Genomic DNA, 115343 nt, shown 5'->3' with positions numbered 1-115343 from the left:
ATCGAAGAAATGCGCCTGAATCAGAAGACCGCTAACAGCGAAATGCATAGAGGTTAGTAGGCTCTTGCATATCCTGAGCGCCCCGTTTGGCCTCAATATTATACTTCGTATAATGTATATTATGTTAAATTTGATATTTGGATATGGGGTTATGGCACCTGCTTTGTTGTGTCGTTTCCAGTTCAACTTTGAATTAATTCAGCCCTATCGGAAACTTCATATCTCGCCTGCACGCCATGCGGCATCAGTGCTCCAGACGAACCTGCTCTTTCTGCGTCTGCCCAAGTTTCCAATACATGTGTGAATTCGATGCTTTGACGCTTCTATCGAGGTTTGCTGCATGCAGCGATCAATAAAACGCTTCCAGTCATCATCCTTGCGCGGGTTAGCTTTCTGCGAGGATTAGTCTGTTGGGTATGTTATCTGTGATACCGAGGAATTTGGTTCTAGCGCGAATGTCGATTTGCTTTGCTGCAAAGCCATCAGCCGACCGCACCGACCGACTGATGGTTGTCGTCAATCCAGTGGATTAGCCTACTACGGGATACATGATCCCTTTATCAGGCCAGTCACCGAACTTTCGTTCCAATCGTCTAGCCTCGATCTCAAACTCATAGCTGCCGATATCAGCGGTCCAAATTGGGCGGGCTGAGCCGCCGAAAGCATGAGATGACGCATGAATGACTCTGTAGATGTTCAGCTCAACTCTCATTTTTGAGAAGTCCATTTCGCACCACGGGAGCCATCCGTTTTCGGTCAGATACCAATAGTTCTCGTTTTCCGAAATCTCTGATGGATAACACTTATGGTCGCTACCCCACACAGTCGAGTAGCTCTGGTGCTTGCTCTCAAGCTCACGGAGCAAAGAGTAGCCATCAACATCAGCAATGTTGTGGTTTTGGGCCAGCAAAGTGGACAGTCTGACGCCCTGCTCTTCGGTCAGCACAAAATCCTTTGGCAACGCCGAATTCAACAGGCCATTCGCGGATTTGTATCCAAGAGACTGAGCGAATATGTCTTGCAGACGTGATGTCTTTACAGGTGCGTTGAGAGCGGCAAGAATGGACTTCAGGGAGCTAACGAGGGAGTTAAACTCCTGCTTAGAGGCGATTTTCATCTGAATTCTCCACTGCGCATACCCTATTTACCCGCAGTCAATTCAAATGAATGAAAGACGTGGGAGTGTGCTTTGACGATGAATAGAGTTAGGGCTCGGGCCTCATCTAGCCCATGCAGCTTGCGCTGCATTGACGTTGATACTGTCCAAAGAAGCTTTTGATGTCAACTGATTCAGGCTCAGACCAACGACATTTAACGTGCCGGGAAGCGCATGGATTCTACGTTTCTACCTAAACTCCTGCTGGTATCGCCGCAAAAGGCTTATCAAATTGACAGCCCTAGTCAGCAGATGTAATTTGCGTTCTCTGGGCGCGAGTAACGAGCACAAGGATGATCAAAACAATCAGTAAGTTACAGGATGTTTCTCAGCTGAAATCAGAATATTTCGCGCTAGGTCCTCACCCTGCTCTCCAGTATCCAGAGCCTATCGCCCTTAGTTCCGGAATGACTTGCCGCCCCCTCCATCTAGAGGTGCGCTTCGCCCTTAAAAGCCATCACCTTTTACGGCGTTCGAACGTAGGCTGTACCGCTGGCTACAGTCTGCATGGCCATGACTACCTGATACCCAACATGACGCTGGCACCCGGTTTTGTAGCCCCGAATCTCGATGCCGCTCAATCTGAAAACACACGAGACACCGCATGAACAACACGGAACAGCAATTCCTCAACGATCTTGACGCCAAGCTGTGGAAAGCCGCCGACAAGCTGCGCTCCAACCTTGATGCCGCCAACTACAAGCACGTGGTGCTGGGACTGATCTTCCTGAAGTATGTCTCTGATGCATTCGAGGAACGTCAGGAATCGCTGCTGGAGCAGTTCCAGACCGACGATGACGACAACATCTACTACCTGCCCCGTGACGATTACGACAGCGACACCGACTACCAGCAAGCGCTGCGGAACGAGCTGGAGGTACTGGACTACTACCGTGAAGCCAATGTGTTCTGGGTGCCTAAGGCCGCCCGCTGGAGCACACTGAAGGAGAAAGCGGTGCTGCCGGTCGGCACTGTGCTCTGGCAAGACGAAGCCGGTAACGACGTAAAACTGCGTTCCGTGTCATGGCTGATCGACAACGCGCTGGAAGAGATCGAGCGCAGCAACATCAAGCTCAAAGGCATTTTGAACCGCATCAGCCAGTACCAGCTGGACAACGACAAGCTGCTGGGCCTGATCAACACCTTCTCGGACACATCGTTCACCAAGCCGGTGTATAACGGAGAACCGCTACACCTGCACAGCAAAGATATCCTCGGCCATGTGTACGAGTATTTCCTCGGACAGTTTGCACTGGCGGAAGGCAAGCAAGGTGGACAGTATTACACCCCCAAGAGCATCGTCACCCTGATCGTCGAGATGCTGGAGCCCTACTCCGGGCGCGTCTACGACCCAGCCATGGGGTCTGGCGGGTTCTTCGTCTCCAGTGACAAGTTCATCGAAGAGCACGCCAAGGATCAGCACTACGACGCCGCCGAGCAGAAGAAGCACATCTCCGTATACGGGCAAGAGTCTAACCCCACCACTTGGCGGCTAGCAGCCATGAACATGGCGATCCGGGGTATCGACTTCAACTTCGGCAAGAAGAACGCCGACACCTTCCTCGACGACCAGCACCCGGACATGCGAGCCGACTTCGTTATGGCCAACCCACCGTTCAACATGAAGGACTGGTGGAGCGAATCACTGGCTGAGGACGTCCGCTGGAAGTACGGCACCCCGCCGCAAGGCAACGCCAACTTCGCATGGATGCAGCACATGATCCACCACCTCGCCCCGACGGGCAGCATGGCGCTGCTGTTGGCCAACGGTTCCATGAGTTCCAACACCAACACCGAAGGCGAGATTCGTAAGCGCCTGATCGAAGAGGACCTCGTCGAGTGTATGGTCGCCCTGCCGGGACAGTTGTTCACAAACACCCAGATACCGGCCTGTATCTGGTTCCTGACCAAAGATAAATCCGGCAAGGACGGCAAGAAATGCGACCGTCGTGACGAGGTGCTGTTCATAGACGCCCGCAACCTCGGTTACATGAAGGACCGTGTACTGCGTGACTTCACCGCTGACGACATCCGCCGGGTGGCGGACACCTTCCATGCATGGCGCACCGGTGAGGGCTATGAGGACGTGGCCGGGTACTGCGCTGCCGTCGACTTCCTGCAAATCGAGAAGCACGACTTCGTCCTGACACCGGGCCGCTACGTCGGTGCACCGGATCAGGAGGACGACGGCGAGCCGTTCGCGGACAAGATGACGAGACTGACCGAGCAGCTACGCGAGCAATTTGCTGAGAGTGATCGTCTGGAGGCTGAGATTAAGCGGAATCTGGGGGCGCTAGGGTATGAGTGCTGAATACAACCCTTCTGAGTTCGTTACCGTCCCGAACGGATGGGATTGCAGACGTCTGCTTGATTGTACAACTGACAGGAATATTTCCTATGGAATAGTACAGCCCGGCCAACATTGTGATGACGGCATCCCCATCATCCGAGTTAATAATATCAATAATGGACAAGTCGATCTGCGTGAGGTCCTGCGTGTATCACCGGAAATCGAAGCCAAGTACCAAAGAACTCGCCTCAAGGGAGGAGAGGTTCTGCTAACACTTGTCGGTTCAACAGGACAAAGCGTTATAGCACGAGACGAACTTGTAGGCTGGAACGTGCCACGTGCGATAGCTGTGATTCGCCCCTCTGATGACATTGGCTGCGAATGGATTAACATCTGCCTACAGTCGAGTGAGACAAAGCACTTTCTCGATGTCCGTGCAAACACCACCGTCCAGAAAACGCTGAACCTAAAAGACGTTCGTGATATCCCGATACTGCTTCCACCAACAGAGACGCGTAAAGCCATTGCGTCTATAGCGACAAATCTAACGAACAAAATCCAGCTCAATCACCAGATCAACCAGACCCTCGAACAGATGGCACAGGCTATCTTCAAGAGCTGGTTCGTCAACTTCGAGCCAGTCAATGCCAAGATTGCCGCACTGGACGCCGGGGGCACCGATGACGACGCCCTTCTGGCCGCTATGCAGGCGATCTCGGGTAAGGACGCGGGGCAACTGACCCAGATGCAGGCCGAGAAGCCGGAGCATTACGCCGAACTGCGCGCCACTGCCGAACTCTTCCCGTCCGCCATGCAGGACAGTGAGCTGGGTGAGATACCGGATGGATGGTATCCCGTCCGAATTGAACACTACCTTGATTTAGCATACGGAAAGGCTCTCAAAAAAACGGAGAGAGTCGAGGGCGAGTATCCCGTTTACGGGTCTGGCGGAATAACTGGTAGCCATAACAAGGCATTGGTCTCAGGCCCCGGCATCATAGTCGGTCGCAAGGGTACAGTAGGTAGTATTTACTGGGAGAATCAAGACTTCTTCCCAATTGATACAACGTACTACGTGACCGTTAAGAATGACTGTACATTGCTATTCTCCTACTACCTACTTCAAACCTTGGGGTTGGAGAACATGAATACCGATGCCGCAGTTCCGGGCTTGAACCGGAACAATGTGTATAGACTTGAAGTGCCGCATTTCCCAGTAGCTATCATTGAACGGTTTGATCAGCTCGCAAGCCCCTTATCTCAGGAGATGGAAGCACGGCGTAATGAGACAGAATCACTCACTACATTACGCGACACCCTCCTCCCCAAACTCCTGTCCGGCAAGCTGACTCTACCTGATACCGAGGAACCGCGGACCGAATCACAGGACGCTGCCTATGTATAAGATGGTCCAGCCACGTCAAGGTTTGAAGAAGATAAACTCTGCTAAAGATTGCTGAAATCTTATTTTTTCAGCCTCGATAAGTTAAGGAACAACTAAATGTCTAGATGGACTGATCAATTTAATCAACGATACGCCCTTTTACATTCTCTACAAGAAGTTATCGATAGTTTAACGCTCGATGACGAAACGGCTATTGGACCTACCCAAGAGCTAGAACGAATTAGGAAAGCTGTTAGATTCCTAGACGGTTTAATGGATACTCTCGATCCAGAGCTTATTCCCACATCAATTTGGGTTAACTTCAGCAAGCAATGTGATGCGTGCAAGCAGCAATTGGCTCAATACAACGCAAATAGAAACGCCCAACACATAGAGCAGGCGAATAATCATGCAGATAATCTTTTAGCCTATATTCGTCCATATATGGTGTCAGCCGGCGATGCGGCTATTGCTTTGCGGGAAGCAACGACTGATGCGGCCGAAAAGATTTCTTCACGATTCCTAACTCTCAATAACGAAGTTCAACAAATTAAAAAATCGATTCAAGACAGTGATGAAAATGGAAAGAAACTCCTTTCTGAAATATCTCGCATACACGGTAGGGCCTGCGATTTTGAAGGGAAAGTCTTTGGAGATGAAAACAATTTAGGCACTGAAAATAGGCTCCAAACGTTAGTAGATGAAGCGGAAAGCTTAAACCAAAAAATTTCGGGCTACCATGAGGATATTTATGTAGGCAGCGATGACAGTCCTCCTATAAAGCAGCAAATTGCAACCGCTAAAGAGCACGTTGAGACAGAAAAGCAAACTATCACTGATCTCCTCTCAAATGTTCGCAAAAAAACGGAGGCGCTGTCTGAATTTTATATTAAATCATTCGGAGACCCTGACAGCGATAGTGAAGACAAAGGCTTATCTGGTGAGCTCGAAGCTAGAAAGAAAGAGTTGAAAGATTTCGCAGCCGAGCAGAACGTACAGTACAAAGCGCTAAATGAGCAAATAAACTCTTTGCTCCCCGGTGCAACATCAGCGGGGCTGGCACATGCTTACCACGATATGAAGAAATCTTTTGAACAACCCATTCGTTCTGCCAACTGGCTTTTCTACGGATCGATAGGGGGACTCGTATTAATATCATTTTTGTTGTCAATTGATGGTATTGGAGGCGAGAGCATCATCAGTTTCGCTCATTTAACAGGTTGGGAAGCATTAATTCAGAGCTTCCTCTACAAACTTCCAGCGTACGCCCCTATTTTGTGGCTCGCATTCTACGCTTCCAAAAGACGCAGCGAATGCCATCGTTTGCAACAAGAATATGCTCATAAAGAAGCTCTCGCCAAGTCATATCACTCCTATAAGCAACAAATTGAAGCATTGAACGCTACTGATCCAGAGATGCTTCAAAGTCTTATTAAGCGATCAATCGATACAATCGCCTACAACGCAGCAGAGACTTTGGATAAACGCCACGGCGACAAGCCTCCCATTCAGGAAGTAGCAGAAAAAGCCGCTAATTCAATGATAAAGAAAGCTGCCAATGATTGATCTATGGCGGATGTGTATGCACTGATGCTAGTAGGAGATGGATGAATGACGATCAATTGGGGTTGGTTCGCCGACAAGGTTCGGGAGACCGCTGAGTGCTCCACTGATGGTTATCAATCAGCAACTCAAGCATACGCCTTTCACCACCTTAGAGACGGATGATGGCTAACGCACCGCTACGCATGGAGTTTCTGACCGGTTACGCCTGCTGGCTACCGCCTGAGCAGTGGTGTGGCACCCGTTTTGCTGCCCGACGTATGTTTTTTGAGGGGCATTTTGAAACTCACTGCAACCGGCACATGGTCTGTAACGCTTGTGGATTACCCACTCTCACACTGCAAATCGAGTCGGATTACTGTAGTGCTTGCGACTGGGAAGATGACTTCTCGGAAGACCCCTATGCCGATGAGATCAGCAAGATGAACGGCGGTGTCAGCCTGAATCAAGCGCGGCGGAACATCTTGGAAAAAGGTACCATGTTCTGCGATACGGACCGCAACTGGATGCATCCGACCAGTTTCGAGAAAATCTTCAGCCGCCGTGCTCAAGCGCACCGTGACAAGCTATTTCAGCTATTCGATGAACTGATGACGTACACCGATGCCGCCGACGTTGACCGCCAGTGGGCAACGATTGATGAGCACTGGAGGACTGCGTGAGCGACTATCGGGAGGATTCACTGCCATGGCTGAACCGGCTTCCTCCCTACCCGTGGACGCCTCCCCCTGAATGGGCAGGTACTCCCTTTGCCATTCGGCGTGTGTATTTTGAGCTCAACAGGGAAACGCACGGCAATGACAAATGCGCTTGCCCAGCCTGCGGTTACCCGACACTGCCCCACCGGGCGAACGGTGGGTATTGCCCTCTCTGTTTTTGGGAAGATGATAGACAAGACGACCCTTGGGCAGATTACGAAAACAGCGGCCCTAACCCCGGCACGCTGAACGAGGCTCGGCGTAGCTTCGCTGTAACGCTCTGCATGCTTTCGCTAGATGACTCAGACATACCGGACTCAACCATGCAGTTGATACGCTCCGAGGTCTGGCGAGAACGTCAACGAGCGCTGTGCGATGCTTATGATCGTCTGATGGAGCTGTCGGACCCGAAAGATATTGCTCAGCAATGGGACATTATCGAGCTGCTTTGGAAGCAAAACAGTTCTGGGCAAGCCCGAACGCCAAACGACACCCCGTCTACCCCTTGATAGGGTTTGACTGGTAACGCTGAAATGGAGAATAGCGATGGTCGAAATAATTCAATGGCTCACAGATCATGAAACCGCTGTCACTGCATTCGGTAGCCTCGTAGGCGCAGCGTCCACACTGGCCATCGCTCTTCTGACGGTGTTTCTGTGGCTGGAAAATCGTGCACTGCGTAAAGCGGGTTCGGAGCCGAAAGTAGTACCCCATTTCGAAGTTCACCCGAACGGTTCCGGGGCCATTAACATTTCACTCTCGAATGTGGGGAGCGGCCCAGCCATTGACGTGTCTTTTTCGTTCATCGCAAACCCGGATGACTTCAGCAAATACGAGATCATCCTCGATCATTCAGAATCCCGACCAGCCATGACGCTTATCCCTAGCGGCAAGAAATTCAGTTTTTTGTTTGCTGTGGGCTTCCGACTTGTACGACCCAGCGGTAGTAAAGATAAAAATGAAATGGACCCGCTCAAACCATTCAAAATCAAGGTCGAATGGAAGAACCTACATGGAAAGAGGTATACCCAAACCTATCCAATGGACATCATGCAATTCAATGGGTTGCCCGGAATATTCGAGAAGCCCCCGTTGCTGAAGGCGGTAGACTCTTTAGATGCTATAGGTAAGCAAATCGGCGGCCTTCGATATCAAGTTCAAGAACTGCGCTCCATCGTCGACACGACCACTATTACTGAGAGCGTTCAGCAGAAAACAGTAGGTAACCCTACCCGCCGTGATGATTTTGAAGATCGATAAATGTGGCTGATGAGCACAAGTCGGAGTGCTCAGGTAATATCACCCGAGAATACGATAAGAAATATTGAGCTAAAGGACTGCCGATGAACGAAGATCAACTGGAACACGCCTGCCTCGACTGGTTCGCCGACAACGGCTGGGAGATCGCCCACGGGCCTGACATAGCCTGTGACGGCCCGACCCCAGAGCGCAAAGACTACCGACAGGTTCTGTTACTTGATGATCTTGAAGCAGCAATCCGACGCATCAATACCCACTTGCCCGATTCAGCGGTTGAACAGACGCTTGCTTTGGTGAGCAAACCTGAAAGCCTCGATCCCGTTGCAAGTAACCGAGGTTTTCATCGGTTGCTACTTGAAGGTGTTCCAGTTGAGTACAAAACGGATGACAAGGTCGTCCACGACCACGCCTTCTTGATCGACTTCGAATCCTTGAACAGCAACCGTTTCCGCGCGATTAACCAGTTCACTATTCAAGGTAGTAAGCAGCTACGACGCCCGGATGTCGTCTGCTTCATCAACGGGCTGCCTTTAGCGGTTATTGAGCTCAAGAGCCCTAGTGCCGAAAACGCGGATATTTTAGACGCGTTCAACCAGCTTCAAACATACAAAGACGAATTGCCGGAGCTGTTTGTCTTCAACGAAGCCCTTGTCGTTAGTGATGGATGGAAGGCGAAGATTGGCTCCCTTACAGCAAATATGGAGCGTTTTCTTCCTTGGCGTACGATCAAACATGAAGATGACAAACCTGTTCTGGACTGGCAGTTGGAAACGCTGGTCCGTGGTTTCTTCGACCGGGAATTGCTGCTGGACTATATCCGCTACTTTGTCCTGTTCGAGACCGATTCCGATAAATTGATCAAGAAGATCGCCGGGTATCACCAGTTCCATGCCGTACGTGAAGCGGTCAAAGCAACGGTCATCGCCGCTGAACATGTCGATGGAATAGCTGAGCGCCGAGCCCCTTATGGCGAGCGCGTAGTGCCCGGAAGCAAGAAGGCCGGTGTGGTCTGGCATACACAGGGCTCAGGTAAGAGCATTTCAATGTGCTGCTATGCCGGTAAGCTGCTTCAACAGCCGCAGATGAACAATCCGACCCTGATTGTCGTAACGGATCGGAATGATCTTGATGGACAGCTGTTCGCTACGTTCAGCGCGGCTAAAGAGCTTTTGAAACAGACGCCTGTTCAGGCTGAGGACAGAGATGCATTGCGCCAGTTACTTGCCGAGCGCGAGTCAGGTGGCATCATCTTTACGACCGTACAGAAATTCGCCCTGCTGGATGATGAATCGGGGCATCCAATTCTGAACGACCGGCATAATATCGTGGTGATCTCTGACGAAGCGCATCGTAGTCAATACGGCCTGAAAGCAACCCTGAAACAAGATGGCAGCTACAAGTTTGGTTACGCAAAACACATGCGTGATGCCCTACCCAATGCGGCTTTCATTGGCTTTACTGGCACACCGATCTCTAGTGATGACAAGGACACTCGTGCCGTCTTCGGTGACTATGTCTCGATCTATGACATACAGGATGCGGTAGAAGATGGCGCTACCGTTCCAATCTATTACGAATCCCGGCTGGCCAAGCTTAATATCAATCGCGAACTTATAGAGGAGCTGTCGGATCAGGTCGACGAGGTCGTTGAAGATGAAGAGGATGTCGGTGCCCGCGAGCGCACTAAAGGTGAATGGAGCCGTTTGGAGAAGCTGGTGGGTGCAGGCCCTCGCCTAAAGCAGGTCGCTGAGGACTTAGTGGCTCACTTTGAGGCACGTACCGCAACTGTTGATGGAAAAGCGATGATCGTCGCCATGAGCCGAGATATTTGCGTGCAACTCTACGACGCGATTATCGCACTGCGCCCTGACTGGCATGACACCGATCCAGAGAAAGGCGCCATCAAGATTGTGATGACCGGCTCTGCATCGGATAAAGCCGAGCTACAGCCTCACATCTACAATAAACAAACGAAAAAACGGCTGGAGAAGCGGTTCAAGGACGTTAATGACCCGCTAAAACTGGTGATCGTGCGCGACATGTGGCTTACCGGGTTCGATGCCCCCTGCTGCCATACAATGTATATCGACAAACCGATGAAGGGCCATAACCTGATGCAGGCCATCGCCCGTGTGAACCGAGTGTTCAAGGACAAACCCGGTGGACTCGTGGTCGACTACATTGGCATCGCCAATGAGCTGAAGCAGGCGCTGAAAACGTATACCGATTCAAAGGGTAAGGGCTCCCCTACCCATAGCGCCGAAGAGGCTTATGCGATTCTGCTGGAGAAGCTGGATATCGTTCACGGCATGTTTGCTAAAGGCCCTCAGGGCGAAGGCTTCGATTACAGTGAGTTCGAAACCAAGCCACAGAAACTGCTGATCGGTGCGGCTAACTACATTCTTGGCCTTCCTGATGGCAAGAAGCGCTTCCTTGATACCGTGCTCGCGATGACCAAGGCTTTCTCACTCTGCGGTACGCTGGATGAAGCCCGCCAGTTGCAGAAAGAGATCGCCTTCCTCTCTGCGGTCAAAGCCGCGATCACCAAGCACACAAGTGTTGACCGTAAGCTCTCACAGTCTGAAAAGAACTCGGCTCTGAAGCAGATTTTGGACAACGCCATCGTCGCTGAAGGCGTTGATGATGTCTTTGCTCTGTGCGGACTGGATAAACCCAACATCGGTCTGCTATCTGATGAGTTTCTGGAAGATGTTCGGCAGATGCCGTACAAGAATCTCGCCGTCGAGCTGTTAGAGAAGCTGCTCAAGGACGATATCAAAGCGAAGACTGGCAACAACGTGGTGCAAGAGAAAAAATACGCCGACCGGCTTCAAGAGACACTCCGCAAATACAACAACAGGGCCATTGAAACCGCACAGGTGATCGAAGAACTGATCGCTATGGCGAAGCAGTTTCAGGAAGAGATGGCTCGTGAAGCTGCGCTTGGCCTCAACCCAGACGAGATCGCCTTCTATGACGCCCTTGCTAACAATGAGAGTGCCGTTCGCGAATTGGGTGACGCCATTCTGAAGAAGATCGCCGTCGAAATTACAGACAAGCTGCGCAAGTCTACGACTGTCGATTGGCAAGTGCGTGAGAGCGTCCGAGCCAAATTGCGCATTCTAGTGCGCCGAACCCTCCAGCGTTACAAGTATCCGCCTGATGACGCCCCTGCGGCTGTTGAGCTCGTGCTTAAGCAGGCTGAGGTGCTGTCTAATGGGTGGTCAACCTGATAGAGCTGTACATGCTAAAAAGGCCGATCTCGATTGGTTGGCCTTTTTTAATCGTGATCGTTGAAGCACATGAGCACCTATTTGAGCTCATGACGGCTGTATCAGGGAGGATTGTGCTAGCTGAGTTCCTTCATCTATACGTCGTCCCATGACGAATGCCCCTGTGCTATTTGATGTACATTAGCGATGTCTGATGTATTCGGCAATCTAAGGCTCTAGTCGATCTTGCGTGGGGCTCTAACCAACGATACGTCCTAATACATTAGTTCATCTTCAGTAACAGGCAATAGATCGAAATTTTCGGAACCCTCAGTGCGAACAATCTTAAATATATGGCTATCGTCATTAGGCCCTAGCGCCCAAAATATCTTAGGCCATATTTTTCTTATACCCTGAACTTTCCGGTATGCATTTCGTTCAGTTTGATTTTTTGGCTCAATTTCTTGTTTTTCTCTTGCACTATAGTAATGCATGAAGTGCAAGAGCTTTTCTATTTCCTTCGAGGTCCTCTTAACTTCACAAACAATGTGCTCAACACCGGTGTCCGAACAGTAACATACTAAATCAAATTCCCACGTCTTCGACTGTGCTCCGAGCTGTGAAGAAGGCCATCCGAATTGCTTATTTAACCGAGCAATAGCTCCGATGGTTATAATTGGCTCGATCCACAAAAAAATTGGGCGTGGACTTTCCTTTTTCGAACCTTCCCAAAACAGCATTTCCTTTGCGGAGCTTTTGGGTGCTAAAAAATAACCTTCATTTTCAGTGACCAAAGCATCATCAATAGCTCGCATGAACCACATTGCGTCAAAACTACTAAGGTTTCCTATTGTTGAAGATTTGAACCCTTCAATGGAATATTGGCGGTTAGAGGCATTACAATAAGATGGTAGCCATTCCCTATGAAGCCTATCTGCGAATTTTTCCATTACCTGTGGCACCGGATCACCTCTATATAGACACTTGTAAATTAAGCATGCATAAATGCTATCCTAAGCAATTTTAATTTCAGCGATTAATTTAATTTCTCATCAAGTGACAGGAACTGTTCGACACTTCGATTTATAGGCTGATGCCTCCCTCCTCTGTAACCATCCATCAAAACTATCTTTTTTTTGCATTCCGGTCCGACGGATACATGAAAGGGTCTATGTGATGAATAAAAATACAGCCGATCAAAATTTGTATTCTTCACCACCCACTGAGCCACCTGTAACGAACTGACACCCTTTACGTAGAAATCTACAGATATTCCAAGGCGACTGCATATCCGCTTGCCGTTTCTGTTAATTTCAGACCCGGAATGCTGATCGCCGCTTGGCGTAATATTGGGATAACTCTGCTTTTTAACCAGATTAACCAAGGCAGGAGAGCTAAAACCATAAGTCAGTTTTACTTCACCAAATTCTCGCCAAACTGGATCAAGAATTTCACGACACATATCTCTTATAGATTCATATGTCTCAAGCTCTTTCGGGGTGTTGTCTATTTTATGAGCTTTCCATGTGTCGCTACATTCGCAGAAATCGCGATATATGAAATGCGCCCCACAAGGTTGATCCAAATCTGGTAATTCCATAAATCAAAACTCCTTTTTGTAGCACATCAGGCCATGATAAGGCTTCTTATTTCACTATCGATTCTTTTAAACTCTCATTATTTTTTCGGAAAAGATTTTTTCTTAAAATGGCTAGTATAATTCGTATTTAATCCCTGCTTTCTCATACAGTTCCTGCCACGAATCCTTGTTCTCACACTGTTTTAATGCATCTTTCAACTTTTTATTATTTTCAGACCGGGTGGTGATCATTAATGCAGATCGCGCCAATAAAACATCTTCAATTGCACTTACATCTAAATCATCTTCCACGATTTTACTAAGTACGTATTTGGCGGTTTCGGTGACTCTATACAAATGATCGCTCGTTCTATCTTCTTTTTTCGCTATTTTTGCATCTTCTGTAATACCGATAATGCATTTTTTGAATTTTGGAACACCATGTGTAATCACACCACCGCCCCATAAGGGAAGCAGGCTTTGTGTACCATCATATAGGTGTGCTGTTCTATGTAATATGCTCGCTGCGGCAGTCAATTTTTTCCTTTGCAGCGCGTTTAAGTCGTCTTTACACACCATGGTTAAGCCCTTTATTGGCACCATCCGGCTGAAACACGGTGCTCACAAGCAAATTGTATAGTTCGTAATAGAGGATATTGCTCTGGTACTGCCGCTGACGAAACTTTCTTACTAGAAAGCTCTGCCACCATTTCAATAAATAGTTCTGACGTAGTCATTACGCGACCGCCAGCTAATGTTTTCACATTCGCATTGCTGGCAAAGCCTAGCAGGGCAATTTGCTCAATATTAGTGGGCAAATTGAGCCCTTCAAACAGAGCCGGTATGTATTTTCTCCCGGCCTCAAATTTCTTGGTATAGCGTTCTTCGCGTTTCGCCCATGAATGTGCATCCATTGACGGTTCGATATGAACAAGATGATGAAAAGTTGGGTGAAAGGCAACCACATCCAGCTCGCACTCATAGCCGCCTTTGGGGCGCGGGCCAACTTGGACATTTCTTCTTACAAAATATCCTCGATATTCGTACCACTCTGAAACTAGCTGCTCAAGATGATTCATGGTTTATAACTCTAACCTCCACCCTGTGGGCACAGTGACATCATCAAGAGCTAGAGTGTGACCAACTCAGCGAGCTTTTCTGCGACCTCTGACATCGAATTTTCCGCAGTGCTCAGGCCACTTCGGGAGCCAAGCAGTGGACTGACATCGCGGAGCGCTTCATATGTCGTGTCGTGGACAATTGGAACGAGCAGGTCACGTGCTAACAGCGCTGAAAGCTCTTTGTCGGCAATACCCTCTCCTTGTATGCGACTCAGAAACGCAGGAGTCACGAGAACGATCCCGACACGGGACTTCGCCAGTCCTTTGTCTATTTCGCGGAGCAACGGTGCGCCGAGAGCAACATCCTTTTCGCTGAACCAAACCGAGACACCACGTGATTCAAGCTGATCGTGCAGCATCTTTGCTGCCTCTCTCCGGTCATCCCATGCGTGACAAAGAAAGACGTCCCGGCGCTCGGGAACCTCCGCTCGGGCCTCTACGCTGCGGCGCACTGGGTTAAGTGCTTGCACTTCGGCAGATGTGTAGACCGCAGTCGAACTGGATGGTGACCATCTAGGTTTCGCGCTACGACTGGACCCACCACTGCTGGTGACGCCACCAACACTTCTGCCTGATGGCGAGTACGATGAGGACGGGTAATATCCCCCATAGCCTCTTTGGCGACTGCGGCATGCGGGGCAGGCCGCAGCCGCGCTCGCTGAACGATGTCCATTTACTGGAGCTGTGCATCTCGCCATAAAACGTTCCCTCTTTCCTTAGATAACTCGGAATGCTTGCGCCGCCAACACTCTCCGCTTGTCAGTGGAGGCGAAACCCAAGCGGTGAAACTTCACCTTGCGTTACGGCGTTCTGCTTCACATGCCCTCTCCAAGCGCATTTGCGCTAGATACAAATAGCGACGATGAACAGCTGCCAACTGCATGAGTATCATCACTACCGGACCTCACTGCACCTCCGCCATAGCCGTTAAGTTGACATACCAAAGCGTCGTTTACAATCTTATTTCATGTTTACAAATCTATTTATTTGCATGTTATGCTATCTGAACATTTCACCGCACAGGTACTTTCAATATGCGTAATCCTTGGGAAGTTAACCCTCTCCTATCGCAAGACCATTTGGTTGAGTTAGCCAAATTCATCACCGATATACGCGGTGAGGTTGTAGACCTATATGACCCCAATGGAGTGGGAGATACTAAACGAGGATTGGGACTGCGCGTTTACGAGTGCATCAGGAATAGGTTGATCCGTGAAGCCTACTCAAAGCGTAAACCTTGGCTCGGGATCGTTAACCCGGAAGGACGCTTCACCTTTTCTATCAACGGTGTTCCGGTCCGCTTTTATCGCGGAGAGCCGGAAACTCCGGAAGAACGCCGCTTTATAGCTAGCCCCGCTGCGCTTCAGCAGCAATCGTTGCTTCCGCTAAGTGAGTCAGACGCGGCGATTCTTTGGTTTTTCGTCATGGAAGCAGATAGCGAAGATTACGCGGATAAAGTAACCTTTTGCGGCTTTGACGCGGAGACTCGTGAGCAGGTCAGCAACTGGGAAATCCCACTGACTGGTACTGTCGCCTCTAAGCCTGCATCCGTAGGTGAAAAAGTTGAGCCCGTTGCCAAACCAGAGGTCAAGGTCAAGCTGAAAGCCAAGTCAGCTGATCAACGCAAGAATGCTTGATAGCTAGTCCGATCGATTGAGATGTACGACATGACTGGTAACTTTATCGGAGAACGGTTGCGCCTTGCACGGCTGATGCGAGGCTGCACCCTTCAAGAAGCCGGGGACGCCGCATCGGTGACCCGGCAACACATTAATCAATTGGAAAGCGAGACTCGCAGCCCAAGTGATGACGTATTGGCCGCGTTGGCTGAATTTTTTGGTGTAGAGCCGAGTTTCTTCTCCAAGCCGATCCGCAACGAAGTAAAGCTTGATCAGTGCCATTTCAGAAAACGAAAAACCACACCTGTTGGCGTTTCTAACAGAGTCGCAGCCTATAGCACTCTATTTGAACAGCTGGTCGAACTGCTCCATGAAGAATTGGAGCTTCCTGAACCCGCTTTTGATATAGCAGAAAAGCTTGGGTTCGATACGTCTAACCTCACCTCTGAATCCATTGAGCAGCTCGCGGAAGCAGTTCGAAAGCACTGGGGGCTCAGAAACGACTGCCCTATTGAGAGCATGGTGGCTGTGCTTGAAGCACACGGTGCCGTGGTCACCTGTTTCGAAGGAATTTCCGAGAAGGTCGATGCGCTTTCTGTTCAGCGGCGTTACCCGCTGGTCATCAGGAACAAAGCGAAGGAAAGTGCGTGCCGTATGCGTTTCGATCTCGCACATGAGTGCGGTCACCTCATCATGCATGAGGGCGTCGAAACCGGCGATACCAAGACTGAGGGCGAAGCTAACGCTTTCGCCAGTGCCTTCTTGATGCCAAGAGGCGCTTTCAGCGTCGAGTTCAAGTCGTGTATCAGCAGAGGACGGCTAAATTGGAACGAGCTCTACGAAATGAAACGAAGATGGCGAGTCAGCGTCCGAGCTATCATTTACAGGGCTCATTTCCTCGGATTGATCTCAGCACAGACCTATCGAAGTGCGAATGTCACGCTGAATAAGACGGGGCAATCAAAGCACGAAGAGCTTGATGATGTCATTCCCATGGAGGAGCCTGAGATACTGAACTTGGCCTTTTCGCTACTGCGAGAGGAACTCCATGTAGGCTTTTCGGATGTTGCCAAAAAGCTTGGGGTCAGCACTAGCATTTTGAGCCAGTTGACGGGCATCGCTGCCGACGATACGGACGATGACCGAAAGGTTGTTCCGTTGAGGTGGTGAGATCGCTTCGTCCATGATCGGCGGTGGTCCATCATACTCTCTTGGCACGGATCGCCCGTTACGTTAGATTGGAAATCGGTGCAGCGGACATGCCCAGCGCATGGCACCAAGCAACCATAGCGGTCGAGGCAGTGCCCGGTAATGGCTTTCCGAACCAAGCGGCCTGAATCAGGCTACTCGGCGGGGCTCCCAGATGGGAGCCTTTGTTATTTTTGGTAACGCCGCGCTCTGCTCTACTCAATAATCTTGCCCCCTTTCGCGTTCCAGCAGCGCCAGCAGCTGTTATGCAGTTCCGAACAGTAGATGTTCTCTTTTCACAATAAGGGGGCGCTATAGTCAAAAAACCGGTAGCGGATGGAGTGATCCTATGGACACTCTTTGGCTGGAAATTGAACCGGTCATTAAACCGGACGTTTAGACAATCAAGTATCAGCCTCAACGAATCTAACCTACTATAATAAAAGAATATTTTAGGATTGAAACCGACCTTGAAAGCGGACATAGAAGTGGCAAAAGATCGGGGCGAAGCTGTCGCGATCATGGAGCCCTTAAAAATCAGCGAGCGCTACCGGCACCTCCCAGCACTGACTGAGCTTGCGGTAGAGCTCACTACCAAGTCGGCTGCTTTAAACCGGAGCCTGCCAGAAGGCAGCGTCACCGCCTTAGCCGATCTGATACGCACCGCCAACTGCTTCTATTCGAACCGCATCGAAGGTCACAACACCGATCCTGTCGATATTGAGCATGCGATTCGAGAGGTTTATAGCTGTGAGCCTCGCAAACGAGACTTGCAGTTAGAAGCCCGCGCCCATGTTACGGTCCAGAAGTGGATTGATGACGGCGGCTTAAACGGGCGCGCCGCCACTGTTCAATCCATCTGTGAAATTCATAAGCGATTTGGCGATCTCCTTCCATACGAGCTGCTCTGGGTATCAGACCCAAATACCGGTGAACGTATCCGAGCCATTCCCGGTGAACTAAGGTGCCGTGATGTACAGGTTGGTCATCATTTCGCTATAAGCGCCGGTGCGGCGCCTCGCTTCCTCAAGCGATTCGAGCAAGTCTATAGCAGACTAAGCAAGACAGAGACGGTTTTATCGTTGGCGGCTGCGCACCATCGATTGCTTTGGATTCATCCGTTTCTCGATGGGAATGGCCGTGTAGCTCGCCTGATGTCCCACGCCATGCTTCGAGAGGTGATGGACACCAGCGCTCTATGGTCAATTGCTCGCGGCCTTGCAAGGTGTGAGGCTAAGTATAAGCAGCACTTGGTAGCTTGCGATCAGCCACGGCGTGGTGATATGGATGGGCGGGGAAGCCGGAGCGAAAGCGCTCTTGCTGACTTTACGGAATTCTTCTTGCAGACTTGTATCGAGCAAGTCACTTTTATGGAAGAGTTGGTTCATCCCGATAAGCTACGTAAGCGCATCTCGGTATGGGCCGTAGAAGAAATCCATATAGGTCGTCTACCACCTCAAGCCGGTAATATTCTGGATGCCTTACTCAATTGTGGCGAATTAACACCTGCCGAAGTACCGAGTATTGCGGGAGCCGGTGAGCATCAAGCACGCCATATGGTCTCCGTGCTTAAGGAATTCGGTATTGTTACCTCAGAAAGCATTCACGCTCCGCTCAAAATCGCGTTCCCGGCCTCCCTAGCCAGCCGTTGGATGCCCGGTTTATTCCCAGAGGCATAGATGACCCTCTGCTCGCCCCTCTTTCCTGACCGCTCTATCGTATGTGTTCTTAGCATCATGGTAATCCCCATTGGGAGCAGAGATTGTCGAGCTAGTGCTTTTGGTCCTCCGGCTCGTCCCGCTGGTTCATAGAATCCTCCGTTACCTGTTCTCCTTCAAACCGTTCCCCGACGAAGAGACCAATATTCAGAGTCTCAACTCCTTTTTCCCGCACAAGCGACAGCAGCTTCAGCGCTGCTCCGGACGGTTGATGTTCTCCTCGCTCCCACTTTCCCACTGTTGAAGTCGATACGTTGAGATAGAGAGCGAATGTCTCACGACTCAGACCGGTCGATTTCCGAATCCCTTTGATCTCAACCGGTGACAGCGGCTCGACATGCAGCTTGAGTTGCTGATCGAGCTGTTGCAGCGAGGCGGCACTCGCAAGCTCCGCTTCATGCAGTGCTGCAAAGTCTCGACGAACTGATTTTAGTATCTTGCTCATTTCCGCCATCCTGCTAGTTGAGGCGCAGGCGCTTAAAACTTTAAGCGTTTCCGTTGTTCGAGCGCTCGTTTCACGTAGCCCGGTTTCCGATCCTCTCTACCATAGCGCTTCGCGATCTCACCGGGGTCTTGCCCTTCTCGCAATAGAGGGAGCGCCATGAGGGGAAGCTGGTAATGACGCCCCGGCCCCACTACCCGGTACAAACTATTCTGAGTCGTCACGAACGCAGAATCGTCCCCCTCCTGCTCGATTAGGTCGACGGCAGATGTTAGAACGAACTCATCGGGTGCTTTGGAGGGAATGCCATATACGACCAGCTCCGCAGCATCACCAGCTGAAGTGCACAGCTCGATCAGTGCCCACTGTGAGAGCGTCGCTTTCACGTCCATTGCCTTACCCCCTTGATGCCCTCGACGGCTCGTATTCGAGCCGAACGAGGACGGATGATAGAGTTTGATGAACTCCAAATTGTTCAATCAGGCTTCAGCTTCTTCTTGGCACGATTAAACATCGCTCGGTACTTGTCGGGTGTGCCACCGTACTTCTTGGCAAGTTCAACGTTACTGAATCCCGCGAGATGGTCTTCAGCAATCGCGGCGTTTTCTGCGCCTACGGCGTTAATGAACCGCTCTAGCGCAACCGACTTATCGAAGTCACGAAGCGATTCGTCGTCATCAGACTGAGCGAGACTACCGAAAAATTCCTCTGGCTTTTCGGGTTCGAGTCCACCCGCGTAGTCTGATTCGTCGAATGAAGACCCTAATAGCATCTTGTCGCCGCCACGCCCGTTAGGGGTTTGTTTGGGTAGGCGGCTGCGAATACGCTCCTTGCCGATATTCTTCAATGCTTCCATTAGCCACTTTTGCACTTTGTGAAAGTGAATTTCAGGCTGTTCGTTTTCGGTCTTACCCGCTTCATAGTCGTCGAGTACAAATGTGCCTTCGTTGATCTTCTCCATCAGCGTGGTCACAACTTCGCTTCGCAGGTCCTCTACAAACCCAGAGCCATGCCCGTACAGCCCTGACAATTTGTCGCCATAGTAGGCGTCTGCTTTCTTCTTGAAGCTCGCCGAACCTGATACCCGCGCCACGAGCTCTGTGAGGTACTTCTGACTGCTATCCACTCGCCTCTCCTAACGTCCTTTTCGATTTTTCTGCATGGTTTCTAAATCGATTTATACAGAATTTACATTTTTTTGAAAACTTTTTGTCCGGTTTTTTCTCTTTCGACCAATAGCTGTTATGAGAGACATCAAAAAACTGGAGAAAAGGCACTATGCAAAACACAAATCTTCGACCGTTACTGAAGTCGTCGGCTGTGAAACCAACGGTCTTATACACCTCTTCGAAATCGAACCGTACGATGTATATCGAGAGCATGTCCGAAATGATCTACGCGATGAAGCTTGATCAGGACCTTGGTGTCGCCTCGTTTGAGAGTCAGCCCAAGAGCTTTGAGTACGAGCTTGGAGCCAAGAAAGTCCGCTACACACCAGACTTCCATGTCATTGATAACAATGGCGAATCAACATTTATTGAAATCAAGGGTATCCGCTACACGGCATCGGATAGAGACATAGAAAAGTTCCAACTGCTGCGGGAGTCCTTTGATCGCATAGGCATCTATTTTCGCGTTGTTCTAGTTGATTTCGCTGCTCAAGAGTCGAAAAACCTCATGTTTTTGCACCGGTATAAATCCCATGATCATTTATTAATTAACGATGTTATACCGAATTTTAAAGGAAAAATAATCGACCTAATTAATAAGGGTTTAAATGATAAAGAGCTTGCAAGCTTATATTCAGCAATGGCGCGCGGTGAAGTCTCATATAAAAAAGATCAAAAAATTGATCTGAATATGGAGGTGGTTTGGTAATGAGGACTGATATCAGTATTGAGCAAGCGGACGCACGCCAGTGCCGTATCGGTGGTGATCTGGCCAAGATCACGCGTGTTGATGATACGTTCATTGTGGTCAACTCGACAGGGATACCGTTCCTGTTATCTGAGCACGAATTCAACGGGCACGTCCAGACTGGCTTCGTCTCGTTTGACGCGCCCCAACAGGTTCGTGCTGTAGTGCCCAGCTTGTCGCCGGATGATCACTATCAAGTCGAATACTGGAAACCCTATCTGACAGCGATGGACCGCGAAAACTACCCCGGTTCCGTTGCGGTACGCGAACGAGTAATTCACGCAGTCTCGTTGAGGCATGCGGCGGGTAAACCTGCTCCCAAACCGAGCACTCTGTACAACTATTACCGCCGATATCTTGCGGCGGGACGAAGTGTGCTGGCGGTAGTGAACTCGACACAAAAGCCTTCAGAAGTTCGGGCTAACCCAGCGTTGATCGCCCTGTTTAGCGAAGTGATGGATGACCACTACCTAAAGCCGACCGGCGCGCTCAGTCTGCTGCGTTGCCATCAGATCATGCAAAAGAACTTTAACGAGCTCTCAAGCAATAAGGCACATCCTCTGGCATCGGAAAAGATGATTTCGCGCTCCCAATTTTACAACTGGGCCAATCACCTCCTGCTCTCGCCCAAGGATTTGAGTAAAAAACTATCCAACAAGGAGCGAACCGTGATGAGACGAAAGGCCGTACAGAAATTTAAATTGGATCAGATTCTTGAGCGCGTCGAAGTCGATGCGGCGACGATTAACATCGGTCTGCTGGATGACGACGGTAACTATCTCGGAGCTCCACTCGTTTACGCAATGATTGACTGCTACTCACGCTCGATCATTGGTCTTCATGTGCAAGTGGGCGGTGGAGAGCGCTCTAGCTCTGTGCTGCATTTGTATCGTCAGATGCTGGCCCCAAACCAAGAAGCTGAACAATACGGCTGCGAAAACGACTGGCCGATGTGCGGTATCCCATCCACGCTCGTTTCCGACTCTGGTCCCGGATTCAGCTCTCATCAAGTCTCGGCATTTCTGTCGCAAGTACACATTGCGGATATCAAGGCCGAAGTGCGTAAGCCTTGGAAGAAGCCTTTCGTGGAGCGCTTTTTTCAAACATGCCGGACTCAGCTGTTTTCGACGCTGAACGGCTATGTGGGCAAGCGTAAAGATCAAAAGGAACTTGATATCAACATGAAAGATGCAGCCTGTATGACGTTGCGCCAGTTCCGTGAAATTCTGATCCGCTACATCGTCGATGACTATCATCAGCGACCACACCGTGGGCTGAATGAACACGGTGCTGGCAGTTTAACGCCCTATCAAGTGTGGAAGTCTCAAGCACGTTTTGTCCCGAGCAACATACCGGCCAATGCTGAGCAGTTCCACTATATCAAGGGGGTCGTAGAAACACGCAAGCTCCAGCGTGAGGGCGTATCGGCTAACGGGATCACCTATCAATCCGATGAGTTGGATGCTGTGGTCAAAGAGTACGGGTTGCAGTATCCGGTGCCCTGTACCGTGCTGGTCGATGATGAGGATGTCGGGTCGGTAACCGTCCTCTTCAACGACAAGGGGGTTAAATTGATTGTTCCCGCTAAAGAAGACTTTGACCACCTGACCGGCAAGAGCGTGCATGAGTACAAAACATGGAAAAACTCAGCAGCGTCTCAACAGGCCATCTCTGAATTAGGACAGCAGATACCGGTTGATGAAACGCCGGTACATCAGGCTGCCAACGCCCAAAAGCCGCGCAAGAAGGCCAAAGCGCATAACAGGAAGACGAACATCGATGCGATTCAGGAGCAGGCTGGCCTGATGACCGAGATGGGTGAGGCTGATTACTTCGATCCAGCGGCAAATTCGACCACGCATAACGACGATGTTTTTGATGCGGACGACGACGAGGAGGGCTACGAAAGTGTCTAAATTTATTGATACAAACCCCCAACGGAACGCTGCATCAGTTGATTTCATGAGCAAGCGCATCCCCTATCCGGGTTTCATAATGGCATTGCGCAACATCAACAGGACCCATGGAACTCGATTCCCTGAGGCACGAGGCATGATGTTTGTGGGTGAAACTGGTGTCGGTAAAACGACGATACTTAAGTTCTACCGGGAGGAATATTGTCGATGCAATCAAATCGAAACTAAACCTGCTCGTGGGAAGTACCCCGTGGTATTGATGCGACTTCAATCTGACTCGAAGAAGAGTTCATTCTTGCGCAGCCTCTGTATTGAGCTCGGTATCACGCCCAACGAACGCGAAACAGTCAATGCATTAGAGCGGCGTGCTATCACGCTGTTAAAGAAGCGGCAGGTAGAGCTGGTGATGATTGATGAGTTCCACCACCTCGCTGGCCGGGACGGTAAGAAGAACATCGAGTCACTTGGAGACTTGCTGAAAAACCTCATGGACGAAGCCCAAGTGCCGTTTGTCTTGGCTGGCACGTTTAAAGCTCTGACAGTGCTTGATGGTCACCCTGAACTTCAGCGCCGATTTGTATCGTCGACACATCTACGCAATCTGAACATGAAGACGGCAGAGAACACGCGAGACTTCCGGAATGTGCTAGTCACATGCAATAAGAATTGCAGCATACCATCCGTAAAATTCAACGACGGCGACATGCCGGAGCGCTTTCTCTTGGCTTCAGGCGGTCGAATCGGGGTCATCACAACAATCATCGAAACGGCAATCAACATTGCTGATCCAGAAGTCGGCATTACGATGGCTACGCTTTCTGAAGCATTCGAATTTACACGTGCCAATCCTCATAAGCCTAAATGCAATCCATTCGCAGCATCAATCCGAGTCGTTAGAGCTGAAATGGGGAAAGGACCTAAATGAATTTGCCTGTTAACCCCTCTCCTGCCAATCAGGAATCGATTGTTGGCTACTTGTGGCGTTTGAGCCGCGATAACGGATTCCCCGACCTCTGGAAGTGCGTGGCTGCTGAAGAGTGGCCGTTCCGGCGTGCTGAAGTAAGGAAGCTTCGCTTCGAAGCGTTGGTACTCGCCGTGGCCGATTCCGTCGGAATAGATAAGCGCGAGCTCAGCGACGCTTTGGAGCCTCAGAGGAGCTATGTATGGCGAGACAAGTCTTTAGTGTTCGGTGAAGTGCTGCAAGACTGGCGTCTCAACACGCCGCGCATTTGTCCGCACTGTTTTGAAGAATACGGCTACATACATGCTGAGTTTGAGAACATCTTGATGCGGGTCTGTCCGGTTCACGAATGCAGTATTCTGGAATACTGTCCGGACTGTGACTCCCCCCTTAGCTGGCATCATGGACTGGATACCGAGTGCCACGCTTGTGGATTCAAATGGAAACGGAATGCTAAAGGCAAGCAGCCGATTGGGCTATTCCAGCAGAAATGGATGGCTGTAGCTGGGGAATATGGACGGGTCTCAAAAGAGACTTACGCATTCGAACAGCTGGCTGGGCAGTATTTGTTGCGGGCAATGCGTCCAAATGACCTGATGTTACAAACACCAGTGGCTCAGTACGAAGGAGCCCTGCCCGACCTCGACGGGTATTTCGCCAAAGCAGAAGAACTCTACATGCGTCATATGGCTAGCGGTGAGCATAAAGGGTATGGCCGGTTCCAGTGCTTCGAAGCATTGAACCTTCCTGAGCTCGCGTTCTCGGATACGCATCAGTATGTTGATACTGAATGGCAGAGCGAGTGCGCCGAAGCGCTGCCCAGCTTTATCCGGAGCAATAAGTACCGCAACTATCCGACGGCAGTTATCAACCGGCTGCTCGATTCCGAAGCTTTATTTAAGCTACTCAATATCGAGTCACTTCACCCTGCTATGGATAACAAAGAGAACAAGTCGAAGTGGATTGATCTCAACAGGAAGGCGATCTTTGAGATTATCGAGGAGCTAGGCATTGAACCGGTTTACCGCGATGCCCGTGTAGTGCGGTATCGCTATGATGCCAACGACTTAGTCTCTTTGGTGGAAGCGATACCGTTGGTATCAAGTGCCAGTGACGCGCTGCTTCGGGTCGAGCCAACGGATCGCCGTTTATCCGCTCACGGTACAGACCTAATGGGCCTAGTACATGACATCAGCAATGGGCGGGTCACAGCATACCGGTTGAACGGTCATGGTCTAAACCCCATTCTGATCGAAGAGTCGTTGTTTAATACTTGGCTGGCGCAGAAGTTAAGAGAACGCTGTTCATCGCCTGTTGAGCAAGTCGAACTCTGCCGGATGACCGGGCTGCACTGGAAAACTTTCCCGAGACTGATCAACACTGGCCAGTTGCAAGCGGTACGGGCAGAAGTCGGCAACGGAACTTACTTCGACGGAGACAGCGTCTTCGAACTCATGAACGAAAATCTCGCGGCGATTCTGTCAAACGACGAGCTGCCCGCCATGTGCGCGACTGGAACCTGATCCAGCCGCGCCACTCCTCCCGAATACGCCTGTAACACCCCAGTTATCCCCTCCATATCGCTTGACTCCAAGGCCGCTTCTAGCTACCTTTAATTGGTAATTCTTTATATCAATTTGCAGAATTTAGCTAACTTTTCCCGCGATATATCGACATCTTTAGAGAATTTACAAAAGTAGTGGAAACAACCAAGGGAATTTATGGTTGTATAAGAAATTTGGGGCCGCTCACTTTGTAAAACCCGCCGCTAAGTCATTGATTCCAGAAAAGCGAGAATTCACGCATAAACTGGAAACGACAGTTGATGCCCTTTGTATGCTCGATTAAGTAACAGGAATTTTGGTGCGCAGAGCTTCGAAGATTTAGGTTTCGTGGACTGAGTATCGTTCTTTGCAAGCTGGTGCACGATTCGCACTTGACCTGTTCTTGCCCCGGATCTGATTAATGCACAGTCTCGTTCGGGTCTGGTAGATGCTCCAGCAGCTTTCGCATCTCTTTATCTGGGAATATGCATTCGTGCTTCATGCCCTTGATGCTACATGGCCGCTTACAAAGATTCGCAGATAACGAATACGGTCCCAGGTCCATGATGTGACTACCATCCCAGGTAAACGCCTCGAGATCGAGAATCATGTTCTTCAGCGTGCCCTGTACCGAACGGCTGCATTGCGTATCAAAGCTGAGCTCACTGAATGAATTTACGGCACGTTCCATCAGCTCTACTGGATAGCCCAGCTTGAGCATGGTGTTGCCCAGCATATCGCTGAACCAGAACGTCAGCTCTTTGAGCTCTTTCTGAGTCACGCCGATAAGGGCCAGTGAGAATCGCGTCTGGTCATGGGTAAATACGATGCACTGGCGGCGCTGGATTGTGGTGATATTGGCGCGCCATTCACCCTGCGCCGCATCATCCACCGCTTGAGGGAAATCACCCAGGAAGGACTGGTCGGGCGTGTTGTTCCTGAACTGGTGCATCACCCTTTCTTCTCCCTTACTTTGTGACTTCTTAGGCTGTTTTTACGTGGTCGGTCACTTATCATCACCTTTCTGATAGTGGGTATACTTACGGGAACTACCTTTCACTTTGTGTGCAGGGTATTTCTCAGCATTTTTAACCATTTTGTCTCGACAGGCCTTCTCAATATCGATATTCAGCTTTCCCGCCAGCCGAATAAGGTAAAGCTGCACGTCTGCTATCTCGTCTCGAACGGCAGACAGCTCTTTTTCATTCAGCTCAGCAGACTCTGTCTCGGTTTTCCACTGAAAACACTCCTGAAGCTCTGCTGCTTCGACGGTTAACGCCATGGCGAGATTCTTGGGCGAATGAAACTGGTCCCAGTCGCGCTCTGTGGCGAATTGCTGCAAGGAATAGTTAAGCTCTTCGAACGGATCAGTCATAAAAAACTCGCATTAACTTTGAACTGCTTTAGCCTTACTCAAAGGCCGCTATCGGACTCTGGCGCGACCCCAAAGCCCTACCACTGCTTAAAGCACCGTAAGGAACTCACCAATAACCACCAGATCCTCTTGTTCCTCCTCAAGCACTATATCCTTGTAGCCGAAAGCATTTGTTAGTGGCCTCAGTACAATTCGCTGATTAACCAGTTCACCATATGCCTCAACTTTCTCGCTATGATATTGCTTGACGGTATAGCTGCCTCCATGGTCCGGATCTTCGATTGAACGGTGCTGTACTACGACGATCTTGCCTTGCCGCGTACCTCCAGGGTTCGCGCGGAATAGACACCAGGACCCATTGGGGATACGCCGGTTCATCGATTCACCAACCACGCGGCTAATAAAGAGATCCGGACTTACTCGCATATAATCGGGCAGTTCAGCCCAATAGTCAGCTTCTGCGATCTGCATTTCGCTAAACTGACCCGCGGCAATACTCAGGTCATACACCGGCACATACTGCTCTAACAGCCCGGCTTCTTCACGCGTAACTACCGGGAGATCCAAGCCAGTCAGCTCGGTAATGGCAATGTCTTCCTTCTCTGGCACCTGACTGTCCTGCTGATGCGGGGAAATAAAGTTCGCGAAGTATTCGCGGGTTTCAGCGTCGGTGGCATACAGGTAACAGCCCTTTTGACCTCGAGTCATAAGGGTACGATAGGTGTTCTTGATAATCTGATCCGCCTGTGCGCGAGCATGATCGGGCTCTTCTTTTAGAAGCTTTTTATAGCCATGGACTGATCGATCTTGCCCCGCCCTTTTGCTGGCATCTGTTACCGCTCGGCCATCTCGGATGACAAAGTCATCGCCAATGATGACGCCTACATAGTCAAACTCCAGTCCCTGGCAGGTATGAATGCAACCAACCTGCTCGACGGAATCATCTGCGATCGCCCATAGCATACCGTCATCATCGAAATTCCACTGCGCCTCAAAACCTAAGTCGGCAAATACGATATCCATCGCTTGCTTGTCTTTTTTGCTAGCCCAGGGCCAGCAGTAACCGGCGACCATTCGAGCCTTGTTGGCCTTGCGGTTCTTTCCAAGAATTTCCCGTCGCAGTGCACTTGGGTTATCAAATACCTGGAAATCGTAGTCTACGTCATTGAGGTCAGTATTAGCCGTGGTACGGATCTGAAGCGCATGATCAAGCCAAGCCAGATAGCCATCAGAGCCGTTGCAACGAAACTGCGATGCAAGTTCAAGCTCCTGTACTTCGGCACCGCACTCGCTGGCCCTTCGTTTGATTTCTGCAATCGTCCCCACATCTTTCAACGTGACCCTCTGGGCCTCATCGATAAAGAAGACCGTGAAACGAGAAGCTCGGATCACTTCTTTGATCTGGCTTTCACCAAGATTCTGATACATTCCGGATTTTTCATTGAGGCGGTGGGCTTCATCAACGATCAGGGCATGAAAGGTATCGGGTTCGGCATCGACATAGCTTCCGGACCCTTTGAAAAGGTTATCGATATGAGTCTTTTTACGGGTACCCGTTAGCCTTTTCTTGAACACTTCACGCGGGGCCGAGTTACGAGATACATACTGGGTCATCATCTCTCGATTAGTCAGCTCTACCAGCAGATTGATCGCCACTACCGACTTTCCAGTTCCTGGGCCTCCCTTGACTATAAGGCACTGTTTTTCCTTGGCTCTAGCTTTGTTCGCCAAATCAAGTGCGGTTTCATAGACGAGCTTCTGTTCGTCAATCATCAGAAACTCAGCATTCCCTTGCATCATCGACGCAAGGGCATCTGCCAAGTTCTTGCTGGGTTTGATCACGCCATGCTCTATCCGATACATGATGTGATTACTATCACCAAACTTTATGTGTCTGCTTAGAAACTTGGAAAGCTTCAACGCATCCGGAGATATGAAGACTGGGGCTCTGTCTGTGTGCTGCTCGTAGAAAGGGTCATTGATCGCATCCGCCTTCTTCATATTGTGCAAGTAAGCACAGGGAACGAGCCTTATAGACTCGGAGCGAACCGTCTCATTGTAATCCTCAATGAGTGCAGCATATGACCATGCCTGATAGGAAGGGTGGTTCGTCTCACGTATCGAGCCACCCAACTGGGTACGGACAATCGCATCCTTCATAGTGACCTCAACTGACTGCCACTGCTTCAGCTCTACAATAACCGCAGTATCGTCCCGCTGATGATTCTTACCAGTAAGGATGAAATCGACTCGTCGGTTTGTTAGTGGAATGTTGTACTCAATGGCCACCCCAGCGGAGGCAGGTATTTCCTCATCCAACAGCGCACTCATCATAAAACGCAGCGAGTTTTCCCAGGCTAAGAGCTCACTGCGCGGCGAGTTACGGTTCAGCTTCCGTGCTACTTCGTTCTCAATAACATCGGCGATCGTATTGGCCCGGACATCTTCAATAAACTTTTGTTTTGTGGCGGTATAGACCAACATATCGTGCGTACTTCCCTTCTCAGCCAGTCTTCTTCTCATCACCCCAAGGTTGGGTAATGCTTGATATAGCCCGCGCAATTCTGTTTGGAAATCAGTGTACTACATCAGCCACAATCAGCGGCAGAGCGATTTTCTCTGATAAAGCGGCTTAGATATCGACAACGAATCGCGGGTTGAACTTCGGATCTTCCCCCGGTGATGTTGGGCTTTTTCGATAACCCGACTGATTACTGACGACACGTGTCCCTGCAACGACTTTATCTAAGCAGGCGTGCGTATGGCCATAGATCCACAGGTCTGCTTTGGCCAACAGCGTGTTTTCCAGATCAGTCCAGAAAGCACCGGCAAGTGCATCTAGCGGGAATGCCGGATGCTGGGCACTCGGTGTGGGCGCATGATGCGTAACAACGACTCTTTTCCCGTCAAAAGGCGTTTCAAGCTGCGTCTTCAGCCATTCGACGGATGACGTATGCAATAGCGCAGCATGCTGGGGTTGGAACACCTGGCCGTCATGTTCGATATAACGGTGATCGGGCATCGTTTGTGCAGCCGCTGACATTGCTTGCTCGCGCGCGCCTACCGCGTTGTAGTCAGTCCATAGCGTGCAGCCGAGAAAGCGTACGCCCCCTATTTCGCACAGTGCATCATCAAGCCAATAGACGCCTTTGTGCGCGGCTGCCTGTTGCATGAGCGTTTTGCAGGCCGCCATATCGTGATAGTAGTACTCATGATTGCCCGCGACATACACAACAGGGATCTTGAGGCGTTCTGATTGCCGTCCCGCCCATTCCACGCCCTCAGACCCGACGCCGATATCGCCCGCGAGCACCACCACATCAGCGCCCACATCCTCCAGGTTATAGGCATGGGGGTCTATAAAGCACTCGATATGCAGGTCGGACAATATGTGCAGTTTCACTTAGCCTCACTCCATCTATAGATCCTGAGCCGCTCTTCCACGGCTAATCGAGTTCGACGAGTGCTCCGGCAACAGTAGACAGATCACCTCACGCTCTCAGTTACTCAACCTTTAGCGTGTCGCCAACGTTCAGCCTGTCATCAGCGCTCCAGCTGATCCGGATGTCGAGTCGATGGCGGGAATCTTCTTCGCTGGCTGAGAGTTTCAGTTCAAGCAGCCCTTTGGGGTGCATGATGATCTCGCCATCTTTGTCACTGAACCTGAGCTCGCCGCGCTCGATGCCTTTGGATACCGCCTCCAGAAGCGCCTGAATGCTTTTGCTGTCTTGCAGAGACTGGTGTCTGAATCGGTGTTTGCTTTCTAGCATCATTCCCTCGATTGAATTAAAGACAGGATTCCGGCCTAAACACTTTGGCCTTGGGGTAATCGTTGCTGATACCGATGACGTAGCGCTCGGGCTTAATCAGGGTCAAGCCGACGCCATAGCCTGTCAGGCCCTCTTTGTGACGCGAGTTCCTATCCAGAGTTACATCGCTTTCAATATGCAAAAGCCCCTTTTTGATCGCCAGCCGCTGCCCTTGGGTGCGGTTGATATGGCCATGGACTACTGCATGGATACCGGCACGGTTTACACGCTCTACGCCCTGCTCAGTCAGCGGGAGATCGGCAGCGCGGTATTTGGTGCGCATGGTGTTGGCCAGTGGCCCAAAATAGAAGCGAAACAGGTCGTGCCGCACCTGCTTTTTGAACGCACGGTTCAGGTGTTTAACGCTCTTGTGCTCAAGCGTTTCGCTGATACGGTCATCCAGGCCTGCATGTACAAACAAAAAGGAGCCTTTGCGATACGCAAGCTGCATCTCACGGTAAAACCAAGCGAACTCCCCTTTTTTCTTGAGGAACAGCGCACGACAGGTTTGGGCAATCGCGTACACTTCCCTAAGGCTAAGCCCCTCGTGCGTACACGCCTCTTCAAAGCTGTCGACTTTCTTTCTCATGCGCTTGAGTTCACGCTCAATCGCCGCCTCTCCCATATAATGGGCTGCCGCCACAGGAAAGGCCTCAAACCAGTTGTCAGACGGAAACAGTCGCCGCCGACATTCGTCTTCATCCGGAATGCCTTTGAGGGATGCTTTTCCGTTGAGGTAGTGCTGCTGAATCTCCTTGAGTAGCGGCAATACCTTGTCACCCATGCGCACAAAAAGATGCTCGGTTGTTGGATGAGGTTTTAGCGCTAATGTTCTGATTCCCATCAGTAATCTCACATCATGATTACCAGCGAGCAGCTTTACGCGTCGGCTTTGCTTCATCAGGTGGCGAAGTGCGCGTAGAAGCTCCAGGTTGCTCGGGCCCTTGTCGAGACAGTCGCCACCGATCACAAAAACGGTGTCTCTGCCCTGCTTTGTCAGCCTAAATTCGCAGGTGCCGGCCCCCGTTCTGATGACACAGCCAGACGCGACCAGCGAGGCGATAAAGGCTTCCGCATCGGCATGGGGGTCGCCGATAAAGCAGATCGGCTTTTTAGGCCAGCGCCACTTGTGCCGTGAGACCGAACGCTGAACGGTCTGCTCCAGGTTGTCGCCTTCGGTACTGGCCTTGTTGCCCGAGTGGCTCTCCAGATAGGGCCAAAGCTCAGCCTCCTGTGGAACGCACTGTTTGATCTCGGCGTGCATTGGGGTCGCTTTGATTTTCGGTAACGTATCGAGAAGGCGCATCGCTCTGCCATGTCTGCTTTTAAATAAAAGGCGCAACTGTAACCGGCCTATGTGTTGGCTTTATGAAAGCCTAGTCGGAATAAGCCCCCTTGCCTCTCACCTTCCAGTCACCCGCGATATGGCGCCACCGGCCATCCTGAAGCCGCTCCAGATAGACAGGCTGTGCGTGATACATGCTCAGTGCGGCAATCTGTTCAAACTCCAGCACGCCCATTAGATGGGCTGCGTGACGAAAAGCAGCGCCATGCCCAACAAACAGCTTAACGGTATCGGCACCGTCTACAGGTTGAAGCGCGTCCATGCGCGCATTGATATGCCGGGCGACTCGCTCACCGGCCTGCATCAGTGATTCGGCACCCTGCAGCGGTAAACGGTAGTGGCTGTTCGATTTCCAGTCGGCGGGCAGCGCATCGAAGCGGGGGTCTGCCTCGATGACCTCCCGAATCTGCGCGGTGGTCAGGTTAGCGGCGCTTCCTAGCCCTCGCTCTGCCAAAGCCTCGAAAGGCTCTAGCTGCGCAGGCTTCTGGAATAGACCTTCCAACTCTTCGATAAACAGCTGAGCGGTTTGCCACGCCCGCAGCAACTTTGAGCAGTCGACGTCAGGCGCAAGCGCCCAGCCCTTTTCGCTCAGCATTTGCGCGACACCACGTGCAGCCACCCGCGCCCGGTTCACGCCTTTTTCAGTCAGGGGGAAAGGCTGATGGGCGCTCGGCGTGTCTTTGAGCTGGTGGTAGTCGCCATGTCGTACTAACGCTGCAATCAGTCTTGCCACAAGCCCTCCTGCTTAAGGAATGCCGGGAGCTCCTGAACGATTGTTTTCAACCCAGTGCTCTTGATGGAATCAATTGATTGATCCGGCGTCGTCCAGCGGCGTATTCGATGATCTTCATCCCACTCTGATCCCGGCAGAATACTGTCTACCCGCATCGCATAGACACTGACATCGCAGGTTGCACCCCACTTCTCGTGAAGGTAGTGCCCCATTCTTGTGGGATGAACGTCGCCAAGCACGCCAGCTTCCTCCATCGCTTCTTTCGCGGCTGAGTCCTGCTCACTGAGCCCCGGTTCCACGATACCTTTGGGCACGCCCCACCAGCGCCCGCTACTGGAGGTAATCAGCAGCATCTGAACCTCACCGTCGATAAACCTATACGGAATCACGGCCGACTGGCTGTAGTAGTAAGCGGGCCGTTTACGTTGCTCAAGCGCGCCATCAGCACGGAACGGGAACAGTTTTGGCAGGCTGCCAGGTTCGGTCCATGACAGCAGTTTGCCCTGGCCTCTGAGCGGCATGGCGCGGTTTTCAGGCAGGCCAATGCGTACCAAGGTACCTGCCGGTAAAAGCGGTGCGCGATTGGGGATTGCGCTGTACGGTAAAAGAAGTTCGATCAGACGCGCCAGTGCCGGATTATGACCAACGAGCATCAGGCGGTTGGTGTAAGAGGTATTTTCAATGGCAATATCCAGCAGCGTTTTTGCGTCGGCACCGTAAAGGCGACTGTCGATTCGGATGTTTTCCGCAGAACGTCCCATCGCCTTTATGCATTTTTCGGCCGTTGTCCGCGCACGTTCAGCAGGTGAGGCAATCACTACCTCTGGGCCTACACTGTGCTCGTGCATCCAGACACCAAGCCTTTGGGCGCCGCGCTTGCCCTTTCCTTTAAGCGGACGCTCAATGTCGGGCACGGCCGGTTCATCTTTGGCCTCGCCGTGGCGCAGCAGTAATAGCTCAAACATGGTGGCTATCCGCACGTTCAAAATAGCGCCGCGAGAGCGCCTCGAAGTCGACACTGCCGCTGGCTTCGTACACGGGCACATGCTGTAGCACGTTCAGGTAGGCGGATTCGTCAAAATCGCCGGTATCGGCCAGAAACACACCATCGGCGTTCTGATAAAACGGCCCCGGCGATTTCATGATGGCCGCCAGCAAGTCGCGCCGCTCGGCCAGATCAACCTGTTCAACTTTAAGGGGATGGCCTTTCTCACGGGTCCAGTTCAGCACCATGAATCCAGCCAGCGGGCAGTGGCCGGCCTCTATTCGCCCTTCGCCATACAGTTGGGTGATGTCAGCGTCATATTTCTGCTCAAGATCCCATAGTTCCGGCGCTGGAAGTGCCGAAAGCTCGGCCTGCTCACGTTCGGAAATGAGCGGGCTCAGGCGCGTGTTGTTGATGATGGTACCGGGGTTGATGCGCGGCAGCTTGGGGATGCCTGCGGCCATGATCTGCCCATGCTGCGCCTGAACGAACAGGCGGTCATTGGATATAAACGCCGTATCAGGGTTCTCCATCATGTGCAGCATCAGGGTTGATTTGCCGCCGCCGGAGAAACCTGCCATGGCCAGTGCCCGGCCACGGTAGCGCAGCCCCGCCGCATGACAGTTGAGCCAGCCCCTCTGCTGCAGAGCATTCATGTACTGGTTATTGATGAAGTTGATCACCTGATTGTCGTTGGCCATGCACGGGCCCGCCGCAATGCGCAGTTTGTCGCTTTGCAGGAAGGTCATGCCGGTGCGTACCTTGTGAATCACGCGCGCGCCCGGTAGGTCGAAACACGCATCTTTTCGCCCCTTTTTGCCCGCTTCGCGCCGCCAGTCGACATAGGGTAGATCAAGGTTCGGGGCGTCACGCTCGATCGCCACCACCTCGACATCCGTCTGCTGCTTAGGGCCGGCCACAACATGGGCAAAATAGTCCCCCAGCCGTGCAATAAGCGCAGGACTGTTCGAGCGTACCGAGATACTCATTCCATCAAGTGTAAGTACAAGGCTGTCCGCTACAAGCGGGTGCCCGGCCACCAAAGCGTCAGCGAGCGTATGTGCTGTTTCGTTAATCATCGGCCCAACTTTTTCAAAACGTAATCGGTATACAGGGCAGCTGCATCGATACCTGCGCCCTCCAGCGCACCTTTGAAGCCGCCAAATGCCGAAACCTCAAACACTATGGGGCCGGTATCGGTCAGGGCTACATCGACGGTGGTAAAGTCCAGACCAAAAGGCGCCTGCGCACGCCGTGCCAGATCAATGAGTGCGTCATCCGGTGTATAGGGCTCGTAGCGCCCGCCACTGTTGATTGTGGTGTTCCAGCTATTGCTTTGCGACACACGCGCATAGGTGCCCAGGTATTCCCCCCCGAGAAACACCATGCCCAGATCACGACCGGATAGCTCCACTTTGCGCTGGATATACAGCATCGGATTGTTGCGCTGAAACTGCTCAATTGACGCGGCGATACGTGCGTCATCCTGCTCGGCACTGATCACGCACATGCCACGCGCCTTGCTCGAAAACAGCGGCTTGAATACCGCTTCACCGTACTGTTTGACTGCCGCCAGTGCTGCCGCAGGGCTTTCAGTTACGCATGTGTCCGGCATAGGGATGCCCGCGTTGCGCAAGGTTACGGTGCAGCTTAGCCGGTCGATCAGGCGGAGCATCTTTTCAGGATCACTAAACACCTGAACACCACGCGACTGGGCAGTTCGTAGCATTTCGAGCCGATCAAGCGTGCCGGGGCTGTACTCGGCGCTTATTTTCTTGACGATGAGCCCATCCAGCTTGCACAGATCATCACCCTTATGCAGCAACCGATTATGGGTAAGATCAAGCTCTACATCGGCCATGTCGATAACGCGCCGGTATCCGGTGCGCTGCTCGAGCGCATCGGCCAGCACCTCGGTGGACCACTTGCCGGGAATGCCGACGATGGCGATTCGGGTATCAGTCAACGAAGATCTCCTTCATCGGTAAACGAAATTTCTTCTCGCGCCCCGGCTTCACCGCTAATACCAGTTCAAGCAGATAACGCGCACGAATCTGCATGCGGCGAGCCAGTGATTTATCAAGGATAAAACGGGTGGAGGTTGCGAACGAGCGCGCCAGCCCCAGCGCCAGACGCACCTCGAATGTGTCATCGCCCTGTTTTACAGCATAGCGCCTGGCCGTGGCATACAGGTGCTGGGCGACACGCATCAGGCGCTTGCGGGTGTCGGCGTCGAGTATTTGAAGCCGGTAGTTTGAAACCATGAACACCGATACGTCCTGCACATAATCCATGTAGCGCGAGCGGTGCAGATCGATAAAGTTGATCCGCTTCTCCAGAGGGTCGTAGATGATGTTGTCGACGTTAAAATCGCCATGACAATACACCAAAAACGGTGCTGGCCAGCCCTTTTCCCGCTTCTGGGCGTGGGCGATAAGCGAGTCGAATGAGGGGATGTCAACGCCGCACAGCGTGCTGTCGCTTTGTGCGAACTCAGGGTGGATTCGGTATACATCATCCATTCGCTTTTGAAGCTGCTGCATAAACGAGGCCGGCGAAGGCTCGCTTACCCGCGTTTCACGCCAGATCGATTTAAGTGTTTTCTCAAGACGCTTCTGCGCCTGTTCAAGCAGGGTATCCGGTTCGTTCAGCAGGATCTGTTCAAATGTATACCCCGGCAGGTGCTCGATCAGCAGCGCGGCGGACTGCCCCCGCTTTTCGTAGGAGAGAATCTTCGGCGCCAGCCCCGGGTAGATCTCATGCCAGGCATTGACGCCCGCCCGCTCCTCTTTAACCTTGCGCTTCTCACCATCTTTGAATATCGCCAGATAACCGTTTTCGGCATCATCACCGTTCGATATACCTGAAATAGAGCTACCCGAGCGGGTTTGCGCAATGGATGCAACCTGAAGATCATCGCCATCGGCATCCAGATCGCTGATCATGGACTTGAGCGAAAAGAAGCGTTCGAAACTGACCGGCTGTCCAAGGTTGGCCGAGATGATGGATTCGCTAATGTGCAGCAAGGCTGCGCCCATCTGCTTCATTTCGTAGGCGACAAACAGTGCGCGCGTCAGATCTTCGGTATGTTCAGGGTGCTGTTTCAGCGCCCTCACATAGCCTTGTAGCTGGTGCTCATAATCGCGCATCAAACGGTTGTTGATCTGGCCAATCTCGACAGCGGCTTTAGAGCCCGGCGCCGCCATCGCATCTTCCAACTGCGACAAACCTTTGCGCACCCGTTTGAGCATCGAGGCATAGCGTGAGGCGCCCAGAAGCGAGAAACACTCGATGGTTTGCATCTGCTCGATGCAGTTGCGACAAATCTCGGTTATGCGCTCCAGATCGATGGCGATAAACTCAACGCTGCGCAGCGTGATATCGCGCCCCGTGTGTCGCTTGCCACTTCTTAGCCGGGCGATAACGTCGCTTTGGATGCGGGTTTTCAGGTTGTAGGCATAGCCTGAGCGGTCCTGAATCTTGCGCGCAAGTACAGTACTGGGTGCCTTGAGATACCCCTGGAGACCGGCAACCTGAGAATCCACTTCGACACGAAGAAAATGCAGGTTATCCTGTAAGCCTTTGGGTAATTTGATCATCTCCGTTCATACCGCCTTTGTTCCTGATGATCACAGGGTACCGTAAACGTGCGGCATTCAACATTGCACTATTGTGACAGCATGAGACCGAGCGCTGCATTTAACTCCTTGTACAGAAAGACCTTTTCTCAGTAGACTTTCCCATATTCAGGACTTGATAGCAGGAATGCCCCAATGGCGAGAGTACGTGTAACCCGGAGTCTTACGATCCCAGACACTCTTGCTGTAAGCCGCTATCGGAAGATACCTGAGCTTGGCCCACGCATTCTGTTTTTCAGCGGCGGATCAGCCCTTACGGGTCTCTCGCGCACACTGAAGAACTACACGCATAACTCAATCCATCTGGTCACGCCGTTCGATTCCGGCGGCAGTTCGGCAAAGCTTCGCGACGCATTCGGTATGCCGGCGATTGGCGATCTTCGCAGCCGACTGATGGCGCTGGCGGACGAGAGCGTACTCGGCCACCCTGAGGTGTTCGAGCTGTTTACCTACCGCCTGCCCGGCAATCAGCCAAACACGGTGTTGCGTGAGCGACTGCACGCCATGGCAACGGGCAAAGACCCGCTGGTCGCCGCCATCGTAAACCCCATGCGCCGCCTGATCTGCAACCACCTCGGGTTCTTCCTTGAAGCAATGCCGCGGGATTTCGACCTGTCAGGGGCCAGTATCGGCAACCTGATCCTGGCCGGTGGCTACATCAATAACCACCGGGATCTTGAGCCGATCCTTTTCCTGTTCTCTAAACTGGTCAACGTTCAGGGCACGGTGCGCGCCATCGTCAACGACGACCTTCACCTGAGGGCACAGTTGGCCGATGGCACGACAGTGGTCGGCCAGCATCTGATCACCGGGAAAGAGGCCCCGCCCCTGACCTCGCCCATCGTATCGCTGAGCCTGTGCGAGTCACTTGCGGAGCCAGTCGATGCCACCACACAGGTGCGCAAGCGCAACCGCAAGCTGATCCAGCAGGCCGACCTTATCTGCTATCCGCAGGGCAGCTTCTATTCAAGCCTTATCGCTAATCTGCTGCCGGAAGGTGTCGGGCGATCGATCGCCCGCAACGATTGCCCGAAAGTGTACATACCCAATCAGGGTAGCGACCCGGAGCAATTGGGCATGACGCTGGAGGATTGCATCACCACCCTGCTCGATTACCTGAAACGGGATGAAGCCGGCGGGCTGAAAGTAAGCGATCTGCTTAACTTTGTTCTGATCGACAGCAAATGTGGCCACTACCCCGGCGGCATACCCTACCGGCTGTTCGATTCGTTAGGTATTCAGGTGATCGACCTGCGCTTTATCGATAGAACCAAAGAGGGCCGGTACGATAACGAGCGTCTGGTCACCACGCTGCTATCCCTTAGCTAACTCCATCACTGCAAGCGGGATGGGTCGGCTGCGAATAGCGAAAATGGCTCTGAAACACCCCACTCCAGCGCTTCGCAGCCCACATGGATCAGGTGCAGCACCTGATGCAGCTCGGGATAGGTCAGTACGCTGACAGCCTCAATCTCATCCGGCGCATCTTGGCTGTAAAAACGCAGCCGGTAGCGCCCATCCTTGAAGCTAAAATCGACCCGATGCAGCAGTTCCGGTGTTGTGCCATCGCTCGGGATCGCCTGATTGCTCGCCTGCATCGCGGCCTTGGCCTGCTCATGCTCGAACTGGGCCGTTGCGCCTTTAAACTCCGCCGGGCTTTCGCTCACGCGGCGTGAGGTTTTCTGGACAAGCTGATCGCCCGCGTCGAGCAACAGTTTGGCCAGACGACGGGTGATCCAGAAATCAATTCGAGGCTGGCCATTATCCAGATTGCCGACCAGGCGGATGCGATCCTCCATTCGGTCGAACTGAAAGGTAAACGCACCGATATTCACCATAACAACAGTCTTAATCCTTTATCCGCAAAAGTCGGCGGCCCTGTATCAGGGCTGCTCAAGAGTCGTGGAGTTTCGATCCAGCTCCAGCTGGGCCCGCTCAACAAGCTCAGGGGGTAGCTCTTTCTGTACAGCCACGCCCAGATCCTTGAACTCGGCCGCCTGCTTGATCAGGTTGCCCCGCCCATCGGCCAGCTGACCTAGCGCCTTGTCGTAGCTGCCACGCGCCAAATCAAGTTTCTTGCCCACATCCAGCATGCTGGTGAGGAAGGCATTGAGTTTGCGATAGAACTTGTCGGCGCGGTCGGCCAGCTCGGCCGTGTGCTTGCTCTGATCCTCAAAGCGCCATAGCTGTCTGACGATATTGAGGCTGGTCAGCAAGGTGGTCGGTGTCGCCACCAGCACATGGCGCTCAATCGCCCGCTGATACAGCGTGTCGTCGTATTTCAGCGCCTCGACATAGGCGGACTCGATCGGGATAAACATAATCACGATCTCGGGCGAATTAAGGCCGGGGAGTCGATAGTAGTCCCGATCGGCAAGCTCGTTGATGCGATCACGCACAGCCTGCGTATGGTCAGCCAGCGCCGCCATGCGTTCGCTTTCATCCTCGGCATTCACATAGCGCGTATACGCCATGAGTGACGTCTTGGCATCGATAATCAGATGTTTTTGCTGCGGCAGGAATATCACCGCATCCGGACGCTGGCGCCCCTCTTCGGTGGTTATGCTCATCTCGCGCTGGTAGTCATCGCCCGGGCGCAGACCCGACTTTTCCAGCACGTTTTCGAGCATCAGCTCACCCCAGTTGCCCTGCATTTTTTTCTGCCCCTGCAGCGCCGTGGTGAGCTTGTGTGCCTGATCGGTTATATCGCGGTTGAGCTTCTGCAGGTTTTCCAGCTCTGTCTTGAGCTGGATTCGTTGTGCCGTTTCCTGCTCATGTATACGTTCAACTTTCTCCTTGAACCCCTTCATTTCACTATGAATTGGATTAAGAAGCGCGCTCAGGCTTGTCTGGTTCAGTTCGGTGAACGCCTTGCCTTTGCGCTCCAGGATTTCACCGGCGAGCACCTCAAACTCTTTCTTCAGTAGTTCGCGACTCTGCTCAAGCTGGCGCATCTGCGCTTCGAAATGCTCCTGCTTTTGCGCCAGCGTGGTGCGCAACTCTGTATGTGCAGACTCAAGCTCAAAATGCTCATTACGCAGACTGTCGAGCAGTTGCTCGGTATGCTGGAGCCGTTGCTGACGCTCAGCCAGTCGCTCATTAAGCTGGTCACGACGCTCGACAGCGGCGGCAAGTTCCGAGCGACTCTGCTGAAGCTCTGCAGCTTGCTGTTCGATACGCTCTCGCTGCTGCATATACTGGCTACGTATCTCGGCGCCCTGCTCTTCGATATGCTCAAGGCGCGTTTCAAGCCTCTGCTTCTCGATGGCGATTGTAGAAAGCTCCGAACGCGCCTTTTCGAATTGATCGCGCAACAAGGAGGTCTCCTGCTGAGATCGGGCAGCCTCTGTAATCGCTGCATCTGCGCGGGCGGTTTCGGTATTAAGTGCGCGTTGCGCTCGGAGACTTGCAAGCCCCCAGGCAGACAGAAAGGATAGAGGGAGCGCTATCGCCAGCAGCAAAAGGGTGTCGTTCGTCATTCATCTGTATCCACGATTTGGCACAACAAGGCGCAAATCATAGTGCAGATAGAGCAACAACAACACCTCGGATCATGATCCGAGCGCTTCAAGCAGGGGCAGCCTGATACCCGAAATCCAAAATATTACTTTATACGTACTATGTATTTTTAATACCTTCGCGCTCGGTCAGCTTGACATTAATGCGCCAAAACGGGGCGCCTGTTTCTGAATTACGCCCCAAGGCCTAACACTCACCTCGCCAAACCGGCGACATACAGCTTTACAAAAAGCCGATATCCTTTTGTTTTAAAATGAATTAATGATGCCAAAAACCCCAAGCTGACCAATTGGTCAGATTATTGCTTCCCAAAGGGCGTTATCTCAATCGCGGACGCTGCTGACTTTTCATGTCCACTCTGTCCGGATTTGATATTTACTTAACAGTGCACGCACCTACAGGAGAAAGGTAATGTCCGACAATCCCACTAACTCAGAGCTGCTCTACCCGTTAGAGTCTCGCCCCGGGTTTACAGAATCACTGTTCGCGGCGCTCCAGCACGTCCTCGCAAGCTTTGTCGGCATCATTACCCCAACACTGATTATCGGCGGTGTACTGGGGCTTGGTGACGAAGTGCCCTACCTCATCAGCATGTCGCTAGTGGTGTCCGGGGTCGGGACGCTTATACAGGCGCGTAAGCCCTTTGGGGTAGGGGCGGGGATGATCTGCGTTCAGGGCACTAGCTTTGCGTTTCTAAGCTCGGTGCTGGCAGCCGGCTTCATCGCCAAAGCCAAAGGCGGCGGACCCGAGGAGATATTGTCGCTTATCTTCGGTGTCTGCTTTCTGGGCGCGTTCGTTGAGATGTTCTTGAGTCAGTTCATTCACAAGCTTCAGCGGGTCATAACCCCACTGGTCACCGGCATCGTGATCACCATTATTGGCATCAGTCTGATCAAGGTGGGGATGACTGACCTCGCCGGTGGCTTCAACGCGCCCGATTTCGGTAGCGGTATCAACCTGCTGCTTGGGTTTGGCGTACTGCTCACCATTATTGTGCTGAACCGCTCAGCCAATCCCTGGGTGCGTCTTTCTTCCATTATCGCGGGGCTCGGCGTTGGCTTTGTAGCGGCATTCCTGCTGGGTAAGGTCAGCTTTGCCGGCATAAGCGCCCCGTGGATGACTTTTCCGCTACCGTTCAAGTACGGTTTTGATTTCGATTGGGGCGCTTTCCTGCCGATCGCGCTTATCTACCTGATCACCGCGATAGAATCGACGGGCGACCTGACCGCCAACTCGATGATTTCAAGAGAGCCGGTAAAAGGGCCAATCTATATCGCCCGCATCAGGGGCGGCGTTCTGGGTGATGGCTTCAACTCGGCTCTTGCCGCCGTATTCAACACCTTTCCCAACACCACCTTCAGTCAGAACAACGGTGTCATCCAGCTAACTGGCGTGGCCAGCCGCCATGTCGGGTATTACATTGGCGCCATTCTGGTGATTCTTGGCCTCTTCCCGATTATCGGCGCGGTTCTGCAGCAGATCCCGAAACCCGTACTGGGCGGCGCCACGCTGGTGATGTTCGGCACGGTTGCCGCGGCCGGGGTCAAGATTCTGGCAACTGAGCAGCTTGATCGTCGTAAAATGCTGATTATGGCAGTCTCCTTTGGGATTGGCCTTGGCGTTATTCTCGCGCCGGAGCCACTGGCCCAGATGCCCAAGCTTGTGCAAAACATTTTTGGCTCACCCATCACCAGTGGCGGCATTGCCGCGATACTGCTGACTCTGCTGCTGCCAGAACCCAAGGACGCCAAAGCGTCAGAGTCTTATTCAACCCATCATAAAGAGGCATAAGCTCATAACCAAAACGGTCATCTCCGGGTGGCCATTTTGCGTATAATGCCCCACAGTCAATAAGTGAACGCCTGCAAAGGCGTTCGTCGTCTTTTTGCTAGATGGGTTATCCGGAGCGAGTATCAAATGCTGTTCAAAATCGATGCTGAAACTAGCACCCGACCGGCCGGTCGCATTCGACAGAAAAATGAGTCGATCATTCTGCGTGCGGCAGAGATCGAATTTGCGTCCTCGGGATATAAAGGGGCCAGCATGAACGATATCGCTCAGCGCGCGGGCCTACCCAAGGCGAATATCCATTACTACTTCAAGAACAAACTGGGCCTCTACATGGCGGTGATCAGTGACATCATCGCCCTGTGGGACAGTACGTTGAACGCGATCACGCCAGAGGATGATCCCGGCGAGGTGCTTTCACGCTACATCGCGCGTAAGGTGTGCTTCTCTGTCGAAAACCCCCTCGCCTCCAGAATCTTTGCCGCCGAGCTGGTCAATGGCGCGCCCAACATGAAAGAGTATTTCCGCGAAGACTACGCCCAGTGGTTTAGAGGACGGACTGACGTATTCGGTGCATGGGTGTCACAGGGCAAAATAGACCCGGAAGTTACACCAGAGCACCTCATCTTCCTGTTGTGGTCTTCAACCCAGCATTACGCGGACTTCGCGGTACAGATCAAGGCGGCACTGGGCAAGGACGAGCTTGACGAGCAGGACTACCTCAACGCGACCGCCACCCTCACCCATATCATTCTCAAGGGCTGCGGAATCTCAAGATGATGCGCAAGATCTATCTGGCAGGCCCCGATGTGTTCCGCCGCGACGCCAAGGCGCTGGGACAGGCGAAAGCCGATATATGCGCCGAGTTCGGGTTCGAGGGGTTATTCCCGCTGGACAGCAATGTGGATTTGACCGGACTGAGTCCTTTCCAATCCGGTGTCGCGATCTACAACGCCGATATCGACCTGATGAATCGATGCGACCTCATCGTCGCCAACATGACGCCGTTTCGCGGGCCCGGCATTGATGGCGGAACTGCGTTCGAAATGGGCTACATGCGCGCGCAAGGCAAGCCTGTTTGGGGGTATACCCTCGACACCCGGGACTATGGTGACAGAGTCGAGCACGCCGAGCCCGGCTGGGATCACGACGACCAGCACATCGAAGCCTTCGGCATGAGCGATAACCTGATGATGGTGGGGGCAATTGCAGAAAGCGGCGGCTCACTGCTGCGCGTCGAAGGCGACCCCAAGCGGATGGAGGATCACCTTCGCGCATTCAGAGCGGTTATCGAGGCACTCTCAAGCCTTTAACCGGCGTTTTTGCTGCGCTGCTGTGCGATCCAATCACCGAGCAGCGCCCGCTCCTCGTCCGTCATGCCCGTCTTGTTCATGAACGGCATATCGTGGGTCAGTACCGCCCGCGCCTCGATTCTGTCCATCATGCGGCGTATCTGTTCGGCAGAGTCAAATACCACGCCTGATGGCGCAACGGTAAACACATCATCACTGGGCGTTGCACTGTGACAGGCAGTACAGCGCGCCTGCACCAGCTTAACCACCTGCTGATCAGACAGCCCCCCTCTCTCCACCGCAGTGCGCTGTATCGGCGCAGGCCGCACGATCACCACCAGCACACAAAACGCGATAAATGCCGAGATCAAAACCCAGGGCCTGATAATGCCCTGATGCCGCAGGTTGAAGAAGTGTCGTGCCCAGGCCCCAATAAGCGCCATAGCGCCCAGTATCAGCCAGCCATACTGATGGCCGTAGGTCATCGGGTAATGGTTACTGAGCATGATGAACAGTACCGGCAGCGTGGCGTAGTTGTTGTGTGTTGAACGCAGCTTTGCCATTAATGCAGGCTTTGGATCGGGCTCGACACCCCGTTTAACAGCATCAACCAGGCCTCGTTGTGCAGGCATAATCCCCAGAAGCACATTGCCAGCCATGCAGGTGCCTATCAACGCCCCCACGTGAATATAGGCGGCACGGTCGCCGACAAGCTGACTCAGCCCCCAGGCGATCAGCGTAATCAACGCAAGCATGACGCCACCAAACAGGCGGCCGTTGTTAACCAAAGGCGAGCGCACGGCAGCTTCATAAATGGCAAACCCACCGACGAGCGTGCCGACCCCTATCGCTATTGCCTGCCACTGGGTGAGATCTGCTTTGGATGGGTCGATCAGATAGCTGTTAGCCCCCACGTAATAGAGCAACGTTAACAACAGCGCACCGGTAATCCAGGTGGAGTACGCCTCCCACTTGAACCAGTGCAGATGCTTGGGCATAGACTCGGGGGCAAGGCGGTACTTGGCGATTTCATAGAACCCACCGCCATGAATCGACCAGAGATCCCCCTTGATGCCTTTGTCCTGCTTCCATTTGGGTGGCTCTTCAAGCGAATTGTCGAGCCAGACAAAGTAAAAGGACGCCCCGATCCAGGCGATCGCCGTTACGACGTGAAGGAATCGTAGAAGCAGATTGAGCCAGTCTGTCAGGTACGCGATCAGTTGAGCATCCATCACACGGCTCTCCTTTTGTGTATCGCCTCACCCATCACCCAGGTGGTATCGACGACACGATCGTCACCGAGCGTATTGAGCACAAATAGGGTTTCAAACAGCGTTTTGCATTGTCCGGTACGGAACTTCAGCAGCTCGGTTGCGTGCAGATCAAGGGCCACGAAGTCAGCCTCACGTCCCCGCTGAAAGCTACCGACCTTGTCTTCAATATCCAGCGCCCGTGCGCCGCCCAGCGTCGCCAGATACAACGCCCTGAACGGATCGAGCTTGCGCCCGCGCAGCTGCTGAATCTTGTAGGCATCAGCGAGTGTTTGCAGCATAGAGAAGCTGGTACCGCCCCCTACATCGGTACCGATGCCAACACTTACGCCCTGCTCGGTCAGCCTGTCCAGCTCGAAAAGTCCCGAGCCCAGAAAGAGGTTTGAGCTCGGGCAGTGTGCAATGGATGCGCCTGTCTCACTCAAGCGCTTGCAGCTGTCGTCGCAGAGGTGGATACCATGGGCGAAAACACTGCGTCGCGACATCAACCCGGCCCGGTCGTATACATCGAGATAGTGCCGGGCCTCAGGGAACAGCTCGGCCACCCATTGACACTCTTCGGTGTTCTCGGCCAGGTGGGTATGCATATACACGCCCGGATACTCGCACAGCAGCTTTCCGGCCAGCTGCAGCTGTTCATCGCTGCTCGTCGGTGCAAATCGTGGCGTCACGGCATATTGCAGCCGGTCGACCCCATGCCATCGTTCTATAAGCGCCTTGCTCTGCTCATAACTCTGCTGCGCCTCGTCACAGATATAATCCGGCGCGTTGCGATCCATCATCACCTTTCCGGCGATCATGCGCAGGTTGCGCTGTTGCGCTTCGGCGAAAAACGCATCAACCGACTCGGGGTGAACGCTGCCGAATACCAGTGCGGTGGTCGTACCGTTTCGCGCCAGTTCATCCAGGAAGAATGAGGCGATCTGGCGGGCATACTCTGAATCGCCAAACTTGCTCTCGACCGGAAAGGTGTAGGTTTCCAGCCACTCAAGCAATCGCTCACCATAGGCGGCAATCATCTCTGTTTGCGGGTAATGGATATGCGTATCGATGAACCCGGGGATCACCAGATGGTGATCGAAATGCTCTATCTCGACGCCGCTTGGTAGTTGTAGCAACACCTCGGCCGCGTCGCCCGCCATGCGAATCAGGCCATCTTCAATCCAGAGAATGCCGTCCGCATGATAGATCCACGCCGAATCACCCGCCGTGGCCGGATCATCAACAAAATAGAGCAGTTGGGAGCGTATCGCTTTCACACTGCTCATCGTGCTGTGCTCTCTTCGCAATCACTCAAATCCACCGTGATCGGCTCGACCAGTGTCACTTCATCGCAGTTATCGCCTTTTCCGCTGCGGTCGATGACAAGGAAATCGCTGACCGCGTTCAGCGCCAAACAGAAGTGATGCCAGGTTCCGCGATGGTAATTAACGCCCTGTCCGGGCTTAACGATAAACAGCCGGATCTTTGAAGCATCAAACTCACCAGCCGGCGCTACGGCAACCAGGTAGGGTTGATTGCCCATGGGAATGAACGCCTGGGACGACAACGGGTGCCGCTCCATAACGTTGAGCGTTACAGGCTGGGGAAGTGGTGTTGAGCGAAAGATGCTTACAATGGGGCGCCCCTCCTGCTCAAGCAGATCAAGGCTCGCTAGATCGTGGTGACGCTCGGTATAGCCGTAGTTGATCGCGATGGGATCGGACCCGGTTTCGATGAGATCGCCAAAGGGCGTGAACTGCTCAGCACTTATTGGAACGGGTTTAAGTATCATTGCTATCTCTTTGATTAAAAACGTTTAGCTGCCGCGATAGGTAGAGTAGCCGTAGGGGCTTAGAAGTAACGGGATGTGGTAATGCTCACCATCCGGCCCGACCATGAATTCGATGTCGGCGCGCGGGTAAAACACCGGCACACCCTCAAGCTTGAGATAGGGTTCAAGCTCAAAGCGCACTCTATATCGACCGGCTGGCAACACTTTTCCGACCGGAAGAAGATCACTGACGCGACCGTCCGCATTGGTGATGCCGGACGCCAGCAGGTGCCAGCCGTCCTCTCGCCAAACGGATAACTGAAGTTCAATCCCTTTGGCCGGCTGCCCCTTTGCCGTATCAAGAACATGGGTGGTTATCTGACTCATTCAGATCTCTCCTCATTGAACAATTTCTCCAGGCGCAGGCGGGTTATTTTGGCCTGCTCACCCGCGGCAACGGCCAGCTCGCTGATCAGGTCGTTATCGAGACGCTCATTGAGCAGCCCCAGCATCTCCTCAGCCGATTTACCGGTTGCGCAGACGATAAAGATAAAGCCGAATCGTCGCTCGTACTCCGCGTTACCCGCGGCAAGTGCCTCAAGTACACCGTTACTCGCATCATTGGCACCTGACTGCTCACCCGCGGCGAGTTGTTTGGTGTTGGCGTACTTTGCCTTTAGCGAATCCAGATCGCCAATTTGGGGGTGGCCTTCGAACGCTTCCAGATAATCGGGCATGGAGAGCGCACGCCACACCTCCTCAGCCGTTGTCTGAAGGGCTTCGTATGAATCAAAAGGTCGATTGGCAAGCATGCCTTCTATCCAACGCGTGCTGACGCAGCAGTTTTGTAGTGCTTGTGCGCACGCCTCAGGCGAGAGCCTATTGAACTGATCAAGTGTCATCGCGACTCCTGGCAGATTGTGGATTAGAAACCTCGGGACTGTCGGCGCGGGAGCCAAGCAGCGAGTTCAACGCTTTCCAGTCCACCCCCGTACGTTTGGGGTTCTCCGGCGCTTGCGCTTGATATCGCTCGATCAGCTGGGCCGCGATGGATACAGCCACCTCCATCGGCCGTTTACCACTGGCCTGAGGCAGCCCCACAGGGCAGATCATGTGGGCGATCTGATCCGGTGGGAATCCGCGGTGTTCCAGACGCTGGCGAAACCTGCGTGCCTTGGTCTGTGAGCCAATGACTCCCAGATAACCGATATCACCTCGCTTGAGCGCCGCTTCCACCAACTCATAGTCCAGTTGGTGATTGTGGGTGAGTATGAGCACCCAAGCGCCTGATGCTGCACGCTCCAACTCTTCCACCGGGTCATCGTTTAGGCAGGTTTCAATGCCCTCAGGTGGCCGGACGGGGAGCTGCTCGGGCCTGTTATCGATCCAACGCACCCGCAGCGGCAATTCAGCAAGTATCGGCACCAATGCCTTGGCAACATGGCCTGCCCCGAATACGAGAAGACGTTTTCCCCGTGCGGTGAAATGCTCGAACAGGACCGAGACCTGTCCCCCACAACACTGGCCAAGGCCCGCGCCCAAGGGATACTGTTCCAGACTTTGGCTGTCGTGCGTGTCACACAATAACCGGCGGGCATGGGCGATCACCTTAAACTCAAGGTGGCCGCCTCCAATCGTGTCAAAGCAGTCATCTTCAGTGACGATCATCTTGCTGCCGCTTTCGCGTGGGGTTGACCCCCGCGTTCCGATCAGCGTCACCAGAACGTACGCATCTCCGCGACACTGAAGATTGGCCAGCGCCTGCCCCCAACTGGTCATATCGCCCCCTTCTCTGCCGCCTGTTTGCGCGTTTCGGTAACGGCACCCAGCACGCGCTCGGGCGTAGCGGGTGTATCCAGCGCGGGGCTGACCCGATAATCGGCAAGACTGGCGATTGCATCACGCAAGGCCGACCAGACTGAGATCGCCAGCATAAAGGGTGGCTCACCCACCGCTTTGGAGTTGTAGACGGTTTCCTCTTCGTTATCGCGCTTGAACAGGTCGACCCTGAAATGCGCGGGTGTATCGCTCACCGCCGGGATCTTGTAGTTAGCCGGGCTGTTGCTGATCAGGACGCCTTCTGCATTCCACTTCAGCTCCTCAGTGGTGAGCCACCCCATCCCCTGAATGAAGCCGCCCTCTATCTGGCCACGATCGACAGCAGGGTTAAGGCTGCGACCAACATCGTGCAAAATATCGACCGCCAAGACGCGGTATTCGCCAGTCAGCGTATCGATCACCACCTCAGATACGGCGGCACCGTTGGCGAAGTAAAAGAACGGGCGCCCCTTGGCGCTCTCACGGTCATACCAGATCTTCGGCGTGCGGTAATACCCGGTCGCCGACAGCGACACCCGGTTCAAATAGGCCAGCTGAGCGGCTTCAGCAAAGCTCATCGATTCGTTGTCGCTCCAGAAGACCTGCCCGGATGTGAATCGAATCGCCTCTACCGCCACCTGCTTCTGCTCGGCCACACATTCGCTGATGCGCTGCTTGAGCGTGAGAGCGGCGTTCCGTGCGGCCTGACCGTTCAGGTCCGTACCGCTTGAAGCGGCGGTCGGCGAAGTATTGGGCACCTTGTCGGTGCGCGTCGCGGTGATCTCGATCTGATCGGGGCTCACGGCCAGTGTTTCAGCTACGATCTGCAACACCTTGGTATGCAGCCCCTGTCCCATCTCGGTGCCACCGTGGTTGAGCTGAATGCTGCCATCGGTGTAGATATGGATGAGCGCACCGGCCTGATTCAGGTGTTGCAGGGTAAACGATATACCGAACTTCACCGGCGTTAGTGCAAGCCCGCGCTTAAGCACTCGGTTTTTCGCGTTCCACGCCGTGATCTCGGCACGACGCTCGCGGTAGCGACTGGAGCGCTCAAGCTGATCAATCAACTCCGGTAGCAGGTTGTGCTCTACCTGCTGGTGATACGGGGTGAGATCGCGCCCCTTTGTGCCATAGAGATTGAGTTTGCGGATATCCAGAGGGTCTCGCCCTACTGCCCGGGCGATATCGTCCATCGCTCGCTCGATGATCATCATCCCCTGAGGGCCGCCAAACCCTCGAAATGCCGTATGCGATACGGTGTTGGTCATGCAGCGATGACCGTCTATCGCCACGTCCGGGATGAAATAGGCGTTGTCGGAATGAAACATGGCCCGATCGACGATCGCATCCGACAAATCCGGCGAGTGCCCACAGTTGCCGGTAACCGTTATCTCGGCGCCGAGCAATCTGCCCTGAAGATCAAAGCCTATTTCGTAGCGGTTGAAGAATGGGTGTCGTTTGCCGGTCATTGGCATATCGTCACACCGGGGCAGTCGCAACTTCACTGCACGCCCCGTCTTGCGTGCCAGCAGCGCCGCCAGACAGGCCCAAGGCGCAGCCTGTGTCTCCTTGCCGCCGAAGCCACCACCCATACGGCGCATATCGACAGTCACACGGTTAACGGGAATGCCGAGCACCTCGGCGACCAGCTTCTGCACTTCACTGGGGTGTTGAGTAGAGCTGTAGATCAGCATGCCGCCATCTTCAGCCGGCACAGCCAGCGACACCTGCCCCTCAAGATAGAAGTGCTCCTGCCCCCCGACATGCTGCTGCGCTTCCAGCCGTAGCGGCGCTTCGGTTATCGCCTTGCGGGCATCACCCCGGCGCATCGAGTGCGAGGGGCGTACAAACTGCTTCTCGTTCAACGCCTTCTCAACGTCCAGTAACGGGGCGCGGGATTCACAGTCGATTACCGCACGCTTTACCGCCTGGCGTGCCTGCAGCTCGGTTTGCGCTGCAACGGCAAATACCGGCTGCCCGGCGTATCGGATCTCATCGGCACTTAGTAGCGGATCACCGGGGAACACTGGCCCCACATCGGTGATACCGGGGATATCATCAAGCTCCAGTACACCAACCACACCCTCGCTGCTGCGCACACCACTTAAATCGAGCGTGCGTATATGACCTCGGGCGATGTCGGCGTAGCCCACCGCGGCATACAGTGTGCCGCGTGGCTCAATGATATCGTCTACATAAAAAGCCTTGCCGGAAACGTGCTTGGCCGCACTCTCATGCGCACGCGGCGCACCTGCGGAATCGGTTGTTTTGCAGATCGCGTCGGTGACGGGCGCAAGGTTACGCATAGTGAGCCACCTCCAGAGGTTCATCCGAGAGTTGATCCTGCTCCAGTACTGCTCTTAAAAGCAGATTCCGCGCCACCTCAAGCCGGTATCCGGCACTGGCGCGCACATCGTCGATGGGTGAAAAATCACGCTCCAGCGCATCTTGTGCTGCGAGAATCCCCTGCTCGTCAAATGGCCGCCCTATCAGGGCTTGTTCGGCGTTCAGCGCACGGGCTGGTGTCGCGGCCATACCGCCAAATCCAAGGCGGGCGGCCGTGACGACGCCCTCTGAAAGCGTGATATTGAACGCAGCACAGACGGCGGATATGTCATCATCGAAGCGCTTTGAAACCTTGTAGACCTTAAACAGATTATCGTCAGGCACGGGAATCTGGATCTGTTCAATAAACCCATTGGCCGGCAGCGCGGTCTGGCGGTATCCGGTAAAGAAGTCGTCGATGCCAATCACTTCACAATGGTTACCGCTGCGGATGTGCAGCTTGGCGTCCAGCGCCAACAGCACAGGCGGTGTATCCCCAATTGGAGAAGCATTGGCCAGATTTCCCGCCAGGGTCCCCTGATTGCGCACCTGTAACGAGCCGAGCCTGTCGAGCAAGTGGCCGAACGCGGGCAGGTGCTGTTTCAACGCGCTCTCAAGGCGCGTGTAGCTCACCGCAGCGCCCACCAGAAGGCAATTATTGCGCTCCTCTATGATCGAGAGCTCGGCTATGCCGCCTGTATAGATCAATACGGCAGGCTGCTTTAGCTGTTGGGTAACGCTCAGTGCAAGATCGGTCCCTCCGGCCAGTAGCTGTGCCTGAGGGTATGCCTGAAGCAGCGCCGCAAGCTCATCGCATGTAGCCGGCAGGAAAAAGCGTCTGCCACCGCACTCGAGCGAACCGCTGGGGTGATCGGCGCGAATCTTTTTCAGCCGAGTACTGACGGCCTCCTCCCGGAGGGCGTGCTGATCCTCGACTGAAGCTCCGGCGAGGCTCAGCGCGGCATCGATTATCGGCCGGTAACCGGTGCACCGGCACAGATTACCGGATAGCGAGCGCTCGACCTCTGCGCGGGTCGGCTGACGGTCGCGCTTGTACAGCGCGAACATCGACATAATAAAACCGGGGGTGCAGAAGCCGCATTGCGAGCCATGAAAGTCCACCATCGCCTGCTGCACAGGATGCAAACGTCCGTCGGCCTCAAGATGCTCGACCGTGAGTAACTGTTTGCCGTGAAGTGTCCCAACAAAGGTGATACAGCTATTCACGCTGGTATAGGACAACCCATCACCCGAGGGCTCTGCAACGACAACCGTACAGGCGCCGCAATCCCCCGAAGCACACCCCTCTTTAGTGCCGCGTTGCACAGCGATGGTGCGAAGATAGTCCAGAACGCTCAAATCTGGCGCGCAACTCTCTAACGTGACGTCCTGCTCGTTTAGAAGGAAACGGATCATCTGTACGTACCTTTTTCTGAGAGGATAAAAGCAGAGGTGTTTACTGATAAAGAATCACTAAATACCTGTTTATATACTAGTTTATATCTATATTCTCAGCGTTTGGCTGAACGGACGTTCGATGGGAAGTCATACGCGAAAAAGGCCGTTATAATTCGCTTCCTAAAAATTGTCCGCTCAGTCAGCTATCGCGGACAAGTGCAGCAATCCTGCCAAAACTGACCAATTAGTCAATTTATTAAATTACATGACCGATTGGTCAGGTTATTGCATTCAAAAGAGCGCGCAAACAGTTTGTCTTTTAGTTGCGGCCCCGGCCGTGCAGGTTAAACCAGAAGAGTGGAGCCTATGGCTGAACCACATGTTACGCCTCCCCGCCTGACGCTTCGCGGGATTACCAAAGCCTACCCCGGCTGCCTTGCCAACGACTCTATCGACCTGAATATAGAGCCTGCCGAAATACATGCCCTACTGGGTGAAAACGGCGCGGGAAAAAGCACCCTGATGAAAGTGATCTACGGTCTGGTAAAACCCGATCACGGAGAGTTGCTTTGGGATGGCCTGCCAATCGATATCCGAGACCCGGCGCATGCACGCAAGCTTGGCATCGGCATGGTATTCCAGCACTTCTCGCTGTTCGAAACACTGACGGTGACTGAAAACATAGCACTGGCACTGGGCGATGACGCAGGCGACCTGCCAACACTTGCCAAGCGTATCAGCGAGGTGTCTACCCGTTACGGCATGGCGCTGAACCCCGATCGTGAGGTTCATACACTTTCAGTAGGCGAGCGTCAGCGCGTCGAGATCGTGAGATGCCTGGTACAGCCGATCAAACTGCTTATTCTGGACGAACCCACCTCCGTACTGACGCCGCAAGAGGTCGAAACACTCTTTGTCACACTGCGGCAACTGGCGAGTGAAGGCTGCTCTATCCTGTTCATCAGCCACAAGCTGCATGAGGTGCGGGCGCTCTGTCATCACGCAACCATTCTGCGGGCCGGTCGGGTATCAGGCGAGTGCACACCGCAAGAGGAAAGCTCGGAAAGTCTGGCCAGAATGATGGTGGGCGATGACACGCCGATCAGCACCGATTACCCCAAGGTGCTGGCTGATGAGCCGTTTCTTCAGGTGAGAGGCCTCTCCCGTTTAAGTGAAGACCCTTTTGGCGTGGATCTTCAGTCGATCAGTTTTGATGTTCATACCGGGGAGATACTCGGTATCGCAGGCGTGGCCGGCAATGGGCAGGAAGAGTTGCTGGGCGCTCTCAGCGGTGAAAATGAGATCGACAACCACGATGCCATTCATTTCCCTCATGGTGCCGTTGGCCAGCTCTCCCCCCGCCAGCGACGCGCGGCAGGCATGGCGTTTGTGCCTGAAGAGCGTTTGGGCCGCGGAGCAGTGCCCGACATGAGCCTTAAAGACAATGCATTGCTGACCGGCTTTCTGACCGGACTTGTGAAAAAAGGGATGATCTCCCACCGTAAAACACGCACTTTCGCCGAGCAGATCATCGAGCGATACCGGGTCAAAACACCCGGTACAGAAACCCACGCGGCAAGTCTCTCTGGCGGCAACCTGCAAAAGTTCATCATCGGCCGGGAGATCATGCAGCAGCCCAAACTGCTGATCGCCGCCCACCCCACCTGGGGCGTGGATATTGGTGCTGCCACGGCGATTCACAAAGCGCTGATCGAACTGCGTGACAAGGGGGCCGCGATTCTGGTGGTCTCGGAAGATATCGATGAGTTGTTCCAGATATCCGACCGCATAGGTGCGTTGTGCCATGGGCGGCTGTCACCGATCAAGCCCACGCCACAGACCAGCATCAACGAGGTTGGCCGCTGGATGGCCGGTGATTTCAGCGAAACGGATGTGGCAAGCAGCGCCACCGTATCAGCCTAAGGCGACGCCACGAGGAAACGCAATGATCAAACTGGAACCCCGCGGCCAGCACTCGAAACTCATGGCCTGGCTCTCGCCCGTATTGGCAGGTTGTCTGACCCTTGTCAGTGGCGCCATTCTCTTTGCCCTGCTCGGGCAAGACCCCGCTGAAGCCCTGCACACACTGTTGATCATGCCGGTGTCGGATCTGTATGGCGTAGCCGAGCTGTTTGTAAAAGCCGCCCCGATTCTGCTCTGTGCTATCGGCTTGTCCGTCGTATTCAAAGCCAAGGTCTGGAATATCGGCGCTGAAGGCCAGCTTCTGATGGGAGGCCTGATCGGCAGCGCCTGCGCCCTGCAATTGATCGACGCCGAAGGAGTCTGGGTGCTCCCGCTGGTACTGCTCAGCGGAATGGTCGGCGGCGCGCTCTGGGCGCTACTTGCCGCATGGCTCAAGACCTACTTCAACGCCAACGAAATACTTACCACCATCATGCTCAACTACATCGCGTTGAATCTGCTGATCTGGGCGGTACACGGCCCTCTAAAAGATCCGGATGGCTTTAACTTTCCGGAATCAGCCATGTTCTCGGACTCGGCCCTGCTGCCAACGCTGATCGACGGCACGCGTATCCATTACGGCATGATGTTCGCCCTGTTTGCGGTGGTCGTGGTTTGGGTGCTGCTGAGCCGTTCGTTCCTCGGGTTTCAGATCAAGGTGCTTGGTCTGGATGCCAGTGCGGCACGTCTGGCCGGATTTCGCGAAAAGCGTCTGGTCTGGATCGCCATGCTGATCAGCGGTGCTCTGGCAGGCCTTGCCGGTGTCGGTGAAGTATCCGGCCCATTGGGACAGCTCGTGCCGCAGATATCGCCGGGCTACGGCTATGCCGCCATCATCGTCGCCTTTCTGGGGCGTCTACACCCGGTAGGTATCCTGCTCGCGACGCTGCTTATGGCACTGATCTACATGGGCGGTGAAATGGCGCAGATCAATCTCGGGCTGCCGATTGCATTAACTGGACTCTTTCAAGGCATGTTGCTGTTCTACCTGCTCGCCTGTGACGTACTGATCAACTTCCGTATACGTATTCCCGCACTATCGCGGTCCGCCGTGGCCCCCATCGCCAGCCAGAAGGAGACTGTGCGCTAATGGATATCGATCTGATTACCAATATTCTCTATGCGATGGTCCGCACCGGCACGCCGCTTCTGCTGGTGGCGCTTGGCGAGTTGGTCTGCGAAAAAAGTGGCGTGCTCAATCTCGGTCAGGAAGGCATGTTGCTGATGGGCGCAGTGGTGGGGTTTGTCGCCGCCCTGCTCAGCGGCAGCCTGATGCTCGGTTTTCTGCTGGCGATTATTGCGGGTGTCACCATGTCGCTGCTGTTCGGCGTCATTGCATTGGGCTTTAACGCTAATCAGGTGGCGACAGGCCTTGCCCTCACCATTTTTGGTACCGGCCTGTCGGCCTTTATCGGTACCGAATTCGTCGGCAAGCCGATCAATGGGCTGGATCCCTATGCCCTGCCACTGCTCAGCGATATTCCGCTGATCGGCAAGATGCTGTTTGCGCAGGATCTCGTCGTCTACCTCTCCTTCGGCCTGTTTGCAGCCGTCTACTGGTTTTTCCGCTCCTCCCGCCCCGGGCTTGTGGTTAAAGCCGTGGGCGAGAACCCCCACGCGGCAAACGCGATCGGTCTTCCAGTGATGCGCACCCGCTACCTCGCGGTTATGTTTGGCGGCGCTATGGCGGGCCTTGCCGGTGGCTACCTGTCCATCGCCTATACACCGCTTTGGGTTGAAAACATGAGTGCCGGTCGCGGCTGGATCGCCCTGGCACTGGTGGTGTTTGCCAGCTGGAAAGTCGAGCGTGTACTGCTCGGTGCCTGGCTGTTCGGCCTTGCCAGTATTCTGCATCTGGTGTTCCAGGGGCTTGGGTTTTCGATCTCTTCCAACCTGCTCGCCATACTGCCCTATGCGGCCACCATACTGGTGCTGGTATTGCTCTCACGCAATCAGGTGCGTGCCCGCCTGCTGGCTCCGATGTCACTGGGCAAGTCGTTCCATGCGAGCAGTTGAGGATACTTTTTAAATGACATCAAACCTGCGCGTCTTGCTCGCCCACCCGCTTGCCATACACACCTCGAACGATCAGGACGCCCGAGATGGGCTGGTGGTTCACGGCGGCAAAATCGTAGAACTGGTCGCGCTGTTGTTATGTGGCGCTCGCAGGGCTGATGCGGTTATGGTTGGCGGGGGCTGGTGACCAAACTATGACAGGTGCAGCGCTGGATAATCCTGACCGAATGGTTAGAATTTACCCCTTTCATTGAGGAGGAGAATCATAGTGAGCCATCAATACCAGATGGATTTCCCGGTGTCCTGGGACGAGCTACATCGCAACGCACGCGCGTTGTCACTGCGACTGCTCGACAAAGGCCCCTGGAAAGGGATCATCGCTATCACCCGCGGTGGGCTGGTACCGGCTGCAATTCTGGCCCGCGAGATGGATATTCGTCTGATCGATACCATCTGTGTGGTGAGCTATGGCAAAAGCGACAAAGGCGGTACTCAGGCCAGACAGGGTGAGTTGAATGTGCTGAAAACCGTCGAAGGTGATGGTGAAGGGATGCTGCTGGTCGACGATCTTGTCGATACCGGCAAAACCGCGCGCTATGTTCGCGAACTGCTCCCAAAAGCACACTTTGCAACGCTTTATGCCAAGCCTGCGGGCAAACCGCTGGTCGACACTTTCATTACCGAAGTCAGCCAGGATACCTGGATTCGGTTTCCCTGGGACATGGCCTACACCTTCGCCACGCCCCTTGCAGATCAAGAAAAGTAGATAGCACAACGCTAAGGAGATCTCTGCATGAAACGTCGTCAATTCAATAAACTGCTGACCGGCATCGCCGCCGGCATAGGACTGGGTGCGGCAATGTTTGGCGGGCAGGCGTTAGCCGAAGAGCCATTGAAGGTTGGTTTCGTCTATGTAGGCCCGATTGGCGATCACGGCTGGTCGTACCAGCACGATCAGGGTCGACTGGCGCTGGAAGAGCACTTCGGAGACAAGGTAAAAACGACCTATGTCGAGAACGTTCCGGAAGGCGCCGATGCCGAACGCGTTATCCGCAACCTCGCACAGAGCGGCCATGAACTGATCTTTACCACCTCTTTCGGTTTCATGAACCCGACAGTCAAGGTGGCCAAGCAGTATCCCAAGGTTAAGTTCGAGCACGCCACTGGCTACAAGCTGAGCAAAAACCTCGCGACCTACATCGGCAAAACCTACGAGGGCCGTTATGTGGCCGGTTATGTCGCCTCGCAGATGACCAAGAGCAACAAGATCGGTTATATCGCGTCCTTCCCGATCCCCGAGGTTATCCGTGACATTAACGCCGTGCAGCTGGCATTGAACAAGTACAACCCCGAAGCTGAGCTCAAGATCATCTGGGTCAACAGCTGGTTCGATCCGGGTAAAGAGGCCGATGCTGCAAACGCAATGATGGATCAGGGTGTCGATGTCATTCTTCAGCACACCGACAGCCCTGCCGCGATGCAGGCGGCTGAGCGCCGTGGCAAATATGCAGTGGGTCAGGCATCGGATATGTCCGGCTTCGGTCCTAACGCCCACCTGCTGTCGGTTATCGATGACTGGGGCCCGCACTATATCGCTGAAACCCAGAAAGTAATGGACGGAAGCTGGGAAAGCACTCCGATGGTAGAAGGAATGGCGGAAGGCGCGATTGTGATTCCGTCATTCAACGACGCGATCCCGGCCGACGTCGTGGCCAAGGCAGAGGAGCTGATTGCCGGTATCAAGGATGGAAGCGTGCAGCCGTTTGCGGGCCCGATCAAGAATCAGGCCGGTGAACTGAAGGTCGCTGAAGGCGAAGTGCTTGGCTGGGACGAACTGGAAAAAATGAACTGGTACGTCGAAGGTGTGAACGGCGAGCTGCCGAAATAACCCTACTCCTGCGATTCAAGGGCTGCCATCGGGTGGCCCTTTTTCTCCCCCCCTCTCTCACGCCGTCTCTATTCAACAACACTCGCAAGGCGAAAGGGACCATTCGTATAGATCAGCTCACCTATTTCATACCCGCAAAAATAGGAAGGTTAAAAACCGGCTAAACTGATGCTCACGGCGCCGCCAGCGTAACGCATCCAGCACCGCTGGACACAGAGCTTTCAGGGACCGACATAGATGACTATCGACGATATCGACGTGTTCTGGGTACTCCTGTGTGCCTGTCTCGTCTGGATCATGCAAGCGGGATTTCTCTGCCTTGAAACCGGTCTTACGCGCTCGAAGAACAACATCAATGTGGCGCTGAAAAACATCTGCGACAACGCAACCTCCATATTTCTGTTCTGGCTGGTGGGCTTTTCTATCGCATTTGGTGTTCCCTTTACCAATCCCTTGTCATTTGCCGACAACTTCTACCTTTTTCAGTCGACCGAGAACCACCTGAACGCCTTCTTCGTGTTTCAGGCCGTGTTCTGCAGCACCTGCTGCACCATCGTCTCGGGCGCCGCTGCTGAGCGTCTGCGTTTTATCATGTACCCGGTACTGGTCACCGTAATAGCGGGACTCATCTACCCCGTTGCCGTCAACGCCGGCTGGGGTGGGCTGCTGATTCACAACGGCGAGGGGTATCTGGTATCACTGGGTTTCTACGATTTCGCAGGATCTTCGATTGTTCACTCAACCGGGGGCTGGGTCGCGCTCGCTTTGGTGATCGTTGTAGGGCCCCGTTTGGGCCGCTTCGGCAAGAATGGAGAGGTACGGCCGATTCAGGGCAGTAATCTTACGCTCTCATCACTGGGCGTGCTGATTCTCTGGTTCGGGTGGATGGGGTTTAACGGTGGAAGCGCCTATAACTTCAGCTCAGATATAGGAATTATTCTCAGCAATACCCTGATTGCGGGTTCAGCCTCCCTCGTGATTACCCTGCTACTTATTACCCGCCGAGGCGGAGCGCCCTCCGTAGAAGACCTGCTCAACGGTGCACTTGGCGGCCTTGTGGGTATAACCGCGTCCGCCAACTGCGTGAGTTCTCTGGAAGCGGTCGTAATTGGCGCCGGCTCCGCATTCAGCGTGCTCTTAGCCTCAAGACTGCTGTTGCGATTCAGACTCGACGATGTGGTCGGTGCCGTGCCCGTACATCTGGCAGCCGGCATCTGGGGTACGCTCGCAGCCGGGCTTTTTGGTGACTTGGCCATCATTGGCAGTGGACTCTCCCGAGCCGGACAGATTCAGGCACAGCTGTTCGGCATAGTGTTTATCGCTGTCTGGGCATTCGGTGCGGCTTACGTTTCGATTCGTGCCATTAACGCTCTGGCCCCCTTTCGCGTACCGGCAGATGATGAGAGCGTGGGGCTCAATATCAGTGAACATGGGGCAACCACCGAGCTGTATGAGCTGATCGCGTTCATGAAATACCAATCGGATACCGGCAACCTTTCAAGTAAAGCGCCCTCTGACCAGTTCACCGAAACCGGCATTATCGGTATGGCCTATAACCACGTCATGGATACGTTAAGGCTCAAGGAAGCGATATTGCAGCAGACCAACAGCAAACTTGAAGCAGCCAACGAGGAGCTCAGTGCCTACGATCATCTGGTCGCCCACGACCTCAAAAATCCGCTATCGGCCATCCGCTCATACGCGGCCATGATCGATGTAGACGGTGACGATCACCAGAATAGACAAGAGTATGTCGAACGCATCAGACGCTCATCGGAAGATGCGCTACGCATTATCCGTGAACTGCTCAATTTCGCGCGAGCCAGCAACGAGGTACACCAAGCCGAAACCATCGATCTTTTGGAGCTTGTCTATAACACGCGCATTCAACTCGACACGCTGATCAAGGAGCGCGAGGTCAGCTTTGATCTTCAATGTGACCAACGCACGATTTGGTTCAACGGGTTCGCGCTTCAGCAGGTATTGGTCAACCTGGTAAGCAACGCCATTAAATACACGCATCAAGAGCAAACACCCCGCGTCCGTATCCGCAGTTTCCAGACGGGAGAGCATGACGTTATTGAAGTCGAGGACAACGGCGTGGGCATTCCGGCCGATCAGTTGGTCCACATCTTCGACAAGCACTCCCGCTTACACACCGAGAGCACCTCGCGCTATGGTTACGGGCTGGGCCTTTACAATGCCCGAAAGCTGATACTTGCAGGTGGTGGCAGCATTGAGGTCAGGTCAGAGCCTGGTCAAGGCAGCTGTTTCACGCTGAGGCTGAAATCCTCGCCAGAGTCCCCGCCGCAGAAACGCCCTTGCGAGGTTGAGCATGGATAGGGTTCTCTTATTGGAAGACTACGAACCCTCGCGCGCCCTGTTGCAGATGGCGTTGCAGCGCGCATTTGGTGAGGTTCAGGTCGATGCTGCGGTATCGCTGGAACAAGCAAACGGTTACCTCGATCATCAACGCTATCAGTTGGCGATTCTTGATTTAAACCTGCCTGATGGATCCGGTATCGAAATTTTGGCCCGTATCCGGCGTGAAGCGCAGTCCACTGTCTGTGTTGTGGCCACCGTTGCCGATGACGATGCCAGCCTGTTCGAGTCGCTGCGCGGCGGTGCACAGGGTTACCTCCTTAAGACGGACTCGCCCGTTGAGCTGGCCGCGGGCCTAAAAGGCGTTCTCGATGGACACCTGCCCCTATCGCCCGCGATGGCCAGCAAGGTCGTTTCTTATTTCAACGGACTTGGCCCGGCACTAAAGCCGGTGGATGCGCATCTGACCGCTCGCGAAGAGCAAGTGTTGAAACTGGTTGCCCAGGGTGCGTCTCGCAAGGCGATCGCCCGAGAACTCGATATATCGGTGTACACAGCCAACGACCATATCAAATCGATCTACCGAAAACTCAAGATCTCCTCGCGCGTAGAGGCTACACGCATAGCGCTAGAACGCGGCCTTTCTTAATACCCCCCTATCTTGGGGATGGTTGCCCCTCGCGCCCACTTCTACGCTTTAACCCGCAGGACACACATAAGAACCCGAGGGGACACAATCATGAGCACGATGATCATTCATGGCCGTTGGTATGCAATTGAGGGCATCCTGGCTGTCGCCGTTGCCGTATTCTGCCTGGCAATCCTCCTCCCAACCGAGCGCCGCTACAGCGACGATCCATTGCTGGACAGCGATTACGCAACTGAGCAAACCCGACGAGGTGCGCGGCGTGTCGAAATGGGGTCTTCACCGCTATTGAATACCGCAGGACAATTCACGTTTGAAGACACCGACAACAGAGAGCTCAGACGCATGCGTGCAGAATCTGACAGCACGACTCTGTATGAGGGAATCCGCCCTTACTCTGAGGGACGAAACCGCCCTGACTAACCAGAAACGATAATTATCTTATTTGCACTTGCTAATGATACTGATTCGCATTATCATGGTTTTGCTTTGACAGGCTTCACCGGAGAGACGCACTCAGTGCCTTCGGTAATCACGGCTTATGACCCGCCCACGTTGGCGGGTTTTTTTTAACTTGCCGAAGGGGTCTTGAGCGCGCCGCACAGGTAGCCCAACGTAAACTGGTCTGCCGGAATCGGTTTCGAGAAGTAGTACCCCTGCCCCATCTGGCAACGCATGTTCTGAAGCGTCTCAAGCTGCTGCTCGGTTTCAACTCCCTCACAGATCACCCTCAGGTTCAACGCTTTGCTCATGGTGATAATGGCGCTGACCAGTGCATTGTGCGTGCTGTTGGTATCGATATCGGTCACAAAGGAGCGGTCAATCTTAAGGATATCGAGCGGAAATTTCTGCAGGTAACTCAGAGATGAGTAACCGGTACCGAAGTCATCAATGGAGAGCAGGCAACCCAAACGTTTCAGCCGGTTCATCACTTCCAGCGTGTGGTCGGTATTGTGCATCAGCATCGTCTCGGTAATCTCGAGGATCAGGAATCCAGGCTTAATACGGTAACGGCTAAGCATCATCTCCAACGTTCGGACAAAGCGGTTGTCCTGTAGCTGCTTGCTCGACACGTTGATCGACAGATAAATGCTGCTGTCGTAATCCCTGTGCCAGAAGCTCAACTGACGCAAGCCCTCTTCAAGCACCCACTCGCCGAGCTGCACGATCAGCCCAGTATCCTCAGCTACGTCGATAAATTCACCAGGCGCAAGCAGGCCCCGCTCGGGATGCCTGAGCCGGACGAGTGCTTCGGCACCAACTATTCGTTGGGTGCCCATGGCAAATACCGGCTGGTAGTAAAGCTCGAAGTAGCCGTTCTGGATCGATTCCCTCAGCATCGACTCCGTATTGACGCGATGCAGGGTGCGCTGCTCATCCTCTGGAACGAAGATACAGGCCCGTCCGCGCCCCTCTGACTTGGCGCGGTACATGGCCAAATCCGCACTCTTGAGCAGCACATCAGGGGTGCAGGTATCACTGCACTTGATCGCGATACCGATCGAAGCCGATATATGCATGGTGCATTGATCGATAAGGAAAGAACCTTCAAGCTCTTTGATCAGTTTATGAGCCAACTGAAGCAGAGACGCGTCATCGACGTCACCGTGCACCAGCACGGCGAACTCATCGCCCCCGAGACGTGCAACGAAGTCGCCCGCCGGCAAGGAGGCCTGTATACGCTTGCCAGCAGCGCTTAGAAGCTTGTCACCTGTTTGATGACCATAGGTATCGTTGACGTACTTGAAGCGGTCCAGATCGACAAACAGCAGCGCCACCCTGCCATCCTTGGGCCCCTCGTCGGACAGTTGCTCCTCAACAAGCAGCTTGAAAAAGTGCCGGTTGGGCAGGCCTGTCAGGGCGTCGAAATTCGCTTGTCGCTCGATTGTGCTCAGCGCTTCATCAAGACTGGTGATATCGGTCATCACCCCCAGCGCCCCTTTGCCGTCCGGACGACGGGTGGCATCGATGCGCATGGAGTGTATCTCGCCAGAGCCGTTACGAATTTGCAGATACGCCTGTGCGGTTTTCTGCATCGATATTTCGACCAGCAGTTTATCGATACGGGGACGCTCGGCGCGTTCACTCATCAACGAGGTCAACGGGCGGCCTACAATGGCCATTGCGTCATACCCCAGTTGATTGAGAAAGTGTTCGCTGACGCTTTCGATGACGCCGGTGGGAGACAGACTGAACAAAAGTGCCGGCGTTTGGTTGTACAGATGGCGAAAGCGGCTCTCGCTCTCCTTGAGGGAGCGGTGTTTCGTATCCACCTCTTCAAGCAGTTCGTTGTATGCCTTGATAATGATGCCGAATTCATCATTGGGTACCTTGCTGCCAACACGCACAAACTCGCCGCTTTCACGTGAACGGCTGATCGCGCCCAACAGTTGCTGCAATGGCCGATTAACAAATCGAGCCTGATAGATCAGCAGAGACGCCACCACTGTTGCAACGACCAGGAAGAGTGTTAGCAGGCTATCCTGTACGCGGGTACTTTGCTGCTGGTAAAAGCTTTTCGCCCCGACCTCGGCCACAAGCCAACCCACGTCCGAGCCATCCTCGGTAATAGGTAGCACGATCCGACTCTCGACCTGAACCTTGCCATACTCCTCCGATTCGCTGCTTGCAATCGGCCGCACATCCGCATCAAGCACCTCTACACGCAACACGTCCGGATCCACGCGGACCAGTTCCAGTAACTTGAGAATCTGAAGTCCGTCCTCGTTTGCAACCGACTCACTCAGCACATCGGAATAGCCTTTAAGTTTGCTGAAGCGATCGTCGAGTTCGTATTTGAAATCATCATGGGCGTTGTACGCGGTGTAGAGGAAACTCACACCTAGCACAACAAGGATGCAGCAGATAATGATGAAGGAGAGCTTTATATGCGCCGGACGGTAAGGACGTAGCGGTGGAGGGTTAGCCGACATTACCGACTCCCCTTTCACGGACGGATAAAAGCCGTGAGGCTACAGCTATGGATGAAGAAGCGCAAAAGCGCTCAAACGAACAACCGCAGTCCTGTTTTAAAAACAGCACTCCCGCTGCTTGTCGAGCATCGAACAGCATAGATGTCGGATCCTGATTTTTATAGTTTTGTGCAATCCGGAATTGACGGCGCTGGTGTCTCGTCGCGAGTTCACGCGAGCGTCCAATTCACCAGCGAATCGTAATAATGCGGCGTGTGTACAAGAATTACAACTGTTCGAATGTCCAATAGCCGTTGGACTCTTGGCCTATGCTGCGTCCAGCATTCCCTGGCGCACAATGAACCCGATGATCTCCTCCAAGCCCTTGCCCTCCTTGAGATTGGTGAAGACAAACGGGCGCTCTCCGCGCATTCTACGGGTGTCGGATTCCATCACGTTAAGATCGGCACCGACATAGGGGGCAAGGTCAATTTTGTTGATGACCAGCAGGTCGGATTTGGTAATTCCTGGGCCACCTTTGCGAGGTATTTTCTCCCCTTCAGCAACATCGATGACATAGATACACAGATCAGCCAGTTCTGGACTGAACGTGGCACTGAGGTTATCGCCACCGCTCTCTACAAAAACCACGTCTAGATCGCCATGAAGACGCGCCAGGTCTTCGACAGCTGCGAGATTCATCGACGCGTCTTCACGAATAGCCGTATGCGGACACCCACCGGTCTCGACACCGACTATGCGATCCTCAGGCAACGCTTCGGCCCGGGTAAGAATCTTCGCATCTTCCTGGGTGTAGATGTCATTGGTAACCACGGCGATGCTGTATTGATCCCGCATCGCTTTACACAGCACTTCGAGCAGTGCTGTTTTTCCTGAGCCCACGGGGCCGCCGACTCCGATGCGCAAAGGCGCTTTGTAATCGCTCATAAGATATCTCTACCTGATAGGTTCATTCCGCCAGGCTGCTGGTCTCAAGACCGGAACAGCCGCGAATACTGTGTTTCGTGCAGACTGCTGGCAATCGCCATGGCAGGCGTAGAACTGCCGATCGCACGATCATCAAGATGCAACGCATCGTCCAAGAGTGTAGGGAGTTGATCTGACAGCGCCATCAACAATCGCTGGCCGTCTGTCTGCCCAAGCGGCACCAGTTTTACGCCTGCCATCACGGCGTTTTCAAGCCAGCTCCATAAATAGCCCCTGCACAGACTGCGACAGTCGATCTCCCAGTGCCGAGCTGCCAGCGCCATACCACCCAGCTGCGTCTGACCGACAGCCGCTTTAAGAGTTTCGGGGACATCTACATCCAGTGCAGGCAAAAGTCGCAGCAAAGCCTGGGCACGCTGACGCTCTTCCGCCCTAAGCTCGGTAGTCTCACGGCTGGCGATCAAGAAACGGGACCAGCCGGCAAACGCCTGCAGGTCCTCCTTTTCAAGCGCCGACACCAGGCGTGCAAGCACCGGCACCTCAAGGGTTGCCACACTGTGGGCCAACACCGAACCGAGCCAGTTGCCCAGGCTCTCCTTATCCGAAACCCAGCCGCATTCAATCGCCCACTCCAGCCCCTGCGAGTATGTGAATGCACCAACCGGAAGCGCAGGACTGATCAGCTGATAGAGCCGCAGATCGGCCAGCACAGTGGGTTACTCCTGTACGCGTGCCGCACGCTTACTGCGTGCCTTGGCCTTCTTGGCAATTACACGCCGTGCCCAGACGAACGTACCCAGCACCGCGGCTAAAGCGAAAACAATTGCGAGGTGATCAGGCTCGGTCAGCACATGGCCAAGGCCTGAAAAGAAAGAACCCGCGTGCTCACCCTCATGTGCGAAAGCAGCGCCCGGCGCAATCAGGGCCGAAACGGCAAAACAGTGCTTCAGATTTTTCATAAACGATATCCCCTTAGTCCCTTCATTGTTCTGTTTTCAATGCGAGTGAGTGTGCCCGTGCGAATGATGATGCCCATGCCCCTCACTGGCATAAGCCCCTGCTTCAGGCTCGAATGGTGCCATTTCCACGTCGACTTCGGCACCCAGTCCGCGCACCATGTCATCCAGCACATGGTCGTGTTGATAGCGAAGCAGGACGGACTCGACCTGCAGCGGCACATGGCGGTTACCCAGATGGTAAGCGCAGCGCATCAGCAATAATGTATTCTCGCTTCTGATCGTTGAAACCGACTCTTCGGCTGCAATCACCTCGACAACTTCACCGTTCTCGCCCAGCAGCCGATCGCCGCCACGCAGTATCAGTCCGCGCGGCAGAAACAGCCCGGCCTCGCGTCCGTCTTCGAGTTCGACACGCAATCGGCTGCGTATGCGGGAATCGATCGGCAGGCATACTCGGCCCGTCGGCACCGCTTCACCTTCAACTTTTGAAATAAGTCGTATCATATTGTTTTACAGGTCCTTTATTCAAAGGCGCATTAACGTTCTCGCCTTTAGAACAGGTAGTAACGCTGGGCCATCGGAAGTTCAGTCGCAGGCTCGCAGACCAGTAACTGACCGTCCGCACGCACCTCGTAGGTCTGCGAATCCACCTCGATCTTCGGTTGGTAGCTGTTGAGTACCATCTTGTCCTTGGTGACGGTTCGACAGTCACGCACTTCGCCGATGAGACTCTCGAGCCCCAACTGGCTCGGAATACCGGCGGCGAGTGCCGCCTGTGATAGAAACAGCATTGATGTGCTCTGCACCGCGCGCCCGAGACTGCCGAACATCGGCCGGTAGTGCACCGGCTGCGGCGTAGGTATAGACGCGTTTGGATCCCCCATCGGGGCCACTGCAATCATACCGCCCTTGATCACCATACTCGGCTTGGTGCCGAAAAACGCGGGCTTCCACAATACCAGATCAGCCAGTTTCCCCACTTCAACCGAGCCAACCTCATGCGCAATACCATGGGTCAGCGCAGGGTTGATGGTGTATTTGGCGATATAGCGTTTGATGCGGTTGTTGTCGTTGCGCGATGAATCACCGTCCAGCGCACCACGTTGAACCTTCATCTTGTGTGCGGTCTGCCAGGTTCGGGTAATCACTTCCCCTACCCGACCCATCGCCTGAGAGTCGGACGAGATCATCGAAAACGCGCCCAGATCGTGCAGGATATCCTCGGCGGCGATGGTTTCACGGCGGATACGCGACTCGGCAAAGGCCACGTCCTCGGCAATCGAGGGGTCAAGATGGTGGCACACCATCAGCATGTCGAGATGCTCATCCACCGTATTGACGGTGTAAGGCCGGGTCGGGTTGGTGGACGATGGCAGGATATTCGACTCACCACATGCTTTGATGATATCCGGTGCATGACCACCGCCAGCGCCTTCGGTGTGATAGGTATGAATAACACGCCCATCGATCGCCTTGAGCGTGGCTTCAACAAAACCGGATTCATTCAGAGTATCGGTGTGAATCGCCACCTGAACATCCATCTCGTCGGCCACCGACAGGCAGCAATCGATGGAGGCCGGCGTAGTACCCCAGTCTTCATGCAGTTTAAGGCCAATGGCGCCCGCTTCTACCTGTTCACGCAACGCCTCTGGGGCGCTGGCATTGCCCTTGCCCAAAAAGCCGAGGTTCATCGGCAGCGAATCGGCCGCCTCCAACATGCGGTGGATGTTCCAGGGGCCAGGCGTGCATGTTGTGGCGTTAGTGCCGGTCGCAGGGCCTGTACCGCCACCAATCATGGTGGTCACACCGGAACACAGCGCCTCGTCAATCTGTTGCGGACAGATGAAATGGATATGTGAATCGATACCGCCGGCTGTCAGAATCTGGCCTTCGCCTGCGATCACTTCAGTCCCGGCACCGATGGAAATGTCGACATTTGGCTGGATATCGGGGTTGCCTGCCTTGCCTATGGCGGCAATACGGCCACTTTTGATGCCGATGTCGGCTTTAACGATGCCCCAGTAATCGACGATCAATGCGTTGGTGATCACCAGGTCCATGGTCCGGGCGCTTGGACGCTGCCCCTGCCCCATACCGTCTCGGATCACCTTGCCACCGCCGAACTTCACCTCCTCGCCGTAGGTTGTGTAGTCCTTCTCCACCTCGAGCAAAAGCTCCGAGTCCGCCAACCGGACACGATCTCCGGTGGTGGGCCCAAACATTTCGGCGTAGGCACGTCGTGAAATTGTTGCCATTGTTGAGCTCCTAGATATCGACGTGTTTAGAGGGCACCCATGACCCGGCCCTGGAATCCGTATACCTCGCGGGCACCGGCATATGCCACCAGCTCCACCGTGCGGCTCTGTCCCGGCTCGAAACGTACGGCGGTTCCGGCCGCGATGTTGAGGCGGAAACCGCGCGTTTTGTCACGCTCGAACACCAACGCGTCGTTCACTTCGAAAAAGTGATAGTGGGAGCCCACCTGAACCGGACGATCACCGGTATTGGACACCTCGATAGTCACTGTCTCGCGACCGGCGTTCAGCTCGATATCGCCAGGCTCTGTAAGAATCTCTCCGGGTTTCATAGTGCCTCCGTCAGACTATCGGTTCGTGAACAGTGACCAGCTTGGTACCGTCAGGAAAGGTCGCTTCGACCTGAACTTCGGCAACCATCTCGGCAACACCGTCCATCACATCGTCACTGGAGAGCAGCGTGCGGCCGTAATCCATCAGCTCAGCGACGCTGCGCCCGTCACGGGCCCCTTCGAGTATCGCTGCACTGATGTAGGCGACAGCCTCTGGATAGTTCAGCTTAAGCCCCCTCGCCTTGCGTCGCTCTGCCAACAGGGCAGCAGTAAACAGCAACAGCTTATCTTTCTCTCTGGGTGACAGATCCATGATCGTCCTCTAATTCGCTTGGGCTTCGGAATTTGGAAAGCAAAGAGCGTTCCAAAACAAAGAGGTAGCCTCTTTTTTACCTGACAACACGGCCATGCAGTCGCAAACGGCTGACCCCACCATCCGGGAAAATATTCAGCCGCACATGGGTAACGGCATCCTTCATGACCAACTCGCCGCTGAAGGTATGAACACTATCGGCCGCCAGTGCCTGCGGAGGCAGCAACTCCTCCCAGAACATACTCTGTGTGATGAGCGACTCATCGGTTGAGCGATGCATGTACGCCGCCTGAATCGAGCACTTATCAGGATAGTTTCCTTTGAAAAAAGCGGTATCGACTTCAACGCGCTCGATGATGCCGGGGGCAGCGAGTTCGATCAAACACCAATCGTTCCCCGGTTCACGTCGACGGCGGGTTTCCCAGCCATCTCCCATGTTGATGCCCTTGTTGGGTAACAGAATCTTGCTGGGATCGCCGTAGTGGGAATCGTTCCAGGCCAGCACACGTGCGCCGGACTCGCGTGCGCCGAGATTCACCTGCGCTCCGTCCTCCAACACGGTTGCCGGATCGCCATACACCACCAAGCGTGCCACGCCCCCATCCGGGAAGATATTGAGGCGCAGATGGGTCCAGCTTTCATCGCTGTCGCAAGGCACCAGATGATGAGCATCAGGGCCCAGAGAGACAGGACCGGTCAACGTCGTCCATTGGGTCGTCTCATCCGGATTTGAGTCAGGCAGGTAGCAGCCCTCAACCTGCGCCCCCGGTGGGTAGTTGCCGGTAAAAAACGAAGTATCGATATCAAACCCGCGAATCGAGCCTACAACACCCAGACGCAACACACACCAGTCATGCCCCTGCCCGCGTTTGCGGCGGCTTTCCCAGCCGTCCATCCACTTGCCGTGGTCGTCATAACGGTCTGGGTAGAAACGTGCAGGTTCAGGCGAGAGCATGCGCTCGGCCGGTGCGAAAAACTGATCGCTTGAGGCGAGCACCTCAGCACCCAGCCTTGGGTCGGCAAGATTGAGAGCTCCCTTAGTAAATTCAGGCAGTGCTTCACAGGGTTTGGCTTCGATATAGTCCAATTCAGAGCTCCTTAATCGGGTGAGGGCAACAGAGTTTCAGGTGAAGAAAACATAGCAGGTACAAGCGCACCCAAAGGACGTCAAAACTCGAACGCAGCGTTTGTTTCAAATAATTTATAATGCAACATTGGTTTCACAAACAACCGAAATAACACAAATGTTTTGTGAAGTTTCCAAACGGCATTATTGCGGTGCACGTGCACCATCATGAGCACTGTTACGGTGCATTTTTTTGAGGTAATCAGTCCAATTCAGGGCTGTTCAAACTCAGTTCATCAAGCGCCGCATACTGGTGACTAATCGAGGCGATGCGACTCCGTCCGGACTCCAGTGAAGCGTTGAGCAAATAGTTGGCCATAAGCGCCACAAGGCACATTGGCGTGGCGTAACTGTCAAATGCCGAGCGTGAATCTGTCGGACACTCGAACCACCAGTGTGCTTTTTGCCCGGCCTGAACCAATGACGAATCGGCCACCAGCGCGAGCTTTACATCGCGTCTGGCTAGATTACTCAGCAGCGTGTCGAAGCCCTGTGGACGCCGTCTGAACCCAACCAGGATGACCATATCCTCTGCCGCCAGGTCGGCCAGATCTTCACCTAGCGACTGTCCTGGCTGGGGCAGGAGCTGGACATTGGGGCGCACCTGTATCAGTTGCTGGCGCAGATGCAGTGCCACGGGGTAGCTGTTTCTAAACCCGATGACGACCACCCTCCGGGCATCTGCGAGTGCGTCAGCAAAAGACTCCAGCCTCTCATGGGTGAGCCCCTGAAACATTTGATGCAGATTGAACTCTTCCTGACGTAGATGGGCGTCAAATGCAGCGGGACGCTTGCCGCCCTCGACCACCGGCACCCCCTGATGACGCAACTGGCGAGCGAGTGTTCTGCCCTCCCTGAAGGAGGAAAAGCCAAGGCGCTTGAACAGACGCGAAACCGTCGCTTTGCTCACGCCGCACATTCGGGCAAGCTCGGCGGTGTTGAACAGCGCCAGATCCTGCGGGTGCGCAAGGATAAAATCGGCCAACAGTCGCTCCCTTGGAGTAAGCTGGTCGTATTGCTCACGCAACGTTTGGTCGATCGACGAATGTTTCACGGCAGACTCCAGACAGGCGGCGGTTTTCATGCACGTATACTAGCGACCCTGAATGAGATGCTGAACCCTCTACGTGAAATGGCATCTCGTTTGATATTAAAGACCCGACACCTATCCATATAACACAGCAAATTGATATTGCTCATCACCGTATCATCGAGCACCGGTTCCTCTTTACACCTTTATACCTAATTCAGCCTATAAATTGGCGTACAAATTGCTGCCAAAAAGCTACGGAAAGTAAGGCAAGAGTCTGGTCTGAAGAAAAGGAAGGGGAGCCAAGGTGTCAGATCATCAAGCATTCAACGCGCTTTGGTTGTTGTTAGCAGCTGTCCTGGTGCTGGTGATGCAGGGAGGCTTCCTTTGTCTGGAATCGGGTCTCACCCGTAGCAAAAATGCGATCAACGTCGCGCTTAAAAACGCCTTCGACCTGCTGGTGACGACCGTGCTGTTCTGGCTGGTGGGCTTTAGTCTGATGTTCGGCCGTTACGATGGCGCAATGCCCGACATTAGTCTGCTTGCCGCGGATTTCAGCCAACATGACTTTTGGGTAGCCGCATTTTTCTTCTTTGAACTCACCTTCTGCGCAACAGCGGCCACTATCCTCTCCGGGGCCATCGCCGAGCGCACACGCTTTGCCACCTACATACTGCTCACTGCACTCATAGCGGTGATGATCTATCCGCTGTTCGGACATCTCGCCTGGGGAGGTTCGCTGAATGGCGAGCCGGGATATCTGGCAGCCCAGGGCTTTATCGATTTTGCTGGCAGCACCGTCGTACACAGCTTGGGAGGTTGGGTGGCGCTGGCTGCGATTATCATGATTGGGCCGCGTCACGGCCGTTTTGTAAACGGCAAGCCACAGTCGATACCAAGCAGTAACCTGCCGTTTGCCATGCTTGGCATGATGTTCTTCATTATCGGCTGGATCGGCTTTAACGGCGGAAGCACATTGGAATTTTCCACTGCAATTCCCGGCATTATCGTAAACACCCTGATCGCCGCTACCGTGGGCGGCATGAGCGGCATGGTGATGGGGTTGGGCAAACGCCAGGACAACCAGAGCCCTCAGCTCACGATCAACGGAACGCTGGCAGGTCTCGTGGCGATTACGGCAGGGTGCCATGCTGTGAGCACTACAGAAGCGGCATTGATCGGCGCTGTTGGCGCCTTATGCATGCGCGGCATGGAACTGGTGATGATCAGGCTCCAACTGGACGATGCGATTTCTGCCACTCCGGTGCATCTCGGTGCCGGTATCTGGGGCACACTGGCAGTCGGCATTTTCGGCGATCCAGATATTTTGGGCACGGGACTCGACTGGAGTGGACAAGTTCTGGCGCAGGTAAAAGGCATTGTGATCTGCGGCATCTGGGCGTTCACCCTGACGTTCATCTTTCTTTGGGTTCTGCGCCAGTTCATGCCGCTGCGTGTATCCCATGCTGCCGAGAACGAAGGCCTAAACAGTTCGGAGCATGGTGCAGCCACGGAGCTGACCGACCTGCTTTACGCCATGAACGAGCAGGAAAAAAGCGGCGATATGAATCAGCGCGTACCGGTTGAACCCTTCACCGAAGTGGGACAGATCGCACTGAAATACAACCAGGTCATGTCCAAGCTCAACCGCATGGTCTCCCGCACCCGACTCATCCTCAAAGATATGCGCGACGGTGTAATCACCTTCAGCGAGCAAGGCATCATCACCAGTGTGAACCCCGGTGCCGAACAGATATTCGGACGCAAGAGCCACCAACTGGTTGGCCAACCCGTCGGCACGCTGCTGCATGAAGAGTGCCTTGCGCTTTACCCCAACACGACGCTCGATAGGCTGTTCCCGCTGATCGCGACCAGCCAGAGTGAGGGCCCCCACGAGCTGATCGGCAACAAAGGCAACGGAGAGACAACGCCCATAGAGGTGATGACATCGGCGAGCCCCACCGATGAAGGGGTTCAGTACAGTGCCGTGATTCGCGATATCGGCGAGCGCAAGAAGATGGAGGAGCGAGTGCATCGCCACTCAGAACTGGCGCAGGTCACGCTGGAGGCGATAACCGAAGCCGTTATCACCTGTGACGCCCAGTTGAACACCGTCTACCTCAACCCTGTTGCACAGGCAATGACCGGTTGGCACGTCAACGATGCTTTCGGCAAAGGGATCGATCAGGTGGTACGCCTTCAGGACGCGTCCGGCGATAACATCTCGATTGCGACACTGTGTAGGGAAAGCAGCCCTGCCGGAGAGTACCGGCAATTAAGCCTGATCGGCGTACGCGGGCGTCGGGCACAGGTTCAGTTTAACTGTGCACCTCTGCGTGATGCCCACGGCGCACCCGTGGGTTGGGTGGTGGCGATGCAGGATATTACGCAGAACAGTGAACTGCAGGCCAAACTGACATTCCAGGCCGTTCACGATGCACTCACCGGGCTTGTTAATCGGCGTGAATTCGAGCGCCGACTAGAACACTTGATAACATCAGCCAGAGCCGACAACAGTAGGCACCTGATCTGCTATCTCGATCTGGACCAGTTCAAGCTTGTTAACGACACCTGCGGCCACCGGGCGGGCGATGCTCTGCTTCGCCAGTTAGCGCAGGAGATCAAGCCCCTGGTACGCCAGAACGACACGCTGGCTCGGCTCGGCGGCGATGAGTTCGGCATCCTGCTTGCCAACTGCCCCGTTGAGCAGGGGCGCCTGATCGCTGAGCAGCTGCGCCAAGCGATAAAGGAGTTCCGTTTCTCCTGGGAAAATCAGATCTTCTCGGTCGGTGTCAGTATCGGGCTGGTGCCCTTTGGCCCTGATTGTCCCTCACTCGATGAGCTGCTCAGCATCGCGGACTCCGCTTGCTACGCTGCGAAAGATTTGGGGCGTAACCGAGTCCACCTGTATGAGCCGGACGACGAGGAGCTTACACTGCGTCAGGGTCAGATGCAGTGGGCGGCGCACATTCAGCAAGCGATCGATAGCGACCGCTTTCGCCTGTTTTACCAGATGATCGAGCCGCTCTCTTCAGAACCCGGTCAGGTGCCGCACATCGAGATCTTCATCCGCCTGCTCGATGAGCGTGATCAGCTTGTTCCGCCCGGTGCATTTATTCCTGCGGCCGAGCGCTACGATCTGATGCCCAGTATCGACCGCTGGGTCATCTCCAATACGCTTGCGTGGCTGGGTGATCGCCTGCATGCCGATAACAGCCCCCTTCACTGCGCAATCAACCTCTCCGGCGCCTCCATCGGCAGCAGCGAGTGCCTCGAACGGATCAAGGCCGACATCGAGCGCCACCGTATTCCCGCGCATTACCTCTGTTTCGAAATCACCGAGACCGCCGCCATGCTGGACCCCGAGGCCGCTCATGGCTTTATTGACGAGCTTCGCTCTCTCGGCTGTCACTTTGCGCTGGATGATTTCGGCAGCGGCCTCTCCTCCTTCGGTTATCTGAAAAAACTGCCGGTTGACTACCTCAAGATCGACGGCATCTTCATACGTGACATGGCCAACGACGAGATCGATCAGGCCATGGTGGCCTCGATTAACAATATCGCCCACATCATGGGGCTCAAAACCGTGGCCGAATTCGTTGAAGACAAGAAAACGCTGGGGCTATTGCGGCAGATCGGCGTGGATTTCGCTCAGGGATACCTGATCAGCGAGCCAAAGCCCCTTGAGCAGCTCGGGCGGGTACGAGTGATGCCACGCTGATCCCTTCCAGACAGGCACGCTGTCACCTGAGCGAAACCTAAACGCAATACACTGCGCGGGCGTAATGACAGATCGGAGCCCACGCATGACCCCTTCCCCGTTTTATCAGGATATCCGCGATCAATACGAAGCGTTTCTCGAAGATTGCGCTACCAACTTCAATCCGGACGAAACCCTGCGCATCGATCTGCACTGTCATGATTACAACAGTGATGTGCCGGATGAGCTCTGGGGACGCCTGCTGCGCTTGCCGGAAACCTGGCTTAAAACGGACGAGTTGGTTGAAGCCCTTGAGCGGGCCGGTACCGACCTGATTACCGTTACCAATCACAATAACGCCCGCTCCTGCTGGACGCTTCAGGAGCAGCAAAAGACAGTCCTCACCGGCACCGAGTTCACCTGTCACTTCCCCGGTGACGAGCTGAGCGTGCATGTACTGATCTACGGTTTCAACCGCGAGCAGGAGCGCACCCTCAACGATCTGCGCCACGATATTTATGCTTTCTGCGCCTTTGCAAAGCGCGAAGAGCTGCCCACCGTGTTGCCGCACCCGCTGTTTTTCTACACCCACGGACGTGAAGTCAATCCGGACGTACTGGAGCGTTTTGCCCTGCTCTTTGAACGGTTCGAGGTGCTCAACGGGCAGCGCGGTTACTGGCAGAATCTGCTTACGCTTCGTTGGATCGAGAGTCTGACGCCCGAGCGCATCAACGCCTGGTCACGCAAGCACGGTATCAACCCGCGTGAATACTGCCGGGATCCTTACCGTAAGACCCTCACCGGCGGCTCAGACGATCATAACGGTCTTTTCGCCGGTCGCTGTGGCACGCTGCTGAACGTGCCTAACCTTAAACAGCGTCTTGAAGCCGGCGAAACACTGCCGAGGCTTGCGCTGGAAGCGATCTACGAGGGCCGCACCGCTCCCTACGGCTTTGTCGGCGAGGAGGAGAAGCTCACCACCACCTTCCTCGACTACTTCGCGCAAGTCGTACTCAACATGGAAGATCCGGGGCTTCTTCGCATGCTGCTGCACAAGGGGCCGCTCAAGGACAAAATGCTATGTCTGGCGCTCTCGAATCTGCTGCAGGAGCTGCGCCGGCACAAATACACCCTGACCTTTCTGGAAACCTTTCATCAGGCACTGAAAGGTCGAAAGCCGAGCCTGCTGGTCAATCTTGGTGTCTCCCGCGAATTTAAGCCAACGCTCAAGCTGATCAAGCAGATCGCCCGTACGCAGCGCCACGAGCCGGAGCGCTTCCCTGAAGTGCTGCGTGAGGCGATTCCCCAGCTTCACCGTCAGATCAGCCATACGCTGTTCAGTCGGATGCACGAACAGATCGCCAAGATCGATCATGACAACCTCAGCGACATGCCCATTGACGAGCTTGTACGCCTGTTGGAGGTACCAACGCACTTTCGCGCCCTATTCTCGGGAGAACGCAGCGGAGGGCCTGACATGTCGCAGGTGAACATCGGCAAGCTAATGGACAAGCTGACCTTCCCCGCACTCTCGGCGGCCGTACTGGCCGGCGCGGCCTTCGCCAGTACCCGTGTGCTCTACTCCAACCGCGCATTTCTTGATCGTCTGGCCGGCGAACTGGGCGCTACCCGCCACCCGCAGCGTGTGCTCTGGCTCACCGATACCTTTGTGGACCGTAACGGGGTATCGTCGGCGCTGCGCGACATGCTGACGCAGGTACAGAAACATCAACTACCGATCGACCTGCTGGTCTGCCACCCGACACTGAAATCACAGCCCAACCTGCAGGTCATACGTCCGCTCACAGCCTTCCACTTCAATCAACTTGGTGAGCAGACGATACACGTACCCGACCTGCTGGAAGTGCAAAAGTTGTTCGAGCGTGGCGGTTATGACCGCATCATCTGTTCAACCGAGTTATGCATGGGGCCCATTGCGCTCTATCTGAAGCAGGCATACTCGGTGCCTGCATGGTTCTACATGCACACTGACTGGCTGGAGTTCCTGAGCCGCAAGACCGGGCTGGATAACCACGCGCAGGATCGTATTCGTCGACTGATCCGCGCCTTTTATCAGCAGTTCGACGGTACATTCGTATTGAATGAAGATCACCACGAGTGGCTGACCGGCCCCGAGATGGCGCTACCCGACGAGCAGGTCAAGCTCACCGCACACTGGGCGGGCGTAGGCTCCGAGGTCGCCAGCCTCATGCCTAGGCCGCACAACGAAGCCCCGATACTGCTGTATGTCGGACGCCTGAGCGAAGAGAAAGGCGTGATGGATCTGCCGGACATCTGGGAGCGGGTGAAAAAACAGCACCCCAACACCCAACTGTGGATCGCTGGCAGCGGTCCGGCAGAAAAGAAACTGCGCAAGGCAGCCCCCGAGGCAAACTTCTTTGGATGGGTAGAGCAGAGTCAGATCCCGCAGCTGTATCAACAGGCCGACCTTCTGCTGCTGCCCTCGCGTTTTGACACCTTTGGCTGTGTCATTCTGGAAGCGATGAGCTCAGGCCTGCCAACGCTTGCCTACAACTGCAAGGGTCCAAAATCGATCATCCGTCACGGCCGAAGCGGACTGCTCGCCGAGGACCGGAAGGAGATGGCTTCCTGTGCCATTGAATATCTGGACAATACCGCCTACCAGGGACGTTTGCGTGTAGGGGCACTGGCACGCTGCCTGGATTATTCGCCGAAGCGAATTCTCAATGATCTACTCGGCGACATGGGGATGAACGGCGCGGTCAAGTGGACCAGATCCGAGGCGGAACCGCATCCAAAGCGCATATCTCCGGCCTGACACGTCGCCAGATCGCCGTAAACAGCCGCAGGATCGATTCGGTACGCTGACCAAGCACGCGCACCACCAGCACACCGTCGACCTGCGTAGCCCCCACCTCCAACGCTATCGAATCCACGCTGCTAATCGACTCACGAATATGCTCGAGCAAGTCAGTAAGCGATACGCGACACGCCTCACCCGGCACAATGAACAGCGATGCCTGCATCGGGTAGCCCCGCAATCCTGCGGCAGCATCGAGCAGCGCGCGCCCTTCGGTACGCAACTGGTCAATTAGAACCAACTCTCCGTCGATGCTTATATGTGTCGCGCTTGCCATGCTGCCAATATCGAAGGGCTCATCATTCACCGGACGTCCGAGACACTGTATATCCCAGCCGATAAACGCTGCGCCCGGCTCCAGCGCTATATGAGTTTCGATCCGGGCATTGGCGTCAGGAAAGAAGATGTTCTCCTGCGGCATCCACTCGAGCATGCCGCCTTTGGCCACACTGAGGGTCTGAATCTGGGTGGCAAGACGCCCCCCCGAGCGGTAGAACTTGGTCGCCCCAGGCGTCGTGATCAACGCCTGCGCCCCGGATTCAACATGCACCTGAATATCAAGGCTGTCGCCACCGACCACGCCTCCGGGTGGGTGCAACAAGTAGGTATGACATACCCCACCCTCCGGATAGAACGGTCGCTGCACCGCAAGCGGCCCACGCCGCTCTCGCGAAACGATCCGTGTCCGCTCAGCACGCTTAGCAAACTGCAGCTTTAAAAGCGCTTGCCACCCCTGGGCGTTTACCGCCTGATTCATCGACTCTCCTTAACAGTCTTTTAAACCGTCAGATACTCTTTCACCAGCTGATCATCGAGATCAGACATGGCGCCGTTCGCTACCGCGCGGCCTCGATCAAGTATACAGAAGCGGTCGCCGACTTTGCGCGCAAAAGGTAGTTTCTGCTCGACCAGCAGCACCGTCAGGTTCATCTCGCGGTTCAATCGACGGATGATATCGCCGATCTCCTGCACCACGTTGGGCTGTATTCCCTCGGTGGGTTCATCGAGTATCAACAGCTGCGGATCAACCACCAACGCGCGACCGATGGCCAGCTGCTGTTGCTGACCACCGGAGAGGTCGCCGCCTCTGCGTTTCATCATCTCGCCCAACACCGGAAACAGATCGAAAATAAAATCGGGCACCTTGCGTTTGCCACGGGGCAACACCGGCAAGCCAATCTGCAGATTCTCCTCCACCGTCAGCAGTGGGAAAATCTGCCGTCCCTGAGGCACGTAGCCAATGCCCACACGCGGACGCTGCTCGACCGAGCGTTTGAGCAGGTCCTCTCCCTTGAACTGAACAGATCCGCTCTTGACCGGCTGATGCCCCATGATGCATTGCAATAGCGTGGTCTTGCCCACACCGTTGCGGCCCATCAGTACCGTGCATTCACCGGCATTTACTTTAAGCTCAACATCCCAAAGCGTGTGGCTCTGGCCGTAATACTGGTTGAGACCCTGTATCTCCAACATGACGCTCTCTCCCGCCTCGCCCCTATTCGCCAAGGTAAACCTCAACCACTTTGCGGTTGTTCTGTACCTGCTCCATCCGCCCTTCAGCCAACACACTGCCCTGATGCAGCACCGTTACCGTGCGATCTTTCCCCGCCAGACTGCGGACGAAGTCCATATCGTGCTCGACCACCACCACTGAGTGCTTGCCCGCCAGCGATGTGAGCAGCTCCGCGGTACGGTCCATTTCCTGATGCGTCATGCCCGCGACAGGCTCATCCACCAGTAACAGACGCGGCTGTTGCATCAGCAACATGCCGATCTCGAGCCACTGCTTCTGGCCATGCGACAGACTGCCCGCACGCATATGCGGCAGCTCTTTCAGGCCGATCAGCTCCAACACCTCATCGAGGCGATCGCGCTGCTCACCGTTGATGCGTGCACCAAGAATTTTCAGAACGGCCCTGTCGCCCGCCATGGCAAGCTCCAGATTCTCGAACACGGTTAAAAACTCAAATACCGTCGGTTTTTGAAACTTGCGCCCAATGCCCGCCTGCGCAATGGCGGGTTCGTCCATATCCAGCAGGTTGATGGTCTGGCCAAACCAGGCAGCGCCCGTATCGGGCCGCGTCTTGCCAGTGATGATATCCATCATCGTGGTTTTACCCGCCCCGTTGGGCCCGATGATGCAGCGCAGCTCGCCATCGTTGATATACAGGTTCAGATCGTTGATCGCCTTGAAGCCATCAAAGCTGACCGAGATACCTTCCAGATAGAGCAGTACGTTTTTGTCGACGTTCAGCTTCGCCGTACTCTGGGGCGTCATGAACGAGAAGACATGCTCGCGATCAAGCACCTCAGCCACGGTTGATTGTAGACTCATCACACCGCCTCCTTACTTCTGAGCAACCCGGTAATACCGCGCGGCAGCAACAGTGTGACCAGCACAAACAGCCCGCCCAGCGCGAACAGCCAGACATCCGGCAACTCGGCCGTGAAATAACTTTTCGCGTAGTTGATCACCAATGCGCCGACAACAGCGCCGTAGAGCGTAGCGCGCCCGCCGACCGCTACCCAGACCACCACCTCGATGGAGTTCAACGGCGAGAACTCGTTGGGGTTGATAATGCCCACCTGTGGCACATAGAGCGCACCGGCGACACCGGCGATCATCGCCGAGATGGTGAAGATCCAGAGTTTGACGTTTTCCACTCTGTAGCCCATGAAACGCGCACGGGATTCGGCATCGCGCACCGCCACGCAGACCCGGCCCAGACGGCTTTGCATCAGGTAACGACAGAGCAGATAGCCAAACGCCAACGCCAGTGCCGAGGCGATAAACAAGCCGATACGGGTCGAGTTGGATTGCAGGCTAAAGCCAAGCAGATCCTTGAAATCGGTCAATCCGTTGTTGCCGCCAAAACCCATTTCGTTGCGGTAAAACGCCAGCATCAGGGCAAAAGTAAGCGCCTGAGTGATGATCGACAGGTAGACGCCCGACACACGGGAGCGAAACGCCAGCGCACCGAAGACAAACGCAAGAGCGCCCGGCACGAGCATCACCATGATCGCGGCAAACCAGAACTGGTCAAATCCTTGCCAGAACCAGGGCAGCTCCTGCCAGTTGAGAAACACCATGAAATCGGGCAACTCCGGGTTACCGTAGACACCGCGATCACCGATCTGGCGCATCAGGTACATCCCCATGGCATAACCACCGAGCGCAAAAAACGCACCGTGACCCAGTGTCAGTATGCCCAGATACCCCCAGACCAGATCCACAGCCACCGCCAGCAGGGCAAGTGTCAGGTATTTTCCGATCAAGGTGACGGTATAGGTCGGCAGGTGCAGTGCAGAATCCGACGGCAAGCCGTTCAGGATCGGCACCAGCACGATAGACGCTGCCAGCAGGGCTAACAGAATCTGCCCGCCACGATCATCCTTCATTATCCTCCACAGAAACATCGATCAGCCCTCCGCCGCCCGGCCACGCTGCGGAAAGAGACCGCGCGGGCGCTTTTGGATAAACAGGATGATGAACACCAGCACCAGAATCTTGGCCAGTACCGCACCGGCCCAGGGTTCCAGCACTTTATTCGCCACGCCAAGGCTGAGACCAGCCACAAGCGTGCCCCAGAGGTTGCCGACGCCACCGAAGACCACAACCATAAACGAGTCGATAATGTACGATTGACCCAGGTTCGGCCCCACGTTAGTCAGCTGGGACAGCGCCACACCGGCAACCCCTGCCACCCCTGATCCAAGTCCGAAGGTCAATGCATCAACCCACTCGGAGCGCACGCCCATTGCGCGGGCCATGGCACGGTTTTGGGATACGGCCCTCACCTGAAGGCCCAGTGATGTGCGCTTGAGGACCAACAACAGCGCAAAGAACACCAGCAGACAGAACGCAATGATGTACAGACGGCTGGTGGTCAACGACAGCACCGGGTTTATCTCGATCAGCCCACTCATCCATTCCGGCGTTGCAACGCTTCGGTTCAGTGGCGAGAAGATGGTACGCACCGCCTGTTGGAGGACCAGCGAGATACCGAATGTGGCCAGCAGCGTTTCCAACGGTCGGCCATAGAGGAAGCGGATAACACCCCGTTCAATGGCAATACCCACCAGTGCCGAGACCAGAAAAGCGCAGGGAATCGCCACGATCAACGACAACCCGATGTGGTTGGGCATCAACTGCTGAATGACGTAAGTCGTGTAGGCGCCCAACATGATCAGCTCGCCGTGGGCCATATTGATGACCCCCATCACACCGAAGGTGATGGCGAGTCCGATACCGGCCAACACCAGCACAGAGCCCAGGCTCAAACCAAAATAGAGTGTCTCGACACCACCATAAAAGCGCGCGCGCTGCTCGATCTCCGCCAACGCCTTCTCGGCGGCCGCCTTCAGGGCTGCATTATCGGTCGACCCCGCAAACTGGGTCAGCGCATTGCGGGCATCGGGCTCAAGTGAGCCGGCCAGTGTCGCAACCGCATCGCGTGCCCGTGCCTCGTCAGCCGCTGGCAGCTCGCCGATGGCGATAGCAATCTGCATCACCTCGCGTACCGTAGCGCTATCCTCTTTTGCGTAGGCCTTGCGTATCAGTGCCAACGCATCCTCGTCCATTGAACCGAGCATTTCGCGCACCGCCGCAAGGCGACGTGACAGGTCGGGTGATTTCAGTCCGATCTCGGCTTGAATCTGCCTGACCAGCGATCTGAGCTGGTTATTCAGCGTGATTTTCTTGAAGTCCCGTTTCTTCTCAATCGCTACCGGCTCATTGTTCAACAACGAAATAGCGGGTTTGTCCGTTTCATAATCATCGATCTGGTAAAGCCCATCATCCTTCTTGTTGAAGTACAGACGGCTCTCCATGAGCAGTGTCATCAGCTGTTTGGTTTGCGGATGATTGTTGTCGGCCAGCAGTCGAATCGCCTGCTCCTTTTCATCGAAGCTACGACTGGTCAGAAGCTTGGCCGCTTCGTTGTAGACCGCTTCATCACCGGCTGCAGATGCGCGCAGCGGGACGAGCAGAAACAACAGACAAAGCAGGCAGAATCCGCCAAATGTCCGTATCGTCATTGGTCAATACCCGGAAGCAAGAAGGTGGGAACACCGGCCCCGCGTTGCGGGACCGGCGATTGGATCAGGCAAGCGTAATCAGAAGTTCTGACCGGAGCACTTGCCGGTTTTGACGTTGTAGTTACCGCAGGAGAGCGGTGCACGCCAATCAGAGATGATGTCCTTGGATCCTTCGAGGTAGTTCGACCATGCATCACCTACAACAGTACCCGGCGTGCTGGAGACCACGGCAAACTGACCGTCATCCTGAATCTCGCCGATCAGTACCGGCTTGGAGATGTGATGGTTAGGCATCATGGTTGCGTAGCCACCGGTCAGGTTGGGAACGGCGATGCCGATCAGTGCGTCCTGCACCGCATCCGGATCAGTGGTGCCGGCTTTCTTAACCGCCTCTACCCACATATTGAAGCCGATATAGTGCGCTTCCATCGGGTCGTTGGTGACACGGTCTTCATTCTTGATGAACTTATGCCAGGACTCGATGAATTCGTCATTCTGCTCGCTGTCGACGCTCATAAAGTAGTTCCAGGCCGCAAGATGGCCGACCAGCGGCGCGGTATCGATACCGGCGAGCTCCTCTTCACCGACCGAGAAAGCCACAACCGGGATATCATCGGCGGTCACGCCCTGAGCACCTAGCTCCTTATAAAACGGCACGTTGGCATCACCGTTGATGGTGGAAACCACCGCGGTTTTCTTGCCTTCTGATCCGAACTTCTTGATGTCGGACACGATCGACTGCCAATCGGAGTGACCGAATGGCGTGTAGTTGATCAGGATATCCTCTTCTGCCACACCCATGGATTTCAGGTAGGCCTCAAGGATCTTGTTGGTGGTACGCGGGTAGACGTAGTCGGTACCGGCCAGTACCCAGCGCTCGACACCCAGTTCGTTCTTCAGGTAGTCAACGGCCGGAATCGCCTGCTGGTTGGGCGCCGCACCGGTGTAGAACACGTTCTTGGAAGACTCTTCGCCCTCATACTGAACTGGGTAGAACAGCAGGCTATCCAGCTCTTCGAATACCGGCAGTACAGATTTGCGGGAAACCGATGTCCAGCAGCCGAATACCGCCGACACCTTATCCTTCTCGATCAGTTCACGGGCTTTCTCCGCGAACAGCGGCCAATTGGAGGCCGGATCGACCACCACAGCCTCCAGCTGTTTACCGAGCAGGCCGCCCTTCTTGTTCTGCTCATCGATCAGCATCAGCATGGTGTCTTTCAGTGTGGTTTCACTGATGGCCATGGTGCCGGAGAGCGAGTGCAACACACCCACCTTGATGGTTTCGGCGGCCAGTGCGCTAAAGCTCAACACCGACGCACCCAGACCCAGTGCCACACCTGCTGCCAGTTTCTTCATTCGCATCTTGTTACCCCTTCGATTGTCAGATTCGCAAGAACACCTGCTATCGATTGTTATCGAAGGGTTAAAGGGGCGGTATGCGTTGATCAGCGACCTCGGGTACGTCATTTGACGTATAGCGGGCAAGCGGCCTTACTGCGAGGTGAGGAACGCTCGGCGATCAATCGTTTCTTCCAGTTTCAACGGGTCTCGCCCAGCGCTTATATAGTCCCCGATAGCAGGGCAGGTTCCCTCTTCCGACAAAGCCGTTAAGATACCGTTGTCTCTGTCGAGGTATTTCGCTGCACAATAACTGTCCTTCTTATTTTTATCCATCTCACACACTTTGCTGTGGATATAGGCAGCGCCGATTATATCGCAATCCTTTTGATCGCCGAGGAAAAACGAATAGTTAAACCATATAAGGGGTGATTCAGGGTCGTCCTGAAGTGCCATTACATAAGCATAGCGTGCTTTTTTTGCGTCATGAAAAGAGTCACTGTACAGGTTACCAAGGCGCATCCATGCTTTTCCGCCTTTTTCTATCGTGTAATACAATGCACTTTTGTAGGCGTTCGCTGCTTCTTTATGACTCTTTATATTTTCAAGCTCAAGGCCATAAAAATATTGAGCATCATAGTCATAGGGGCGCAGTTGCGCTGCAAGTGACAAATATTTAATCGCTTTGTCATGCTCGCCCTTATGATAGTAGTGTCGCCCTATCCAGTAGTAGTTATTGGCATCGACGGGCGCGATATCCATAATCGCCATATAATCCTTGAACGCTTTGTCGGCCTCATCGACGTACCTAAGCATAAGCGCTCTCAAGCTCAGATATTGCCCGGCATTACCGTGCGATAACGCTTTCGCGAAGGCCTGCTTTGCTTCGTAGTATCGTTTCTCCTTAAAAAGTTTCGATGCCCTTTCATACTCAACGTATCCCAACAGCGGCTTGAGAGACGCGTTTTGATCTACGAATCGTCGCGTGTCCTCTACAATCGCCTCAAGCGCTGTCATCGAGCCTCCCCAACGGGGTCTACTCATGCTCAGTGCAGCTGCACGTATCGCATAGGATTCAGGCCTCGCATCAAAAGCTTCCGCGATGAGGTTGAACTTCTCCTGCCCCGTGCCACCGGAATTATATATTCGATCCGCGTAAGTAATGGTAATGGATGGATCCAGTTCCAGTGATCGACTGAGATCCATGTTGGCTTTATCAGCGTAATAATGCCAATTCTGTTTCTGCTCATCCGAGAGCTCTCGGTAATAATCATCCCCGCGGTATAATCCACCCACATAGGAGAAGTAGTTAGCTCTTACCAGATGCGCTATAGCCGATTCGGGGTATTGAGCAATCCAATTATCAAGGAGAATCTGGTGTTGCGGTGCGCCACTTCTAAGGGCGCTGATTGCAAAATTAATCGAACCTTCAACAGCCGTATCGTTTTTCAACTCTTTCAAAAGCGGTTTGAAGTGAGCTTCCAGAGCTGAAAAATCGCCCTCTTCAAACGTTTCCCTGATAGCTAAATAGGCTGTAATCTTATCCTCATCCAGGCCGCTTATATCTTTCCAGTATGCTCTGGATGGGCCGGATGAAGAGCCGGCTGTATCGTTATTGGATAGAACATCATACAAGTTCTGGAAATCGTCTTTCATATAAAAAGACGCGAAAGCGATTATGGAAATCAATATTACGAAGCTTGTAGCTTTCCTTTTTGTCATTATGTTCATCCTTGATAAACCGGCTCCCAAGCCTTTTCAGATGGCTGAATCACCTGTCAATTCTACCTGTCCATCAATCTATCCCTTGGGATACATTGTCGGCGTATTCGTGTCTCTATTGCCTGTTTGATGCCTGCACCAGTGTGCGGCCTTTCCGCAAAAGGCACAAGACGCACATGTGAATTGATGATGAAACCCAACGCACTTTATGACAATCACCCAGGGCTATATCCGGCATTCAAAGAGATCATTAAAATAGCGTTGGCCCAACCACGAGACTCCAACCTGACTGAACACCCTGCCCCCTGACAGGTCAAAGCCATCAACATACCAGCCAACGAGAAATCCGACGCTGGCTTGCATAGGGCCAACCGTTACCCTCTGAACTTATAAGGATCAGGTTAAATGTTTAAAATCGCCACTGCACTTACCGCCAGCGTGATGGGTCTCTTTATCGCTGGCTGCGCCACCACAACCAGCCGTTTCGTCACGCCTGATGAGGTGAGCGACTACCTTGTCACCAAGACACCTGCACAGATGCAAAGCACCTTGGGTAGCCCGCGCACGGTGGAACATACCGGCCCAAACACATCCGTATGGACCTACCACTCGGATATGATTCAGGACAAAAAGGCGACTCAGGGGAAGTGTGAGATGATCATTACCTTTGAGGGCGACAAGGCGGTAAAAGCGCTGGTGAACGCGACCGAATACTCCCCTTTCGCGGCGCCGCTGGCGACATGCAACCTTATGCTGAATGGGCTCTGAGGACTCAGGTTAAACCCGTTAACCGGTTCAGTAATGGTTGATAAACGGATTTTCCTTCAAACGGGCGACGGCAAGGTCAATGAACGATCGAATCTTCGCATTGGCCTGCCGCCCTTCGAGATAGACGATACTCACCGGCAGCGGTTCAGGTTCGTATTCCGTTAAAATCCGCACCAGCGATCCGTTCATCAGCTCTTCACCTACCTGGTACGACATCAGACGTGTAATACCGAAACCCTGCTTCACGGCCGTGATCGCCGCGCCATTCTGCGAACAGCAAAGGCGTGGCGATAGCTTTACAGACAGCCGCCCTCGCGGGGATTCAAACTGCCATGCCGTTGACGGCTCAACCGTTGAGGACTGGATGATCTCATGATCGGCAAGATCATCCGGATGCAGGGGTTCCCCCCGTCGTTTCAGATAGTCAGGCGAGGCGCACAGCAGCCTGCACACGCTTCCGACCGGGATCGCATAGTAGCTCGAATCCTTTAAGTGGCCGATGCGGATAGCCACATCCAGCCCTTCGTCGAGTATATTGCTCACGCGATCATAGAATTGCGCCTTTACCGTTACCGACTGATTCTGACTCAGGTATTCCGTCAGAATAGGTGTGATATGGATCTGTCCAAACAAGACCGGCGCGGTGACAGATAAAACGCCCTTTGGCTCGGCGTAACTCCCCGATGCCAGGGCTATCGCCTGTTCAACCTCCTCCAGAATGCGCTTGGCATCCTCAAGAAACCGCGCACCTGCGTCTGTAAGGCGCACATGACGGGTGGTTCTGTTAAACAGGCGCGTACCAAGCTCATGTTCGAGCTGCGCAACCGAACGTGTGACTGCCGGGGCCGAGAGGTCGAGCTGACGGCTGGCAGCGACGAAACTTTTACATTCGGCAACCTCGACAAACACCCGCATTGCTTCCAGCTTATCCATTCGACGCTACCTGTTGGACCATCTTTTATTGCATATATAGCAATAGTCAATTAACTCTTACACCAATTACCAACAATAATTCCAATTGTATGCTGGATTCTCCCTTTTAAGAGTCAATAGGAGTTAAACATGTCCCGTATACCTACCCCCGCCACCATTCAGGATGCACCCGAAGCCTCACAAGCATCGCTTGACGCCGTCAACAAACTGCTGGGCAGCGTACCCAACCTGTTCCGAATCGTCGCTAACAGCCCTCAGACACTTCAGGGTTACCTCGGTCTCAACGGTGCACTCGGAAATGGTTCGCTGAATGCCCAGACCCGTGAGCGTATTGCGTTGGCGATTGCCGAGATCAACGACTGCACCTACTGCCTGTCCGCACACCAGTACCTGGCCACCCATCTGGCCAAGCTCAGTGCTGCTGAAATCGAGGCGAACCGTCGTGGTACGTCTGGCGATGCCAAGGCCGCTGCAGCGGTTGAGTTTGCAGTGAAGATTGCGAAAAATCGCGGCAAGGTCTCAGACAGCGATGTCGCCTCGGCCCGTGCGGCAGGTTATAGCGACGCTGAGATCGTCGAGATTGTAGGGCACGTAGCCCTGAACACCCTGACCAACTACATCAACGAAGTATTGGGTACAGAGATCGACTTTCCCATTGTCGATACACTGGCCGCATAAAAGGAAAAGGGGTGGCACCGTCGCCACCCCTTACCCTCGAAATTGCATAAGGCCCAACCGTTTTACGTTCACTGGTTCGCAACCAGAATTCTTAATGCCACGCCCGCCGCAGCTGTGCGGTTCTCGACGCCCAGTTTGGGAAAGATCTGCTCCAGATGCTTATTGACGGTACGCGGGCTCATCTCGAGTATCTCTGCCGCTTCCCGGTTGGTTTTTCCGTTGGCGATCCAGAACAGCACCTGTGATTCGCGCTCAGTCAGATCGAGCTTCTCACGCAACATGGCAGCGCCGTCGGTACGTTGAAGATCCAGCAGTTTCATCAGCTTTTCGCCGTTGCCCTCATGGCTGATAAGCTTCAGCGCCAGTGGGTAGTCAAGGCCTTCAAGACTTAGCTGTTCCTCCACCTGTGGCGTGTGATCCAGCCAGTATCGAATCTGTGGCGCAAGGTGCTTGTGCTGCCATGCCTCGTCAGCCCTTGCCCGGGCAAGCAGTGCATGTGTTTGCGGCGTTGCCCAGCGTATGTGGCCATCGTCACTGACGGTAAGCAGGTGCTGACCGAGACTGTCGAGTGCGCTGCGGGCACTGTTCGCCAGACGTGCGTTATCAAGATGCACCTTCATGCGCGCCAAGAGTTCATTGGGGTTGATCGGTTTGGTCAGGTAATCCACCCCACCAGCTTCGAGCCCTTTGATCACATCGTTGGTATCGGCAAGCCCCGTCATGAAGATCACCGGTATGGATTGCAGCTCCGGATCCGCTTTCAGTGCCCGACAGGCTTCAAACCCATCCATATGGGGCATGACACCATCCATCAAGATGATGTCCGGTCGCATACGCTTGGCGATGCTCAGCGCCTGCCGTCCCTCCAGTGCCACCAGTACATCGATACCGGCTGCCTCAAGCGCGTCGTTGATCAGACTCAGGGTGTCCGGCGAGTCATCGACCACAAGCGCGATATCGGTAGGGGCGTTATTGCTGTTCATCAGTCTGAAAGCTCCAGGCACTGAGCCAGCTGTGCAAACTGTAGTGTGCTGGTCAGTTTATTCAGGTGTTGTAGCGTCGGCGCATCAAGCACGCCCTGTTGGTCCAGTTTTTCAAGTGTTGCACGCACGCCTTTTCGATAACCGATCTCGGCATAGGCACGCAGTTCATGAATGAGTTCATGATCCGGTATCGACCAATCCATGTCGGCTGATGGCGACTCGCTTAATGCCACGCGAGGTTCGGGAGGCGCAGGCTCAGTCTCTGCACTCTGATAAATCCACTCCAGTTTCAGGTGCCGCGCAACTCTATCGAGCAGCGCCTGATTCTCCACGGGTTTGACCAGATAGTCGTTATACGCCGTTTCTACGCCAACGTCCTTGCGATATTCACGCGCATCGGCCGAAAGCATGATGATGGGGGCATCTATGCTGCGATTGCGCAACTCTCTGGCCAGTTGCAGACCGTTCATGCCGGGCATCGATATATCCAGCAGGAATAGATCAGGTTGGCTGTTTTGCAGCAACGCCAGACAGGCCTCGGCGTCGTGCGCTTCCAACGCCCTGAAGCCCAGGGGGGTCAGCAAATCGGACAGCAGGCCACGCAAGACCGGATCGTCGTCCACTAAACACACCGTGCGCTGATATCCGGCATACCCAACAACACGCTGCGCCTTGGTTTTATCACGGGTTTGCGGATCCAGCCAAGGCAACATCAGACTTACCGAGAAGCAGCTGCCCCGCCCCGGCTCACTCTCAACCTGTAGATCGCCGCCCATAATTTCGGTCAGTAGTTTTACGATCGTAAGCCCTAGCCCAGTGCCCGGCAGATTCGGGCTGTCGGCGGTACGCACCCGCTCGAAGGGGTCGAAAATCCGTGCCAGATGCGCCTTGGGGATACCTGGGCCCGTATCCCGTATGCTGAACTCGGCTACCTGATTACGGTAGCGGATTTCGAACTCAACCTGCCCGCTTGCTGTGTATTTAACCGCATTGGAAAGCAGGTTAATCAGTATCTGACGCAAACGCTTCTCGTCGGCGATCACCAATTGCGGCAGCGGGTCGAGTATTCGGCAGTGAAACGCTATCCCCTTGCCGCTGGCCTGCATTGCGAACATATCGGCAAACTGGTCTATCAACTCAGGCAATTGCACCTGGTTGCGGTACAGCTCCAGTCTGCCCGCTTCGATCTTTGAAATATCGAGCAGGCCCTCTATCAGGTCGGCAAGATACTGGCCGCTGCGGTGGATGGTGTTAAGCCCGGGCTTCATGCGTACGGGCGTCTCAGGCTGGTCGGCCAGCAGTTGCGCATAGCCGAGTATCGATTGCAGGGGCGTGCGCAGTTCATGACTGATGCCGCTGATGTAGCGGCTCTTGGCCGCATTGGCACGCTCGGCCTGCTCTTTGGCCTGCTGCAAGGCAAGGTCAGTCTGCTCGTGCGCCTCGATCTCTCGGATCAGTTTTCGCGTTTGGCGGTTGGACTCTTTCTGCGCCACCCAGCGACTTTCATGTGCCAGCAGGAAAAACCAGGTGATGACGCCCGAGGCGATCAACAACACAAAGAACAGGGTCCAGAGTGTCTGGCTGAGCAGCTCAACCTGCACCGGGTCTTCTGGTTGCATCTGCCTGTACACGAGCGCCAGCAAGGCTCCCAACAACAAGTTAACCGGCAGCAGCATGCCGACAAAACGGCCAAACCGGGAGTTGATGGTGCGTACGATACTGCGCGGCAAAAACAGCCGTAAAAAGCCAATCAGCTGGGCAGAGAAACGTGCCCGCGGTTTGCAGCTGTCCATACAACGCGCATCCAGTGAACAGCACAGCGAACAGATCGGCTGCCCATAGGCCGGACAATAACTCATGTCCTCGCGCTCGAAACGATTCTCACAGATACCGCAGGTGATATGGCCCGGGTGTTCGGCACACTGATGCACCGCGAGCTCCGCATCCGCCGGTTGCCGCGCGAGGTAGTAGCGGCCACCGGTGAGCCATGCGATCAGTGGCACAGCGATAAAGCAGGTTACAAGGCTGACAAAGTGGGACAGGGTTTTCACCACCTCACCGAACCAGCCCAGATAGCACAGCACCCCCAGTGTGGTCGCCAGCAGCATGGAACCGGTACCCACCGGGTTGATGTCATACAGATGGGCGCGCTTGAACTCAACATAGGGGGGACTTAAGCCCAGCGGTTTATTGATCAACAGATCCGCGGCCAGAGACGCCAGCCAGCTAACTGCCACTATGGCGAATATGCCGAGAATCGCCTCCAGCGCCTGATAGATACCCAGCTCCATCAGGATCAGTGCAATCGCCACGTTGAACACCAGCCAGACCACCCGGCCCGGGTGGCTGTGCGTGAGGCGCGAGAAGAAGTTCGACCACGCAATTGAGCCTGCATAGGCGTTGGTAACGTTGATCTTCATCTGCGAGAGGATCACCATCAGCGCCGCCAGCACCAGCGATACCGATGGCGAGTGAGTCAGATAGGCGAACACCATCTGGTACATGTAGGTGGGGTCACTGGCACGGGCGAAGGTCTCCCCCTGACTGATTGCCAGATACGCCAGAAACGAGCCAAGCAGCATCTTGATCAGGCCCACAAACACCCAACCGGGACCTGCCAGAATCAGCCAGAACCACCAGCGGCGCTTGTTCTCTTCGGTTTTGGGCGGCATGAAGCGCAGGTAGTCCACCTGTTCACCGATCTGCGCCACCATGGCAAAGAAGACAGAGGCCGCAGCACCGAACAGCAGAATATCGAAGTGCCCCTCTTGCGAGCGGCCCACCGGCGCGAAGTTCACCCAATCGCCCATGTGCTGGTATTCGAAGAACACCACCACCGCCAGCGCCGAGCACTGCAACAGCAACCACAGCGTTTGGGTGCCGACCTGAAAACGGCTTATCGCCGATATACCGTGGGTGACTACCGGTATCACCGCAACGGCACAGATCACATACCCGACCGATAGCGGAATACCGAACAGCGCCTGCAGTGCCGAGGCGAGAATAGCCGCTTCTATCGCAAAGAAGATAAAGGTGAAAGAGGCGTAGATCAGTGACGTAATGGTAGACCCGAGGTATCCAAAGCCCGCGCCGCGTGTCAGTAGATCGATATCCAGGCCGTGTTTGGCAGAGTAGTAGCTGATCGGAAAGCCGGTGATAAAGAACACCAGACACACCACCAGCATCGCGATCAGCGTATTGGTAAAGCCGTAGCTGAGCGTTACCGCCGCCGCGATCCCCTCTAGTGCCAGAAACGCCGTCGCCCCGAGTGCGGTCTTGGCCACCCGGTCGATGGACATGCGCCGTCCCGCCCTTGATGTGAAGCGCAGGGCGTAGTCCTCGAGCATCTGGTTGGCGACCCACTTGTTGTAGTGGCGGCGCACCTTGAGAATCGTTTGCGACGGCAGCATGCGTGTGTTGTGTATCCTCAGTTACGGAGTTTGCAAGCCCCAGGGGAAACCCTAGGCCGATCAGGCATGGGAGACCTCGAACGAGCCGACCAGTTGCTGCAGCTTGGACGCGGTTACCCGCGCCTGATCTGAAGTCACCTTAAGCGTGCGGATCGCCTCACTCATCTCGCCACTTATCTGCGCAACATCCCCAGCGGTCTTGCCGTTGCGCTGACTGCTCTCGTCGATATGCTTGATGATGGAGAACATCTGCTCCACCAGTCGATGCAGCTCGGCGTTGTCGGTTGCGGCGTCCTGCGTCATTTGCAGGTTCTGATCCACATCTTCGACCCCCTTCTCCATAAAACGCACCGCCTCGCCGCTTTCGATCTGAATCCGCTCGATCTTGGAGCCGATATCCTGAGCCGCCGCTTCCGTACGTGCCGCCAATCCCCGTACTTCGTCGGCCACAACCGAGAATCCCCTACCGTGCTCGCCGGCGCGTGCAGCCTCAATGGCCGCGTTCAACGCCAGCAGATTGGTCTGTGCCGTGATATCGGTGATAACGTTGACGATCTCGCCAATCTCCGATGTGCGCTGGTTGAGCCCCTGCATTCTCTGTGCCGATGTCAGCACCACGTCGCGAATGGTTTGGGTACCTTCGCGTGCGTTTTCGTAGCTGCGGCGTGCCTCTTCCACCACCTGCTCCATGGCTGCACGCATCTCCTCGGCGGTCATCGACGCCTTGGAGATATCATCAAGCTGCTCCGATACGAGTGCCATCATGCCATCCACGGCACTCTTCACCCGATTGGCCGACTGATGGGCGATCTGGTTACGCGCCTGCATGGTATCGCTGCTGCGCTCAACACCGTCGGCGGCCTTGATCACCTGTCCGACAATTGCATCAAGGTTATCGACAAAGCTGTTGATCCATCGGGACAGGTCGTTGGTCTCATCATTAGACATGCTCTCGGTATCGATCCGCTGACGCAGGTTGCCCTCGCCCTCTGCCAAAGTGCGTATCACGTCGGTCATGCGATCCATGCGACGGGCCAGCCTTTTCGGGCCACATGCCATATATATCAGGCCCCCACCTAGCAGGAGCATACCCTGCGCCAGATAGGTGTACACCGCTTGCATATCCAGAAGAGCAGGCAAAACAGCACCGAGCCCCCAAGCGCCGCCCATGGTGAGTGTTAGCAGGCGCGCCTGCTTGTAGCTGATGGAGCGACGGCGATAAACCTCCTCGAGATCCGCTTCGCACATCATGCCCCAGCGATCAGGCGAGCCCGGCAGCTGGAAGGTCACACCCTTGCCGATAACCGGTATGTGGCGGTAGTCGGAATACCCGGGATAGAGCACATAGAGATTTTCACCGTTGCGGATCGTCTCGCGTACACCAGGGTGCAGTTGGCCGGTCGCCGGGTCAGTAAAGCGGATCTCGAACTCGGTATGCCGCTGAATGCGCACAGTGCCAAAACCGGTATGAATACCGCTTTTCAGATTTTCGCCGTGGGAGAAAGTGTCGTCCTCAAAGCGCGAGCGCGACAGGGCTGAACCTTGCTGGATAGATCGGTCGAACCGCGACTCAACCATAAACAGATAGTTATCGCCGGACTCGGGGTAAATATGCCCGGCCTCACGCTGAATCAGGTCACCGATTACATCGTTGGGTACACGGCCACAGACGCAGCCTATGACCTCACCGCCCACCTTAAGCGGCTGATAGAACATCAGCGTCACCTGATCGTGAAACTTGGAGCTTGAGGGCCCTAACTGCTCAGTTATCGGATCAGTGTATGGGCCGTGGAGAAAAGGCTGCTTCAGCCCTTCGTTCAATGCGCGGGTATCGACAACCATCGCCCCGGCACGCCCCTGTGCCGTGGAGTGCGCCACCTCACCTGTAGCGGTCACGAAAAACAGCTCTGAAAAGTCACCTGCCTGACTCAGTTTGTTGTCAAACAATGCGGGATCAAGTTCTGGATGATGCTCAGCCAACTGATCGGCAAGGCTTTCAAGGTGGCTCCACTGGCTGCGGGCCCAGCGCTCGAGAATCGCCACACGTATTCGGGCAACACCCTCGAATGTGTGCTCTAGCACCTCGGTGGCATCCCGATTCAGCAGACACGACCAACGCATCGCCAATTTTCCGGTACTGCCAAACCAGGGTAGCCAGCGTTTCTCCGCACTTGAAAGGCTCATCTGATGGCTTTTGAACTGCTTCATCCATTCACTCCCGAATCAAAAGACCGGAGTGCTAAAGCAAGCAGCGCGCCAATGTAGTGCAGTGCAATCAGGGAAGTTTTTTGTGCGAAAAACAGAAAACGCACCGCTTTGGCGCACACTGTTTATTCATTAACCATTTTCTGCGCGATAATGGGGCGCAGATTGTCGTTTTTAACAATGCCTTTAGCTATGCGCTCTGCATTGATAAATAAAGCCTTCAACGGTTCAAGGATTGTAAAACGTTCGCACCAATTTGATACGCCGTGTTAAATCCCCAGCCGATCGCGCATGGAGTAATACCACGCCCCCACTGCACTGAACGGCACCTGGAACATATGGCCACCGGGAAACGGATAATGTGTCAGCGATGCGAAGGCTTCAAAGCGCTTTGAGTCGCCCAGTATACGTTCGGACAACAGCCGACCGGCCAGATGGGTATAGGTCACCCCATGCCCGCTACACCCCTGCGAATACAGGATATTCTCGTTGATATGCCCCACCTGAGGCAGGCGTGAGAGCGTCATCAGGAAGTTGCCTGTCCAGCGATACTCGATACGGATCGCTTCGAGTTGCGGAAAGGTTTTGAGCATTTTAGGCCGGACCAGTCGTTCAATGTCTTTGGGATCGCGCGCGCCGTAAACTACACCACCGCCATACAGCAGGCGCTTGTCAGCGGAGAGACGGTAATAATCGAGCAGATAGTTACAGTCTTCGATGCAATAGTCCTGCGGAATGAGTGCCTTGGCCAGATCATCGCTCAGCGGTTCGGTGGCGATCACCTGCGTACCGCACGGCATGGATTTGGCCTTGAGTTCAGGCACCAGCCCTCCCAAATACGCATTACCGGCGATCACCAGCTTTTTCGCACGGACACTGCCACGCTTGGTCACTGCAACCGGTTGCTCATCGCGGGAGATCGCAATAACCCCAGAGTGTTCGAATATATGCCCACCCATACGGGTGACAGCGTCCGCTTCACCCAGGGCAAGGTTAAGTGGATGAATATGGCCACCGCCATGATCCAGCATGCCGCCAACATACCGGTTGCTGGCCACAACGCCGGTCATCGTCTTGGCATCAAGCAACTCAAGCTTATCGTAGCCGTAACGCTCCCAGAGCGCTTTCTGGTGCTCAAGCTCCTTCATCTGCTTGGCGTTGAGCGCCGCAAAAACACCGCCATTTTTCAGGTCGCACTGGATCGAATAGCGCTCGACGAACTCGCGGATGACACGCCCGCCTTCGAACGCCATGACGCCAAGCTGATCGGCAACCTGGGTGCCTGCCGCGCGCTCGACCACATCGATATCACGACTGTAGCTGTTGACGATCTGGCCACCGTTACGACCCGACGCGCCCCAGCCGACCTTCGCCTGTTCAAGAATCACCACACTGACACCGCGCTCAAGCAGGTGCAACGCGGTCGAAAGCCCCGTGTAGCCCGCACCGATGATGCAGACATCACAGTCGATATCCTCGGACAGTTGCGGATAGTCCTGCACCCGATTGGCGGAGGCTGCGTAGTAAGACTCGGGGTAGTTCGTATCCAGATCGGTCATTATTTACACGCTCAGTAACAGGAACTCACGCTCCCAGGAGCTGATTACCCGTTTGAAGTTCTCATGTTCAGCACGTTTCACCGCGATATAACCATCGGTGAAGGCATCCCCCAGATATTTGCGCGCAGCACTGGACTGCTCCATCTTCTCGACCGCACTTTCAATGGTGGTCGGCAGGCTGAAGTTCTTGCGCTCGTACGCCCGCCCCGTGCAGGCCGGAGACGGCTCGATCTTTTCCATCATGCCCATATAGCCACACAGCAGACTGGCGGCAATTGCCAGATAGCTGTTGGCGTCAGCACCGGCCAGACGGTTCTCCAGCCGTTGGTTCTCCGCGTTGGATTCCGGAATGCGTAACCCGCAGGTTCTGTTGGCATATCCCCACTCCACGTTGATCGGCGCTGAGGTATCAGGCAGGAAACGGCGGAAAGAGTTCACATTCGGTGCCAACAAAGGTAACAGTTCAGGGATGTAACGCTGCATACCCCCTATGTGGTATTTGAACAGCTCACTCATGCTGCCATCGGGGTTGCTGAAGATATTCCTGCCGGTTTTGACATCGAGAATGCTCTGGTGCAGGTGCATGGCACTGCCCGGCTCGTTACTGACCGGCTTGGCCATGAAGGTCGCCAGCACCCCGTGCTTCATGGCGGCTTCGCGCATGGTGCGCTTGAACACCTGAACGTGGTCCGCCAGCATCAGCGCATCGCCGTGGAGAAAGTTGATCTCCATCTGCGCCGTACCCTCTTCATGTATCAGGGTATCGATCTCAAGCCCCTGATATTCGCACCAGTCGTACATATCCTCGAACAGCGGATCGAACTCGTTCGCCGCCTCAATGGAGAACGACTGGCGCCCGGTTTCAGGACGGCCCGAGCGACCGATCGGCGGCACCAAGGGGACATCCGGGTCATCACACCGCTGCGTCAGGTAAAACTCCATCTCCGGCGCGACGATCGGCTGCCAGCCCTGCTCGTCATAGAGCGCCAGCACTTTTTTCAGAACATTACGCGGAGAGAGCTCGATAGGGTTGCCGTCACGGTCGTATGTGTCGTGAATGACCTGTGCCGTAGGCTCCTGCGTCCAGGGCAACAGGAAGGTTGCGTCCGGATCGGGTTGGCAGACCATGTCGATATCGGCCGGATCAAGCAGTGAATAGTAGATATCATCGTCGACCCAATCGCCGGTGACGGTCTGCAACAGAACACTCTCGGGCAGGTGCATGCCGCGTTCGTACAGAAATTTGTCGACCGGTGAGATCTTCCCACGGACGATGCCGGTCAGGTCACTGATAACACACTCCACTTCAGTCACCCGGTTCTCCTTGAGCCAGGTTTCAAGCCGTTGCATCTGATCCCCCTATACAGGTCTCGGTTGGATTTTTGCGCGAGTACCTGAAAAGCATAGTTAAATTGCCAGCCACTGTTCAGGCCTGTGCATTTGCGGTTGACGTTACAACCAAAGCCTGACAGGCGCAATCGACCACTAATACTCTCAATAAAATTAATATATTGACTTTAATCGGGGCTTGGCATTCACTCGATATTAGCGGGGTCTGAAGTACTCCGAGCGCTAAATGGTGAAACATGAACGAACAATCAAATGGGTGGTTGGAGCTACCCGATTCGGCGGAAGCCGAAACCTTCCTTGAACAACATCCTGATTTGCAGTTTGTCGATCTTCTGATCGCGGACATGAACGGCATCGTGCGCGGCAAGCGCATCGACCGCTCCGCATTGAAAAAGGTATTTGAAAAAGGGGTCGCGCTCCCGGCGTCACTCTACGGGCTGGATATTCTGGGCGAGACCGTCGAAAGCACAGGTTTGGGGCTGGAGATCGGCGAAGCCGATCACACCTGCTACCCCATTCCCGGCACATTGACGATGGAACCCTGGCAAACGCGGCCCATCGCTCAGCTACTGATGACCATGTACGAAGATGAGGACACGCCCTTCTACGCTGACCCTCGAACCGTACTCAAACGCGTTATCAAACGTTTTGACGAACTGGAGCTGACGCCGGTTACCGCGTTCGAACTGGAGTTCTACCTGATCGATCAGGAGAACATCGCAGGCAAGCCTCAGCCGCCGAAATCGCCCATTTCGGGCAAGCGGCCCGAGAGCGTGCAGGTCTACTCGATCGACGAACTCGACGAATACGCGGACTTCCTCTCTGATGTTATCGAAACGGCCCGCAGTCAGGGGATACCGGCCGATACCATCGTCGCGGAGTCTGCTCCCGGGCAGTTCGAGATCAACCTGCATCACGTGGCAGACCCGATTAAGTCCTGCGACAACGCCACGCTGCTGCGGCGCGTGATCAAAAGCGTTGCCTATGACCATGAGATGGATACCACCTTCATGGCCAAACCCTACGCCGATCAGGCCGGTAACGGTATGCATCTGCATATCAGCCTTGTCGACAAGAATGGCAAAAACGTTTTCGAACTTGATCCGGAAGATGAAACGCCCAACGACATCATGCGCTGGGCGGTTGGCGGCCTGATCGAAACGATGGATGACTATCTCGCTATCCTCTGCCCCAACATCAACTCCTATCGACGTTTCAGTCAGGGGTTCTATGTGCCGACATGGCCATGCTGGGGTATCGAGAACCGCACGACGGCGCTACGTATCCCACAGGGTGAACCTGAAGCAGCCCGTATTGAACACCGTCTGGCAGGCACCGATTCAAACCCCTATCTGTTGATGGCGGCGATGCTGTCGGCGATCCATTTCGGGATCACCCACAAGATCGAACCGCCGCCTCCTGTCGAAGGCAATGCATATCAGCAGCAGGAAACCAGCCTGCCCAACAACCTCAGGGATGCGCTACGAGAGCTGGAAAGTTCAGGCATGATGCGCGAGTACTTCGGTAACGAATTCCTCAACGTATTCATCGCCTGCAAAGAGCATGAGGTGGAGCAGTTCGAGCGCACCATCTCTGATCTTGAGTACACCTGGTACCTGCATACAGTCTGAAGTCAAGCCGGGCCTTCAGGGCCCGGCTTTTTAATACCGCTAAGCGAGGCCGAGCAGCCGTAATGTCTGGGTGTCCTTCTGGCCGCTGTAAAACTTCTCAAGCAGTTTATCGAACGTTGAACCTTCAGGCGCCACCGCGGAGAACAGTGTCGCGCAGGAGCGTACCTTCATGTCGTCCGGCATACCCAGAATATCCCGTGCGCTGCGACCCTCCAGCGCGAGCATGGCATCCACACACTCATTCAGGCGTGCGCCCAACACTGGGTGATCAAGATATGCTTTCGCCTCATCGAGCGATTTGATCGCATAACGGTCAGCCATAACACTGCGACCCAATCCATCTATCTGAGGGAATACATACCAGATCCAGTGCGAACGTTTTCGGCCTGACTTCAACTCCCAAAGCGCTACCTTGTAATCCCTCTCCTGCGCTTCGAGAAAGCGCTTGAGATTGTATGGATCTGCTTCTCGCGACATATACGTCTCCTTCCCGTTTCCCCTAATCTTAGCCGCTCTACGACGTGAAGCAGATCTTTTACAAAGCTGGTGTACCCTTAATGCATAACCAGCCCGAAATCGGAGAGCAAGATGCCACTGGACCTGAACACAGAGAACGCCGTTATCGAATTGGTACGCGAAGTTGCAAAGAGGGAGATCGTGCCACGTTTCAGGCGCCTTCACCCGGACGCCGTGCGCACCAAGGCAGCGTTTGACGATCTGGTAACAGAGGCAGACCTGAGCGCCGAGAGGTCGCTAACAGCCGGGATTAGCACGCTTTTGCCGGATGCGGTCATCATTGGAGAGGAAGCAGTCGCCGCGAACTCAGCGGTACTCGATACGCTGCCAGGAGCTGCGCAGGCGGTTATCATCGACCCGATTGACGGCACCTGGAACTTCGCCAACGGGCTTGCCACTCACGGCGTGCTGATAGCCATCACTGAGCGGAACGAAACCGTTTTCGGGCTCCTCTACGACCCTGTTCTGGATGACTGGGTACTGGCCCGCCGCGGAGGCGGTGCATGGTATTGCAAACCCGATGCGCAGCCTGTGCAACTGTTTGTCAGTCAGGAGCGTCCACTGGCCGCCATGGTGGGCTTTGTCTCGGCATTCAACTTCCCTGCCCCGAAGCGCTCGCAGATCAGTAGTGCCATGCTTGGATTTGCCCGCGCACATACGCTGCGCTGCGCCTGTCACGAATACCGCCTGCTCATTCAGGGTAATGTGGACTTCTATATCAACGCCAGCGCCAAGCCTTGGGATCATGCAGCGGGCGCACTCGCCGTACAGGAAGCTGGTGGCAGTGTGGGCATGATGGATGGCCGGGATTATGTGCCAACCCTCCGCGATGGCTGTATCGTTTCGGCCAACTCACCGGACGCACTTGAGGCCATACGTCAACAATTTAGGGGTTAGTCCAGCGCGATCCAGGTTGCCTTCACCTCGGTATATTTCTCAAACGCATGCAACGACTTGTCGCGGCCGTTGCCCGACTGTTTGTAGCCACCAAAAGGCGCTGTCATATCGCCGCCATCGTACTGGTTGATCCAAACCATGCCGGTGCGCAGTGCCTTGGCCATCTTGTGTGCACGGCTGAGATCCGAGGTCCACACTGCAGCAGCCAGCCCATAGGTGCTGTCGTTCGCGATGGCGATCGCCTCTTCCATATCGCTGAAGGCAATCACCGAGAGTACCGGGCCAAAAATCTCCTCCTGCGCAATTTTCATCGCGTTGGAGACACCATCAAACAGCGTGGGCTCGATGTAGTATCCGCCGTTTTCGGACTCGATTCGGTTGCCACCAAGACGTAGCGCCGCGCCAGCCTGCTTGCCCGCCTCAATATACTCAAGTACCTGCTTGAGCTGTGTCTGGTCGACTATCGCACCGACCCGTGTCGCCGGGTCAAGTGGGTGGCCCGGTTTCCATTTTTTCAGCGCCTCAATCACCAGCTCGACAAACTGATCCTTAATTGAGCTTTCAACCAACAGCCGCGAGCCCGCCGTACACACCTCGCCCTGATTGAAGGCGATGGCAGAGGCGGCAGCCTTGGCCGCTTTCTTAAGATCAGGCGCATCGGCAAACACGATATTCGGACTTTTACCGCCCGCCTCAAGCCAGACTCGCTTCATATTGGACTGACCGGCATAGATCATCAGCTGCTTGGCGGTGCGGGTAGATCCTGTGAACACCAGCGTATCCACATCCATGTGCAGCGCCAGAGCAGAACCAATCTCATGGCCGTAACCGGGTACCACGTTAAGTACGCCCGGCGGAATGCCGGCCTCGACCGCCAACTGTGCTATCCGGATAGCGGTCAGGGGCGACTTCTCTGACGGTTTCAGCACCACCGAGTTGCCGGCAGCCAGTGCTGGCCCCAGCTTCCAGCACGCCATCAGTAGCGGGAAGTTCCAGGGCACAATCGCTGCCACCACGCCGACAGGCTCTCGCGTGATCATGCCGATCTGATCATGCGGAACAGGTGCCAGCTCGTCATAAATTTTATCGACCGCCTCGCCCGACCAACGCAGCGCCCTTGCCGCGGCGGGAATATCAACCCTAAGCGAGTCGCTGATCGGCTTGCCCATATCAAGGGTTTCAAGCAGTGCCAGCTCTTCGGCATTGGCATTGAGCAGGTAGGCAAAGCGCATGATCACCTGTTTGCGGCTTGCCGGTGCCTGCCGCGACCAGACACCTGAGTTGAACGCAGCACGTGCACTGGCCACTGCCAGATTGGCATCAGCCTCATCACAGGCCGCCACCTTACCCAGCAACCTGCCATCGACAGGGCTTAAACAGTAAAAGGTCTTGCCCGACTTTGCCGGTTGATACTGCCCGTCGATAAAGGCCTGTCCGTTGATCTCCAGCGCATCAGCTGCAGCCTGCCACTCTTTGAATGTTTTCTTGGCCTTCTGCTTGGCACCCATCGCTCATTACTCCCATCAGACTTTGCTCAGGCAGTTGGCCCAAGGCCAACTCATTGCGCGCCTATACCCTTTTCAAGTGTAGAGGTAAAACTGCCACGCAAGACGCAGGTTCTTTGAAGCCCGTATTCGCCAATAGGTTCCTTGATTCAGATCGGCACATAACCACAAATACGGTACTAGTATTACCTCAGTGGCATCGCCTCTTGTGGCCGACGTCACTGAACGACACAGGAGGGATCACCAATGAACGCGAAACAACTGCGTCCTGCCGGACTGGCTTTGACACTCGCTCTGGCCCTGTTCGGCGCGGCTCAAAACGTATCGGCCCACGGTAACGGCATGATGTCTGGCCCGATGTCGGGCAATGGCGGTTCGGAAAATGGAGAGTGGATGCCCCGTAGCTACGGAATGGGCATGGGTCAGGGAATGGGCTATGGCATGGGCATGGGCATGGGCCAAGGGATGGGCTATGGCATGGGTTACGGCTCGATGATGGGGCCCGGCATGATGGGCTCGGGCATGATGCACGGCTATGGTGGCCTGTCTCAAGCACTGGAGCTCACCGACGAACAGCAACAGCAAATTCTTCAGATTCATCAGGAGCTGCACAAAAACAACTGGGGCCTTATGGGCAAGATGTACGAAGAAACCGTCAAACTAAGGCAGATGTTCTTTGCTGATAAGCGTGTTCCGAAAGAGATTGGCGATCAACAACAACGGGTATTCGACCTACAACGCCAAATGACCGAAGCCTGGGTAGAAGCGCAAAACCGTATCGACGCACTGCTTACTCCCGAGCAGCAAGAGAAAATGCACCGTTATGGCGGCCCCGGCATGATGAGCTGGTAAGCCGGACGCTCGACGGGCAGCTCTCCGCCGGGCGTCCCCCCCCTGCCTCTTGACGCTTTGAATCCAGTCCTTACGCAGCGGCATCCCGCTGAAGATGTACCAACACCTCGTAGTGTTGGGTATGCGGGAACAGATCGAACCCCTGCACACGAAACGCCTTGTAGTGACTGAGGCTTTCAAGATCCCGAATCAGCGTCTGCGCATTACAGCTTGAGTAGATAAGGTTCTCGACCCGACTATCGTTAATCAGCGCACATAGCTCTTGGCCCACACCCCGGCGAGGCGGGTTCATGATAATAAGATCGGGAAACTGACCGGATGTAGCCTGTAGTGCCGTCGCGTCGAAAGCCGAGAATAATACGTTACCCTCATACCCCAATTGCTTCGCACTGGCCTGCGCACAACGTATTGCCTCGGGCTCTATCTCAATGCCCATCAACTCCACGTTTTTGCCAAGACAGTGAAGCCCGAAGCCCCCCACGCCACAGAACAGATCCCATATGCGCTGTGCCGATGTGCTCGCCACCCAATTCGCCGCTGTCTGGTACAACCGCGCGGCGAGTTTCGGATTGGTTTGAAAGAAGCTTTTAGGGCGAATAGCCAGCGGGATGCCGTTGAACACCTCAACAATGTGCTGTTTGTCGGTCAGGTAGATCTCTTGGTCCCCTTCCAGCACCGCCATGTGCACCGGCTGGATATTCACACTGATCACCTGAATATCGGGAAAGCGCTCACGTAATTCGGGCACCATACGCTGCACCCGCTCAAGCGCCTTGTCGCTTCGCAGCACAAAACGCAACATAAAGCTGTTTTGCGCAAGGCTGTGCGTGAGCAAGACAAATTTAAGCTCGCCCTTCTGCTTTTGAACGTTGTAGGGCGGAATCCCGGCACGCTGTATCAGTGGCGGCAACGCCGACAAAATCTCTTGCATCCTGCCCGTGTAAAGCGGGCAGTCGACCAGACTCAGCGGCTCACCATCCGAACCCAGAATGCCAAGAACCGGCGCTTGTGCCACACCAAGAGCCACCATCTTGGCCTTGTTGCGAAACCCCTGCGCCTCTCCACAGGCAAAAGGCAGCCACTGATCGACGGGACGATCGCCAAAAAGGCTTTGCAGGTGACGTTGCTTGTTCTTCACCTGCTCAGGATAGGGTATATCGAGCAGGTCGCAGGATCGGCAATGCCCAGAAGAGTAATGGACACAGTGCATGGAGGGTCTCTGAAAAAGCGCTATTTTAGATTTTTCTTCGATTGCTGCAATATGTACGATAAGCCCGCCAAGCTTCGGCGGTTTTTTCTCCGATCATCGACGCCAAACCCGGGAAAACGAATCGCTGTTTATATACGCGTAAGCTCAACCAGCCGAGAAACGCACACACGGGCCGCATTCGTCTTCGGCTACAACGCCACCATTATCCATGATGCCTGTGCGACGATAGACTTGGAGTTCGACGGCATAAAGGTAACGGCTGAGCACGTGCATGCCGCGTTTATGAGTGCGCTGGCGTTTTGATATGGCAGGGTTACAACAGCGGATGAATTTCTCGTCGGTCAGCCTGCGCGTTCCAGTGCTGCGTTCTCCAGCAGATCGATCAGCATACGCTCAACGTAACTGCCACCAACGCTGATACGCTGTGCCGGGGTCACATTACCCAGTACTTCAGCGGCCTGGCGATAATCTCCTTTCGAAAGATGCACGATAGCGCCAACCAATTGCAGCGCCAGATCACGGTTGGCACTTGCCGCTTTCTCCTGAACCTGCGCCCGACACCTCTCCAACCCCTCAAAGTCACCGGTCGCAATGTGTATACCGGCCACATGGAGCGCTATAAAAGGGTGGCCCAGCATCCCCTCAAATCGTGCAATGAGCGCCGTCACTGCAGCGGATTGCGCAGAGGTTTCGCCACTTTTCAGGTAATCCCTCAGCAGGAAGCCGCCACAATCGGCCAGCGTTAAAACCGGGCCGCTGGTCGTTGTCTCAGGTGCACAATACTGTCGATAACGCGTCCACGCAGCTTCACGCAGCCCTACCTGCCACTCTGCCAGCGCAAGATGCCATTGCAAGTGACCGTAAAGGGCACCGCCCTCTGCTGAGGCTCTGTGTTCATCCAGCCAACGATGTACCAAATCAACCGACTCATTCGGTACCCCAAGATCATGCAGGATGTGGGCATAGCCGTGGATGGTATACAGCGCCTGAGGCCTGAGTTTTAACGCCCTCTCCTGAATCACACGCCCTTTTGCAGGCTCACCGGCCTCACTTATGGCAAATCCAAGGCGTGCAAGATAAGCCCAGTCACTGCCGAGCGTCGCCTCGGATGCCCTGAGAATGTCGAGTACACGGGTGAGTTTGTGTTCGCCACCATAGAAAATCAGATAGCCACACAGCTGGGAGATAACGAGCAGATCGCCGGGGTTATGGGCCACATAGGCCCGCGTGCGCTCAAGGTTTCCGTAGGGGTCTTCCAGAAGGCCGAACAGTGCATCGATATGGCTTTGCTCCCATTCTGACGCCTCTGCCGCCAGCGCCTGGGCCTTCGACTTTAAATCTGGCGCCGCCGGATCATTAGCATCTTTGGCCAGCATGTACCGCGCCGCCAGAGCCAGCGCAAATTGCGGGTCCTGTTGAAGCGCCTTATCCAGTTGCGCTTTGGCACCAGACTCGGAGCCCAATATGAGATCCAGCGCATTGAGGTAGTAACGGGCCGCTTGCTCGGAGACTGTCGTCAGGGTGTTTCCGGTACGGGAATGGATCATGCGATATGCCCTTAGTGAAGCCATTGAACGCACGTATGGACTATAAGTGTAGCCCCATACCCAGCCATCACCGATATCGGATGAAGCCCAGGGCGCATTGAATGGCATATTGCCCTCATGCGCGCCTGGGCACTTCACATGTGTTAGACGCGCACCAACAACGCACTGCGCCGGATATGGAGCCCGAGGCCCACCAATACCAGTGATACGAGCGAGAGCAGCATAAAGCCCGGCTGCAGATATCCGCTTATATCACGAATGGCCCCAAGCAGAAGGTTGCCAAGCGCACCGCCCATCCCGAAGGTGACCATACAGATGCCGCTGATCTGCATGGTTGCCGTAGCCGAGTAATGCTGATTCACCCAACCCGCGACAATCCCCCACATCGGGAAGTACATCAGCCCGTAGCCGAAGCTCGCCAGCAGCACCATCTTGGCCGGATCATAGGTAAAGGCGAGTTGACCCAGTGCGAACACACCGAAAATCAGCAATAACGCGGTGGCATGGCCTTTGATGTCAGCAAGTTTGCCGGTGACAAACCCCGCCACCATGCCGGTCACGCCTACCGTTGACCAACTGTAACCACCTAGCTCTGCGAGCAGGCCCAGCTCTTCCAGATAGGTGTTCAGCCAGTTGGAGAACGGCATGGTACAAAAGCCGACCAGAAAACAGATGGCGCAGGCAAAAAACGCCGTCCGTTCGGTAAAAAGCGTACGCAGCAGCTTGGATATGGCAATCGCCTGCTGGTCGGGTGCGAGCGCATGCAGCTCAGGCTCAGGTAACCGGCGCAACATGAACCAGGTCACAATAAGGACCAAAGCCCCCAGCGCTCCGGCCAGCCGCCAGCTGCTCTCCCAGCCCCACATCGGGACGACCCAAAGAATAACCAAACCACTGATGCCATAGCCCCAGGCTGTACCGCTCGATGCGCTTGAGAGATAGGTTGAACGGCGCTCTAAAGGTGCGCAACGACTGATAATTTCGACAATGGCACCCCAACTCATGGCGGCACTGGCGGCAAGACACACCAGCGCGATGATGATGTTCATCGGCTCACGTAACAATGGCATGCTGAAAAGCAAAGAGGTCGATACCGCACCGCTGACCAGCGCGATGGCGCGCGTACCTAAACGCGGGCCAATAAGCCCCAAAAACAACGCACCCGCCAGGTAGGCTATCTGGGTGAGCGCACCGGCCAACGCCAAGTGCCAGTAGCTAAGCCCTGTCGAGTCACGCATCAGTGGCACGAGCGCTGCAAAGAGGAACATGCCGAAACCATGGCTGATCACCTGGTTCATACCGAAGACTACCGCCATTCGCATTTAGAGGACTCCTCTCAATAGGACAGGCGCTACGCAGATAGCACCGAGGCGGCAACAATAATCCTTTGCCAGTATTCAACAAAGCGATATATATTGATCTCTACATTCGATAATATTGAATTCTGAGCATGACAGATCTCCCCATTACTTTGCTGCGAACTTTTGTCGTTGTTGCAGAAACTCTTAACCTGACCACAGCCGCCAATCGACTCCATCGTGCCCCCTCAACCATCAGCATGCAGGTGAACCGATTGGAAGGTTTGGTAACTGCGCCTTTGCTGCAACGAGGCCAATATGGCGTAAGGCTCACGGTCGCCGGCGAGCAGCTTAAGGCCCATGCTCAACAGCTGCTTGCACTGCACGACCGAATACTGGGTGGATTTCAAAATGCCGATATCACCGGCAAGGTACGCCTCGGTACCCATGACCTCTACATTACGCGCGCGCTGACTCCCTTGCTTGAGAGCTACGGCGTGAGCTATCCGGAAGCGGAGCTGGAGGTTACCTGTGACCATCGTCCGGGCTACCTCGCCTCGCTGGTCGCAGATGATCGGCTTGACCTTGCACTGGTCGAAATGCCGGCGCTGTCCGACGGTGGTGTACGACTCAGCCGCGACCAATTGGTTTGGGTCGGGGCCGAGGGGCATCCGTTACAGGTGCAAGACACCCTCCCGCTGGCCATGTTTCCTGAGGGCTGTTTTTACCGGGATGCCGCGACTAAGGCGTTGCAACGGATCGACAGGCCCTATCGCATCACCTTCACCAGCCACAGTCGAGGCGGCGTTCTCGCCGCTGTTCGCGCCGGCATCGGGCTCGGCGTGTGTCCGGCGTCTGCCCTGGAGCCTGGTCTGGTCGTCATCGACGATGGTCTCCCCGCTTTGCCGCAGACCGACACTACGCTGTTCATCGCCGATAAGGTGAATACCGCAACCACCCGGCTGGCACAGATCATAGAGGAGAGCCCTCTGTTTCATCATCCTGAGCTGATCCAAAACTGATCGGGACGGCCCGCTCCACTTCATCCACGCTCTCGTAAACCAAAAAGCGCCCCGCTACGTAATGTGAGTAAAGAGCGTTGCGGGGCATCGGATGAAATCGGGCATAAGTGACAACATCGTCGTCAATCTGATCGGCTTTCAGCTGTGCTGGTGGCTTGCGGTGTTGTGGCAGCAGCAGAGCGTGCCTTGGTTGATGCTTCTTCTCTGTGCCCATGTGCTTCTTCATAGCGACCGGCTCACAGAGCTGAGATTAATCCTTGCCACCGCATTACTCGGCTACCTCGTAGACACACTACTGGTGCTAGGCGGAGTCTTTCATTTCACCCCGACGGCGGTTCTGCCGCCCCTCTGGCTTGCGCTGCTGTGGTGTTGCTTTGCCGCCACCTTGCGCCAAAGCCTCAAGCCCCTCGCGCCACACCCCTATCTCGCTGCGTTGCTTGGCGGTATTGCCGGTAGCGGCAGTTACCTACTCGGCGCCCGCTTAGGCGCGGTGGAACTCGGGTACTCCACGACGACTAGCCTGCTGGTATTGATGCCCATCTGGGCGCTACTGCTGCCAGCGCTGCTCCGGTACAGCCAACAATTCGACCGCACCCAGCGTGCAACGGAGGCGTTATGAAGGTTGTAGCCCGTCTAGTCACCCTGCTACTCACACTTGGCGCTACGCCTTTGCTGGCCAACACCGAGTATCGTCTGGTCGGTGAAGCCAGACTCAGTGTGCTGTTCTGGGATATCTACGATGCAGCGCTGTATACCGGCGATGGCCGCTACCGTGGTATCAGCGCACCTATGCTGCTCAAACTTCACTATTTGCGGGCAATCGAGCGCGACGACCTGATCGACGCCACACGGGATGAGTTGCAGCAGGTCGCACCGGAGCTCCCGGCTGATCAGAGTGATCTGCATCTGAAACAACTATCTCGAATCTGGCCCAGCGAAATAGCACCAGGCGACAGTCTCAGTTTCGAACTTACCGCCACTGGCGGCACCTTTCGCTTCAACGAGCAACCGATTGGGCACATAGACGATACCCGGTTTGCCAAAGCGTTCATCGCGATCTGGCTGGCAGATGACAGCTCGTATCCACATTTGAGCCGACGACTAAGGGGAGAGTCATGAACATACTGACCCGCACATTGACGCTACTGAGCCTGTTCACACTGGCAAGCTGCAGCACCACTGTCGAGCATTACCGCTATAGCCAGCCCGCGTTCGATCCCGCCTCATTCTTCAATGGTCAGTTGATGGCCGTGGGTATCGTTCAGAACCGCTCGGGCGAGGTTATACGCCGCTTCACTGCCAATATTGTGGGCGCATGGGACGGAAAGCGCGGGGTTCTCGATGAACAGTTTCATTTCAATGACGGTGAAGAGCAGTGGCGCTGCTGGCAACTTGAGCAACAGGAAAACAGGCTGACCGGCCGCGCAGGCGATGTGGTCGGCGAAGCCGAAGGCGTTATTGCCGGTAATACACTGAACTGGCAGTACGTGCTTAAAGTCGCGCTGGATGATGGCGATAGCATCGATCTCGCCCTCGATGACTGGCTCTATCTGGTCAGCGAGGACCACCTGATCAACCGCACCCGCATGACGAAGTTTGGTATTGATGTTGGCGAGATAACCTTGGCCATTCACCGTATCAGTGACACACCCGCACGGCCCCTTCGTCCGAGCTGTCAATTGGAGGCGTGAACCATGAATAACGCACACAACTGGAAAACCGCCTGGGTTACCGGGGCAAGCCAGGGGATCGGCCGGGCACTGGCGAGTGCGCTTTGCCAGAAAGGAGTACACGTCTATGCCAGCGCCCGACGGGGCGAGGCGCTGGATGAGCTGGTGCACGAACTAGAGAGGATGCCCGGAACACTGACCCCCTGCCCGCTCGATGTGACCGACCAGGGAGCAATCGAGGGATATTTTAAGCAGTGGGAAGGCCAAAACGCGCTTCCTGACCTGATTATCCTTAACGCAGGCACTCACGATCCATTTACAGCGCAGGAGTTCAGCGCCGAGCGTGTTGAAGCGCTTATGCGTACCAATCTGATCGGTACACTGCGCTCACTCGACCCTAGCCTGAAATACTGTCTTAAGCGTGGCCAGGGGCAGATCGCCATCATGGCCTCGGTGGCCGGTTATCGCGGTCTGCCAACGGCGGCCGCCTACGGTGCCAGCAAAGCGGCGCTGATCAACCTCGCGGAGGCGCTTAAGCTCGATCTGGCCGGCACACACGTTGATCTGCGCCTGATAAACCCGGGCTTTGTCCGCACGCCACTTACAGACAAGAACGAATTCACTATGCCGGCGCTTATAGAGCCGGAGCAGGCCGCCGAATGGATCCTGAAAGGGCTGACATCGAACCGTTTCGAGATCAGCTTCCCGGCACGCTTCACCTCCGTGCTTAAACTGCTCCGCTGCCTGCCCTATGCATGGTACTTTCCACTGGTACGGAAACTGACGGCCTGACACCATGACCGAAACCGAGAATAAAGATCTGCTCACGCAATATGCCTCACTGCTTGAGGCACTGAGCCCTGAAAATATGGACTCGATGCTGACGCTGCTGGCTGAGGATGTAGAGTTCAAAGACCCGTTTAACCACACCCGCGACAAGGCAGGCTACCGTGCGGTGATGACGGATATGTTCGAAAGCCTCGAGAATATCCAGTTCAAGGTCAAACAGATCGCCCCCACACCCAGAGGAGGCTACCTGCTATGGGACTTCAGCGCCTACAGCAAGATCACCAAGGCGATCTACGCCGAAGGGGTAAGCCATATCGAGATTAACGCCGAGGGTAAGATAAACCGTCATTACGACTACTGGGATGGCAGCCTAATCATGGATGGCATGCCGCTGATCGGGCGGGTGGTGAAATGGGTACGAAAAAAAGCGGGAAAGCGTTAGTGGCTAAAACAGAACTGGCCCCACTTGAGGACCAGTTCTGCCCAGCGTTCAGGGTGCGAAGCGCTGGCGTAGATAGTTGTTGATATCGGACGACTCGTACACCCACTCGGTACGGCCATCATCGTGCTCAATCTTCAGGCACGGCACCTTTACGCGGCCACCGCCCTGCTCCAGCGCCTGACGCGCTTCGGCATCACGCTGCACATTGGCCATGCCGATCGGCAGCGCCAGGCGGTGAATCTCCTTGCGCACCTTGATGCAGAAAGGACAGGTAGCAAACTGATACAACGTAAGTGAACGGCAGTCCTGGTCCACTTGGGACTGAGCCTTCTCGTCGCGCGTAATCGGCTTCGGTTTGGACAGTGCTGCATAGATCAGCATAAAGGGCATCAACAAGCGGCGCAGCAGCCTAAAGAAAAGTCGGATCACCAAGCGCATTCAATTTCCTCGTGCAGTCTTCATGCGTTTTCAGAAAGCGCGCAGTGTACCAAATCAGGGCGAAGAATCATCCAATCCACAAGCGCGGCAAAATGACGCCTCACTACCGAGGCCACTCTATACCCTTAGGCGCCCCACAAATCGCCATAGCGGTCACGGTGACAGAGGTATAACCTCAACTCGAACTCCAGTTGATGATAGTCAGGCTCCATGTAGCAACAAAGCTTGTAGAACGCCTTGTCGTGACTCTTTTCGCGCAGATGCGCCAACTCATGTACCAGAATCATCCGCAAAAACGGTTCAGGCACCTTGCGAAACAGCGACGATATGCGAACCTCGTTCTTTGCCTTCAGCTTGCTGCCCTGCACGCGCGAAACAAAGGTGTGCAGGCCTAACGCATTGTTGATGATGTGAATCTTGTCGTCGTACACCACCTTGCTAATCGGTGACGAACTGCGCATGAACTGGTTCTTGATCTGCTGCGCGTACTGATACAGCGCCTTCTCAGATGAAAGCTCATGCACGCTCGGATACCTTCTCAGCAACCATGCACCGCTTTTGTTGTCATCCAGCAAAGCCTTCGCCTGATGCTGAACCTGCGGGCTGTAGCAACTGAGGTAGTTAGGTGTTTTAGACTGACTCATAACGCGATACACAAACCTGTTAACCAAAAAGCCACTGATGGATTAATCGCCCCGGCATTAACGTGCCGATAGCCGCGCCAATTACGCCCCAGAATGCACCGACTGCAAAGGCCTTGTGTCGCTTGATATTACCCGCACGTGCCGACATCACAGATACCACCACGCACACCAATACCCAGAGCGAAAGCAGATGGATTGGGCTGTAGCCCCAGAACAGATTCATAAGCCCGGTCAGCCAAAATGAGGAGATCGCCGTGACTGTCATCGCCAACATCCATGTCCAACCAAGGGCGCGGTGAAACGTACTTCCCTTTTCACCCAGAAGCTGACTGACACCGGCCAAAATCGCCCAGAGTGCCGCCGTGATATGAATATACGTTGCCAAGATTGGTGCTCCTATACTCGTGTGACAGTTGGGCCGTGAGAGTACGCTGAGGTTCTATTTTCCACTACGGACAAGACGTACCGCTAACGAAAACCCCTCGGTATGACCATCTACTCTACCCGTCATAAAATCCACGAAATATATAAGCATAGGCATTTCATCTATGGGTGTGACCGTCCAATAGGGAGCCCCCTCGCTTGACTCTTTCACATTCGGGAAGACAACTGAATTGATGGCAGGATCGTCGTATTCCTGTTCAACAAGGCTGTATAACTCATCGATCGTCGGCACACGCCATCCCTCGCCTGCTTGCTCGGCAAAGCGTTTGGCATCTTTAAGGGACATTAACTTCGGTGCCCCAATGCATCCTGCCCCATCCTTCCAGGTTGTTCCTACACTGCAACGCTGCCAGGTCAAATTTGTCTCTTTGTCAAACGCGTCTCCCTTATCACTCAACAGGAATCGAGAAGCGGCGGCCTCCTGCGCGCGTTGCTTAACATCATCGGCCAACAACGGGCCTGAGCTCAAACAGGTGAACGTGATTGCAAACAGTACGGCGAGTTTCGACATTGGGTATATATCTCCTAGTCCCCCACAGGGGCTGTAAATAAGCGCAAAAGTGACCAACGGGAGCGACTTATAGAGGCTTAAGTGTTCAGAACCTCAATGAACCACTTGGGCTGCATGTCATCGAAGTCCGTTCGAATATTTGAAGGTAGGTAACTGGCTGAATCCAAGACAAACGCTTGGCCATCCAGACGCCTGAAGACCACCCAATGCCAGAAATTTTTGCCTTCTTGCTGGTGGTGTTTTATGGAGAGTAGTGCCAGATCAGGCAGAGCATCCCATGATACAAACGGCGTTTCTTCAGAAGATGTCTCGACGCCAGCACTGGACAACATCGTTCTGACATATTGCGTATCGGACCAAAGCGCCTTGTCCTCGGCATAGATACCCATAGCGTTCGCCATGGACTTCATTTCCGCGTAGGTTTTACCCAGAATATTGGCCGTCGACGCAATTCCGCAGCCTGTCGTTTCTTCCTGAATTACGGGCTTTAACACCGTTATCTCCTTATTACACAACGCCCATCTCATAGACGAGCATCTTATCCAATTGCCCAGCAAACGCGTTTACTTGAAAGGTGCAATGACAATATCCAAATTCTCTGTCAAATCTGAAATAACGACGCCTTCACCGTTTGATGATTCAAAGACTATTTGGTTCCTGTCCCCATAAGCAATTTTTTCCCCCTTCAAACCAAAGGGTAATTCCGTATTAACTTTTAGGGATTTAAAACATCCGATATTAAATTTACCACCATGACACTCGGTAAATTCGCTTTGCAGACGTTGAGTCCAACCACTTGTGTCAAAGTGATATTTTACAAGAAAGAGCGTCGGGAAAACCTGTCCATCTTCGATTGGGACAGTGGTGTGCGCTTCACATGTTTCACCAAGCCGATAGTTTAACCCCGACGCTCTTAACCTGTCGGTAGCCTCGTCCAGGTTGCTCTCTGTTTTGAATGCGATACCACTAAACCCGGTGAATTGTTTATTTTTAACTCCAAACCTGACTCTAAAGTTTATGAACTCTATATTTATATCACCGAAGTTTACACCGATACTGGTGTATTCCTCCTTTTCCATTAAAGGCCAGGCATATGGCAACCCAAGCCGCTCTGATACATTGCTTGCAGCTTCTAGCGGATCACGGACCTCGACCATGAGATGATCTATTTCTAGCATTTAAACCCTCCCTGTCTCCTTCAATCAGCTGCCGCGAGAGCGGTTAGCTGGACTGGCTTGTTCAATTCGAACTCCATGGGCTGATACACCAATCCTGAGGATTCGGCTATATCGCCTGCCATTTCGAAACCATACTTCACATATGCAGGAACAGATGACAAAGAAGCTTTTACGGTTACGGTATCAAACCGTGCATATGTTAAAACCGATGAAAGCAACTGCTTACCAATACCCTGCATTTGCTTTTCAGGTTTAACGAAAAACATCGCAATATGGCGTCCATCTTTCAGTTCGATGATGCCTTCAATCTCCTCGCCAGATTCCGCAACAAGCATCACATTGCCTTCGTTCATGCGCTTTAAGAACGCATAACCCGCGGCGACCTTAGAGAAAGTTAAGACACCTTCCTCGGACAAACTACCCGCGACTGCTTTTGAAAACGACGCGATACACAATGCGCTGACGGCCTCAATATCCTTATCTGAAATTTCCCTAATTTTCACTGTTCCCCCAAGAGTTGCTCCTACCCGCAACTCGGTACTAAACGGCTGAAATTATGCGTGATACACCCTACCGAAGCGCAGAACACCAAAGTACCCAGCAGATGCCACGGCACTCACCGGACTATTCAATACCGTAGTCACGCTCTACCTTCGATATACGGGTTTTGAATGATGAATACCACTTTTCGTGGCCTAACCTTTGCGCTAGCTGGTGCTCAGCATTTGCTTTACATTGCTTAATGGGCTCAAGGTCAGACCAATATGAAACGGTGATTCCAACGCTCTCTCGTGCTGATTCCACGCCCAAAAAACCGGGCTGCTTTGAAGCTAGGGAACATGTGATTAAGTCCGCGATACCGGGCTGATCCTCTATTCTTATCTGAGCAGCC

Annotated in this window: 107 protein-coding genes and 1 pseudogene (1 of these 108 running past the window's edge); 42 read left to right on the top strand and 66 right to left on the bottom strand. The window is 54.4% G+C overall.

All coding sequences use genetic code 11. From position 1 onward, the window contains the following. On the top strand, positions 1-35 hold the 3' end of the coding sequence (locus ADIMK_RS20080) for a tyrosine-type recombinase/integrase (protein ID WP_051693173.1). It extends 1294 nt beyond the left edge of the window; only the last 35 of its 1329 coding nucleotides appear in the window; its start codon lies beyond the left edge, outside the window; the stop codon is at positions 33-35. 494 nt (positions 36-529) lie between these two features. On the opposite strand, the gene ADIMK_RS20075 is transcribed toward ADIMK_RS20080, so the two are convergent. Beyond that, entirely contained in the window at positions 530-1117 is a 588-nt protein-coding gene (locus ADIMK_RS20075; RefSeq protein ID WP_036191961.1) for a hypothetical protein, read from the bottom strand. Positions 1118-1760: 643 nt separating this feature from the next. Here ADIMK_RS20075 and ADIMK_RS20070 point away from each other — a divergent pair. The 8 genes and pseudogenes from ADIMK_RS20070 (at position 1761) to ADIMK_RS20040 (ending at position 11584) form a co-directional block, all read left to right on the top strand. Further along, positions 1761-3467, top strand: coding sequence for a class I SAM-dependent DNA methyltransferase (locus ADIMK_RS20070; protein WP_036191959.1), 1707 nt, complete (start codon positions 1761-1763; stop codon positions 3465-3467). Further along, positions 3457-4851, top strand: coding sequence for a restriction endonuclease subunit S (locus ADIMK_RS20065; RefSeq protein ID WP_051693172.1), 1395 nt, complete (start codon positions 3457-3459; stop codon positions 4849-4851). The genes ADIMK_RS20070 and ADIMK_RS20065 overlap by 11 nt, the downstream gene beginning before the upstream one ends. Before the next feature lie 96 nt (positions 4852-4947). Further along, positions 4948-6396, top strand: coding sequence for a hypothetical protein (locus tag ADIMK_RS20060; RefSeq protein WP_036191957.1), 1449 nt, complete (start codon positions 4948-4950; stop codon positions 6394-6396). A 161-nt stretch (positions 6397-6557) separates the two neighbouring features. After that, entirely contained in the window at positions 6558-7055 is a 498-nt protein-coding gene (locus tag ADIMK_RS20055; protein ID WP_036191955.1) for a CPCC family cysteine-rich protein, read from the top strand. After that, a pseudogene (locus ADIMK_RS22380) lies at positions 7052-7351 on the top strand (CPCC family cysteine-rich protein); the annotation flags it as partial. The gene ADIMK_RS20055 and the pseudogene ADIMK_RS22380, both read left to right, overlap by 4 nt. A gap of 63 nt (positions 7352-7414) precedes the next feature. Next, the gene (locus ADIMK_RS22260) at positions 7415-7600 is read left to right on the top strand and encodes a hypothetical protein (RefSeq protein ID WP_231517105.1); all 186 of its coding nucleotides are present in this window, start codon (positions 7415-7417) and stop codon (positions 7598-7600) included. 37 nt (positions 7601-7637) lie between these two features. Then, entirely contained in the window at positions 7638-8351 is a 714-nt protein-coding gene (locus ADIMK_RS22150; protein ID WP_051693170.1) for a DUF8453 domain-containing protein, read from the top strand. An 83-nt stretch (positions 8352-8434) separates the two neighbouring features. Beyond that, entirely contained in the window at positions 8435-11584 is a 3150-nt protein-coding gene (locus ADIMK_RS20040) for a type I restriction endonuclease subunit R (protein WP_036191953.1), read from the top strand. A gap of 254 nt (positions 11585-11838) precedes the next feature. On the opposite strand, the gene ADIMK_RS20035 is transcribed toward ADIMK_RS20040, so the two are convergent. From ADIMK_RS20035 to ADIMK_RS22330, 5 genes are all read right to left on the bottom strand, one after another. Next, positions 11839-12513 carry a hypothetical protein gene (locus ADIMK_RS20035; protein ID WP_156043018.1) on the bottom strand — a complete coding sequence of 225 codons (675 nt, stop codon included), beginning with the start codon at positions 12511-12513 and terminating at the stop codon, positions 11839-11841. An 86-nt stretch (positions 12514-12599) separates the two neighbouring features. Further along, a complete protein-coding gene (locus ADIMK_RS22015) occupies positions 12600-13163 on the bottom strand; it encodes a peptidase M15 (RefSeq protein WP_156043016.1) in 564 nt (187 codons plus the stop codon). 111 nt (positions 13164-13274) lie between these two features. Further along, positions 13275-13721 carry a hypothetical protein gene (locus ADIMK_RS20025; protein ID WP_036191947.1) on the bottom strand — a complete coding sequence of 149 codons (447 nt, stop codon included), beginning with the start codon at positions 13719-13721 and terminating at the stop codon, positions 13275-13277. Between the two features lie 11 nt (positions 13722-13732). Further along, complete coding sequence (locus tag ADIMK_RS21835) at positions 13733-14221, bottom strand: hypothetical protein (protein WP_081849889.1); 489 nt, start codon at positions 14219-14221, stop codon at positions 13733-13735. A 50-nt stretch (positions 14222-14271) separates the two neighbouring features. Then, the gene (locus tag ADIMK_RS22330) at positions 14272-14961 is read right to left on the bottom strand and encodes a toll/interleukin-1 receptor domain-containing protein (RefSeq protein ID WP_036191945.1); all 690 of its coding nucleotides are present in this window, start codon (positions 14959-14961) and stop codon (positions 14272-14274) included. 336 nt (positions 14962-15297) lie between these two features. On the opposite strand from ADIMK_RS22330, the gene ADIMK_RS20015 reads away from it, so the two are divergent. The 3 genes from ADIMK_RS20015 to ADIMK_RS20005 all read left to right on the top strand — a co-directional run bounded on the left by ADIMK_RS20015 (position 15298) and on the right by ADIMK_RS20005 (position 18749). Beyond that, a complete protein-coding gene (locus ADIMK_RS20015) occupies positions 15298-15900 on the top strand; it encodes a hypothetical protein (RefSeq protein WP_051693169.1) in 603 nt (200 codons plus the stop codon). A 21-nt stretch (positions 15901-15921) separates the two neighbouring features. Beyond that, positions 15922-17052, top strand: coding sequence for a helix-turn-helix domain-containing protein (locus ADIMK_RS20010; RefSeq protein ID WP_197027597.1), 1131 nt, complete (start codon positions 15922-15924; stop codon positions 17050-17052). A gap of 476 nt (positions 17053-17528) precedes the next feature. Beyond that, on the top strand, positions 17529-18749 hold the full coding sequence (locus ADIMK_RS20005; RefSeq protein WP_197027596.1) for a Fic family protein: 1221 nt from the start codon (positions 17529-17531) through the stop codon (positions 18747-18749). A 91-nt stretch (positions 18750-18840) separates the two neighbouring features. Here ADIMK_RS20005 and ADIMK_RS20000 read toward each other — a convergent pair whose 3' ends face one another. The 3 genes from ADIMK_RS20000 to ADIMK_RS19990 all read right to left on the bottom strand — a co-directional run bounded on the left by ADIMK_RS20000 (position 18841) and on the right by ADIMK_RS19990 (position 20356). After that, complete coding sequence (locus ADIMK_RS20000) at positions 18841-19233, bottom strand: helix-turn-helix domain-containing protein (protein WP_051693168.1); 393 nt, start codon at positions 19231-19233, stop codon at positions 18841-18843. Positions 19234-19265: 32 nt separating this feature from the next. Continuing rightward, positions 19266-19622, bottom strand: a complete 357-nt coding sequence (locus ADIMK_RS19995) for a hypothetical protein (RefSeq protein WP_036191943.1) — start codon at positions 19620-19622, stop codon at positions 19266-19268. Between the two features lie 83 nt (positions 19623-19705). Then, positions 19706-20356 carry a hypothetical protein gene (locus tag ADIMK_RS19990; protein ID WP_036191942.1) on the bottom strand — a complete coding sequence of 217 codons (651 nt, stop codon included), beginning with the start codon at positions 20354-20356 and terminating at the stop codon, positions 19706-19708. A gap of 275 nt (positions 20357-20631) precedes the next feature. On the opposite strand from ADIMK_RS19990, the gene ADIMK_RS19985 reads away from it, so the two are divergent. Genes ADIMK_RS19985 through ADIMK_RS19970 form a run of 4 tightly spaced genes read left to right on the top strand, consistent with a single transcriptional unit; the run spans position 20632 to position 25547 of the window. After that, complete coding sequence (locus tag ADIMK_RS19985; protein WP_197027595.1) at positions 20632-21108, top strand: TnsA endonuclease N-terminal domain-containing protein; 477 nt, start codon at positions 20632-20634, stop codon at positions 21106-21108. Then, positions 21108-23063, top strand: coding sequence for a TnsB C-terminal domain-containing protein (locus ADIMK_RS19980; protein WP_036191938.1), 1956 nt, complete (start codon positions 21108-21110; stop codon positions 23061-23063). Before ADIMK_RS19985 ends, ADIMK_RS19980 begins: the two co-directional genes overlap by 1 nt. Next, positions 23056-23988 carry a TniB family NTP-binding protein gene (locus ADIMK_RS19975; RefSeq protein ID WP_036191936.1) on the top strand — a complete coding sequence of 311 codons (933 nt, stop codon included), beginning with the start codon at positions 23056-23058 and terminating at the stop codon, positions 23986-23988. Before ADIMK_RS19980 ends, ADIMK_RS19975 begins: the two co-directional genes overlap by 8 nt. Further along, a complete protein-coding gene (locus tag ADIMK_RS19970) occupies positions 23985-25547 on the top strand; it encodes a TniQ family protein (RefSeq protein WP_036191934.1) in 1563 nt (520 codons plus the stop codon). The genes ADIMK_RS19975 and ADIMK_RS19970 overlap by 4 nt, the downstream gene beginning before the upstream one ends. A gap of 439 nt (positions 25548-25986) precedes the next feature. On the opposite strand, the gene ADIMK_RS19965 is transcribed toward ADIMK_RS19970, so the two are convergent. The 11 genes from ADIMK_RS19965 to ADIMK_RS19910 all read right to left on the bottom strand — a co-directional run bounded on the left by ADIMK_RS19965 (position 25987) and on the right by ADIMK_RS19910 (position 37414). Further along, entirely contained in the window at positions 25987-26520 is a 534-nt protein-coding gene (locus ADIMK_RS19965; RefSeq protein WP_051693167.1) for a DUF6933 domain-containing protein, read from the bottom strand. 54 nt (positions 26521-26574) lie between these two features. Next, positions 26575-26943 carry a nucleotide pyrophosphohydrolase gene (locus ADIMK_RS19960; protein ID WP_036191932.1) on the bottom strand — a complete coding sequence of 123 codons (369 nt, stop codon included), beginning with the start codon at positions 26941-26943 and terminating at the stop codon, positions 26575-26577. 87 nt (positions 26944-27030) lie between these two features. After that, positions 27031-29427 carry a DNA/RNA helicase domain-containing protein gene (locus ADIMK_RS19955; RefSeq protein WP_036191930.1) on the bottom strand — a complete coding sequence of 799 codons (2397 nt, stop codon included), beginning with the start codon at positions 29425-29427 and terminating at the stop codon, positions 27031-27033. A gap of 148 nt (positions 29428-29575) precedes the next feature. After that, positions 29576-30346, bottom strand: a complete 771-nt coding sequence (locus tag ADIMK_RS19950) for a metallophosphoesterase family protein (RefSeq protein ID WP_036191928.1) — start codon at positions 30344-30346, stop codon at positions 29576-29578. A gap of 100 nt (positions 30347-30446) precedes the next feature. Further along, entirely contained in the window at positions 30447-30713 is a 267-nt protein-coding gene (locus ADIMK_RS19945; protein ID WP_036192184.1) for an amphi-Trp domain-containing protein, read from the bottom strand. A 16-nt stretch (positions 30714-30729) separates the two neighbouring features. Next, on the bottom strand, positions 30730-32058 hold the full coding sequence (locus ADIMK_RS19940; protein WP_036191926.1) for a metallophosphoesterase: 1329 nt from the start codon (positions 32056-32058) through the stop codon (positions 30730-30732). A gap of 70 nt (positions 32059-32128) precedes the next feature. Continuing rightward, the gene (locus ADIMK_RS19935; protein ID WP_036191924.1) at positions 32129-32830 is read right to left on the bottom strand and encodes a histidine phosphatase family protein; all 702 of its coding nucleotides are present in this window, start codon (positions 32828-32830) and stop codon (positions 32129-32131) included. Further along, on the bottom strand, positions 32818-33795 hold the full coding sequence (locus ADIMK_RS21545; protein WP_051693166.1) for an NUDIX domain-containing protein: 978 nt from the start codon (positions 33793-33795) through the stop codon (positions 32818-32820). The genes ADIMK_RS19935 and ADIMK_RS21545 overlap by 13 nt, the downstream gene beginning before the upstream one ends. Further along, complete coding sequence (locus tag ADIMK_RS19920; RefSeq protein WP_036191922.1) at positions 33788-34894, bottom strand: HprK-related kinase B; 1107 nt, start codon at positions 34892-34894, stop codon at positions 33788-33790. The genes ADIMK_RS21545 and ADIMK_RS19920 overlap by 8 nt, the downstream gene beginning before the upstream one ends. Then, entirely contained in the window at positions 34891-35781 is an 891-nt protein-coding gene (locus ADIMK_RS19915) for a GAK system ATP-grasp enzyme (RefSeq protein WP_036191919.1), read from the bottom strand. Before ADIMK_RS19915 ends, ADIMK_RS19920 begins: the two co-directional genes overlap by 4 nt. Beyond that, complete coding sequence (locus ADIMK_RS19910) at positions 35774-37414, bottom strand: phosphotransferase (protein ID WP_051693165.1); 1641 nt, start codon at positions 37412-37414, stop codon at positions 35774-35776. The genes ADIMK_RS19915 and ADIMK_RS19910 overlap by 8 nt, the downstream gene beginning before the upstream one ends. Before the next feature lie 174 nt (positions 37415-37588). On the opposite strand from ADIMK_RS19910, the gene ADIMK_RS19905 reads away from it, so the two are divergent. Then, positions 37589-38782 carry a GAK system CofD-like protein gene (locus tag ADIMK_RS19905; RefSeq protein ID WP_036191918.1) on the top strand — a complete coding sequence of 398 codons (1194 nt, stop codon included), beginning with the start codon at positions 37589-37591 and terminating at the stop codon, positions 38780-38782. A 5-nt stretch (positions 38783-38787) separates the two neighbouring features. Here ADIMK_RS19905 and ADIMK_RS19900 read toward each other — a convergent pair whose 3' ends face one another. Then, on the bottom strand, positions 38788-39291 hold the full coding sequence (locus ADIMK_RS19900) for a hypothetical protein (protein WP_036191915.1): 504 nt from the start codon (positions 39289-39291) through the stop codon (positions 38788-38790). Between the two features lie 45 nt (positions 39292-39336). Beyond that, positions 39337-40932 (bottom strand): DNA recombination protein RmuC, encoded by a 1596-nt coding sequence (locus tag ADIMK_RS19895; RefSeq protein ID WP_036191911.1) that lies wholly within the window; start codon positions 40930-40932, stop codon positions 39337-39339. 451 nt (positions 40933-41383) lie between these two features. Here ADIMK_RS19895 and ADIMK_RS19890 point away from each other — a divergent pair, with 451 nt between their 5' ends. From ADIMK_RS19890 to ADIMK_RS19880, 3 genes are all read left to right on the top strand, one after another. Beyond that, positions 41384-42763: a nucleobase:cation symporter-2 family protein gene (locus ADIMK_RS19890; RefSeq protein WP_036191908.1), complete on the top strand. Its 1380-nt coding sequence runs from the start codon at positions 41384-41386 to the stop codon at positions 42761-42763. Between the two features lie 126 nt (positions 42764-42889). Further along, the gene (locus tag ADIMK_RS19885) at positions 42890-43540 is read left to right on the top strand and encodes a TetR/AcrR family transcriptional regulator (RefSeq protein WP_036191905.1); all 651 of its coding nucleotides are present in this window, start codon (positions 42890-42892) and stop codon (positions 43538-43540) included. Further along, positions 43537-44073, top strand: a complete 537-nt coding sequence (locus ADIMK_RS19880) for a nucleoside 2-deoxyribosyltransferase (protein ID WP_051693164.1) — start codon at positions 43537-43539, stop codon at positions 44071-44073. The genes ADIMK_RS19885 and ADIMK_RS19880 overlap by 4 nt, the downstream gene beginning before the upstream one ends. On the opposite strand, the gene ADIMK_RS19875 is transcribed toward ADIMK_RS19880, so the two are convergent. The 8 genes from ADIMK_RS19875 to xdhA are packed head-to-tail and all read right to left on the bottom strand — an operon-like array spanning position 44070 to position 52638. Then, the gene (locus tag ADIMK_RS19875) at positions 44070-45284 is read right to left on the bottom strand and encodes a urate hydroxylase PuuD (protein WP_036191902.1); all 1215 of its coding nucleotides are present in this window, start codon (positions 45282-45284) and stop codon (positions 44070-44072) included. The genes ADIMK_RS19880 and ADIMK_RS19875 overlap by 4 nt on opposite strands. Then, positions 45284-46591, bottom strand: coding sequence for a guanine deaminase (guaD, locus tag ADIMK_RS19870; protein ID WP_036191900.1), 1308 nt, complete (start codon positions 46589-46591; stop codon positions 45284-45286). The genes ADIMK_RS19875 and guaD overlap by 1 nt, the downstream gene beginning before the upstream one ends. Next, positions 46588-47097, bottom strand: coding sequence for an ureidoglycolate lyase (locus ADIMK_RS19865; RefSeq protein WP_036191897.1), 510 nt, complete (start codon positions 47095-47097; stop codon positions 46588-46590). Before ADIMK_RS19865 ends, guaD begins: the two co-directional genes overlap by 4 nt. 24 nt (positions 47098-47121) lie before the next feature. Continuing rightward, entirely contained in the window at positions 47122-47463 is a 342-nt protein-coding gene (uraH, locus tag ADIMK_RS19860; protein WP_036191894.1) for a hydroxyisourate hydrolase, read from the bottom strand. Then, positions 47460-47978 (bottom strand): 2-oxo-4-hydroxy-4-carboxy-5-ureidoimidazoline decarboxylase, encoded by a 519-nt coding sequence (gene uraD / locus ADIMK_RS19855; protein ID WP_036191891.1) that lies wholly within the window; start codon positions 47976-47978, stop codon positions 47460-47462. The genes uraH and uraD overlap by 4 nt, the downstream gene beginning before the upstream one ends. Then, positions 47968-48855, bottom strand: coding sequence for a xanthine dehydrogenase accessory protein XdhC (xdhC, locus tag ADIMK_RS19850; protein WP_036191888.1), 888 nt, complete (start codon positions 48853-48855; stop codon positions 47968-47970). The genes uraD and xdhC overlap by 11 nt, the downstream gene beginning before the upstream one ends. Then, the gene (xdhB, locus tag ADIMK_RS19845; protein WP_036191885.1) at positions 48852-51203 is read right to left on the bottom strand and encodes a xanthine dehydrogenase molybdopterin binding subunit; all 2352 of its coding nucleotides are present in this window, start codon (positions 51201-51203) and stop codon (positions 48852-48854) included. The genes xdhC and xdhB overlap by 4 nt, the downstream gene beginning before the upstream one ends. Next, positions 51196-52638, bottom strand: coding sequence for a xanthine dehydrogenase small subunit (gene xdhA, locus ADIMK_RS19840; RefSeq protein ID WP_036191882.1), 1443 nt, complete (start codon positions 52636-52638; stop codon positions 51196-51198). Before xdhA ends, xdhB begins: the two co-directional genes overlap by 8 nt. Positions 52639-52986: 348 nt before the next feature. Between xdhA and ADIMK_RS19835 the strand changes: the two genes are divergently transcribed. From ADIMK_RS19835 to ADIMK_RS19800, 9 genes are all read left to right on the top strand, one after another. Then, complete coding sequence (locus ADIMK_RS19835; protein ID WP_036191879.1) at positions 52987-54543, top strand: ABC transporter ATP-binding protein; 1557 nt, start codon at positions 52987-52989, stop codon at positions 54541-54543. A gap of 22 nt (positions 54544-54565) precedes the next feature. Continuing rightward, positions 54566-55672 carry an ABC transporter permease gene (locus tag ADIMK_RS19830; protein WP_036191876.1) on the top strand — a complete coding sequence of 369 codons (1107 nt, stop codon included), beginning with the start codon at positions 54566-54568 and terminating at the stop codon, positions 55670-55672. Continuing rightward, positions 55672-56598, top strand: coding sequence for an ABC transporter permease (locus ADIMK_RS19825; protein WP_036191872.1), 927 nt, complete (start codon positions 55672-55674; stop codon positions 56596-56598). The genes ADIMK_RS19830 and ADIMK_RS19825 overlap by 1 nt, the downstream gene beginning before the upstream one ends. Positions 56599-56611: 13 nt before the next feature. Then, positions 56612-56785 (top strand): hypothetical protein, encoded by a 174-nt coding sequence (locus ADIMK_RS22010; protein ID WP_156043014.1) that lies wholly within the window; start codon positions 56612-56614, stop codon positions 56783-56785. A gap of 99 nt (positions 56786-56884) precedes the next feature. Further along, the gene (gene gpt, locus ADIMK_RS19820) at positions 56885-57364 is read left to right on the top strand and encodes a xanthine phosphoribosyltransferase (RefSeq protein WP_036191869.1); all 480 of its coding nucleotides are present in this window, start codon (positions 56885-56887) and stop codon (positions 57362-57364) included. A gap of 27 nt (positions 57365-57391) precedes the next feature. Further along, positions 57392-58486, top strand: a complete 1095-nt coding sequence (locus tag ADIMK_RS19815) for a BMP family ABC transporter substrate-binding protein (protein ID WP_036191866.1) — start codon at positions 57392-57394, stop codon at positions 58484-58486. 237 nt (positions 58487-58723) lie between these two features. Beyond that, a complete protein-coding gene (locus tag ADIMK_RS19810) occupies positions 58724-60829 on the top strand; it encodes an ATP-binding protein (protein WP_051693163.1) in 2106 nt (701 codons plus the stop codon). Then, positions 60822-61457: a response regulator gene (locus ADIMK_RS19805; protein ID WP_036191863.1), complete on the top strand. Its 636-nt coding sequence runs from the start codon at positions 60822-60824 to the stop codon at positions 61455-61457. Before ADIMK_RS19810 ends, ADIMK_RS19805 begins: the two co-directional genes overlap by 8 nt. Positions 61458-61547: 90 nt before the next feature. Next, positions 61548-61877, top strand: coding sequence for a hypothetical protein (locus ADIMK_RS19800; protein ID WP_036191860.1), 330 nt, complete (start codon positions 61548-61550; stop codon positions 61875-61877). Positions 61878-62023: 146 nt separating this feature from the next. Here ADIMK_RS19800 and ADIMK_RS21540 read toward each other — a convergent pair whose 3' ends face one another. From ADIMK_RS21540 to ADIMK_RS19750, 10 genes are all read right to left on the bottom strand, one after another. Further along, positions 62024-64387, bottom strand: a complete 2364-nt coding sequence (locus tag ADIMK_RS21540) for a putative bifunctional diguanylate cyclase/phosphodiesterase (RefSeq protein ID WP_051693161.1) — start codon at positions 64385-64387, stop codon at positions 62024-62026. Between the two features lie 306 nt (positions 64388-64693). Next, positions 64694-65314 (bottom strand): urease accessory protein UreG, encoded by a 621-nt coding sequence (gene ureG, locus ADIMK_RS19790; protein WP_036191858.1) that lies wholly within the window; start codon positions 65312-65314, stop codon positions 64694-64696. A gap of 44 nt (positions 65315-65358) precedes the next feature. After that, complete coding sequence (locus ADIMK_RS19785; RefSeq protein WP_036191855.1) at positions 65359-66024, bottom strand: urease accessory protein UreF; 666 nt, start codon at positions 66022-66024, stop codon at positions 65359-65361. Between the two features lie 6 nt (positions 66025-66030). Further along, the gene (locus tag ADIMK_RS19780; protein ID WP_036191852.1) at positions 66031-66273 is read right to left on the bottom strand and encodes a HupE/UreJ family protein; all 243 of its coding nucleotides are present in this window, start codon (positions 66271-66273) and stop codon (positions 66031-66033) included. Positions 66274-66309: 36 nt separating this feature from the next. Continuing rightward, positions 66310-66777, bottom strand: a complete 468-nt coding sequence (gene ureE, locus ADIMK_RS19775; RefSeq protein WP_036191850.1) for an urease accessory protein UreE — start codon at positions 66775-66777, stop codon at positions 66310-66312. Between the two features lie 47 nt (positions 66778-66824). Continuing rightward, the gene (gene ureC / locus ADIMK_RS19770) at positions 66825-68528 is read right to left on the bottom strand and encodes an urease subunit alpha (RefSeq protein ID WP_036191847.1); all 1704 of its coding nucleotides are present in this window, start codon (positions 68526-68528) and stop codon (positions 66825-66827) included. 26 nt (positions 68529-68554) lie between these two features. Beyond that, positions 68555-68860: an urease subunit beta gene (locus tag ADIMK_RS19765; RefSeq protein WP_036191844.1), complete on the bottom strand. Its 306-nt coding sequence runs from the start codon at positions 68858-68860 to the stop codon at positions 68555-68557. Between the two features lie 10 nt (positions 68861-68870). After that, the gene (ureA, locus tag ADIMK_RS19760) at positions 68871-69173 is read right to left on the bottom strand and encodes an urease subunit gamma (protein WP_036191839.1); all 303 of its coding nucleotides are present in this window, start codon (positions 69171-69173) and stop codon (positions 68871-68873) included. Between the two features lie 76 nt (positions 69174-69249). Then, complete coding sequence (gene alc, locus ADIMK_RS19755; protein ID WP_051693160.1) at positions 69250-70260, bottom strand: allantoicase; 1011 nt, start codon at positions 70258-70260, stop codon at positions 69250-69252. A 241-nt stretch (positions 70261-70501) separates the two neighbouring features. Continuing rightward, positions 70502-71353, bottom strand: a complete 852-nt coding sequence (locus tag ADIMK_RS19750) for a MurR/RpiR family transcriptional regulator (protein ID WP_231517103.1) — start codon at positions 71351-71353, stop codon at positions 70502-70504. Between the two features lie 283 nt (positions 71354-71636). On the opposite strand from ADIMK_RS19750, the gene amt reads away from it, so the two are divergent. Next, entirely contained in the window at positions 71637-75050 is a 3414-nt protein-coding gene (gene amt / locus ADIMK_RS19745; protein ID WP_036191836.1) for an ammonium transporter, read from the top strand. 85 nt (positions 75051-75135) lie between these two features. After that, entirely contained in the window at positions 75136-77829 is a 2694-nt protein-coding gene (locus ADIMK_RS19740) for a glycosyltransferase (RefSeq protein ID WP_051693158.1), read from the top strand. Here ADIMK_RS19740 and ADIMK_RS19735 read toward each other — a convergent pair. The 7 genes from ADIMK_RS19735 to ADIMK_RS19705 all read right to left on the bottom strand — a co-directional run bounded on the left by ADIMK_RS19735 (position 77774) and on the right by ADIMK_RS19705 (position 85971). Further along, positions 77774-78628: an urease accessory protein UreD gene (locus ADIMK_RS19735; protein ID WP_036191833.1), complete on the bottom strand. Its 855-nt coding sequence runs from the start codon at positions 78626-78628 to the stop codon at positions 77774-77776. The two genes, ADIMK_RS19740 and ADIMK_RS19735, sit on opposite strands and share 56 nt — an antisense overlap. A gap of 20 nt (positions 78629-78648) precedes the next feature. Continuing rightward, positions 78649-79344, bottom strand: a complete 696-nt coding sequence (gene urtE / locus ADIMK_RS19730; RefSeq protein WP_036191830.1) for an urea ABC transporter ATP-binding subunit UrtE — start codon at positions 79342-79344, stop codon at positions 78649-78651. 22 nt (positions 79345-79366) lie between these two features. After that, positions 79367-80206 carry an urea ABC transporter ATP-binding protein UrtD gene (gene urtD, locus ADIMK_RS19725; RefSeq protein ID WP_036191827.1) on the bottom strand — a complete coding sequence of 280 codons (840 nt, stop codon included), beginning with the start codon at positions 80204-80206 and terminating at the stop codon, positions 79367-79369. Further along, the gene (urtC, locus tag ADIMK_RS19720; protein WP_231517102.1) at positions 80206-81270 is read right to left on the bottom strand and encodes an urea ABC transporter permease subunit UrtC; all 1065 of its coding nucleotides are present in this window, start codon (positions 81268-81270) and stop codon (positions 80206-80208) included. Before urtC ends, urtD begins: the two co-directional genes overlap by 1 nt. Before the next feature lie 21 nt (positions 81271-81291). Then, complete coding sequence (urtB, locus tag ADIMK_RS19715; protein WP_036191822.1) at positions 81292-82908, bottom strand: urea ABC transporter permease subunit UrtB; 1617 nt, start codon at positions 82906-82908, stop codon at positions 81292-81294. A 78-nt stretch (positions 82909-82986) separates the two neighbouring features. Further along, complete coding sequence (urtA, locus tag ADIMK_RS19710) at positions 82987-84273, bottom strand: urea ABC transporter substrate-binding protein (RefSeq protein WP_197027594.1); 1287 nt, start codon at positions 84271-84273, stop codon at positions 82987-82989. Between the two features lie 129 nt (positions 84274-84402). Then, entirely contained in the window at positions 84403-85971 is a 1569-nt protein-coding gene (locus tag ADIMK_RS19705) for a DUF4034 domain-containing protein (protein WP_036191819.1), read from the bottom strand. 405 nt (positions 85972-86376) lie between these two features. On the opposite strand from ADIMK_RS19705, the gene bamE reads away from it, so the two are divergent. Further along, positions 86377-86739: an outer membrane protein assembly factor BamE domain-containing protein gene (gene bamE, locus ADIMK_RS19700; RefSeq protein ID WP_036191817.1), complete on the top strand. Its 363-nt coding sequence runs from the start codon at positions 86377-86379 to the stop codon at positions 86737-86739. Positions 86740-86766: 27 nt separating this feature from the next. Here the strand turns inward: bamE and ADIMK_RS19695 are convergent, their stop codons facing one another. Continuing rightward, positions 86767-87672: a LysR family transcriptional regulator gene (locus tag ADIMK_RS19695; RefSeq protein ID WP_036191815.1), complete on the bottom strand. Its 906-nt coding sequence runs from the start codon at positions 87670-87672 to the stop codon at positions 86767-86769. 129 nt (positions 87673-87801) lie between these two features. Between ADIMK_RS19695 and ADIMK_RS19690 the strand changes: the two genes are divergently transcribed. After that, positions 87802-88350 carry a carboxymuconolactone decarboxylase family protein gene (locus tag ADIMK_RS19690; protein ID WP_036191811.1) on the top strand — a complete coding sequence of 183 codons (549 nt, stop codon included), beginning with the start codon at positions 87802-87804 and terminating at the stop codon, positions 88348-88350. Positions 88351-88418: 68 nt separating this feature from the next. Here the strand turns inward: ADIMK_RS19690 and ADIMK_RS19685 are convergent, their stop codons facing one another. From ADIMK_RS19685 to ADIMK_RS19665, 5 genes are all read right to left on the bottom strand, one after another. Further along, positions 88419-89333 (bottom strand): response regulator transcription factor, encoded by a 915-nt coding sequence (locus ADIMK_RS19685; RefSeq protein ID WP_036191808.1) that lies wholly within the window; start codon positions 89331-89333, stop codon positions 88419-88421. Beyond that, complete coding sequence (locus ADIMK_RS19680; protein WP_036191805.1) at positions 89333-92743, bottom strand: hybrid sensor histidine kinase/response regulator; 3411 nt, start codon at positions 92741-92743, stop codon at positions 89333-89335. The genes ADIMK_RS19685 and ADIMK_RS19680 overlap by 1 nt, the downstream gene beginning before the upstream one ends. A 60-nt stretch (positions 92744-92803) precedes the next feature. Continuing rightward, the gene (locus ADIMK_RS19675; RefSeq protein ID WP_036191801.1) at positions 92804-94951 is read right to left on the bottom strand and encodes a methyl-accepting chemotaxis protein; all 2148 of its coding nucleotides are present in this window, start codon (positions 94949-94951) and stop codon (positions 92804-92806) included. A 266-nt stretch (positions 94952-95217) separates the two neighbouring features. Next, positions 95218-96507 (bottom strand): NAD(P)/FAD-dependent oxidoreductase, encoded by a 1290-nt coding sequence (locus ADIMK_RS19670; RefSeq protein ID WP_036191798.1) that lies wholly within the window; start codon positions 96505-96507, stop codon positions 95218-95220. A 3-nt stretch (positions 96508-96510) separates the two neighbouring features. Continuing rightward, positions 96511-97857: a glutamine synthetase family protein gene (locus ADIMK_RS19665; RefSeq protein ID WP_036191795.1), complete on the bottom strand. Its 1347-nt coding sequence runs from the start codon at positions 97855-97857 to the stop codon at positions 96511-96513. Positions 97858-98093: 236 nt separating this feature from the next. Here ADIMK_RS19665 and ADIMK_RS19660 point away from each other — a divergent pair, with 236 nt between their 5' ends. Beyond that, positions 98094-99488, top strand: a complete 1395-nt coding sequence (locus tag ADIMK_RS19660; protein WP_051693157.1) for a glutamine synthetase family protein — start codon at positions 98094-98096, stop codon at positions 99486-99488. 39 nt (positions 99489-99527) lie between these two features. On the opposite strand, the gene ADIMK_RS19655 is transcribed toward ADIMK_RS19660, so the two are convergent. After that, positions 99528-99965 carry a DUF1810 domain-containing protein gene (locus ADIMK_RS19655; RefSeq protein WP_036191792.1) on the bottom strand — a complete coding sequence of 146 codons (438 nt, stop codon included), beginning with the start codon at positions 99963-99965 and terminating at the stop codon, positions 99528-99530. A gap of 111 nt (positions 99966-100076) precedes the next feature. Here ADIMK_RS19655 and ADIMK_RS19650 point away from each other — a divergent pair, with 111 nt between their 5' ends. Then, positions 100077-100901: an inositol monophosphatase family protein gene (locus ADIMK_RS19650; protein ID WP_036191789.1), complete on the top strand. Its 825-nt coding sequence runs from the start codon at positions 100077-100079 to the stop codon at positions 100899-100901. On the opposite strand, the gene ADIMK_RS19645 is transcribed toward ADIMK_RS19650, so the two are convergent. After that, positions 100898-102409, bottom strand: a complete 1512-nt coding sequence (locus tag ADIMK_RS19645; protein WP_036191787.1) for an aldehyde dehydrogenase — start codon at positions 102407-102409, stop codon at positions 100898-100900. The genes ADIMK_RS19650 and ADIMK_RS19645 overlap by 4 nt on opposite strands. Positions 102410-102652: 243 nt before the next feature. Here ADIMK_RS19645 and ADIMK_RS19640 point away from each other — a divergent pair, with 243 nt between their 5' ends. Then, entirely contained in the window at positions 102653-103258 is a 606-nt protein-coding gene (locus ADIMK_RS19640) for a Spy/CpxP family protein refolding chaperone (RefSeq protein ID WP_051693156.1), read from the top strand. A 70-nt stretch (positions 103259-103328) separates the two neighbouring features. Here ADIMK_RS19640 and rlmC read toward each other — a convergent pair whose 3' ends face one another. The 3 genes from rlmC to ADIMK_RS19620 form a co-directional block, all read right to left on the bottom strand. Next, positions 103329-104468, bottom strand: a complete 1140-nt coding sequence (rlmC, locus tag ADIMK_RS19635) for a 23S rRNA (uracil(747)-C(5))-methyltransferase RlmC (RefSeq protein ID WP_036191784.1) — start codon at positions 104466-104468, stop codon at positions 103329-103331. Positions 104469-104809: 341 nt separating this feature from the next. Beyond that, positions 104810-106015, bottom strand: coding sequence for a tetratricopeptide repeat protein (locus tag ADIMK_RS19625; RefSeq protein WP_197027593.1), 1206 nt, complete (start codon positions 106013-106015; stop codon positions 104810-104812). Between the two features lie 143 nt (positions 106016-106158). Then, on the bottom strand, positions 106159-107337 hold the full coding sequence (locus tag ADIMK_RS19620; protein ID WP_036191781.1) for an MFS transporter: 1179 nt from the start codon (positions 107335-107337) through the stop codon (positions 106159-106161). A 128-nt stretch (positions 107338-107465) separates the two neighbouring features. On the opposite strand from ADIMK_RS19620, the gene ADIMK_RS19615 reads away from it, so the two are divergent. From ADIMK_RS19615 to ADIMK_RS21530, 6 genes are all read left to right on the top strand, one after another. Then, complete coding sequence (locus tag ADIMK_RS19615; RefSeq protein WP_036191778.1) at positions 107466-108335, top strand: LysR family transcriptional regulator; 870 nt, start codon at positions 107466-107468, stop codon at positions 108333-108335. Positions 108336-108426: 91 nt separating this feature from the next. Continuing rightward, positions 108427-108954 carry a DUF2878 domain-containing protein gene (locus tag ADIMK_RS19610; protein ID WP_051693154.1) on the top strand — a complete coding sequence of 176 codons (528 nt, stop codon included), beginning with the start codon at positions 108427-108429 and terminating at the stop codon, positions 108952-108954. Next, entirely contained in the window at positions 108951-109454 is a 504-nt protein-coding gene (locus ADIMK_RS19605; protein WP_036191775.1) for a chalcone isomerase family protein, read from the top strand. Before ADIMK_RS19610 ends, ADIMK_RS19605 begins: the two co-directional genes overlap by 4 nt. Further along, a complete protein-coding gene (locus ADIMK_RS19600; protein WP_051693153.1) occupies positions 109451-110026 on the top strand; it encodes a DUF3833 domain-containing protein in 576 nt (191 codons plus the stop codon). The genes ADIMK_RS19605 and ADIMK_RS19600 overlap by 4 nt, the downstream gene beginning before the upstream one ends. Positions 110027-110029: 3 nt before the next feature. Continuing rightward, positions 110030-110797: an SDR family NAD(P)-dependent oxidoreductase gene (locus ADIMK_RS19595; protein WP_036191772.1), complete on the top strand. Its 768-nt coding sequence runs from the start codon at positions 110030-110032 to the stop codon at positions 110795-110797. A gap of 4 nt (positions 110798-110801) precedes the next feature. Further along, complete coding sequence (locus ADIMK_RS21530; protein WP_051693152.1) at positions 110802-111236, top strand: nuclear transport factor 2 family protein; 435 nt, start codon at positions 110802-110804, stop codon at positions 111234-111236. A gap of 48 nt (positions 111237-111284) precedes the next feature. Here ADIMK_RS21530 and ADIMK_RS19585 read toward each other — a convergent pair whose 3' ends face one another. From ADIMK_RS19585 to ADIMK_RS22250, 8 genes are all read right to left on the bottom strand, one after another. Further along, entirely contained in the window at positions 111285-111674 is a 390-nt protein-coding gene (locus ADIMK_RS19585; protein ID WP_036191769.1) for a glutaredoxin family protein, read from the bottom strand. A gap of 125 nt (positions 111675-111799) precedes the next feature. Beyond that, positions 111800-112318 carry a M48 metallopeptidase family protein gene (locus tag ADIMK_RS19580; protein WP_036191766.1) on the bottom strand — a complete coding sequence of 173 codons (519 nt, stop codon included), beginning with the start codon at positions 112316-112318 and terminating at the stop codon, positions 111800-111802. A gap of 19 nt (positions 112319-112337) precedes the next feature. Then, positions 112338-112703, bottom strand: coding sequence for a DUF2306 domain-containing protein (locus tag ADIMK_RS19575; protein ID WP_197027592.1), 366 nt, complete (start codon positions 112701-112703; stop codon positions 112338-112340). Positions 112704-112757: 54 nt separating this feature from the next. Continuing rightward, positions 112758-113273 carry an Lcl C-terminal domain-containing protein gene (locus tag ADIMK_RS19570; RefSeq protein ID WP_051693151.1) on the bottom strand — a complete coding sequence of 172 codons (516 nt, stop codon included), beginning with the start codon at positions 113271-113273 and terminating at the stop codon, positions 112758-112760. A gap of 77 nt (positions 113274-113350) precedes the next feature. After that, entirely contained in the window at positions 113351-113767 is a 417-nt protein-coding gene (locus ADIMK_RS19565) for a hypothetical protein (protein ID WP_036191760.1), read from the bottom strand. A 69-nt stretch (positions 113768-113836) separates the two neighbouring features. Next, positions 113837-114451, bottom strand: coding sequence for a VOC family protein (locus ADIMK_RS19560; protein ID WP_036191756.1), 615 nt, complete (start codon positions 114449-114451; stop codon positions 113837-113839). Between the two features lie 20 nt (positions 114452-114471). Continuing rightward, a complete protein-coding gene (locus tag ADIMK_RS19555) occupies positions 114472-114954 on the bottom strand; it encodes a GNAT family N-acetyltransferase (protein ID WP_197027591.1) in 483 nt (160 codons plus the stop codon). Positions 114955-115075: 121 nt separating this feature from the next. Then, on the bottom strand, positions 115076-115333 hold the full coding sequence (locus ADIMK_RS22250; protein ID WP_231517108.1) for an antibiotic biosynthesis monooxygenase family protein: 258 nt from the start codon (positions 115331-115333) through the stop codon (positions 115076-115078). Between the last annotated feature and the right edge of the window lie 10 nt (positions 115334-115343).

This window comes from Marinobacterium lacunae (assembly GCF_000705555.1).
Taxonomy (GTDB): Bacteria; Pseudomonadota; Gammaproteobacteria; order Pseudomonadales; family Balneatricaceae; genus Marinobacterium_D; species Marinobacterium_D lacunae.
This window is presented reverse-complemented; position numbering and strand designations above follow the sequence as displayed.

Excerpts from the sequence above, each read along its gene's own strand:
- ADIMK_RS20075 (WP_036191961.1), bottom strand. The coding sequence starts at position 1,117 with ATGAAAATCGCCTCTAAGCAGGAGTTTAACTCCCTCGTTAGCTCCCTG.
- ADIMK_RS20070 (WP_036191959.1), top strand. The coding sequence starts at position 1,761 with ATGAACAACACGGAACAGCAATTCCTCAACGATCTTGACGCCAAGCTG.
- ADIMK_RS20065 (WP_051693172.1), top strand. The coding sequence starts at position 3,457 with ATGAGTGCTGAATACAACCCTTCTGAGTTCGTTACCGTCCCGAACGGA.
- ADIMK_RS20060 (WP_036191957.1), top strand. The coding sequence starts at position 4,948 with ATGTCTAGATGGACTGATCAATTTAATCAACGATACGCCCTTTTACAT.
- ADIMK_RS20055 (WP_036191955.1), top strand. The coding sequence starts at position 6,558 with ATGGCTAACGCACCGCTACGCATGGAGTTTCTGACCGGTTACGCCTGC.
- ADIMK_RS22260 (WP_231517105.1), top strand. The coding sequence starts at position 7,415 with ATGCAGTTGATACGCTCCGAGGTCTGGCGAGAACGTCAACGAGCGCTG.
- ADIMK_RS22150 (WP_051693170.1), top strand. The coding sequence starts at position 7,638 with ATGGTCGAAATAATTCAATGGCTCACAGATCATGAAACCGCTGTCACT.
- ADIMK_RS20040 (WP_036191953.1), top strand. The coding sequence starts at position 8,435 with ATGAACGAAGATCAACTGGAACACGCCTGCCTCGACTGGTTCGCCGAC.
- ADIMK_RS20035 (WP_156043018.1), bottom strand. The coding sequence starts at position 12,513 with ATGGAAAAATTCGCAGATAGGCTTCATAGGGAATGGCTACCATCTTAT.
- ADIMK_RS22015 (WP_156043016.1), bottom strand. The coding sequence starts at position 13,163 with ATGGAATTACCAGATTTGGATCAACCTTGTGGGGCGCATTTCATATAT.
- ADIMK_RS20025 (WP_036191947.1), bottom strand. The coding sequence starts at position 13,721 with ATGGTGTGTAAAGACGACTTAAACGCGCTGCAAAGGAAAAAATTGACT.
- ADIMK_RS21835 (WP_081849889.1), bottom strand. The coding sequence starts at position 14,221 with ATGAATCATCTTGAGCAGCTAGTTTCAGAGTGGTACGAATATCGAGGA.
- ADIMK_RS22330 (WP_036191945.1), bottom strand. The coding sequence starts at position 14,961 with ATGGCGAGATGCACAGCTCCAGTAAATGGACATCGTTCAGCGAGCGCG.
- ADIMK_RS20015 (WP_051693169.1), top strand. The coding sequence starts at position 15,298 with ATGCGTAATCCTTGGGAAGTTAACCCTCTCCTATCGCAAGACCATTTG.
- ADIMK_RS20010 (WP_197027597.1), top strand. The coding sequence starts at position 15,922 with ATGTACGACATGACTGGTAACTTTATCGGAGAACGGTTGCGCCTTGCA.
- ADIMK_RS20000 (WP_051693168.1), bottom strand. The coding sequence starts at position 19,233 with ATGAGCAAGATACTAAAATCAGTTCGTCGAGACTTTGCAGCACTGCAT.
- ADIMK_RS19995 (WP_036191943.1), bottom strand. The coding sequence starts at position 19,622 with ATGGACGTGAAAGCGACGCTCTCACAGTGGGCACTGATCGAGCTGTGC.
- ADIMK_RS19985 (WP_197027595.1), top strand. The coding sequence starts at position 20,632 with ATGAAGCTTGATCAGGACCTTGGTGTCGCCTCGTTTGAGAGTCAGCCC.
- ADIMK_RS19980 (WP_036191938.1), top strand. The coding sequence starts at position 21,108 with ATGAGGACTGATATCAGTATTGAGCAAGCGGACGCACGCCAGTGCCGT.
- ADIMK_RS19970 (WP_036191934.1), top strand. The coding sequence starts at position 23,985 with ATGAATTTGCCTGTTAACCCCTCTCCTGCCAATCAGGAATCGATTGTT.
- ADIMK_RS19965 (WP_051693167.1), bottom strand. The coding sequence starts at position 26,520 with ATGCACCAGTTCAGGAACAACACGCCCGACCAGTCCTTCCTGGGTGAT.
- ADIMK_RS19960 (WP_036191932.1), bottom strand. The coding sequence starts at position 26,943 with ATGACTGATCCGTTCGAAGAGCTTAACTATTCCTTGCAGCAATTCGCC.
- ADIMK_RS19955 (WP_036191930.1), bottom strand. The coding sequence starts at position 29,427 with ATGTTGGTCTATACCGCCACAAAACAAAAGTTTATTGAAGATGTCCGG.
- ADIMK_RS19945 (WP_036192184.1), bottom strand. The coding sequence starts at position 30,713 with ATGCTAGAAAGCAAACACCGATTCAGACACCAGTCTCTGCAAGACAGC.
- ADIMK_RS19940 (WP_036191926.1), bottom strand. The coding sequence starts at position 32,058 with ATGCGCCTTCTCGATACGTTACCGAAAATCAAAGCGACCCCAATGCAC.
- ADIMK_RS21545 (WP_051693166.1), bottom strand. The coding sequence starts at position 33,795 with ATGTTTGAGCTATTACTGCTGCGCCACGGCGAGGCCAAAGATGAACCG.
- ADIMK_RS19920 (WP_036191922.1), bottom strand. The coding sequence starts at position 34,894 with ATGATTAACGAAACAGCACATACGCTCGCTGACGCTTTGGTGGCCGGG.
- ADIMK_RS19910 (WP_051693165.1), bottom strand. The coding sequence starts at position 37,414 with ATGATCAAATTACCCAAAGGCTTACAGGATAACCTGCATTTTCTTCGT.
- ADIMK_RS19905 (WP_036191918.1), top strand. The coding sequence starts at position 37,589 with ATGGCGAGAGTACGTGTAACCCGGAGTCTTACGATCCCAGACACTCTT.
- ADIMK_RS19900 (WP_036191915.1), bottom strand. The coding sequence starts at position 39,291 with ATGGTGAATATCGGTGCGTTTACCTTTCAGTTCGACCGAATGGAGGAT.
- ADIMK_RS19895 (WP_036191911.1), bottom strand. The coding sequence starts at position 40,932 with ATGACGAACGACACCCTTTTGCTGCTGGCGATAGCGCTCCCTCTATCC.
- ADIMK_RS19890 (WP_036191908.1), top strand. The coding sequence starts at position 41,384 with ATGTCCGACAATCCCACTAACTCAGAGCTGCTCTACCCGTTAGAGTCT.
- ADIMK_RS19885 (WP_036191905.1), top strand. The coding sequence starts at position 42,890 with ATGCTGTTCAAAATCGATGCTGAAACTAGCACCCGACCGGCCGGTCGC.
- ADIMK_RS19880 (WP_051693164.1), top strand. The coding sequence starts at position 43,537 with ATGATGCGCAAGATCTATCTGGCAGGCCCCGATGTGTTCCGCCGCGAC.
- ADIMK_RS19875 (WP_036191902.1), bottom strand. The coding sequence starts at position 45,284 with ATGGATGCTCAACTGATCGCGTACCTGACAGACTGGCTCAATCTGCTT.
- guaD (WP_036191900.1), bottom strand. The coding sequence starts at position 46,591 with ATGAGCAGTGTGAAAGCGATACGCTCCCAACTGCTCTATTTTGTTGAT.
- ADIMK_RS19865 (WP_036191897.1), bottom strand. The coding sequence starts at position 47,097 with ATGATACTTAAACCCGTTCCAATAAGTGCTGAGCAGTTCACGCCCTTT.
- uraH (WP_036191894.1), bottom strand. The coding sequence starts at position 47,463 with ATGAGTCAGATAACCACCCATGTTCTTGATACGGCAAAGGGGCAGCCG.
- uraD (WP_036191891.1), bottom strand. The coding sequence starts at position 47,978 with ATGACACTTGATCAGTTCAATAGGCTCTCGCCTGAGGCGTGCGCACAA.
- xdhC (WP_036191888.1), bottom strand. The coding sequence starts at position 48,855 with ATGACCAGTTGGGGGCAGGCGCTGGCCAATCTTCAGTGTCGCGGAGAT.
- xdhB (WP_036191885.1), bottom strand. The coding sequence starts at position 51,203 with ATGCGTAACCTTGCGCCCGTCACCGACGCGATCTGCAAAACAACCGAT.
- xdhA (WP_036191882.1), bottom strand. The coding sequence starts at position 52,638 with ATGATCCGTTTCCTTCTAAACGAGCAGGACGTCACGTTAGAGAGTTGC.
- ADIMK_RS19835 (WP_036191879.1), top strand. The coding sequence starts at position 52,987 with ATGGCTGAACCACATGTTACGCCTCCCCGCCTGACGCTTCGCGGGATT.
- ADIMK_RS19830 (WP_036191876.1), top strand. The coding sequence starts at position 54,566 with ATGATCAAACTGGAACCCCGCGGCCAGCACTCGAAACTCATGGCCTGG.
- ADIMK_RS19825 (WP_036191872.1), top strand. The coding sequence starts at position 55,672 with ATGGATATCGATCTGATTACCAATATTCTCTATGCGATGGTCCGCACC.
- ADIMK_RS22010 (WP_156043014.1), top strand. The coding sequence starts at position 56,612 with ATGACATCAAACCTGCGCGTCTTGCTCGCCCACCCGCTTGCCATACAC.
- gpt (WP_036191869.1), top strand. The coding sequence starts at position 56,885 with ATGGATTTCCCGGTGTCCTGGGACGAGCTACATCGCAACGCACGCGCG.
- ADIMK_RS19815 (WP_036191866.1), top strand. The coding sequence starts at position 57,392 with ATGAAACGTCGTCAATTCAATAAACTGCTGACCGGCATCGCCGCCGGC.
- ADIMK_RS19810 (WP_051693163.1), top strand. The coding sequence starts at position 58,724 with ATGACTATCGACGATATCGACGTGTTCTGGGTACTCCTGTGTGCCTGT.
- ADIMK_RS19805 (WP_036191863.1), top strand. The coding sequence starts at position 60,822 with ATGGATAGGGTTCTCTTATTGGAAGACTACGAACCCTCGCGCGCCCTG.
- ADIMK_RS19800 (WP_036191860.1), top strand. The coding sequence starts at position 61,548 with ATGAGCACGATGATCATTCATGGCCGTTGGTATGCAATTGAGGGCATC.
- ADIMK_RS21540 (WP_051693161.1), bottom strand. The coding sequence starts at position 64,387 with ATGTCGGCTAACCCTCCACCGCTACGTCCTTACCGTCCGGCGCATATA.
- ureG (WP_036191858.1), bottom strand. The coding sequence starts at position 65,314 with ATGAGCGATTACAAAGCGCCTTTGCGCATCGGAGTCGGCGGCCCCGTG.
- ADIMK_RS19780 (WP_036191852.1), bottom strand. The coding sequence starts at position 66,273 with ATGAAAAATCTGAAGCACTGTTTTGCCGTTTCGGCCCTGATTGCGCCG.
- ureE (WP_036191850.1), bottom strand. The coding sequence starts at position 66,777 with ATGATACGACTTATTTCAAAAGTTGAAGGTGAAGCGGTGCCGACGGGC.
- ureC (WP_036191847.1), bottom strand. The coding sequence starts at position 68,528 with ATGGCAACAATTTCACGACGTGCCTACGCCGAAATGTTTGGGCCCACC.
- ADIMK_RS19765 (WP_036191844.1), bottom strand. The coding sequence starts at position 68,860 with ATGAAACCCGGAGAGATTCTTACAGAGCCTGGCGATATCGAGCTGAAC.
- ureA (WP_036191839.1), bottom strand. The coding sequence starts at position 69,173 with ATGGATCTGTCACCCAGAGAGAAAGATAAGCTGTTGCTGTTTACTGCT.
- ADIMK_RS19740 (WP_051693158.1), top strand. The coding sequence starts at position 75,136 with ATGACCCCTTCCCCGTTTTATCAGGATATCCGCGATCAATACGAAGCG.
- ADIMK_RS19735 (WP_036191833.1), bottom strand. The coding sequence starts at position 78,628 with ATGAATCAGGCGGTAAACGCCCAGGGGTGGCAAGCGCTTTTAAAGCTG.
- urtE (WP_036191830.1), bottom strand. The coding sequence starts at position 79,344 with ATGTTGGAGATACAGGGTCTCAACCAGTATTACGGCCAGAGCCACACG.
- urtD (WP_036191827.1), bottom strand. The coding sequence starts at position 80,206 with ATGAGTCTACAATCAACCGTGGCTGAGGTGCTTGATCGCGAGCATGTC.
- urtC (WP_231517102.1), bottom strand. The coding sequence starts at position 81,270 with ATGAAGGATGATCGTGGCGGGCAGATTCTGTTAGCCCTGCTGGCAGCG.
- urtB (WP_036191822.1), bottom strand. The coding sequence starts at position 82,908 with ATGACGATACGGACATTTGGCGGATTCTGCCTGCTTTGTCTGTTGTTT.
- urtA (WP_197027594.1), bottom strand. The coding sequence starts at position 84,273 with ATGCGAATGAAGAAACTGGCAGCAGGTGTGGCACTGGGTCTGGGTGCG.
- ADIMK_RS19705 (WP_036191819.1), bottom strand. The coding sequence starts at position 85,971 with ATGACAAAAAGGAAAGCTACAAGCTTCGTAATATTGATTTCCATAATC.
- bamE (WP_036191817.1), top strand. The coding sequence starts at position 86,377 with ATGTTTAAAATCGCCACTGCACTTACCGCCAGCGTGATGGGTCTCTTT.
- ADIMK_RS19695 (WP_036191815.1), bottom strand. The coding sequence starts at position 87,672 with ATGGATAAGCTGGAAGCAATGCGGGTGTTTGTCGAGGTTGCCGAATGT.
- ADIMK_RS19690 (WP_036191811.1), top strand. The coding sequence starts at position 87,802 with ATGTCCCGTATACCTACCCCCGCCACCATTCAGGATGCACCCGAAGCC.
- ADIMK_RS19685 (WP_036191808.1), bottom strand. The coding sequence starts at position 89,333 with ATGAACAGCAATAACGCCCCTACCGATATCGCGCTTGTGGTCGATGAC.
- ADIMK_RS19680 (WP_036191805.1), bottom strand. The coding sequence starts at position 92,743 with ATGCTGCCGTCGCAAACGATTCTCAAGGTGCGCCGCCACTACAACAAG.
- ADIMK_RS19675 (WP_036191801.1), bottom strand. The coding sequence starts at position 94,951 with ATGAAGCAGTTCAAAAGCCATCAGATGAGCCTTTCAAGTGCGGAGAAA.
- ADIMK_RS19670 (WP_036191798.1), bottom strand. The coding sequence starts at position 96,507 with ATGACCGATCTGGATACGAACTACCCCGAGTCTTACTACGCAGCCTCC.
- ADIMK_RS19665 (WP_036191795.1), bottom strand. The coding sequence starts at position 97,857 with ATGCAACGGCTTGAAACCTGGCTCAAGGAGAACCGGGTGACTGAAGTG.
- ADIMK_RS19660 (WP_051693157.1), top strand. The coding sequence starts at position 98,094 with ATGAACGAACAATCAAATGGGTGGTTGGAGCTACCCGATTCGGCGGAA.
- ADIMK_RS19655 (WP_036191792.1), bottom strand. The coding sequence starts at position 99,965 with ATGTCGCGAGAAGCAGATCCATACAATCTCAAGCGCTTTCTCGAAGCG.
- ADIMK_RS19650 (WP_036191789.1), top strand. The coding sequence starts at position 100,077 with ATGCCACTGGACCTGAACACAGAGAACGCCGTTATCGAATTGGTACGC.
- ADIMK_RS19645 (WP_036191787.1), bottom strand. The coding sequence starts at position 102,409 with ATGGGTGCCAAGCAGAAGGCCAAGAAAACATTCAAAGAGTGGCAGGCT.
- ADIMK_RS19640 (WP_051693156.1), top strand. The coding sequence starts at position 102,653 with ATGAACGCGAAACAACTGCGTCCTGCCGGACTGGCTTTGACACTCGCT.
- rlmC (WP_036191784.1), bottom strand. The coding sequence starts at position 104,468 with ATGCACTGTGTCCATTACTCTTCTGGGCATTGCCGATCCTGCGACCTG.
- ADIMK_RS19625 (WP_197027593.1), bottom strand. The coding sequence starts at position 106,015 with ATGATCCATTCCCGTACCGGAAACACCCTGACGACAGTCTCCGAGCAA.
- ADIMK_RS19620 (WP_036191781.1), bottom strand. The coding sequence starts at position 107,337 with ATGCGAATGGCGGTAGTCTTCGGTATGAACCAGGTGATCAGCCATGGT.
- ADIMK_RS19615 (WP_036191778.1), top strand. The coding sequence starts at position 107,466 with ATGACAGATCTCCCCATTACTTTGCTGCGAACTTTTGTCGTTGTTGCA.
- ADIMK_RS19610 (WP_051693154.1), top strand. The coding sequence starts at position 108,427 with ATGAAATCGGGCATAAGTGACAACATCGTCGTCAATCTGATCGGCTTT.
- ADIMK_RS19605 (WP_036191775.1), top strand. The coding sequence starts at position 108,951 with ATGAAGGTTGTAGCCCGTCTAGTCACCCTGCTACTCACACTTGGCGCT.
- ADIMK_RS19600 (WP_051693153.1), top strand. The coding sequence starts at position 109,451 with ATGAACATACTGACCCGCACATTGACGCTACTGAGCCTGTTCACACTG.
- ADIMK_RS19595 (WP_036191772.1), top strand. The coding sequence starts at position 110,030 with ATGAATAACGCACACAACTGGAAAACCGCCTGGGTTACCGGGGCAAGC.
- ADIMK_RS21530 (WP_051693152.1), top strand. The coding sequence starts at position 110,802 with ATGACCGAAACCGAGAATAAAGATCTGCTCACGCAATATGCCTCACTG.
- ADIMK_RS19585 (WP_036191769.1), bottom strand. The coding sequence starts at position 111,674 with ATGCGCTTGGTGATCCGACTTTTCTTTAGGCTGCTGCGCCGCTTGTTG.
- ADIMK_RS19580 (WP_036191766.1), bottom strand. The coding sequence starts at position 112,318 with ATGAGTCAGTCTAAAACACCTAACTACCTCAGTTGCTACAGCCCGCAG.
- ADIMK_RS19570 (WP_051693151.1), bottom strand. The coding sequence starts at position 113,273 with ATGTCGAAACTCGCCGTACTGTTTGCAATCACGTTCACCTGTTTGAGC.
- ADIMK_RS19560 (WP_036191756.1), bottom strand. The coding sequence starts at position 114,451 with ATGCTAGAAATAGATCATCTCATGGTCGAGGTCCGTGATCCGCTAGAA.